The sequence below is a fragment of the Proteiniphilum sp. genome (assembly GCF_034331125.1).
GTDB classification, from domain to species: Bacteria; Bacteroidota; Bacteroidia; order Bacteroidales; family Dysgonomonadaceae; genus Proteiniphilum; species Proteiniphilum saccharofermentans.
This window is the reverse complement of sequence record NZ_JAXQGC010000033.1, coordinates 1-107,222: the sequence shown is the minus strand read 5'-3', so window position 1 is coordinate 107,222 and position 107,222 is coordinate 1. Positions and strand designations below refer to the sequence as shown.

Genomic DNA, 107,222 nt, shown 5'->3' with positions numbered 1-107,222 from the left:
TTATTTATAACTTTTTCCCGCTAAATTCTTTAGGAATAACTGCGGATAATCATTTCATTATTAAAACGTATTAATTGGGGGTGGTTGGTATTCTTTAATAGTAGATCAGAATAATTTAGCTCAACAAGAACATTATTCGAATGGGTTGTTATAAAAATTTGCCCTTTATTGATTTCCTTTAATTTTTTGACAAGAAATTTTGCCCGGTCAGGTTCCAATCCTTGTTCTATTTCATCAATTAAAATGATGCCCCCCTCTTTAGCCAGTTCCATTTGTATGGCAATTGATACAAGCCGTTTCGTTCCTTTTCCTTTCAATCTGTAAGGTATTGACATTCCATCATGCAAAGCAATGTTCCCTTCTTTCAAAAGAAGACTTTTAAAATCAAAAAGAGCCTGCATTGTGTCTGGAGGCATTCCCAAGCTTTGGATTTCTTCTTGTAGATTACTCAGAATGTTATCAAACGATTCAAATATTCTCTCTTGCTTAATGCTCCTATGCGCTTTACGACTTACGTCAACAATAATCTGATCGGTATTTATTTCCTCTTCATTTTTTCTTAACAGAGCATTCAAAGGAGTTCCTTTTCCCCATACAAAATGTCTGTCTATATAATCGGAAATGATGAACACATTTAATTTCGCTCGATCCGCTGCCCTAATTTCAATACTATCTTGCCTTTCACGTTTATTTATGACATACCATTTAGGTTCCAAGTCTTTGTCGACCACAAGACGGACTGTAAGTAAATCTTTACATCCATCATCTTCTTCCGATAAATCATCAGATATAATTCCTTCGCTGTTAAGTATCCTTTTGTAAAGTCCATACTTTGTTTCAGTTAATAGTTCAAATGGAATATCGATTATATCCGCTTCGATGACTATAGGGTTTTCGATATTTTCATTATGAAAATCAGAATCATAAAATTTATAGTCCCAATGAGGAGATAAAATGGCCGCAATAGCCTGTAAAATGGTTGTTTTTCCCGAGTCTCCTCTTCCAATGAGACAAATGAAAGACTGACCGTCAAAAGTGTGTTCAAAGCTTTCTATCCCACGATAATTCTTAATTTTCAATCTGTGAATTTTTGCCATAAGTCTTCAAGAGTGTATGTTTTTTATGATAATTGATATTTTGTGTTTGAGAAAATAATTGTTTATGTTTTTTTGATTCTTATTTTGACTTTCTTCCAATAATGGAAGAAATAACCTAACGTATAAAGTAAAGAGTTTATGATCGACATTTTTTCTTCTTTTCGATATACGGCCCAGATGTATTTTATGAGTTTTGCTTTATTTGAGGATATCGATTGCTCTCTTTTTTTGTAAATAGCCAAAGTTTCATTTAGCCCTAACGCATATGGGATTTTTTTCAGAATATTAATCCATAAAACCCAATCTTGTCGTTTTCGGATACTAGGCATGAATACTTTACCAAGCTTAGTAGTGTCGTAAATAGCGGTTAAACATCCGATATCATCGTTTTTCAACATATCCTTATATGTAATTTTATTGGGTGCAATGAAAATGGCAATAGATTGATCGTTTTCATTAACAATTTCGTAATTCGTGTAAGATAGATATACCTGATTATTGAGCATAAAGTCAATTTGCTTTTCTAACTTGTCAGGCGTCCATTTGTCATCACTGTCACAAAAGGCTATGAATCTACCAGAAGCTTTTTCGATGGAATTGTTTCGGGCGACGCCAGGTCCTGAGTTTTGTTCTAATTGATATAGTTTTATACGTGAATCCTTTTCTGAAAATATAGAAATGACAGATATAGTATCGTCCATTGAACAATCGTCAGTGATAAGCAATTCCCAATTTGTGTAAGTTTGGTTAATAATAGATTGTATGGAATTGCTGATGAATTTGCCTGAATTATATGAAGGCATTATAATTGAAACTAAAGGTCGATCTATTCCCATCAGATTTTTGTCTCAAATTAGTTTGTAAGTTTATGCTTTATACTTTTAATTCCAAGTATAAATTCATTAATGTATTCAATAATTGATAAGTTGTTTTTATACATTTTATGATGTTTAAATAATAAAATAGGTAAAAGGATAAAAGCAAAATCTTTATATATTCGATAACATAATCCACCCCAATATTTTGCTATTTGAGGATTAAAAATATTATTGGCTCCAGATCCATCCCCGGGGTGTATAGCGACAATTATTGGTTCATATAGGACTTTGTATCCTTGTTTAAGACAATCAGAGATGAAAATGGCTTCTTCTCCTCGATTATATAACTTGCCATTTATGCCAAATCGTTCATCAAAAGTTATGTTTTTATCTTTTAAAATGGATGAACGGAAGCTTATCTCTAAACTGCTAATTTTAGTGACATTAAAAATATTCATCCTTTTATTTTTTAGTGGGTATTTCTTATAATCTTTCCCACGAATATTGTTAAATATTTTGCCAATAAGAATGTCTGTTTTTGGGTTTTCTTTATAATAATTGATGAGATTATCAAATAAACACTTGTCATATTTTGCATCATCATCCGCAATTAAACAAAGATCAGAATCTGCCATTTTTAGAGTATTATTTCGATTTTGAGACAGTCCTTTTCCTTTCGTAATAGACAATGTTACATCTTTACGATAAATACTTTTGGGGACCTTATTTGTATAGTCCTCTGATTGCTGCCATGAAATTTTATATTTTACATATGGAATATAATCTAACAGTAAATTTGGGATGTTATAAATTCCATTATTATATGTACAGATCAAAACATCTAATGTCATATTCTGCTTGAATGAATTAAATAAATAAATTAAATGATAACTATCTCGTATGGTTATTTTTGGGTTTATAAGATACATAAAGTTGGAATGAGAAAAGAATAAGAAACAACATGGTTTGAAGTGAAACTAAAAAACCGATAACTTCTCCTTTTATATGTAGTATTAGAATATATGCGATAATACTTGTCATAAATGATTTCTGCTGCTTGTTACTTAAGATGTACATATTTTTTTCAATCTTCTTTATGATAAATAATTCATAGAGTGCAAGTGTGAGAAATCCAATTATTCCGAAAAATAACAAATTTCTCATATACCCTGCGTCTGTGTGTTGGTAATAAGAGCCGTCTTCATTTGTATAATATCCATCGCCAAGAAAAAATGTTGAGAAATCGGGCAGAAAATACATTTCTTTGAATAGATGTTCCGATGAAGTTGAAGTAAATTCTCCAGATTCAGAGAAATTATAGAATAACTGAAATGCCCATTGTCTTACAAAATCTGGTAGAAAATTTGAGATGATAATAACTACAAAGATTATAGTAATAGTTAAAACGAATAATGATATAAAAATCCTTTTGATACTTCTATTATTTGTTGAAAAATAATAATATATAGCTAGTCCAGTTCCAACTAATAATCCCGTTCTTCCTGTAAAAATGCATCCGATAAATGCAAGTAAAAATACTATTAAATATAAAAAAGGATGTTTTTGGTTATTCTCGTATACATAAATTATTAAAAATAAAACAAATCCATAGAGAGCATTTAATCCAAAAAATTGTGTAGATCCGAAAGCTAAATTTCTATATCCACCATAGCTGACCAAAGATTTATATATTGTTTCGTCAGATTGTGTTATTTCTATTATACTCTTGAAAGAAGGGGATAATAATGAGGTAATTATTATAATGCTTTGTATAGTAAATGATGCGATAATAATATTAATATAATAATTATGATTTTTTTTCCCATTGAAAGAATTAATCAAAAATAAAATGACTACAAGTAAAGAAATTAATTGATTTATAAATGTTTTTATTATTGAAAAATCGTAGGTCGAATGAGCAAAAGGATATAAAAAAGAAATGAAAATAATTAGAACCAACCATGTTGAAATTTGGAAAAAAACTGTATTGATATACTTGAAATTTCGATAAACATTTTTTATATTAAAAAATGAAATTAACGAAAGGAATAAGAATAGTAATATTGTTGAATTATAGAAATACGGAACCTTTGTCGTAAAAAGCAAGAGAAAAACACATAAAGTATCAAAGGTAGCTCTCATAATGTTTTAATAAATTCTTTATTTTAGATAATAACAAAGCGGTATTTTTCTTACCTAATATATTAATTAAAATAGATGTTATTCTATTAAACTTATTATACTTGATGGAGTTTATTCTATTTGAATAACTAAAGGACGGTTTACTTTGACTCAGAGAACTAGATATCAATTTCATCATTTCTTGTTTATCATCTTTATTAAAGTCTCCATTGTTAATAATTTTCAGTTCAAATTTGTGGAATTGTTCGTCTTTATCGAAATTCATAATAGATCCAGGTGTTATTCGATACTTAATTAGTATTTCAGGAATATTATTGATCTTACCCTTTTTAGCAAGTTTACTCCATAAGAAGTAGTCTTCAATGTATTTTCCAATCAGTTCATTGTAATTTCCTACGTCATTAGCCACGTTTTTATTGAACATTACAGATGGATGTTTAAATACACATCCATAATGGAAGATTAATTTTTTAAGCAATTTGTTGCCAGTGTATGGAATATGGTACCCAATAGTATTTCCATTGATATCGATAAGTTCAGCTCCAGTACCCAATAATACCGTTTGCGGATTTTTTACAAAATATTCAATTTGCTTTTCTAATCGGGTTGGAAGACAAACATCATCTGCATCCATTCTTGCAATATATGTTCCTTTGGCGATATTGAGTCCTTCGTTTAAACTAATTGCTAGACCTTTATTTTCTCTGTTAATTAAGACAATTCTTGAGTCTTGGTATGAATTGATGATTTTTAAAGATTGATCAGTAGATCCATCATTTATAATAATTAGTTCGTAGTTATCATAAGTTTGCTCTAATATGCTTTCTATTGCATAGTTTACATAACTTTCAGCATTAAAAACAGGTAGGATTATTGAGACTAATGGATCTTTAGTTTTCATATGTATTTCGTGAAACAATGATTCTCAATCATTATAGGTGGATTTTATCAATGGAGAAAGATTTACTATAATATAAAGATTTCGATTTTAGTTCATTTAGTTTTTCTCTATTTTCATACAAGTAGTTTATTGCATCAGAAAATGACTTGGGATTTTTGTTATCACAATATAATGCCCCGTCTTCATTGCAGTAATCTCTTATTGATCCAACATCACTATTGATCATAGCTAATCCCACAGCCATAGATGTAACAATGACATTACTTCCAATCGTATCTTGCATAACATTGAGGGAAATATCTGAACTTTGCATTAAGTGTAAAAGATCATCTTCATTTAGAAATCCATATAATTTGACGTTATTCATATTTTGGAACAACATAGAAAGATCTTTCGTCCCTTGGCAAATAAGAAAAGTTACATCAGTGGTTGCGTTAGCTATTATTTCTTTCAGTAATGTATAATCCCGTTTCATATTGCCCATTACTATTATTCGTAGAATATCGTTGTGTTGTCCACTTGTATTTGGCTTATAATAAGTTGAATCGACATAGTGTAATGTTGTTTTAATTCTTCTCTGATTTATATGAATTGTATTTTCAAGGAAATGGGTTAGAGATGAGCCTAGGGTAATAACATTATCCAGTAAGTCAATGTATGATTTAAATATTTCTGCAGAGTAATGTTTCATAAAATCATCTGGGACAAGATGCAACATACCATTAATCGTAAAAGACTTTTTTTTGTTTGTTCTTTTGCGTAAAAATTTAGCAATGATTGTTTGAGAGTAGTAAGGCGTGCAATATTCTAGTAAGTAAACGGTATCACCACTATTTAATTTTTTATAAATAAAAAAGGCAGTAAAAAAATCAATGCAGGGATGTATAACTAATATATAGAATCGTGCAATTACTTTGCCCCATAATATTTTTTTGTTTATCATTCCTAAATAGTCCTTCGATATAATGACCTCATATTCAGTTGGATATTTTTTGATTAGAAGTTGACACATATGTTTAATGCCAGCATGATTTGTTTTTGTATTAATCCATTCTTGACAAATTAAATATTTCATAAATTAGTAGTTTAAATATTTTTGGATGAAATCAAATGAAAGAATTTTCATGGTCTCAATTTTTTCTTTATATTTAGCAAAGTCATTTATGATTATATAGTCTATATCGCTACCATTATTGTATTTTCCTACCTCTGAATTAATGCCTAACAAGGAAAATAACGAATTGAATCGATCCGCACCTCTATCTTTATTAATGATAACTGCAACTGGTTTATTAAAAATTAAGGAGAAAATGGTGCCATGAAAAGAATCAGTGATTACGAACTTTGCATCTGAAAAACTACGCAGCCATTGCTCAACAGGAGGAAATGCATAATCTTTAAGATTTTTGATAGTATAATTATTAATTGATTGACTATAATTTGTTGAAATTTTAAATGGTTGCAATTCATATTCTAATGATAATTGTTTTATTATTTCTTCTTTTCTTTTACTATTGTCTAAAATGTATGTGAATAAATCCCCATCACTTTTATCTGTTCTAAATTGATTTATTAAGTTGATATAATCTGATTTTGTTAAAAGAAGAGTTGGGTCTAGTAATTGTTCAGGCTTTCTCCCAAAGTACTCACTACACAGTACAACTGCGGAATCTTCCCTAACTGATATTGCGTCAAATTTCTCAAGTAACTTTTTACATTGTCTTGTTTGTTCGTCAGAAAACTCCCAGTCATAAACTCCAAATGAAGCTGCATAAGCAATTCTTTTGATCCCCGTTAAATGACTAATAAAATCGAGAAAATAATTTGTTATGCAGGGCACATATTTTGGTCTCCAAACCTGATCACTTCCAACTATAAATCCGTTAAATGAATATTTTTTTTGAATTTGTTTTAGACTCTTTGAGTTATTGACGGGTTCTGTCAATTTTATATATCTATCGATAAACTGATTAGTAAATTGAGAAATAATAAGATTTTCATTTTTTGATAACCATCCCCTTATAGGCTTACGACCAATAATGACACTTTTTAGGATAGACCCGTATTTACGATATAAGGGTATCTCATTATTAATTCTATTAATGGTCCACACTTCATGTCCGTACCGTTTCAAAATGGTTTGTAATGCAAAATTTTGTAATATACATCCATAATTGTTATTATTCAACGGTAATGTCAATATTCCAATTTTCATAATATTTTGATAGAGAAAACTTTAAACTGATGTTAAATTCTGAAGTTATTTTCCCATAATTTTCTTAAGCGTTTTTATACCCTTTTGGCCTAACATTTGTTTTGCAAGTTCCTTCGTCTTTCCTTTCAGGCTTTCTTCAATACTCAAAATCATCTCCAATGCTTTACTTTCGTCAAAATCGTTGGTGAATACTTCAAAGAGCATGGGTTTCTCCGTAATCTCTGGAGTAAGGAAACGTTCATACGCTGATTCAAAGTCTTTTTTGTTATCGGCCGCAAAATACTCGAAGCCTAAATTTTGCGCGTAATTTTTCACTAATTCTCTCGACTGATTCCCAAAATGACCGGCTGCGGCAATGAATTCATCCGCATCGTCTTCAAACTGAGAGGCTACGTGATTATACTGTCTGAATTCGGTACCCTTGCCGTTGTTTATCAGAAGAATTCTTATATTGTTACCGACGTGCCTGTTGCCAATAACGTTCATATCGTAAAAGAATGCCAAGTCCCCGACAACACCGAAATAGAGTTTATTCTTATTCGCTAAAGAGGCTCCAATCATAGATGATACGTCTCCGTCAATTCCAAATCCTCCCACATTGGAAAAAGCCGTCACGGAATCGGGCAATTCAAAGAAATTCCATGACCGGAGGCTATTCAATATGCCGAAGTGAATAATTGAACCATCCGGAATACGCTGTGCCATTTTTGATGCCATCCATATATTGGAAAATGGTAACTCGGGTATTCTATTTTTGATGCCGTTCAAATAAGATTGGCAAGCGGCGAAGTAACTATTATCTGAAGAAATTGTTTTGTTCAAATACTTTTCAAAGAAAAACTGTTCAGGCATCTCGAAAACGTAGCCAAGTTTTTTGAATGTATCTCTTATTTCGCCATCTTCATTTACCCTCCACACCTCATTGCTCCCAATCCTTGTGGTGTAGTAATCTCCCGTTATTTCACCAATGTGAATGAGAATATCCGGTTTTAGGGGTTCATTATCAAAATAATGCTGTCCACCGGCAAGCGAAAAAAGGATGCTGTTTTTACCATGGTAATTACTGGTATGATCACAAAAGACAACGGCATCGTGAGAATTACAAAATTCTTCGATACTCTTTGTTAATCCTTCCGAACACACAAGATGAGAGCCTATAAAAATGCCTATTTTTGAGTGTGCCGGTATTTCCGGAAAACCATCGAAAGGAGTAATCCGTTGGATCACTCTGTATTGGGGGAGTTCTTTTACACTATAATCCCGGCTGTATGTTGTAGGGAGGTTTATATGTACCGGACCTCCGCCATGTCGTTTTAGTTCTAGAATCGCTTTATTTACTTTTATCTCACAATCCCACAGATCATCGTTGTCTTTGACTATGGGGAGAGTCACGCTATATTTTACTGCATCCTTCGGGGGATTACTTCTGTCAATGACTTGAGCGATATGATGTCCTACTTTGCTCGGGGATTGCAATGCGGTAAGAGCTAAAATAGGCAATTTTCGATAATATGCTTCCGTTAATCCTGGAAAATAATTCCTCGATGCAGTAGCACCCGTACAGCTTAAAACCACCGGTTCTTTAGATTCGGCAGCTAATCCGCATGCAATATATGCAGCCGATCGTTCATCCACAGATGAATACATTTGAAAAAACGGATCTTGTTGCACACTTGCGACAAAAGTCATATTCGTTGTTCCGGGTGAAGCAACTATTTTTCTAATCCCATGAGCCTTCAATAAAGAAATGACTATTTGAACATTTATTTCGTTTGTATAATATTTTTCCATCGTGCTTAATTTTTTAATTCAAAAAAACGAAAAATAAGATATTTGATAATTTGCTTACCCCCCTTAATCTCTTGTAAAGGGGTAAATTCACCGGATATACGATCTTTTATTGCCTCATTCTTCCAATTGATATTCTTAAAACAGGGAGAGCGTAAAAATTGTTCCAAACATGCGGTAAGTCCCTCTTCGATGGGAGTGAAGCTTTGCGTATTTATAAATTCATTAATTTTCTTATTATCAAATAGTCTGTTATAAAGCCTGTCGTAATGTATCTGATATTTGGCAGGATGTATTTTTTCCATTGAATCAATGCTTACGAATTTGACTTTCGGAGTCTTTTTCAGGTGTTTTGTCAAAACTTTTCGGTAAATATCAAGGATATTCTCCCAAGATTGTTCGTTGTCATTTGTTATGTGAAATGCTTCGCCATACGCTTTTTCATTCTTGATAAGAGCAGCTATGCCCTTCGACACATCATAACCAAAGGTCAGCGTAGTGAATTTCGTACAAATATCTTTTGAAAATACAATTGTTCTGCCGTGCAACGCTCGATATAACCATTCTTCTTTCTCGAGAACACCCAATTGTAAGCGATCGGAACTATACGTAATATAAGGACGAATAATAGTCCAATTTTTTTTCCCTGATTTTCTAAGTATATCTTCTTGACGTGCTTTTGATAGCGCATATTCGTCCGTCGCATGATATTCTAAATCATCGGAGGAATCTAAAAGTCTTGGGGAATTCTCTGTTAGTTTTTCATTTGAATTGGCATAGACCCGTGCTGAACTTAGAAAAATATAGTGCGAGGTTGATTCTAAAAAAAGTGCTGCCCGCCCATTAAATTCATGACTGCTATACACCATGAAATCTATAATTGCATCCCATTTTTTTTCAAGAATGGGTTTTATAAATTCTACATCATGTGCATTACCCTCAAAATAATGAATATTGTCGTGAGATTTTCGTTTAGCGCGCGAAGTAACATAAATCTGATTTTGCTTGTCTGTTGACAATATATCGATCAGATGTGCCCCCATTGCCCCGGTGCCTCCAAAAATTAAGATGTTCATCAGATTCGTTTAATTTTCTTATTGATCGTATGAATTATTTTTTTTCGCTGTACTTCATTTATTCCAATATAAAACATACCTATTGAGGAGAAAATGAAGCTTCCTGTAATTGTAATTATGGAATAAACCAAGCCCTCGGGTAATAGAATATGTAACAGATAAGAAAGCGTGGATGAAAGTAAGGAAATCCATAAAACCGGAAACATAACCCGGAGAGCGAAGTCATAAACCTTAAGCGATATCAGCTTGTGGGTGATCATAAGACGCACAATAAACATAAGTATATTAACGATGATTGCCACAACAAAAACGGAATAGGCTTGTCCTCCCAACTTCAATACAATCAAATCCAATATGAAAATAAGAATCTGCATTGACCCCAATATGAGTTCATACTCTCTCATCTTACCCGGAGCTCTTGCCGCAGTGGTGATGGGCATGCTGATAGATAATATCAGGGATTCAATCAATGCCAGTCTTGTGAATAATACGGCACCTTCAGGAACAGTCTTTAGCCATATTTTTAAAATAACATCCATTTCGAGGAAAAGCGGCAAAGCAAAAATCCACATCAAGAAAAATGTCATTTTTGAGCCATTAAAAATTAATGAGAACATTTGTTGCCTGTCATTGGCCGCATACGATTTTATGATGGGAGGATAGATACCCGTATTGAAATTGGCGGAAAACACATTGATCTGTCCTGTGATATTGCTTGCGATTGCGCGTGCCGCCACGACTACCGGATTGAAAAACTGGTTTAATAAAATTGTCACCGCCTGTCCTCTAAAAACCGTGGTTAACTGGCCGAAGAGTGTCCATCCGGTGAAACTGGTAATTTCCTTAAGCAGGCCACGATCCCAATAAAATTTTTTGAACTGGCATTCTTCGTATTTTTTCAGTGCTATGCCGGCATAGAGCAGCGTATTTATAGCGGAAACCAATAAAACAAGGAACCCATAAACGATAAGTTTGTCTCCGGCGGCCCAGACCAGCATGAATACAACGCTTAGTTTCATGATTGCTTCGACGATTGAAACGTATGCGTATATTTGCATGTCTTCGTGGGCAATAATCATCGCCATGAATGGTGCCGCAATGATATTAAAAATAAAAGTCAGAACAGAAAAATGATAAAGTGATAAGGCTGCATCATATCTTTCCGGAGGTATTTTTAAATGATCGCTCACATACCATAATCCAACGGTCTCCAGGAGAATTGCAGCTATCACAGCGATAGCCACATAGATAACAAGATTGACGGAAAATATTGATTGTAACTTTTTAAGATCGCCTTCTCCTAATGCGAAAGAAAAAAATCGCTGGGTGGCAGATGCCATAGTGCCTCTAAGAAATGAAAAAAGAGCGACAACACCACCAATGACGTTATAAACGCCATAATCTGTAACCCCCAGGGTATTTAGAACTACCCTTACCGTAAAAAGACTAATAAGCAATATAAGGATATGCCTGAAATAGAGCATCAGCGTATTTCGGGCAATCCGTTTGTTGTTGGCGCTTTGGTTCAAAATCTTTTAAAGGATTGGGTATTGATTCAGTTTCTTAATCAAAAAACGCAATAATTAATCAATGAGGTTAATCGTTGTCTTTTATGCCCCGATGCAATGGTAGGCGAATCCCTTTTGTTGCAAGTCTTCCTTTTCATAAATATTTCGTCCGTCGAACACCGCGGGTTGTTTCATCAGGCGTTTCGCCACTTCCCAGTTGGGCATGCGGAACTCCTTCCACTCGGTGACGAGCATCAGGGCGTCGGCATCGATCAGGGCGTCGTAGGCGTCTTGGGCGTAGTGGATGGTGTTGCCCAACCGCCGGCGGGCTTCGTCCATGGCGATGGGGTCGTAGGCCTTCACCGTGGCGCCGGCATGGAGCAGCTTGTCGATGAGCACGAGCGAGGGGGCCTCGCGCATGTCGTCGGTCTCGGGCTTGAACGAAAGGCCCCAGAGGGCGACGGTCTTGCCGCGCAGGTCACCTTGGTAATGGCGGCTGAGCTTGTCGAAGAGGACTTCTTTCTGCCGCTCGTTGACCGCCTCCACGGCCTTGAGCACCTTCAGGTCGTATCCCGCTTTCTCTGCCGTCTTCACCAGCGCCTTCACGTCTTTGGGGAAACAGCTGCCGCCGTATCCGCAACCGGGATAGAGGAACTTGGTGCCGATGCGCGAATCGCTGCCGATGCCGCGGCGCACCATGTTCACGTCGGCGCCCACCAACTCGCAGAGGTTGGCGATGTCGTTCATGAAGCTGATGCGGGTGGCCAGCATGGCGTTGGCGGCATACTTGATCATCTCGGCCGAGGGGATGTCGGTGAAGATCATCCGGTAGTTGTTGAGCATGAACGGCTGGTAGAGCCGCGCCATCAGCTCCCGTGCACGGTCGGACTCCACGCCCACCACCACCCGGTCGGGGCTCATGAAATCGTTCACCGCGTCGCCTTCCTTCAGGAACTCGGGGTTGGAGGCCACGTCGAACCCGATATCGGCCATGCCCCGCTTATCGAGTTCCTCGCGGATGCATTGCTTCACCTTCTGGGCGGTGCCCACCGGCACGGTGCTTTTGGTCACCACCAGCGTGTAGCGGTTGATGTGTCGGCCGATGGTGCGCGCCACCTCCAACACATACTTCAGGTCGGCGCTGCCGTCCTCGTCGGGGGGAGTTCCCACGGCGCTGAACACCACCTCCACCTCGTGGAGCACCGCGCTCAGGTCGGTGGAGAAACGGAGCCGTCCGGCCTTGTGGTTGCGGACCACCATCTCTTCCAATCCCGGTTCATAAATAGGGATGATGCCCTTTTCCAGTTTCTCTATCTTGTCCGCGTCGATGTCGACGCAATGCACTTCGGTGCCCATTTCCGCGAAGCAGGTTCCTGTGACCAGGCCCACGTAACCGGTGCCAACAATCGCTATTTTCATAAAAAAGATTCTAATTACAAGTTCAAGCGCACTGCTTGGTTTTTGTTCCTACGCAGGTCTGTTCAGACCCATGCGTATATTAATTTGTTAATGTGTCCACGACTGGCCTGATGATGGCGAATATTTCCCCGCCACGTTTCCGGTCGTCTGTCCTGGAGCCGAAAAGGTAAACCTGCACGTCATCGGAAAAGTGTTTCTTTGCCAATGTCGTAATCGTCTTTATCTGGTTTTGATTCAATCGCATCTGAGTTTAATTTCTGCCATCGCCTTGCGCTCTTTTCGTGGATAGAGACTTTCCTGATTTCTTTGAAATCCATTTTTTGTTAAGTTCCGGGCACACTTCGTGACTACCTGTCACATCCTGAAATGGGGGTAGTCCAAAATTGATTTGGTAGACAAAAATACAACAAAAAAACATATCTCCGGCTGTTTGGGAAACGAAATTAGGGAAAAGCACGGACGTGGGGTTAAGTTTTTGTTATCCCGGCCGGATAACCCGTATCAGGTCGCGGATGATTGTTCAGGTAGATACTATTGGAATTATGCCGCAAGTCGTGAGATGTGAGGTAGAGCCAGAAGTGGGTGGTGGCGGGCTCCCAGTCTTCGGGAAGCGTGACGGAGGCCCGGCCGGCAGAGCGGGTGCCCCGCGCCAGCGTTTGCACCTCGGCGGGGTGGGCGGTATCGAAACAAACGATATGTACCCTGTCGTTATCGTTTCCCGGTAGGGACGGATTGACAGGTTGTGCGTTCCAACTGAAAACGGCCGTGTGGGAAAGGGGATCGAAGTGAAGCCGTATATCCGCGGGCAATTGGAGGGTACCCTCGGCAATTTGAATTTTGCCGTAATCGAGGTATAGGTCGGGATAGGTGCCGGCAACCGCTTCGCGGCAGGCTTTGCCGATCAGGGTGCGATAGACGTTTCCTTTGTCGGGATATCCTTGCTTGATGACTTTGCGCAGGGGGGCAAGCCCTTTATTCACAATCCCCAGTTTTGCCCGTTGCGCCAGTTGTCCGGGTGTCTTCGGGTCTGCCGGTTTGATATAACTCCTGAATACCTGCTTGCCGTCTTTGGTCAAATAAGCAACCACGGGACCTATCCTGCCCGACATCCCTCCTGATTTTGAAAGATCTATCCTTCCCATGATAATCCGTTTAATGGCCGTATGATGCCGCAATGATAATAAATTTCCGGGAGAAGAGCAAGACTTGGGCTTAAAATCGGCGGGGGCCTCCTCATAAATTGATGAGGAGAATATAAGGGGAATATGAAGAGGAAATGAGGTGGTACAAGCCCCGGACCGGGCTTGCCCCGTGCCAAAGGGGGGTAATGAAAATTTTGTTTCTATAATGAAATAGCCGGAAAATTATTATATTGCAGGTAATTCGTTTAATATCTGTTTCTTAGAGGTGTTTTTAATAATCTGCCATGGGAGCGAAAGAAAACGGATGCCATGTATAGGGCCGTTATGTACGCCCCTTCCCCGCAATGGAAGGGATGATTTTATTTTAATACAAAAGAAGTTGATATGAAGAATATTGATTTAACCGAATGGTTGGACTGGATTGACGGACAGGACGTGCTACTGAAAATGAACGTTGCCCCGCGCACGTTGCAACGGTGGCGTATCAACGGGCTGCTCCCGTATTCCAGGGTGAGCGGCAAATGCTACTACAAGAAGTCGGATATCATTGCTTTGCTAAATGAGAATTATAATAGGGAGAAAAGTGAAAAGTGAAAAACTAAAAGTGAAAAGTGAGAAACCAAGAGTGAGGATAGGGACGGTAACAGGATAATAGGAGGACAAATGAAGACAAATGGGTAAAAACAAGGCCAAACAGGGTCAAATGGGGACAGATAAGGAAAAACGAAGACAAATGACGACAAATTGACCGATTATTGCGCGACCCGTAGAGAATGGTGTCCTTTGCTTCCGGATAAGGCCAAGTCCGATTATGTCAAACTATTAAACAATTACAATTATGGGAACAATTAAAAAAGGTATCCTGGGAGGTTTCTCCGGAAAAGTAGGGAACGTGGTTGGCGCCTCGTGGAAAGGTATCGACTACATCAGAAGTCTGCCCTCGAGCATCAGGAATCCGAGGACCCGGAAACAGGTCACGCAACGGAACAAGTTTTCGTTGATGGGAAAATTTATGAGGGCAATTCTCCCGGTTATCCGGGTGGGATTCAAAAACAGCGCCGGTGCAAGTAACAGTGCTTTCAGTGCGGCCATGTCGTATAACATCAATAATGCCGTGAAAGGGGAGTATCCCGACTTCGGGATTGATTTCGCGAAAGTGGCTGTTGCAAGAGGTGGTTTGTATGTCGCGAATAACGTGATTACCGTTTGTGAAGCCGGAAGGCTGAATTTTACGTGGGACACGGACGTGATCAATAACGCTTCGACTGCAGACCGGGCGATGATTCTCGCCTATAACCCGGGCAGCCAGGAAGCAGTGTATGACCTGGAGGCCGGAACAAGAGGGGATGGCTCCGGATCATTGGCTTTGCCGCCTGCGTGGAATGGTGAAGAGGTGGAAGCTTTTGTGGCATTCATCTCGGAAGATGGCGAGCTGGTATCTGACTCCGTGTACGCGGGCAGGCATGAAGTGGTGCCCGCATGACGGTGTTGTTATTCATTGGGAACCGCCCTGCCTTGGGGCGGTTCTTTTACTCACATTCTTAAACAATGACAGATATGCTTCAAATAAACAGTGAATTGTTCCCTTTGCTTAGCTCGTTCATAGGCGGAGGGGCATTGGGGAGCCTGATTTCAACCGTGGTAAACCACAAGGAAAACAGGCGCATCAAGAAAAGCGACGCCACCCGGTCGGAAGCGGCCGCCAAACGGGAGGATGCCTCCGCGGCGACGGAGATGATGGGACTGCTGGAACGTACCGTGGCGCTTTTTGAGTTGCTGCAGTCGCAGCGGACGGAAGATTACAGGAGGATTACCGCCTTGGAGAAAACGATGGAGACAGAGTTGGCGTGGCGGAAAGACGGGGATTACCACTATTGTGAAGTGGAGGATTGCAAGAATCGCAAACCGCCCATGGGGACGTTTAGGAGAGAGTGAAAAACTAAAAACTAAAAACTAAAAATGGACAAAAGGGTGTTTTTTGATACAATCGGGCGGTCGCTTTTCAATGGGCGACTGTCATTAAGCCGCAGGGACGGTATCGAGACAAAGTTAAGTGCGTTCGATGTTTATGGCATCACGGATGAGAGATGGCGCGCCTACATGCTTGCCACTTCGTACCACGAGACGGGTGGCACGATGCAGCCGGTGGAGGAGACCGGCAAAGGGAAGGGTAGGCCGTATGGAGAGAAGCGCAAGCAAGATGGCACGGTGTACACCTACCCCGACCGGTTGTATTTTGGCCGCGGCGATGTGCAACTGACCTGGTACGAGAATTATGAAAGGATGGGGAAACTGTTGGGGTATCCTTTGTTGACGCATCCCGAACTCGCTTTAGAACCGGATATCTCGGCAAGGATCCTGGTAGAGGGGATGACGCGGGGAAGCTCCAACCGGGGAGACTTCACCGGGGTTTCGCTGGAAGATTATTTCAATGACCATACAGATGATCCGGTGAATGCCAGAAGGATTGTGAACGGCTTGGACTGCGCGCGCCGGATTGCGGAATATCACAGGAAATTTTTAGAGGCCCTGAAGATAGCCCTTGTGGCCTTCGTCGCCGTCCTGCTGTTGCCGTCGGGATTGGCGGGATGCAAGCCGGGCAGGGTGGTGACCGAAAGGATTGTTACGCGCACCGACAGTTCCGCCGTGTGGCAATTGACAGATAGCCTGTACCAAAAAGAAAGGCAGATCGCTTTCCTCCAGACGGAGTTAAAGCGGGCAGGGACGGAGAATATAAACTTCAGGAGCGAGGCCCGTATGCATGAGATCCATTACGATACAGCCGCCCCGGTGGATACGGCGACCGGCAAACAGCCCGTATTGCGTGAGATCATCACAGCCACCCACAGCCGCTACGGGAGGGTGACGCAAGAGGAGGAGACACGGCACGGGGAGGCGTCCGTGGCGCAAGCGGAGACTACCCTTGCCGGTCGGCGGCAGGAACTCGCGGTGGACAAACAGACACGGGAGGACAGGACGATAAAGGAGAAAACCGCCGCATCACGGTTTCCGTACAAGTGGTTGCTGGTCGGAGTAGTAGTCGGATTGGCTATAGGAGTAGGATTGTTGCGGCTATTGAGACCTTATCGGTGACCTTTAACCCCGGTTACTGTTCATTGTTCCGAATCTCCCAGTATCCGCCTTTATCGGGACCGATACGCTCGAGTTTGCCGCGAGCTTTCAGTTTTTCCAAATCCCGTGCTATTGTCCGCCATGTTACATTGTTTTTTTTTGCTAAATCTGCCATGGAAATGTATGGATTGTTTTTTATTGAGATGAGTATCGACTTCTCCCTTTCATTTTCTATGACATTTTCTATGACATTTTCTATGACATTTTCTATGACATCTGGAATTAAAGGTACCCTTGTTATAAAAATATCTTCTTCCAAAAACTGAATATCATCACTGCCGGAATAATCTTTGGTGTACTTGTACACATTCCTCAATCCGGTACCTAACTCTTCAGAACGCCCCATCTGGGTAAATATTTGCGCAATATGGGGGTTCTTGGGGAAGGGCTCAAAACTACCGGGAAGTAACTGTCCGTACACATGGGGTTTATTGGCGTTCTTAGCCTCAACCCTGTCCCTGTAAATAATGAAAGTGGAAGGATAAGCATTCATGTATTCCCTGTGAATAAGTATGTTAGCGATTATTTCTCTGAATATTTTGTCGCGTAAAGAAATACGCTGGTCTCCTTCCAAAAAGAATTTATCCGGTAAATGCTTGGCCACAAACGCCATCAGTTTGTCATACATTTCAATCAAGTTGCACCGTATGTTTTCCCGGTCGTCGTATCTATCCAAATCGACCTTGCGTAAAAGCGCATCGACTTTATAATGCGGTATGGCGCTTTGAATCATCTCGTCTTTCCCGAAAAGCAATAGTGCCGCCAATGTGAATCCTTCCGTCCCTGCGGCTAAATCACGGCGATACAGCCCGGACACTTTAAAAAATTCGTCGTCGGATAATTCATTCCAAGGGTGGTCAGGCCGGTTTATTTTAATCATCCGCCTGACTCTCTCCACCAAGCCCGGTACAAAGTCGGTCTTGTATAAATAGGGATAGACGGTATTCTCGGAGTATAGTGAATTTTTACGGACATATAGGCTTTTTATCTGATGATCCGTTTTCAGTTCAAAATCACCATCGGCACTCCGGTCAAAGACCCTCCCGTTACAACGATGTACCTGAGATGATGCGGGCACAAAAACATGAATCAGCATGTGCCCCCAAAAAATATCTAAAACTTAAACAAAATGCGAATGAATGGTAATAGGTGTCGGAATGATGCGGCTATTGAAAGGTATTTGAAAGTTCCGGCCACGGGAGGACTTCGCCGGATGAAGTGGAAAAACCGCGGTCACCGTTATATATGACATGGCAATCCTCCGGCTTGGTAGAGTATATAGCTGGCTTCCAGTGTAGATAGCCGGGTACGCGTTGCACTTCGTCGATGATGGTTTTATCGGAATAGGTGCGAAGAAAGCCCCGCGGATCATCTATCGCGAGCAGCCGACTGTCAGGATCTTCCATGGAAACATACTTGTAACCTGCCAATTTTTTCTTGCAAATTTACGATTTGAAAATAAATCTGCAAATTTTATGACGCAAAAACTTAACCATTCCTTATCCGTGGCTACTTGCCATATTTTGTATGTGCGGTTCTAAGATGGATATAATTGAACAGGAAAAGGTTTCACTCTTCCTTTTCCTGTTTAACACCTTGTACCACTTCCGCTATGAAGGGTTTCGTAAATATCCATCCGATGGCGGCTACCAATCCCAGAAAGAGGAAGCCGGCTATGATGATGGAACGCCGCGGGGCGCTTTTCTGTACCGGCACAACTACCGGTTCAATCACCGTAAGCACCGGTTTGGATTCCTTTACCGCCAGTTTGGCCTGCTCCAGTTGTTTGGCTAATTCATTATAGACAGTAAATGCGATATCGTATTCACTACGCAAACGCTGTTCGGTGGCGCGCGCCGAAGCGGTGGTCAATCCGCGGTTGGCGTCCTGGAAGATGGCGAGGCGCTCCTGCTTTTGTTGAAAATCCTCTTGCGCTTCATCAAAACTTTGTTGCACGAACGCGAGGTTGTCTTCCATCTTCTCCGACTTGAATGCCATCACGTATTGTTCCAATGTTTTGCGCACCTTATCTGTGATCCGCGCTGCCGCTTCGGCTTCGGAAAAAGTATAATCGATAGTGATATACCCCTCTTTGGGGTTCAGGTTCAGTTGCATCGATCCCTGGATTGCCTGGTATACCCGTTCTTCGTCTTTGTTAAGGGTAGGGAGGGACAGGCTGTCGGAAGGGTGTGCCTCTTCCTGCATATCGCTTCCGCGGATAGCGTTTATAAGCAGGAAAGGCAACCCGATGGTATATTTTTTGACGCTTCCTATAAGATTGAATGGCTGGTATTCTTTATTCGTATAGAAGTCGTACAGTGTGATCTCTTTGCCTTCAGACTTTTCCACTTTTATGGGGGTTTGCATGATCTCCCGGGTAAAAGGCACACTCTTCACGATCTGCGGATAAACGTTAGGAGAGAGGGTCTCCCCTCCGCTGGCCCCGGTACCGATATTGACACCCATCATGGCGGCAAGTCCGCCCAGGTTGCCCCCCGAGCCATCTTTTCCGCTCTGGGGAACGACCGTGCAATGCGCGGTATATTTTATCGGGGAGAAAAGGGCGACAAAGAGGCCTATCAGGAGGAAGATGCCGGTGGTCTTCAGGATAAACTTCCGTTTTACCCATAACTTCCGGAGAATCTCGGTTAGATCGATTTCATCGGTTGCCTCCTGCGATGGAATTAGGTTTCTATTATTATCCTCTGAATATTTTTCTTGTACCATCTGTCTGCTTTGTTTGATTATTTAACAAGGTTGCTGATCAACAGGGCGATGGAAGCGATGGAAGTGGAGATACCCAGTATTCCCTGTAAAGACATCGGTTCCCTGTCGGGTTTCTCGGGAACCACGATCTCGCAGCCCGGTTCGATCCTTGCCCAGCGGCCGGTGGCGACCTTGCCGTTGGCGTAAATCACGAAAGGCTTGCTTTTCATTGCCAAACGTGAGTAGCCCCCTGCCTGTCGGATATAGCCGCCCAGCTTCAGATTTTTCTGGTAGGTGACGGTATTGGGATACATCACCCCCCCGGAGATTTTGACGGTGTTGTTGAACTGGGGAACGGTCAACACATCACCCTCACGGAGGATGATATCGTCGGCCCCGCCAGGCCTCTTTAACGCCTTTTCCAGGTCGATCCCCACATACTGCACGGTGAGGTCGAGCTCATCGACAAAGGTAGAGTCTTTTTCCATCCGGGCGCGGGTCATCAGCGCCTTGCGGCCCCTTTCCATTTCATCGGGGGTAAGCCTGCGCAGCAGCCTGGCGCCTTTGGGATAGGCGTATTCGGTCAAACCTCCCGCCCTTTCCACCAGTGAAGAGAGCCGCTCGTTCCGAGCCTTCTTGGCATAGCGGCCGCCGAAGAGTATTTCTCCGGAAATAGTGACATTTTCCTGGGCTTCGTAGCCGGGAGAACGACGCACCACAATCTGGTCGAACGGTTGCAGGACGAAAGTGGGGTCGCTCGAGACGATCTTCCCTTCCTCCAGGGTAAAGGTATATACTTCGCTCATCGTACGTGGGACGGTGGTGCTGGAGGGATCCTTGATGCGCCGGAAAACGTCGACCCGTGCCGTGGAGGCTTCTTCGCTCAGTCCTCCTGCCCGAAGGATAGCGTCTTCTATACGCATGTTCAAGGCGAAGGGATAGTTGCCCGGAGCACGGACAGAACCGCCGACGGATACTGTAACACTATCTTCGAGAGAGAAGATGGAAGGGATATGGAGCCGATCATTCTTACGTAGTGGAATATCTGCGATCCGATTATTGAGTAGGGCCTCCAGATCGAATGACTCCATATTCTGTCTCAGATCATCCTGCTCACGATAGAGCAATGCACGTTGAAGATAAGCATCTCCTGTAGGTCCCAAAGCGACTTCCACCAGATCTCGTACGGTTTTGATGTGGTCTCCCACAGCATACTTTCCGGGGCGTTCTATGGCACCTGTGATCTCTACCATATTGGAGTATTTATCTAAGATGCCACCTACCTCTATCCGGTCACCATCCTGCAGTTTGAAGGTAGCGTATTCGGGTTGATTGAGGGTGTGTGCTTCCATCTCGTTAACGCCTTTCCGGTGCAACGTCACATTGACGCGGTAAGCATTGCCGCTAAACCCGCCGGCGAAGCGGATCAGATCTTCAAGCGTTTCATCTTCTCGCATCTCGTACCACATGGGGCGTCTGATTTCTCCTGTGATTTGTGCCAGTGTACTATACGGTTCTACCATCACAATATCACCGTCATGAAGATTAATATCCTGGGTATTGTTACCCTTCATCAGATATTCGTATAAATCTACAGTTGCCACATTCCTGCCGGCACGGAAGATGCGGATATTTCGGGTACTTCCTATCCTGGAAGGCCCTCCCGATACATAGAGGGCATGGAATGCCGACGCGAAAGAGGAGAGGGTATAGGTGCCCGGAGTGGACACTTCGCCCATTACATTTACCTTAATGGTGCGCACATTGCCTACGGAGATGGCAAGGAATGTGCCGGGAGTGGAGGAGCCGAGATCGGAATAGATGGAAGAGAACTCGTTGCGTATTTTTGATTCGGCCTGTTGTACGTTAAGGCCGTTCAGCATGATCCTTCCTAAACCGGGTACAACAATATAACCGTCGGGCGTGATGGTATAACGCACGTTTAGTTCGGAATTACCCCACACATCGATAATTACTTCATCACCGGGCCCCAGCACGTAGTTGGCCGGGGTGGGCATATTCATGTTGGGGGAGAAAGTGAGGTTGCCAGCGGTGAAAAAGTCCTGACCGTAAACCCGGTCTTCGGGCGCTGCCTGTACTGTTTGTGCCGTGATGACCGGTATCTCGGACATATCCCGGAAGCTTTTTTCCGAAGGGTCGTAGTTAGATTCCACGCCGCCGTCGGTAACATTCTGCCTCTCTTCATACTGCGCACGGAGCCGTTGCAGTTGGGCGGTGGTGACTCCCTTTCTTTGCAGTTCTGTGAGTATCTGCTGTTGCGACATGCCCGAGTTTTCGTACTTTCGCAACTCCTGTATGACCTGCTGGTCGCTCATCTGGGCAAACAGCCCGCAGGACAGGAAAAACAATAACGTGATCAATACGGTAATCCTGGTCTCTCTATGCATATAGTCTTAGTTTTGTCGTTATAAATTTCTGTGGTGGTAAAACGATCGTTTTTGGTTGCACTTTGTGACTACCTGTCACAATACATGCAAGCAGTTCCAATCGGAATACCGTGCAAAAATACAATAAAAAAACATATTCCGACCTTTCTGAAATAGGAAAAGTGAAAAATGGGGATGTGCATGGGAATCGTAGTTGGGTGATACTCAGAAAAACCAACGTTTTTTCTTCTTCGGTTCTGCCATAGGTGATTGGCCTGCCATGATCTTTAGCGCATTGGTTCCTTCGGCAGTCGCTTTAACAGCGTTGTAAATGACACCCCAGTCGGGAAGTCCCCCCAGGTTGCGGTCGTCGATAAACATATCGACACCCAGTTTGCGTGAAACCTCTTCTCCCAACTCCTTGTTTTCACCCCGGTAGTTCTCATTCTCCGCATAGAAATAGAGTCCCCGTTGGGCGCAGTAGTCGATGGCCTCCTGGAGGAGGCGGCCGCGGCGTACCGTCCACAGGATCAACCTGTGTCCGTCTTTCTGCATCTGCAGGAGCGTGTCGATGGCGAAAGGGATGGGTTTCCCGATGTCGGGGTAGGCATGTTCCACAATAGTTCCGTCGAAGTCGATAGCGATGATCATGTTCCTGAATGTTTCAATTTCGACAACAAAGGTAAGAAAAATGCGTGATTACTGCCTTTTATAGGCTGTCTTTACCTTGCGATCCATAAATTCGGCAATTTCCCGTGAGGAAATATCATATTTAGGTTCTAATTGCTTAAAGGCTTCATCTTTTGTAAATCGCTCATAATTACCTAATTTGCCCAATAGGTTTTTGCTTTTCATTAAATGGCCCGAATATTTGAGGGAATTGTCGATAATCCGGATTATTTCTTCATCCGATTTTTCTTTGAGAATACAGTAAAGGTCATAATAATCTCGAAAACTGTTTCTGCGCTGCATCGTCTCCATTTTAAGGGATGCTATCGTATCTATATCCGCCAGATATAAATTATTAAGAAAATGTACTTTATTTATTCGAGGAGCTTTTCTTTCCGGCGCATAAAAGGAAAGTTTAACTCCACCGTCAATAAAAAACTCCACTTGATTGCTGTCCAAAATATTTATTTTGTCTATGATATGCCCAGACTCTACTTCTTTAGTAATGGATTTGATGTCTATATCCATCTTTTCACCGTTGTGTTGTTGCCATCTCATAAAATCGAGGTCTTCACTAAGCCTGTTTTTTATTTGTAAAGAGAGGGCTGTACCTCCGACAAGGATGTAGGGCCTGATCGATTCCATTCCGGATATGGATTCGATAACTTTTTTCGTTTTATCGACTAATGATTTATCCATAAACGATTTCAAGCTCTGTTTAAATAATAGGTTTCCATCCTTTTCAGATATTGGACAGGATGTTTGATGTCGAAGTACAGATTGGCTAAACAGATATTCATATTCCTTAAATAATTTCCCTGGATAACCGCCTCGTCAAGCCAAACCCGTTTTATTTTCCCTTTGGGAAACACCTTGAATAATAAATCAATTTCGGGAAGATCCAGATGAATAAGCGCATACTTGATAAGGTTCCAATCACTTATTTTCTGACAAGAACTTTTATCAAAAGACCAAAAAACATTTTCTTTTTGTAATTTGGCCAATAAATACGACTTAATTTCATCTTTGTTGCGCATCATTTACAAAAATACAAATAAATCTCCGGATATGTCATGGCAAACTATAAAATCTTTTCCACCATGGAAACACTCATTTCCACTTCCGCACAACCAAGCTGGTGGATGCGGATGGCAATTTTGGATTTACCCTCCACCGTGATTAGCTCGCCTTCGAGGCCGGCAAGCGGCCCTTTGATCACTCGCACCTTCTCGCCCGGTTGCAGGTCGCCGGCACTGAAACTGACGGCACTGTCGGAATGGTCGAGCATAAAACGGAAGCGTTCCATCTGTTCCGCAGGTATCTCCGTAGGCGTATGTTCGCCACGCAAGGTCAAGTAACGCAGTACCGAAGGATGGGTGATGACACTACGCTGCCCTTGGGTATCGACACGCACGAATATCATCATGGGGATGAGTACCCGCTCCACCTTCTTCTTGCGGTCGCTCCACTGCCGCACTTCTTCCTGCACCGGCAGGAAGTTCTCAATACCCATTGCCGTGAGGCGGTCGCGTACCCGCTTCTCGTGGTGCATCTTCACATAGGCTGCCAGCCATCTTTTTTCTGCCATACTTAACGGTTTATCATAACATCAATTCCTGTCCCGAAATTAGTGCTTTTTCCATTCATGTACAAGGAATAGAATGGGATTTAGTCGAATTCCTTGCCATTTTTTGTAGTAATATTCAGGCATTTCTTGTAGTAAAACTTCGTCATTTTTTGTAGTTTTGATTTAATTTCTTAATTTTGTGTGTGTTGAATTTTTATTGAAATGGATGCAATAGGATACTATCCACGTATTTGTGATAGCGTATTACGAAATAAATTAAAGCTAACAGGTGCCGTATTGATTGTGGGTGCCAAGTGGTGTGGAAAGACGGAAACTGCTTTGCAAGCAGCCAGTAGTGTCCTTTTTATTCAGGAGGATCCTCAGCATAAAGAAGCCGCTAAGATGATGCCGTCACTTTTGCTGGAAGGAGAAACGCCACGGCTTATTGACGAATGGCAGGATGCGCCTGAGGTATGGGATGCAGTGCGACATGCTGTAGACAGGAGGAGAAAACCGGGTCAGTTTATACTTACCGGTTCGGCAACTCCCCGTGATGAGGTAAAAGCACATACCGGCATTGGACGTATTTCAAGAATTCTGATGCGCCCTATGAGCCTGTTTGAGTCGAAAGAGTCCAGCGGTATTGTCTCGTTGAGAGATTTATTTGATGGTAATCATGAGATCGAAGCGGTCAGTCAGCTGGATATACCCCGGATTGCACATTCGATATGCCGTGGAGGATGGCCGGGTGCAGTGATTTTTCCGGAAGCAGGAGGAGCTCTTGCCCGTGAATATACCGATTTGATTGTGGAAGAAGATATCAACAGGGTTGATGGAGTGGAGCGTAATCCGAATCGAGTGCGGCTCCTGCTTCGTTCCCTTGCTCGTAATATTTCAACGTTAACAACAGCAAATACCCTATTGAGTGATATTAGGGCAAATGATATAACCATCAATGAGCGCACATTGGATAGTTATTTGAATGCGTTACGGCGTATTTTTATAGTGGAAGATGTGCCTGCGTGGTCTCCTTCTTTACGGTCGAAAACAACTATCAGGACTTCCAACAAACGGCAACTGGTGGATCCTTCCATCGCAACCGCCGCTATGCGGATTGATGCAGACCGGGTGGTTCGTGATTTAGAAACCTTTGGTTTTTTATTTGAATCGCTATGTACCCGTGATATAAGGGTATATGCCCAAGCGAATGATGGGGAGGTATTTCACTATAGGGATAAAAATAATCTTGAGATTGATCTGATCATTTCACTGCATGATGGAAGATGGGCCCCGGTAGAGGTGAAATTGGGAGAGTATCAGGTGGATGAAGCTGCTGAAAATCTGCTGAAATTAAGACGTAAAGTAGATACGTCGCATATTGGAGAACCGTCGTTTATGATGGTGCTTACAGGGGGTAAATATGCTTATAGGCGTCCCGACGGAGTGCATGTGGTACCCTTGGGTTGCCTGAGAGAGTAAGTATTCGGACATTTCTTGCAGTAAAATGGGGACATTTCTTGTAGTTTTGAACTTAAAAACAGATATTCTATTTAATCCAAAACTGTTAACATTTTGAAATTGATTGCCAAAACGTCTCTATTTGTGCTAATTTTGCATCCGCTTCGCGAAAAGAGAGAGGATAATAACGACGATTGCCAATTCTACTATGTACAAAATATTTTCCCTGCTGATTTTGTTTTTGACCGGGACAACAGGGTTGTTTTCGTCCGGGCCGCCGGCGACGGAAGTGAGAGCGGTCTGGTTGACTACCAATTACGGGCTGGACTGGCCGCGTAACCGTACCAGTGTTGAAGTACAAAAAAAGGAGCTGACAGAAATACTGGATAACCTGAAGAAGCATAATTTCAATACAGTACTCTTTCAGGTGAGAGGCAGAGGGGAAGTACTCTACAACTCACGTATAGAACCGATGTCTACCCTCATTGCTCCTGCCGGGCCGGGACGTTCCGCGTTCGATCCTCTTGCCTTTGTTGTGGAGGAATGCCACAAGAGGGGATTGGCATGCCATGCCTGGATAGTCACTTACCCCCTGGGAAATGACCGGCATGTGCGCAGCTTAGGAGCAAGGTCTGTAACGAAAAAAAATCCTTCCATCACCAAACAATTTCAGAGGGAATGGTTTCTCGACCCGGGAAACCCGCGTACAGACGATTATCTGCTCTCAATCGTGAAAGAGATCGTTTCCGGTTATGATGTGGATGGGATCCATTTTGATTATATCCGCTATCCGGATAACAGGGGACGCTTCCCCGACGATGGAATGTACCGGCTGCATGGCAAAGGGAAAACGCGGGATGAATGGCGTAGGGATAATATTACCCGCTTTGTGACGAAAGCGTACGACCAGGTGAAGGCGTTGAAGCCGTGGGTGCAGGTGAGTAGCGCCCCGCTGGGACGGTATCGCGCGTTGGGAAACAACGGGGTAGGGTGGACTGCATTGGAGACTGTATCGCAGGACGCCGGTAAGTGGATGATGATGGGAAAGCATGATGCGATCTATCCGATGATGTATTATAAGGAGGGACTCTTTTACCCTTTTGTGGACGATTGGTTGAAGCATGGCAACAGCCGGATCGTGGTGCCGGGACTGGGAGCGTATCAGATGATAGAGCTGGGATGGTCACACCGTGATATACTGGATCAGGTGGATTATACCCGCCGGAGGGATACACATGGACAAGCCTATTTCCGTGCCAATAACGTGCTCTCCAATACGAAAGGGATCTTGCGGGAGTTGCAGGAGTATTACAAATACCCGGCGAAATTGCCGCCCATGACCTGGCTGAGCGATTCCATTCCCGACACTCCTTATGACCTGCGGGCGGAGAAAAATGAGGACGGGGTATTTGAACTTTCATGGGAAGGAAACGGTGAAGAGAGAGTGACTTATAACGTCTATCGGAGCGAAAGTGATACACTGAGTCTCGATAATGCGGAAAACCTGATGGCGGTGGGACTGCGGGAGCCACGGTTCCACTACCGGGCGGAAGACAATGATAAGGCTTATTACTACTATATTACCACATCGGATGCATATCATAATGAGAGCGGGCCGTGTATTCCGGCTTTCTTCTACCACTCGGAAACGGTGAAGTGAGAAATTAAGAGTGAAGAGTGAAGAATGAAGAATGAAGAGTGGAAAGGAGGGAAGGCGGACAAAGAATATCAGAATCAGGAGGAAAGTGAAAAGGTGCCTATGTGATTAAGTGAGGTGAAAGAGCAGGTAGTCTGTGGGGAAATGAAATGTGGTCGTGATAATTAGTAATTAGTAATTGGTAATTGGTAATTAGTAATTGGTAATTGGTAATTAGTAATTGGTAATTAGTAATTGGTAATTGGTAATTTTCAACTGAAAAAGAGGTGGAAAATCGAAAAAATAGAATAATTTTGTAACCTATGGATGGCGCTCAAAAATTGAAGCAACAGGTAAGAAGCGAGTTTATGGAGTATCTGACACTCCATAAGCACAGAAAAACACCCGAACGGTTTGCGATTCTCGATCATATCTATTCTACCCGGGGACATTTTGATATGGATTCTCTGTATAATTCTATGATTGAAGTGAACTTCCGGGTGAGTCGTGCTACGCTTTATAATACCATTCAACTGTTGCTGGATTGCGGGCTGGTAGTGAAACACCAGTTCGGGGCAAATATATCGAAATACGAACGTGCTTATGGTAACGAAAACCATGACCATCTTATCTGTACGACTTGTGGAGAGGTCCGTGAGATGACCGGTGATTTGCTGACGCCTGTCCAGCTCAAAAAGATCAGAAAGTTTAAAGTGAGTTACTATAGCACTTATATCTACGGCACATGCAGCAAGTGCATCCATGCCAAACGGATGGAACTGAGGAAACTGGCACGTAAGACTGATACAAAACAGAATAAAAGCAACGGTAAACAAGATAAAAAATGAAAGTTGATGTACTCTTAGGGCTCCAATGGGGCGACGAAGGTAAAGGAAAAGTAGTTGATGTGCTTACACCTCAGTATGAGGTGGTGGCGCGGTTTCAGGGTGGACCTAATGCAGGACACACGCTGGAATTCGAAGGGGAGAAATATATTCTGAAATCGATCCCGTCGGGAATTTTTCAGGATGGAAAAATAAATATCATAGGAAACGGAGTGGTGATTGATCCGGCACTCTTTAAGCAGGAAGTGGAAGGGTTGGAATCTTCAGGACACACACTCACCGACAGACTTTTCATCTCTAAAAAGGCGCACCTGATTCTGCCGACGCACCGCCTGTTGGATGCGGCTTCGGAAAAAGCAATGGGTGATGCCAGGATCGGCACGACGGGACGGGGTATAGGCCCTGCTTATACCGATAAGGTCGGACGTCACGGATTGAGGGTCGGAGACCTGTTTCACAACTTTGAGGAGAAATATCGCAATGCAGTGCTGCGACACAAGGAACTGCTCGACCATTACCGGTTGGAATATGACCTGCCTGCCCTCGAAAAGCCGTGGTTCGAGGGAATTGAGAAGATGAAGGAGTTCACAATTATCGACAGCGAACATTTTATTAATAAACATCTGGCAGAGGGTGGTTCGGTGCTGGCAGAGGGCGCACAAGGATCGATGCTGGATATAGATTTCGGTTCATATCCTTTCGTAACTTCATCCAATACTATTTGTGCCGGTGCCTGCAGCGGAATGGGAGTAGCTCCCGGACGGATCGGCGAGGTGTACGGCATCTTCAAGGCTTATTGCACACGGGTAGGCAGCGGTCCTTTCCCTACGGAACTGTTGGATGAGGACGGGCAACGGTTACGCGATAACGGTAACGAATATGGTTCTGTAACAGGACGGCCGCGCCGTTGTGGATGGATCGACCTGGTAGCGCTGCGGTATACTATTATGCTGAATGGGGTTACGAAATTGGTAATGATGAAGAGTGACGTGCTGGACAGCTTTGAGACAATCAAAGCCTGTGTAGCCTATAGGGTGAACGGCGAAGAGACCGAAGATCTGCCTTATGACATCTCGGATGGAATTGAACCCGTTTATGTGGATCTTCCCGGCTGGCAGACTGATATGACAAAGATGCAGTCGGAAGACGAATTTCCTGAAGAATTCAACAATTACCTGACTTTTTTGGAAACGGAATTGGGAGTGCCGATTGCAATCGTATCACTCGGACCTGACCGTGCACAGACAATTATAAGATAACTCCTGTTCGTGGATGAGGCAAAGGCTATGAACTTTTGCCGTCTCTGAGATGTTTTAGGAAGTGAAAAGTGAAGAATTAAGAATTAAAAATGAAGAATTGGGAATTAAGGGTGAACCATATTTATTAAATCAAATGAAATAATGGCAACAATCTGGATTATATTTATTGCAATTGCGGTGGCCGGCTGGATCGTACAGGGTACGCTGCAGAGCCGATTCAAGAAGTATTCAAAAATTCCCTTACGCAACGGGATGACGGGGAAGGAGGTGGCGGAAAAGATGCTGCACGACAACGGGATCTACGATGTACAGGTGATCTCCGTGAGAGGGCGGCTGACAGACCACTATAACCCGTTGAATAAAACCATCAATTTGAGTGAGCCGGTATATGGATCTTATAGCGTGGCGGCTGCCGCGGTGGCAGCTCACGAAACGGGACACGCCGTCCAGCACGCGAAAGGATATGCACCCTTGAAAATGCGTTCGGCACTGGTGCCGGTGATTTCGTCAACCTCCAAATGGGTCATGTGGGTGATCCTGGCCGGTATTATCCTGATCCAGACCTTCCCCATGCTTCTCTGGTTCGGAATTGCAATGTTTGCACTTTCCACACTCTTCAGTTTTATCACACTGCCGGTGGAAAAGAATGCTACCAACCGTGCTCTCCGTTGGCTCAGCAGTGCCGGTATTACCGATGCAAGTAACCACAATCAGGCGGTAGATGCCCTTCGCTGGGCCGGATACACTTATGTGGTGGCAGCACTCAGTTCCCTTGCTACATTACTTTACTACATCATGATTGCTATGAGCAGAAGATGATCCATAGTTAAATAATTTCATTTTGGTAGTTCTATAGGAACTTCCATCAAAAGGATTTCTGAATCCTCCAATGCTTCAAGAGGGAAGTGGTCGGTATCCCAAATACCATAACCATCCCTCTTGTCCAGTATTTGATCGCCCACTTTGGCTTTTCCCCGGATGACGAAAATATAGACGCCGTTCCCCGGTTTTTTGAGGTTGTATTCTTTTGATACACCACTGTCGAAATGGGCCAGGTGAAACCATGCGTCCTGATGGATCCACAATCCTTCATCTTCTTTGTAGGGAGAGATGATCTGTTGGAAGTCATTGGACTTTGCAGAATCGGCGATATGCATTTGCTCGTACCTTGGCGTGATACCTTTCTCACGAGGGAAGACCCATATCTGTAACAGTTCCACAGGCCGGTCGCTGTTCGCATTGAACTCGCTGTGGGTTACTCCTGTACCGGCAGACATCACCTGTATATCCCCATTGCGGATCACACCGCCGTTACCCATGCTGTCCCTATGCTCCAAATCGCCTTCCAACGGTATGGTAATAATTTCCATGTCGTTGTGGGGATGGGTGCCGAAACCTCCTCCCCCTTCTATATAGTCATCATTGATTACCCGAAGCACACCGAAATGCATCCTCGCACGATTGTAATAATTGGCAAAACTAAATGTATGTGCAGATTTTAGCCAGCCGTGATTGGCGTACCCCCGGGAGGTAGCCGAATGATAAATAGTTTTCATAATTAATTCTGGTTGATTGATATTATTTATGAAATAACAGCTGTTTTGCATGAATTGTTTAGTGTGCCGTACAATCGGTAAGATATTGTAAAGAGGAGGACAACAATTGTGCTCTTTTTTTGTTTATCTGATGGAGCGTCTAAGAAACTGTTTCTAACTTTATTAAAGGATTACAAATGAAGACGATTTTGATTACAGGCGGATCGGGAATGGTGGGCAAAAGGCTATCGGAACTGCTCATCGGGAAAGGATACAAAGTGATCTGGTTAAGTCGTGAACGGTATGTGAAGGCGCAGATTCCGCGCTATCGCTGGGATTACCGGAAAGGAGAGATCGACAGGGAGGCAGTGGAACAGGCCGACGTGATTGTTCATCTGGCCGGATCAAATTTAGGTGATGGCTCCTGGACGCGGTTGAAGAAACAGAAGATTGTAGAGAGCCGTGTGCAGACGGCAAAGTTGTTGCTGGAGACAGTGAAAAAGATGGATAAAAAGCCAGAGGCATTTATATCTGCTTCGGCGGTTGGTTTTTACGGACAGGAGACGGGAGAGAAGATATTCACTGAGGAGGATAATCCCGCAGATAGTGATTTTCTGAGTCGTACCTGCCGGAAATGGGAAGCCGAGGCTTTCAGGTTCAGGGATGAACTGGATGTACGTACGGTGGCGTTGCGAACGGCCTTTGTGATATCCAAAGATAGTGAAGCTTTCGGAAAGATGGTGCTGCCGACACGGTTCGGATTAGGAGCACCACTGGGTTCGGGCAGACAATACCTGAGTTGGATCCATATTGAGGATATTTGCCGCCTCTATTTGAGAGCGGTAGAAGATAGTGCGATGCAGGGCGTTTATAATGCGGTCGCACCGGAATTTATCACCAATGCCGGGTTTATGAAGACGCTGGCCAAAGAGATGAAGCGTCCTTTTCTTATGCCGCCGATACCGGCTTTTCTGCTGCGGCTCTTTATGGGACAGGCAGCCGATATGGTACTGTATGGCAGTCGCATCTCATCACAAAAGGTGATCGATGCAGGGTATGAATTTACTTATCCTTCGGTAAAAGAAGCAATAGAGGCTACTCTCTTGAAAATGAAGAAAATGGATATCGGCAAACTGAAGGAAGCAGCGGAATCGCCCGAATAATTTCAATTACATTAGACTATTTTTCGCTATGGCATAGCTCAAGCAAGCTTGGCTCTGCTCATTTAGCTTAACGAAATAGTTCATTATATATAATCACTTAAACATTTAAAAATCATGCTTAAATTAGATCCGTACCTCAATTTTGACGGTACATGCGAAGAGGCTTTCAATTTCTACAGATCCGTATTTGGCGGAGAGTTTAAAGGTGGAATCATGAGAATGAAAGATGTGGATGGAATGGACCTGCCCTTGGCTTTTAAAGACCGTGTAATGCATGTCTCATTGCCTGTCGGTAACGATCTGCTGATGGGGTCGGATACGATACCCGGTATGGGCAATCCTTTTCAAGCGGGGAATAATAACTATATCAGCATCACAGCCGACAGTCGTGAGGAAGCTGACAGGCTGTTCAACAGACTATCGGCCGGAGGTGAGATTGAGATGCCGATGGAGGATATGTTCTGGGGCGATTACTTCGGCAGTCTTAAAGACCGGTTCGGGGTAATGTGGATGATCTCCAGCCCATCAGGGCAACAGATGATGTAATTTCCCCAACTTTACTTTTTACTTATCTTATATAATCGTCCTTCATCCGTTACGGCATAGAGTGCACCGTCGTTACCGTCGGCCACATCACGGAAGCGTTGCCCTTCATTGGCGAGCAGGCGTTCCTCGCCTGTTACTTTGTTATCTTTGATCACAAGCCGGACAATATGCTTAGTATTGAGTCCGCCAATGAAGAGGTTATTTTCCCATTCGGGAATAGCATTGGAACTATAGAAAGCCATACCACTGGGTGAGAAGACAGGATCCCAGTAGTAAACAGGTTGCTCCATACCTTCTTTTTGTGTAATTCCTTCACCGATGATATTGCCACTGTACTCGATGCCATAGGTGATGGTAGGCCATCCATAGTTTTTACCCGGTTTGATAAGATTGACTTCATCACCGCCGCGCGGCCCCATCTCACTGAGCCAGAGTTCACCTGTAACAGGATGGATATCCAGGCCCTGCGGATTACGGTGTCCGTAGCTGTATATTTCCGGCAGTGCTCCCTCGGTACCGATAAACGGGTTGCCCGGGACAGGTTCACCTTCTGTGGTGATGTATATTACTTTACCGTGACCGGTATTGAGCTTCTGGGCGTTGGGACGGGTGGCGAGATCAGACCGTTCACCGGTAGTGGCGAAGATATGTCCGTTTTTATCAAACAGCAGACGGCTGCCGAAATGCATGCTATTGTCGAAATAGGGGATGGCGCGGTAGATGATTTGAAAATCCTCTATTTTTGTTTCATCATTGGAGAGTTTTCCTTTGCCCACTGCTGTGAGGGAGCCTTGCGCAGTCCGTTCGGCAAAAGTGAAATAGAGCATTCTGCTGCTACTGAAATCGGGTGCCGGTGCCACATCCAGCAATCCACCCTGACTCCGGTCGTCTACTTCAGGAAATCCTGTAATGGGAGTACTTACGTTGCCGTCGGTGGTGGCGATACGCATGGTACCGCCCTTTTCTGTGATGGCCAGCCGGCCGTCAGGCAGTGGTGTGACCGCCCATGGCTTCACTAATCCGTCGGCGATAACAGTCGCTTCGTAAGGAGTTGTCGTTTTCACGCCTGCAACGCGGGTTTGTCCCTCGAAAGCGGGTTTAAAATCGGGGTTGTTGGGCTTTTCGGTCTCTACCGGGGGCAGAGTCTCTTCGTTCGGTTCTTCTTCGTTTGTTTTCGGTGCTTCACATGAAGCCGAAAGCAACACAAAAGCCGATAAAAAAAGTGCTGTAATCTTTAAATAGTTCATAGGACTGTGATTTATTGTAATCTGATTGTTTTGAATAGAAAGCCAAACCGGCTCCGGTAGTTACCGTATGCTGTTGTTGATTGTGATCCGGCCGGCTCATTTCCTTTAACAACCTGTAAATTACAATTGTTCAATATCATGAGATACATAATTGGCTGTAAACTATTTTATCTCCACCTCAATCCACTGGGAACGGTTAGGTGGTGCGGGTGCAGTGACCTGAGGACGGGGATTGGTTTTGAGTTCTTCAAGCAGTACCTCTACCGCTTTCTCAATAGAGGGATCGTTTCCTTTGGCCAGTTCTTCGGGGCGGTCAATCACCTCTATATCGGGATAGACGCCAATACCTTCGATAATCCATTCACCGGTTTGGTCGTAGATACCGAAGCGGGGAACGGAGATATAGCCGCCGTCCACTAAGCGGGCGTTACCGGAGATACCAACCAATCCTCCCCAGGTACGGGTGCCGATCAACTTGCCTTCTCCGGTTTTACGGAAGAAGTAAGGGAAAGCGTCACCGCCGGAAGAGGAATAGCCATTGATAAGCATTGCCTTGGGTCCGTCATGTGCGATACCGGGCGTTTTCATGGGCTGGGGCAGCCCGTTACGGTGCCAGTAAACTAAGGTGCGACGGTTAAGCAGGTCGATCATCCTGTCGGGGATAAAGCCACCGCCATTGTACCGGTCATCGATGATAAGCGCCTCTTTATGATGGTAGGCATACATCCCCCTGAAAAGTTCGCGATTGCCTTCGACAGCCGTATTGGGTACATGAATGTAGCCGATCTTGCCGCCGGAGAGACGGTCGACCATTTCCCTGCGTTGATTCACCCAGTCCATATATCTTAGCTCCTGTTCGCTTGTGATAGTTTTAACGTTATAGCTTTTTGCCGCCGAAGCCGAGGGGCTGTTGTTGACTGTCAGTTCGATATACCGGTCGCCCGTATTCTCGAGCAGTTCATAAGGATTTTGGGCGGTAGTCAGCTCCTGCCCGTTGATGCGGATGATATAGTCACCTTCTTTTACGTTAATGCCACTTTCCGTAAGAGGAGATCGACGGCTTTCGTTCCAGTTTTCGCCGGGATATATTTTCCGTATCTTGTATCGGCCGGCGGAAAGGTCAGCCTCTAATTCCGCACCCAATAATCCTCCATTGATACGGTCTACCCGTGCGATATCACCCCAGTCGACATATGCATGCCCGGTATTGGTTTCGCTCACTATTTCGTTGAGGATATAGTCGAGATCGAATCGGCTGGGTACGTAAGGAAGCAGTGCTCCGTAACTTTTCTGAATACTTTTCCAGTCCACACCATGCAGATTATTCACGTAAAAGTAGTCGCGGAAGATACGGAATGCATCGGCATAGATCTGGTTCCATTCGGCACGGGGATCGATTTTCATATTGAGGTTGTCAAGATTGATCGTACCTGTGCCGGCAGCTTGTCCTGTCTGGTTTTTTGCTACACCGTAGTTATTACCCCGGCGATAAATAAACGATTTTCCATCTGCCGCAAGGATGCCGTAACCAGTCTCGTCAAGAATATCTTCGGCTTTTTCTTCGTTGATATTGTAACGCATGATCTTATTTCCGGTGGCATACAGGAGCCCCTCTTCTACAGCACCAATGATGCGATAGTTGCCGGGTTGCAGGGGTAACGCCTGTATCCGGTTTCGTGCGTTATCTATATCTATCTTTACTTTTATCTCTTCCGACAATTTACTATCACTATCTCTATCTTTTTCTTTTGCAGTACTTTTTTTCCCGTTTTTCTCCGCATTATCGTCTTTTTCCTCACCATAGGGTTCCCTGTCTTCCTTGTAGGGAGTGAGGGTTGTGCCATCGTCACGCAGTGGAAGGGCGTAGATACGGGTAGCGTTGTTGTAAAGATAATCGAACTCGAAACTACTGAAAGCGAGGTTGAAGTCGCGATTGGAGAGGAAAAAGAGGAATTTTCCATCGCGGCTGAATACCGGGTTACTGTCGGAAAAAGTGGCATCGGTAAGCTGATACTTACGGCCGCTGGAAAGCTGGTACACCCAGAGGGCGGATTGGTAGTTGGGAGACGATTTGCTGTAGGCTATCCAGTCGCCGTCGGGAGAGAAGGAGTAATCTCTGATCTCTTCTGCAGTCGCTTCGTCGATAGCGGTCTGCCTGCCCGTGGCGACATCCACCAGCCATAGCTTCATAGTGCGGTCGCTGTAGACGAGGTGTGTGCTGCGTGGTGACCATTCGGCCGTATGCTTCCAGGCTGCGGAGCCGTGGGTGACTTGTCGTGGGGTTGCTCCTTCCTTATTTTCGAGTATGTAGAGTTCGTACTCTCCGGTCGCGTCGGAGTAGTAGGCGATCTGTTTACCGTCGGGCGACCATACGGGAGAAATTTCACGGACACCTTGAGTATTGGTAAGATTTCGTATTTCTCCTTTTTCTACGGGTACGCTGTAGATATCGCCGCGAGCCTCGAAAAGTGCCCGTTTGCCGGAGGGTGAGAGACTATAACTGCCAATAAATTCCTTTACATTTCTGAAATAGGGTTGCAGATTGGGATTGTCGTAATGGATGGCTACGGTTATCTTACGGCTGCTGCCGGATGCAAGATCGAGCACATAGAGATAACCTCCGTTTTCATAGACCAACTTGCCATTACGGCCGGAGGGCCACATCACATCAAAGTCGCTATGGCGTGTAATTTGCTCATTTTCGCCGGTAGTCACGTTATGACGCCATATATTAAGGCGCGTGTCACGGTCGGAAGCATAAAAGATATTATTACCGTGCCATACGGGCCACTGGTCGGAACCGGCCCATTGAGTGACCTGTCGTGAACGGTTGTTTGCCAGGTCGTATGTCCACAGGTCAGTGGCGCGTCCTCCCTTATAACGTTTCCAGGTGCGGAACTCGCGGTCGACCGGGGTGAAGCAGAGTTGTGATCCGTCGGGCGAAAAGGTGGCGAACCCGCCGTTGACGATGGGAAGCGGTTCCTCAAATCCGCCGTCGATACTGACGGTGAAGTAACGTCCGTTACGGTCGCCGAAACTCGTGCGATTGGCCCGAAAGAGGATACGCTTGCTGTCGGGTGTCCAGTCGAGCACTACGTTATCGAACCCGCCTCGCGGTGGCATCTCTCCTACGGAGTTGTAAAAAGTAAGCTGACGTGCCGTACCTCCTTCGGAAGGCATCACCCATATCTGGCGGCTGCCGGAGTATTCGGCTGAGAAGGCGATCCATTTGCCATCGGGTGATATCTTGGGGAACAACTCGATACCGCGGTGTGAGGTAATTCTTTTTGCGGAACCACCGTTGGCATTTACTGTCCAGATATCACCTGCATAAACGAATGTGATCAGGTTTCCGTTGATATCGGGATAACGCATCATCCGTGCGTCGTCCATTGCCGAAGCCTGTAGGAAAAAGAGGCTTGACAGGATCAGAGTAGTGAGTTCTCTCATAAATATAAATTTGTTATTTTGAGGTCAAAATTACAGTTTTTTTTCGAGAAATTCCTTGTTTTCAGTTATTCGATCAAATTATGGAATTTTTTCCATAATTAAAATAGGAAGTGAGTTATTATTGTTATACTTTTGCAGTGTATAACCTGTTTAATTGAAAAAAACACTATTATGACACAAAAACTTTTGATCAGAGATCTCACGTTACGTGACGGTCAGCAATCGGCTTTCGCCACGCGAATGAACCAATCGCAAGTCGACAGAGTATTACCCTATTACAAGGATGCCAATTTTTATGCCATGGAAGTATGGGGAGGTGCCGTGCCCGACTCGGTAATGCGTTTTTTGAATGAGAACCCCTGGGACAGGCTGGAGAAGATCCATCGGGTTGTTGGAGGGGTGTCTAAATTGACCGCGCTATCCCGTGGCCGGAACCTGTATGGTTATGCTCCCTATCCCGACGAAATCATCGACGGTTTTTTCAGGAATGCCGTCGCTTCGGGGTTGGATATCATGCGTATTTTTGATGCTTTGAACGATGTGGACAATATCGAATCGAGTGTCACGTCGATCAGGAAATATGGAGGGATGGCGGATTGTGCCGTCTGTTACACCATAGACCCGAAATATGATGAGACTCCTTCTCCCGGAAAGAAAAAAAGAGGATTGTTTGGTTTCCTTTCCCGGAAGCAAGAACCCGGGCATTCCCTCCATGCACCCATTTTTACGGATGAATACTTTTTGAATAAGGCAAAAGAGATGCTTGCCCTCGGTGCCGATATGATTACCATAAAAGACATGAGCGGGTTGATCCCGCCTTCACGGGTAGCCACACTGATCCCTTTGTTTAAGGAGCAACTGAAGGTGCCGGTCGATTTCCATACCCACTGTACGCCGGGATTCGGGTTGGGAGCCGTGCTTACGGCCATTGTCCACGGGGCGGATATCGTGGATACCGTTATCTGGAATTTCGCGGGTGGCCCGGCAGCCCCGGCTATTGAGTTGATTTATATCTTCTGCAAGAAGCTGGGAATTGAGCTGGATGTGAATATGGAGGCTGTGGCAAAGATCAATGAAAAACTGTTTGATATCCGGAAGGAACTGGAAGTATATGATGCCGTGAAACAGTTCCCCAAGCCGTTTAATCCGTTGATCGATATCCTTCCGGTTGAAATCGACAGGGAGTTTGATCTGGCTATTGAAGCAGTCGAACGTAATGATGAAACGGCATTGCTGGATGCCTGCCATGCTATTGAAGCCTATTTCAATTTTCCAAAACCTGACGAACGTGTCAAAGAGGCGGAGATTCCCGGGGGGATGTACACTAACATGGTCGCCCAGTTGAAACAGGTCAATTCGCTCGATATCCTTCCTGAGGCGATGAAGCTGATCCCCAGTGTCCGTCTTGACGCGGGACTGCCACCCCTGGTAACACCAACCAGCCAGATCGTGGGGGTACAGGCTGTGAGTTCGGCATTGAACCTGAAGAACGGCCGTCCCAAATATGCCAACCCCTCCAATCAGTTTGTTGCACTTGTAAAAGGTGAATACGGAAAAACACCTGTGCCGGTAGATCCGGAGTTCCGGTTACAGGTTGCCGGTACCCGGGAAGAAACACCTTATGACACTTCTACTTATAAACGTCAGGAAAACCCCGTCTTGGGAGAGTATGGGGATGTTCTTCTTGCAAAAGATGAAAAAGAAGAACTTCTGCTGGAGTTGTTCCCGAATGTCGCTGCAAATTACCTGAAAGGTCAACGGAAGAAAGAGTGGGAGAAAGCACAGGTTGAAAATCACATGGAGGAACAAGAGGATGGGGCACTCCATGGACAGGCGATCCCGAATATGCCCGAAAATGAGAATGTGCAGGTACAGAGAGCCGATGATACTCAGTCTCCCCAAGGATATTGCGTAATGTGTCCGATGCCGGGTAATATCTTGCATATTTCTGTAAAAGAGGGAGATATTGTAAAAAGAGGTGATAACATCCTTGTGCTCGAAGCCATGAAAATGGAGAACGATATTGCATCGGAAGTCTCAGGAACTGTGCACCGTATTTTTGTTCACCAAGGGGATATAGTAATGGAAGGGGCGCCAATGGTAGAGATCATCTGATCAGGGGTAATAAAAACCGGTTATGCTGAAAATATATTTGCTGTTCATTTTGAGAGCAGCAAATATATTGTATCTTTATGCCGTTTTCAATTCAATTAAAAGGTATAGATATGGGAATTTTATTGGTTATTCTTGCACTGGTTGTCATAGCGCTGCTTTGGGGCGTATCTATCTACAACAAACTGGTGAAATTGCGTACAATAGTGGAGGAGGCATGGAGTGGTATCAACGTGCAGTTGAAGAAACGGCATGACCTTATTCCCAACCTGGTGGAAACAGTAAAAGGGTATGCCACCCATGAGAAAGACACCTTCGAACGGGTTACTCAGGCGCGGGCAAACGCTATGCAGGCCGGTGATATAAAATCGCAGGAAGCAGCAGAAAACAACCTGAATGCCGCGCTGATCCGGCTGTTGGCTGTCGCAGAACAATATCCCGAACTGAAAGCCAACCAGAACTTCCTGCAGCTACAGGATCAGTTGAGCGTGATTGAGTCGGATATCGAGAAATCGAGACGATATTATAACGGGACGGTGCGGGAGAAGAATATCGTGATCGATTCATTCCCGAGCAATATCATAGCCGGTATGTTTAATTTTACCAAATCACTCTTTTTCGAACTTGATAACGAGGCAGAAAAAGAGGTTCCCCGGATACAATTCTGATGCGGTTATTTATCCCTTCTCTTTTGCTGCTCTTTTCCTTCACTGTACTGGTAGCACAGGAGGAAAAGGTATACACGTTCCATTCCGATATCAACGTGGATAGTTCGGGGGTTATCACTGTGCGTGAACATATCCGTATCTATGCACGGGGAGACCTCTTTAAGCGGGGTATCACCCGTTCACTGCCGCTGACAAGGCGGGACAGGGAAGGAAACCGGATAAGGATGGAGTATGGGGTCACCGAAGTGCGGCAGGATGGCAATCCCGTCGGGTTTTTTACCGAGAACGAAGGTGGGGACATGACCATTTATGTGGGTGAAAGAGATATATTGCTGCAACCCGGATTTTATTCCTATGAAATTGTATATGAAACAGCGGGACAGGTCGGCTTCTTTGACGAGTACGATGAACTGAGCTGGAACGTGAACGGTGAATCTGATCGCACCATCGATTCAGTGAGTGCCGTAGTGCATTTGCCGGAAAAGGCAGAGATACTGAGCTACCGGTGTTATGCCGGTGCTTACGGGTCTACTGAAAGTAATTGTGTGGCGGAAAACAGGGCGGATGGTTCGCTCTTTATCGGCACCGTCGATTTGCCGCCACGGGAAATGCTGACCCTCTCGGTCGGATTCACTAAAGGAGCGGTGCGGCAACCTCCGTCCGTCCAACCGCGGAAACTGACCTTCTTCGATAAAAATGGACTGGCAGTTGTGAGTATCATTACTGTCATATTGCTTTTCTTCTACTATATCCATACCTGGCGCCGATTTGGCATCGATCCGCCCAAGCCGGTCGTTATCCCTCAATTCACACCTCCGGACGGGCTCTCGCCCGCAAGTGTGGGGATGCTGTACAAAGGGTGGTACCTGGACGACCTTGTTACTACTTCCATCGTAAATCTTTCTGTGAAGGGCTATATCTTTATAGAAGAAGTGATCAGGAAAAAGGGGTTATTCGGCATACGGCAGGATAGATGCTATTCGCTTACCATGAAGAAAAAGGACGATGCAACCCTTCCACCTGAAGAGCGGGTGGTAATGCAGTACCTGTTCTCATCAGGCGATAATTTTTATCTGGATGGGAAGTATAATAGAAGTATTGAAAATATGATGCAGGCTTATCGGAAAAGTCTGAATCATCAATATGGGGCGGTCCTGAGAGAAGGACGCAATCTGAAATTCCATATTATTCCCTGGCTTGTGATGATCGCCTATCTGTTTATCCTTATCTATTTCGCAAATGAAAATCTGATTGGTTTCCGGGTGAATAAAATGGCGCTTTATATAACACTCCCACTGATGGTGGTCGCGTATCCGGTGTATGCCTGGCTGATCGTGCGCCCCGGGGAGCGAAAATTACATTATCGCTCTTCTATAGAGGGATTGAAGATGTACCTTGATTTTGCCGAAGAAAAACAATTGCAGTTTTTTAATCCTCCGTCAGTGACACCGGCCGTTTTTGAGCAATTGCTCCCTTATGCGATTGCCCTGGATATGGAGAAAGTGTGGGGTGAGAAGTTTGAGAAAACCTTCCTTTCGGCCTCCATGCAACCTGACTCTTACCGTCCCGCATGGTATGGCGGTACATACATTAACCCTGCGGCTTTTGGCCATGCACTCAACAGTACGCTTTCCAATACGGTGAATCATGCGGCTATACCACCGAAATCCTCTTCATCAGGAGGTGGAAACTGGAGCAGCGGTTCATTTGGTGGCGGCTTCTCCGGTATGGGTGGCGGTGGCGGCCGTGTTGGCGGCTGGTGAGAGACGAAGTGGTTAAGTACCACCAATTTTTGAACATAATAGTATGGACAGTGTTAAAGAGACAGTTAAGATCTATGATCTGGATGAATACAATTATCCTAAGTTCAGAGGCCAACTGATAGGGCTTTATCTGCATGCCTTTACAACCGGGGATTATAGCCAGCATATTGACCGTGAAACAGTGGAAGTTACATTGGATGATATACTGCAAGACGGATCCGGTTGTATGGCATTCGTCGGTAATCGGCTTGTGGGATTGCTTGCCGCTTTCCCTTTAAAAAGAGATCCCGATTTTCCTGCTGATACGTGTCGTGATATCCCGGTAGGAGAAGCAATCTATATAGCGGAGGTAATGGTGCATGCTGATTATCGGGGACGGAAGATCGCTTCGAAGATGCTGGATACCTACTTACAAGAAAAGTCGGAGAATTATTCCTATGCCGTGATTCGGGTATGGGAGAAAAACATGCCGGCACTGGAACTTTATAAAAAGTTGGGATTCCTCCCTGTTGCCACAATTTCACAGCAGAAATTGAGTATCGACAAAGAGGAATTTGTAATGTGGAAAGTTTATTTGGTAAAAAAAATAAGAAGTTAAGAAGTGAGAAATAAGAAATTAGAAATCTGAAGTTAAGAATCTTGAATTTTAAATCTTTGAATTTTTAAATCTTTGAATCTTGAAATTAAAAAATATATGAAAGAATTAATTACCAAAACAATTGATCTTAGAATCGGCTTGCCGGAAGAGAAACGGCAGGAGATCCGGGATTATTTCCTGAAAACCTGGGCAATTGACGAGTTACTATATACACAGTTGAAATCGGATGATGTGTTTTATATGCGTGGTGATCCGTTACGCCATATCATCCTCTTTTATCTGGGGCATACTGCTGTCTTTTTTATCAATAAACTTTATCTGGCAAAGATCATCGACCGGCGCATAAATCCTAAGTTTGAGTCGACCTTTGCGATAGGGGTGGATGAGATGAGTTGGGATGATCTGGATAATAACCATTACGACTGGCCGCCGGTATCGGAGGTGCGGGTTTACCGCGATAAGGCAAAAGAGTTGATCCTGAACGTGATTGACAATACCCCGCTTGAGTTGCCGATCGATTGGGAGAGTCCTTTCTGGATTGTGATGATGGGGATCGAGCATGAACGGATCCACTTGGAGACCTCTTCAGTGTTGATCCGTCAGCTGCCCTTGGACCAGGTGGTTGAAGGCCGGTTCGGCGAGCGGTGCAATGCCGGTGGTGAGGCACCGGTTAACGAATTGATACCGGTTGCAGGTGCCACAATGAAATTAGGAAAACCCATAGATCATCCGCTTTATGGATGGGATAATGAATATGGCGCTTATGAGGAAGAGGTAGCCGATTTCTCTGCAGCGAAATATCTGGTTTCTAACAAGGAGTTCCTTCAATTCATAGACGATAAAGGATATGAAACGGAGGATTATTGGACTGAGGAGGGATGGAATTGGCGTAATTTTAAGCAGGCACAGATGCCGCTATTCTGGAGGAAGGATGAGAACGGTTACCGGTTGAGGCTTGTGGCTGAAGAGATTCCTATGCCGTGGAACTGGCCGGTGGAAGTGAACTATCTGGAAGCAAAAGCCTTCTGTAACTGGAAGAGTGCGAAGACGGGACGTAACTTCAGATTGCCCACTGAAGCGGAATGGTACCGTCTGCATAAGGCAGCAGGCCTGACGGAGGTGACGGAGTGGGAGCAAGCGCCGGGCAATATTAATCTGGAATATTTTACATCGCCATGCCCTGTGGATACATTCGAACAGGGAGGCTTCTTTGATGTGGTCGGTAATGTGTGGCAATGGACCGAGACACCTATCACGGGTTTTCCCGGCTTTAAGGTGCATCCGATGTATGACGATTTCTCCACGCCGACCTTCGACGGAAAGCATAATCTCATCAAGGGAGGTTCCTGGATATCGACCGGCAACGAAGCTACCATTCACTCGCGATATGCTTTCAGGCGCCATTTCTATCAACATGCCGGATTCAGGTATGTAGAATCGGATGTGCCACTGGTGATACAGCAGGCGGATTATGAAACGGATGAGGAGGTGACGCTATCCTGTGAGAACAACTGGGGTGATACCTGGAATAATAAACCCGTTTTCACTATCCGGCTGGCAGAACTGGCGGATGACTTGCTAAAAGGTAATGCCACAGCACGTATTCTGGATCTGAATGCCGATACGGGACGGCTTGCCTTTGAACTGGCAAGAAAATACAAAGATGTGACCGCCCTCGACTTTACTGCACGTATGATAAGAATTCCCATCCAATTGCAGGAACAGGGTTATGTGCGGTATACGACGAAAGATGAAGGTGAACTGGTGTTCTACCGCGATATTGTACTGGCTGATTTCGGTTTGTCGGGAGTAAAGGGGAATATCCTATTCATGCAGGCAGATGCGATGAACCTGAAACCCAACTATTCGGGATATGACCTGATCATCATTCCTGCATTATTGGAAGAGTTAAGCGATCCGCTGCTGTTCCTGTCACACATCCACGAACGGTTGAACGACAATGGTTATTTAATATTGGCGTCGGACTACGAGTGGGACAGGGCCAGGACGCCAAGGGATAAATGGCCGGGAGGTTTTAAAAGGTATGGGGAACCGGTGACATCGCTCGATGGTATAAAAGCGACGTTGGCACCACAGTTCGAGCTCATATCTGATCCACAGGAGATCAAGAGGACGATAAAAAGATCGTCGCGTTTGATGGAAAACCGGACGTTGCAGGTTACAATCTGGAAGAAGAAATAATTGTTTGATTGCAAAATATCGTCAGACGATGATTTAGTTGCAATAGTGCTACTCTAAGAAACTGTTTAAATTTTATTGCTATACTATTTTGACTCTATTTTGGGATAGATTTTTTATTTTTTTCTTGCGGATTTAGCGGGCTAAATCAAAAGGAAAAAGTGAAAAAGATGCGCAAAAGAGACCAAAATAGTAGCAAAGAAAAATAGACAGTCCAATTATAAAAAATATTTCGGTAAAATTTAAACAGTTTCTAAAAGTCTAATTAAACCAGCGGGTGAGGGAGTTGAAGATATTTTCACTCTCTTTCCGCTTTTTTCCACGGAGACCATTGTCAGGAGCAAGTACTTTTAACCCTTTATGGATAGTTTCTACCTTGATTTCATTGCCGGTCCTCACCGGCTCACCATCCACATGCATCATCCCGGCACGGGAGCGTTTAATAAGAAGGTTGCGGGTGATTAAAGAGGTCATCTTACTGTTCTTGTCGATATTGTTCGTAAAGAGCTGGATGGTCGTTTGAGGTACTTCGATGGCATTGAGAGGTTTCAATATGGATACATTCATCATGCCGTCGTCCATACTGGCTCCCGGTGCGATATGCGCGTCGTTGCCATACTGCGATGCATTGGCACATGTCAGTATGAAAGCGCGCTCGGTTATAGTTCCATTGTCGGTGGTAATCTCGTACTCTTCCGAACGGAAATCGACCACACTCTCAAGGATATTACGCACGTAACCCAGTGGGCCCCGCTTTTTGCCTTCTGCAAACCGGTCGCTGATAAAAGCATCGAAGCCGAAACCGCAGGTGCAGAAAAAGATATGGCCGTTAGCCATGCCGTAATCGATAGTACGCGTATGTTCCCGGAGGATGATCTTGATGGCCTTCTCGGTATCCAGTGGAATACCCAGTTCCCTGGCCAGCCCGTTACCCGATCCGGATGGAATAATTCCCAGCGTGGTATTGGTATGCACCAGCGATTTGGCTACTTCATTGACCGTACCGTCGCCGCCGGCCACAAGTACGTATTTGTAATTCTTCTTTGCTGCTTTGCGGGCTATCTCGGTGGCATGATCGGGATAACCGGTGATACGGATGAAGAGATCATACTTCCGTTGATCGAATGCTGCCGCTACTTCCTCAGGGATGTTTTTCTTGGAGTCCGTACCTGAAATAGGGTTAATAATGAGACATATCTTTTCTTTTGCCATCTGTATTATGATTTGACTTTGTACCATCCTTCCATATATCTCCAAGCGACTCATACAGGACCTACCTGCCGTCTCTTGCGTGATACCGCTGAGGATATTATTTTATAAACAACCGGCGCTTCATTTTGTTTTAACCCTTTTTATTTGCCCTTTAGCACTTTGTTTTTTACATTTCCATAATATAGGATGTACCTCGGACATACTCAAACAAGTTTGGTTTGTCTCTCGGCTTTCACTATATTTGCACCCAAAACACACACTTGTTATGCAATCTACTTTTATCCTGATCGTAATTGTTGTCTATTTTGGCCTGTTGATGCTCATTTCTTGGCTCACCAGCCGGAAAGGATCGGGCAATGATACTTTCTTCCGTGCCAATAAATCGTCCAAATGGTATGTGGTGGCTATCGCGATGGTTGGCACATCGATTTCGGGAGTGACTTTTGTTTCAGTGCCGGGGATGGTGCGAAACCTCGATATGACCTACATGCAGATGGTATTCGGCTTTTTCTTCGGCTACCTGGTGATTGCCTATGTGCTCTTGCCCCTTTACTACCGGCTGAATCTGACCACTATTTATGGTTATCTGGATCAACGCTACGGATCGAAATCCTATAAGACAGGCGCATGGTTTTTCCTGATCTCGAAAATCGTGGGTGCGGCGGCACGACTCTATCTGGTGGCTTTTATCCTGCAGACGCTGGTGTTTGACGCCTGGGGAATTCCTTTCGTGGTGACGGTGATAGGGATTATTCTGGTGATCTGGCTTTACAGCCACAAGAGCGGCATCAAGACGATTATATGGACAGACTGGCTGCAGACAATACTTTTTATTACAGCATTGATATTGATTGTTTGGCAGATAGCTGTGCGATTGAATCTGGATTTTTGCGGGGTAGTGACGACAATTGCAAACAGTTCGCATTCCCGCATTTTTGTCTTTGACGACTGGGCAAGTACACAAAATTTCTTCAAACAGTTCTTTAGCGGGATGTTTATCACTATCGTGATGACGGGACTGGATCAGGACCAGATGCAGAAGAACCTGACAATCCGTACACTGAAGGATGCACAAAAGAATGTGGTATCCTACGGATTGGCGTTTGCTCCCATCAACTTTCTCTTTCTCTCCCTGGGAGTATTGCTGATTGCCTTTGCAGAACAGAATGGTGTTATGTTACCGGAAGTATCTGACAATATTCTGCCCGCAATTGCAAGCGGATACCTTGGACAGACGGTGTTGGGAATTTTTATTGTGGGAATTGTTGCGGCAGCCTTTTCGAGTGCAGACTCTGCCTTGACGGCGCTGACGACTTCATTTTGTGTGGACATCCTGAATATGAAAGCGGTTTCTCAGACAAAAGCACAGGAACAGAAGGATATCCGTACCAGAAGGATGGTGCATATGGGGGTCAGCGCGGCATTTGTGCTGATTATCCTGCTGATTGAAGCGATTGGATCGGACAGTATCATCACCGCTATCTACAAGTTGGCTTCTTACACTTACGGGCCGTTGCTGGGCCTTTATGTCTTCGGGCTTTACAGTAAAGTGAAGCCGACGGATAAATGGGTGCCCTACGTGGCTATTGCCGCACCCGTACTCTGTTTTATCATTGAAATAGTGATGCAACAGCTATTCGGTTACCGGGTAGGATATGAACTGCTGCTGATGAACGGTCTGTTCACCGGACTGGGGCTTTGGATGGTTTCGCATGTGAAAAAAGGTGGGAAGGGGGAATGGACAATTGACAATGGAAAGTGAGTGGAACGTAGGGAATGAAGAGTGAAGAATGAAGAGTGAAGAATGAAAAATGAAAAGGGATTTGTTGATTTAACGATTTTGAATTTTTGAATTTTGAATCTTGAATTTTGAATCTTGAATTTTGAATTTTGAATCTTGAATTTTGAATCTTGAATCTTGAATCTTGAATCTTGAATTTTTGAATAAAAAATAATATGATTATAAAAAGTGCAGAATTCGTGATAAGTAACAGCGACTACCGGAAATGTCCACAGGACGGGAAGCCGGAGTATGCATTTATTGGCCGGTCGAATGTGGGTAAGTCGTCGCTCATCAATATGCTGACCAACCGGAAAGGGTTGGCCATGACCTCTTCCACGCCGGGGAAGACGATGCTTATCAACCATTTTCTGATCAATGGCGAATGGTATCTGGTGGACTTGCCCGGGTACGGTTATGCACGCCGCGGAAAAGAGGGACGGGATAAACTCCGTAAGATCATCGAGGATTATGTCCTGGAACGGGAAGCGATGACCAACCTGTTTGTGCTGGTGGATTCGCGCCACGAGGCGCAGAAGATCGATCTGGAGTTTATGGAGTGGCTGGGAGAGAACGGCGTACCGTTTGCCATCGTCTTTACCAAAGCCGATAAACTTGGTTCGGGGCGTCTGCAACTGAATATCAACGCCTATAAGGAAAAGCTGTTGGAAACCTGGGAGGAGCTGCCGCCTGTCTTTGTCACTTCATCCGAAAAAGGACAGGGCAGGGAAGAGTTGCTCAGCTATATCGAGCAGATCAATAGCGCATGCCAATAGCTTTAAGCCTGTTACAAAGTTCTTTTTTACACGGCTGTAAGTTCTCTACCCAGAAGATGCAGCGCGGCTTTTATCTGCCTGGTGCGTTCTGCTGATGGTTTTTTTATGCCGTAAATATATTTTGCCAACAGGCTTTTATTTATCCCCATGCTGCGTGCCACTTCCGACACGTTAAGCTGTGGAAAACGGTTGAATATGTGTGCTATTTCGTTGTCAGTATCCGGCTCTGCCGTATCAAAAAAACTGCTGATGTGAATATCCTCGTCCAGTTCCTCCCACCGCACATCATCCAGAAATTTTCCTATACGGAAATTGCTACGTTGGCTATCGGTGGCATCTTTCAATTGTGGAAACGCTTCTAACGGACGACTGTAGGTATCCCCCGCAGAAGTCTGCACATAAATACGCCCATCGGCAAACCATATATTTTTTATTGTTTCCATCATTATTATATTTCTTAGTGATCATTCCCCGTGAAATTCATTCCACTTTTCAATAATTTCATCTTGATAGGTTTCAATAATCCTTATTGCTTTTTTTATATCTTGAGATTTTATTCCTTTGTTATACACCGTTTTAATGGGATCAATATTTATTTTTGCCCTGCCATCCCCATTTTCAATATGAATATGTATTGGCAGGTGTTCGTCTGCGTAAAAGTAAAACCGTAACCCGAAAATAATAAATAATGTCGGCATTATTATTGATTTTAATACTGCAAATATAGGGCTAAAAATTTATCCCTCCAATTGTTTGACCGATTTTATTTTGTTAAGTTGTCTTTCAATAAGGCATATAAATAGCTTTAGGCCTATTATAGGGCTCTTTTTTACACGGCTGAACGGTTCAATTTTTATATCATATGAAAAACGATCAGTACCTTTGTCCCTTTCCCGGTTTCCGATATAAAGGATACTTCTCCCGGCAGGTTCTCAACACGTTCACGTATTGTTCTTAGTCCTATACCCCGTGAAGAGGCGGTAGGGTCGAATCCTTTTCCGTCGTCTTCAATAAAGAATTGGAATGTATCTCCGGTATATTCAAACCGAAGGGAGATATTGCCTGCGTCGGCATGTTTTATGGCGTTTGAAAATCCTTCCTGTACAATACAATATACATCCAGCGCAACGGTAGCTGTCAAACTGTTCCACGCTTCCCGACGGTAAATGGTGCACTGTGCATTTCCCTTGAAGTACTCTTTCTGCCGGCTGACATAGTCTTCGATAATATCGCAAAAATCGGCGTATTTAAATACCGGAGGCATCAGGGAGTGTGAAATACCTCTCAATTTATCGTGCAGTGAACCCAATGTCTGTTGAAGTGATTCCTTGTCAAACCCGTTTTGTTCGATTTTCATGTGGACTGCCACAAAATCGTTCGATATTCCGTCGTGCAGGTCCCGTGCCAGTCTCCTCCGTTCGGCTTCAAGGCCTTCGAGATACGATTGGAGTTGACGCTTTTGTGTCTCGTTGAGCAATGTTTCAGGATATAGCTTTTTCCAAAGCGCAAATTGAGACGTATAAACAGTACGCCGATTATAGCGACAATCCTCAGGAACTGTTAGAAATTGCGAATGCCAAATACAACGAATATCTCGTAGCCTGGAATGACGGAAATAGGACTTCATTGCGTGAAAAATACTATGATTTAGAAAATAAAACCGGTGATAAACTCCAGCCGGTTTACGATACCGATTTTTATAATGTCATCAGTGAGTGGCCTTTCAGTCAATATGTCTCTTTTCCTTCAGCTTATTATACTCAGAATTATCTCGGATATAAATCGGAAGAAATAGAAAACACGGACTTGAACCAGTGGTACCATTATGCGGGGATCGTTTATCCGGAAGTGGGAGACCTGCGTCAGTTGGAAATAGAAATTCGCGGTATCGAACAGACCGTAGAATGGTCCGATGACAATATCAACAATGAAACATCCGGCCTTGCCAAGCAATATGCGGACGCGAAGGCAGCATCGGCAACCGCAAAAGAAGAGTGGGAAGATGCTAAAGGCACCCCTGACGAATGGAGTAAGCAGAATGATTATCAGATAGCTCTCTCTAATGAAAATTCTGCAAAAAATAATTTGGATGATGCCCAATTCTGGTTTGAAATTTATCAAAACCGATTGGCAGAATACCAAAACGCCTATGATGTGTTGGGCGATGCCGGTAAGCTGGACGAAATAAAAGAGGCTATCGACGCGTACAACACGCAGTTTGCCGATGTGGCCGAAGCCTATTTCGCATGGCAGCAGGTACAGGCCGATGCGAATAAATTATTTGCAGAGTATCTGGCATTATATGATATTTACAACGCAGCGGATGATATTGACTCTATGATAGCCGACCGGGAACAGTCGATTAAAGACCTTGAAAAAGATAATGCTGATATTTCCGGTATCACTTCACAGGAAGAATTGATCGAATACCTCAAATCAGAAATAGACGCCCAGGAAAAAGTGGTTGAAGCCGCCCAGAAAGCCGCCGACGCCGCCAAGAAGGCATACGAGGATGCGCTGGCCGCGCTATAACATGATCCGATGATGGCAATAATTACGAAGTTAAAACGAAGAATATGAATATAAGAAGATTTTTACTGACAGCCATCATGCCCCTGTTTTGTTTCACGGTGCTTGCCCAGACAGGCAACGGACCTGCCAAAGGCAATGTCACGCTCTCGGCGACCGTGAGTTACAACAGCTATGCAAGCATCGAGGCGCCGGAAGGTACCCTCGATAGCTATGAAACGGCTGCATTTTCCACGAATTGGAGCGATAAAAAACTGCAGGTCGGTTTCGAAGCCGGCTGGTTTGTAAGCAACACGTGGAAACTGAATCTGGGCGGAGGGCTTCATTTCGCATATACCCCCGGTTATATAGGCGTTCCGGGTACTGGCGACGTGGCAAATGGAGGAATACCGGATTACCGCGCGGTGCCCAACACGCGGACATTCGTCTATAATGTTTCTGCGGGAGCCGACAGGTATTTCCCAACCCGAATCGATAACCTGTATTGGTACAGCGGGTTGCGCGTGGGGTTTGCTTACGGGCTGAATGAGAAGAAGTATGATGAGGCGGAATCCATGGGGAAGTCCATCGGTGAGACCTGGAACCTGCGAGCGGCGTTTACGTCGGGCATCGATTATTTTGTTCTGCCCGCATTGTATATCGGCGTTCAGATAGACCCGCTGGCTTATACCTACGGAATGTCGGGTATCCAGCCGCAACCGGGACTGAAACAATTACAGGCAGACAGTCATGGCATCGGCTTTTTAGCGGCGCCGACCATAAAGATAGGATTCATCCTCTAATCTTTAAATCTAAGCCAGACTTGAGAGACAAAGTGTCTAAATCGGGGAAGCTGTCCTTTACCGGGGGACGGCTTCCTTTTTCTGCCTTTTTCAAATCTTTCGTCCATACTCGAAACTCCGCAAAGATATAATACAATATGCCTGTTATTCCTTTACGCGTTACCGAACGAGCCGCCTACGATATCGAGCAATTCGTTGGTGATGGATTGCTGACGCAATTTGTTGTATTCCAGCGTGAGTTCTTCATTGAGATCATCCGCATTGTCGGTCGCGGTCCGCATGGCCGTCATACGTGCGGCGTGCTCCGAGGTGACCGAGTCGAGATGTGCGGTATAGAATTTTACTTTCAGGATCTTAGGAATGAGTTGCGTGAGAATGGTTCTCCTGTCGGGCTCCACTATATAGTTTGGAGCAGATTTTTCTCCATCGGGTATTTTCGGTTCGATAGGGAGGAACGGCTCGTTGATTATCACCTGCGAACCTTTAGTGAGGAAGTGGTGGTAGATTAACTCCACATGGTCTATTTCTCCTTTCTGATACATCTCCATCAGTTTTCCGGCAATCTGTTGCGCGTTATGATAAAAGGGACTTTCACTAATCGCACTGTAATCTCCTTGCGGTTTGAATCCCATACTCCGTATCGCTTTTGCCACTTTCTCCCCAATAGGATAAAGAAGAATATTTTCTTTTCCCAGCGGCATATAGTTGGCCACTACTTTTTTTAGTTTTTCAGTAATATCGTCGTTGAACCTGCCGGCCAATCCGGTATTGGAGGAAAATGCCACGATGGCGACCCGTTTGACGGCACGTGTTTGCAGGAAAGGGGAATCGATACTCTCTTCCCGGCCTGCGGCAAGCAACTGTAACATCCGGTACAGAGTCTGCTCATAGGGGTAGAGGCTCTGGATGAGGCGTTGAGTCTTCACCAACCGGGCAGAAGAGATCATCATCATGGCCGATGTGATCTTTTGTGTGGACCGCACCGACTGTATCCGGCTTTTTATCTCTTTCAGCTGTGCCATCGTTTCAGGAATTTATTATTTTTATGGTATCCGCCGCTACTTCTTCAATGATTTTACCGATCCCGTCATCTATTCTTCCTTCTTTCAGCGGATCGAGCACATCGTGTCGATGGCTTGCCTCCAGCGTAGCGAGAAACTCTTTTTCGAATTTCGCTACCTTCTCGAGTGCGATCTCTTTGAGAAGGCCGTGAGTGCCACAGTAGAGGATGGCAATCTGTTGCTCTACGGTCATGGGACTGTGTACAGGCTGGACAAGTAATTGCTCATTCTTTTGTCCCTTATCAATGGTCATGGCTGTTACGGCATCCATATCACCACCGAATTTGGAAAAAGCAGCCAGCTCCTGGTATTGTGCCTGGTCGATCTTCAGTGTACCGGCCACTTTTTTCATCGACTTGATCTGGGCATTACCTCCAACGCGGGAGACGGAAATACCCACGTTGATGGCAGGCCGGATCCCCTTATTATAAAGGTCGGCTTCCAAAAATATCTGCCCGTCGGTGATGGAGATGACGTTAGTGGGAATATAAGCAGATACGTCGCCCGCTTGTGTTTCAATAATCGGCAGGGCAGTAAGGGAACCGCCACCCTTGACTTTCCCTTCTAAACTGGGGGGAAGATCGTTCATCCGGACTGCTACATCTTGCTGGGAAATGATATTGGCCGCCCTTTCCAGTAATCGGGAATGAAGGTAGAAGATATCTCCGGGATAGGCTTCACGACCTGACGGGCGACGCAGGATTAACGACACCTCCCGGTAGGCTACCGCCTGTTTGGAGAGGTCGTCATAGACCACTAAGGCATGTCTGCCCGTATCGCGAAAGTATTCTCCGATGGCTGCACCTGCAAAGGGTGCGATATACCGCATGGCGGCGGGATCTGAGCCGCTGGAGGAGACCACCACGGTATAATCCATGGCGCCCCCGTCGGTAAGCGTTTTGACGATAGAGGCTACTGAAGAGCCTTTTTGTCCCACCGCCACATAGATGCAATAGACCGGGTCACCGTTCTCAAAATTTTTCCGCTGGTTGAGGATGGTGTCGATGGCGATACTGGTTTTTCCGGTCTGCCGGTCGCCGATGATCAGCTCACGCTGGCCCCTGCCGATAGGGATCATGGCGTCTACGGCTTTCAACCCGGTTTGTAAAGGAGTATTGACAGGTTGACGGAAAACTACACCGGGCGCTTTCCGCTCCATGGGCATCTCTGTCAGTTCACCTATCAGCGGGCCTTTGCCGTCGACCGGTTCGCCGATAGGGGAGATCACACGACCGAGCATACCTTCCCCGGCAAAGATGGAAGCTACCCGTCCGGTACGCTTCACGGTAAATCCTTCTTTGATCTCACTGGAGCTACCTAACAGAATGGCTCCTACGTTGTCTTCTTCGAGGTTCATCACGATAGCCCGCATACCGTTGTCGAATTCCAACAACTCGTTCGCTTCCGCGTTACGTAGGCCGAAAATCCGTACAACGCCATCACTTACTGTGATGACCGTACCTGTCTCATCGAATTGAATGCCGGTATCGATCCCTTCGAGTTGCATCCGTAGCACCTCGGAGACTTCGCTTACCCTGATATTATTATTGGACATGTATATTAAAATGAAAAATTAATAGTGAAAAAATAAGAAGTTGAAAATTAGAACTACGAAGTTGAGAAGTTAAAAAGTTAAGAATATAAACCCTAGGTCTTTATCAATCTCCTTCAATCTCCTTCAATCTTTCCGAAACTTATTCCTTATACGGGTCAATTCACCCGATACACTTGCATCCCATCTGAAATCTCCCAAGGTAAGTATGAAACCGCCAATGATTTCAGAATCAACTACCGATTCTATTTCCACGTTCGTTTTTACCATTTTCTGTATCCGGGTAACAAGCTGTTGCCCCGTTTTGTGGTCGATAGAGATGGCGGTGACCAACCTGCCGCTCTGGATATCAAATTTATCCCTATAAAGGTCGATGAAGCGAAGGGCGATGTACTGAAGAACCTCTTCCCTTTCGTTCTTCAGGATAAGGTCTATCATCTTAGAGAGTGACGACGGCACACTGCCACCACAAGCTGTCACGAGAATTTTCTTCTTCTCCCGACCTGACAGGGATGGGTTTATGATTGCACTGCGCAGTCGGGGCATTTTCATAAATATCTCCGAAAGCAGTTTCATCTTGTCATATACCTCTTCCTCTTGTCCCAGGCTGATAGCATATTGCAGCAGAGAGTCCGCATAACGAGAAGAAATGAGTCCGGTGTTCATATGCTGTTTACGATTTTGAGATATCCATTTCGTTGAGAAGGCGGTCAATCATCTTTTTTTGTTCATGTTCCGCACCCAACTTTTCCCGTAATATCCTTTCGGCGAGGGCTAGTGATAGGGTAGCTGCCTCATTTCGGATTGAACGAAGGGCTTCCTCTTTCTCTGCGCCGATTTGCTGTCGTGCCGAAGCGATCAGTTTCTCCGATTCCATACGAGCTTCTTCACGGGCTTTTTCTATCATCGTTTCCCGTCGCAGGGCGGCTTCCTTCAGGATGTCCGCTTGTTCTTTGCGGGCTTGTGCCAATATGGCTTCGCCGGTCTCCTTTATGCCGGCCAGCTCCTCGTGGGCTTTACGCGCAGCAAGGAGCGATTCTTCGATATAATTTCTCCGCTTTTCAACCGATTTGAGTATGGCGGGAAATCCGAATTTTGCCAGCACAAACACAGTGATGCCGAAAGAGATCAACATCCAGAACAGAAGACCGGGTTCGGGTGTAAGTAATGACATACCTTATTGGATTGGTTAGAGAATAAAACCACAGACAACCACTGCAAACAATGCTACTCCTTCGATAAGTGCCGCTGCAATGATCATGTTCATCCTGATATCTGAAGTCGATTCGGGTTGGCGGGAAATCCCTTCCATGGCAGATGCACCAATCTTACCAATTCCGTATCCTGCACCGATAGCAGCAAGACCGATACCTATGGCTGCCCCTAAAGATCCTAATCCGTCAGCGCTTACCTGTAGTAGTGTGCCGACTGTCTGTAATAAAACTGTAAGTAGTACCATATTATACTGTTTTTTAATTAAATGATAATCAAATTTTGAAGAATATAACTGCATCTGTGTAAAGAAGCGGCCAGTGCAGCATACCGCCAACCTCATACATGGCGGAAAACTATTTCTATATTACTTACGTAACCCTTCTCCATTCTCCACATAGTTATATACGTTTTATAGCAGAGCGATAGTAAGTAAAGAAAGAAAAGTCTTTATATGAAAAAATAATGAACTAAGAACCGGCTGTGATCTTATTAGTAACAACGTCCATTCTTAAAATGTTTTCCGGTGATTTTAGTAGAAGTTGTGGAAAGGATATATGATCTTTGCAATGGGAAGTCCTATTTGGATATTTCTAAAAAAAGATGCATAAAAGTGTACAAAATTGCTGATCCTTTCTTCAATAACAATTAGATCGATGTTATTCTTTATATAAAGAAAAGAGAAAGTTGTGAAAATATGGGTTGTTTCATTCGGACAATTGGAAGGAGAAAACAGATGCTCCATAACCGAATCACGTACAAATTTCAAATTGCCTGTATTATCATCTTTCTGAGCTTGATTTTCATGAGTATCGTGTAGATCCCTTTCCGACACCTTCATTACATGGCCCTGAGCGGTTTCGGTTCTATCTGAGAAAAGGGAGATACCCGAAGACAACAGGCCAAAAGAACCTGTCGTATGATCCAACAACAGGAACTGTCCTAGCATCGACTGCAAAGTAATGGAAAGACAAAATAGATATATAATGATTCGCTTCACCATGAATAACTTATTTATCTGAAAAATAACCTTATTTCCATTGAATAATTTCCTGCCCGGTTCACAAAGCAGAAATCAATCCTGGCAAAGTTAATGAAACTATTTGTGGAAGATCGTTGTATTTCGGATTATTTAACATCACTTCGTTTCTAAATAACAAACATTTCACCGCTGATGCCGAAACTTATGCAGCCTTCTCTGTTTCAACCGCTTTCTTCTTTTCGAAATGGGATTCTATTCGTGCGAGGCCAATAAAGACAGCTGAAAGCAGCGTGAAGACATATGCCTGAATATAAGCGATAAATAACTCCACTAGATCGATAAAAACGGTGAAGATAACCGACAGGACAGTCATGGAAGTGTTGATGGCCATCCCCATGCTCGCCGTGATGAAAATAAGCATTGTCAGTCCTAATACGATGGAGTGTCCGGCCATCATATTTGCAAAAAGACGAATCATTAATGCGAAGGGTTTGGTGAGTGTCCCCACAATCTCCACTATCGGCATCAAAGGAATAGGTACTTTAAGCCAGGTAGGTACATCGGGCCAGAATACTTCTTTATAATACTGTTTTGTTCCTGTTAAATTAACTATCAGGAATGTAATAACGGCCAATACCATTGTCACGGCTATATTTCCCGTCACATTAGCTCCTCCCGGAAAGAGAGGAATTAATCCCAACAGGTTATTCGTGAAGATAAAGAAGAAGACGGTAAGCAGATAAGGGGCATATCTTTGATAATCTTTGCCGATGGAAGGTTTTATCACTTCATCATTGATAGAGAGGACGAGCATCTCGATCAATCCAGTGAACCCTTTCCGGGGTTTCATCGGATCTCGCTTCAGTGAGTGGGCTACCCCCATAATGATTAGTATAACCAGTAAGGAGGCAAACAGCAGTGAGGCTGCATTTTTGGTGAGTGAGAGATCAAGTGGGCGAGAGGCACTTCCGTCTGCATCCGTTTCCATGATCTTTCCCTTGTATTTCCCTTCAGCTGCGATCTCAAATCCTTTATAAGAGTTTGCCCCGTGGTGAAAATGTGAAGAGGGGAACAGGTGCCATCCCGTGGTTTTACTGTGCAATATTACCGGAAGGGGAATAGCGATATACTTAGTGCCGTTACTCACAATCTGCCATTCATAAGAATCTGCCAAATGTTCCGTGATGAACTCTTTTGCATTTAGTTCCTCCTTTGCTTCATCCTGGTTTGATGCCCATACCGGAGAAGCTGTGAGAAAAAGAATCAGTGACAGACCTGATATATATAATGCTCGTTTCATCATAACTCAATATCCTTTCGGGAGTTTTTTTGCTGTTTATCCTTATATTTAAAATAGAGTTCCATTCTGATGTAGATATATGTTTCCCAAATCAGGTTGACAAGATAGAAAATGATAAAGATAATCGCGAAATTACGAATATGAGGCTTGTCTAAAAACCAATATATGAGTATGAGTATAACCGACATGAATATCTTAATCATGCGCATAAGCATATAGAGGTTGACCATCTTTTTGGGTTCGTCGACGGGAGTGCGCCTGAACTGAAAAATGAAAATGAGCCCCATCAGATAGAAAAAGAGAGGAATAATGAAGTAGTAGTCAACCATCGTTTCCGGAAAGAACTTATTCAGGATAAACCAAATGCCGGATCCCGTAATGAGTAGCATGATTGTATGAACGATAAGAAAATATATTGTGAGCTTCTTCATTATTTTCAATGGATTTTATCAATACAAACCGTAACTTTATTGTCGTGCATTTCCATTAATCCGTCTGAAACTTCGATCTGCCGGATTTTACCCTTCACTATGAAAGAAAGTACTCCTTTTGTCAGCGATGAAATAATGGGAGCATGGTTGTTCAGTATCTGGAATGATCCCAACATACCTGGGAGGGTGACGGAGTCTGCCTCACCTCTATAAAAAACAGATTCGGGTGTAAGAATTTCCAGTGTCATATTTCTAAATTACCAATTATAAATTACTAATTACCAATTACCAATTACTAATTACCAATTACTAATTACCAATTACTAATTACCAATTAATTGAAAATAGAGCTAAGAACCAAGAGTCAAGACACAAGATTTGGAATTCAATCTTAGCTAATCTTAGTCAATCTCAAATCATCAAATCAATAAATCATCAAATCAGTTTATTGGCTCTTTTCCATTAGCTTATCGCCTTTTTCAATCGCTTCTTCGATGGTACCCACGCTCATAAATGCCGATTCGGGATAATGATCGAGACCACCGTCGAGGATCATTTTGAATCCTTTTATGGTGTCTTCAATAGAAACCATTACGCCGGGTTGTCCGGTATACTGTTCTGCCATAAAAAAGGGTTGAGACAGGAAACGTTGTACCTTACGGGCGCGGTTCACTGTGAGACGGTCTTCATCCGAAAGTTCTTCCATTCCCAGTATGGAGATGATATCCTGCAATTCTTTATATCGTTGCAGTATTTGTTTTACCCGCATGGCCGTGTTGTAATGCTCTTCACCCACGATATGCGGGTCGAGGATACGGGATGATGATTCCAGCGGGTCTACCGCAGGATAGATGCCCAAAGAGGCAATTTTACGGCTGAGTACGGTGGTAGCATCGAGATAGCTGAATGTGGTTGCCGGCGCCGGATCAGTAAGGTCATCAGCCGGTACATATACTGCCTGGATCGAGGTGATGGAACCGTATTTGGTGGAGGCAATCCGTTCCTGTAGTGTTCCCATCTCTGAGGCAAGTGTAGGTTGATAACCTACGGCGGAAGGCATACGTCCCAACAGCGCAGATACTTCGGATCCCGCCTGTACGAACCGGAAGATATTGTCGATAAACAGTAGAGTATCGCTACCTTCACCACCCATATCACGAAACGATTCAGCTACAGCCAACCCGGTAAGGGCGACCGATGCACGGGCACCGGGAGGTTCATTCATCTGTCCGAAGACCAACGTGGTCTGGGATTTTTTAACCTCTTCATAATCGACTTTGCTCAAATCCCATCTTCCCTCCTCCATCGCCTTTTTGAACTCATCGCCGTACCTGATAACTCCTGATCCGATCATTTCCCGGAGCAGGTCGTTTCCCTCACGTGTCCGTTCGCCTACACCTGCAAAGACGGAATAACCGTTATGCCCTTTGGCGATATTGTTGATCAGCTCCATGATGACGACGGTCTTTCCTACGCCGGCACCGCCGAACAGGCCTATCTTTCCCCCTTTCAGGTAGGGTTGTAGCAGATCGATCACCTTTATGCCTGTGAAAAGTACTTCCTCAGAGGTGACAAGGTCTTCGAATTTAGGAGCAGGGCGATGGATGGGATACTGGTTTTCACGGCTAAGATCTGAGAGTCCGTCGATAGGACTACCGATCACATTAAGTAACCGTCCCTTGATCTGTTCTCCTACTGGAACACTAATGGGACGACCTAACGCTTCAACCGGAAGACCGCGACTTAGTCCGTCGGTGCTTTCCATTGCCACGGTGCGGACAATATTTTCACCGATATGATGTTGTACTTCCAGGAAAATATTCTGTCCGTCGGAACGCTTTACGTAAAGGGCATCGTCGATAGCAGGGAGTTTTGCTTCCTGTGATCCGGAAAGTTCAAAATGTACATCTACTACCGGCCCTATGATTTGAGAAATGTGTCCGTTTAATGCCGACATAATTATTTGGATATGGTTGTATATTCAGTGATGGCTATGGGCAAAGGTACAAAATAAAACGATTGTGCAAATAATTTTAAAATTATTTGCACAATCGTCTGAAGAGCCACAAGCGAGACTTGAACTCGCGACCCACGCGTTACGAATGCGTTACTCTACCGACTGAGCTATTGTGGCTTGTAATGAGAGTACAAAAGTATAAAATTTTTTTTATTCTCAAACAAAAAACGGGCAGCCAAATGGCCCCCGTTTTTCTATTTACTATAAAAAGCTGTTACTTTTCTATTTTCTTTTTGTCTTGCTGATTGAGCAATATCTTGTAGGCTACAGGTGAGGCGACGAACAAACTGGTAATTGTTCCTACTACCACACCTATAAGCATGGCGAACACGAAACTTCTTACTGCGTCACCACCGAAAATAAGAATACAGATAATCACAAGGATAGTACTCAAACCGGTGTTGATGGTACGTGCCAGTGTAGCGTTCATAGAATCGTTGAAGAGCTCCCTCAATCCCCGTTTTGGATAGAGTTGCTTGTATTCGCGCACACGGTCGAACACCACCACCTTATCATTGATGGAGTAACCCACTATGGTGAGAATAGCTGCCACGAAGGTCTGATCCATCTCCATGGAGAAAGGCATGACTTTCCAAAGCAATGAATACAATCCTATCACAGCGAAGGCGTCTACTGCCAGGGCTGCGACTGTACCCAGAGAAAATCCCCAATTGCGGAAACGCGAAAGGATATAGATACCCATACAAACGAGAGCTATGAAGAGTGCCAGGAATGCATTCCGGATCATATCTTCAGCAATACTCGGTCCTACTTTCTGAGAACTCTGTATATGGTCGTCGATTGTTTTTCCGGGTGTTATGAATTCTTTTAATCCTTGTCCCAGCAGATCACGTAATTGATCTTCCACGCCGGCACCTTCCTCTTCAATCATATAGTTGGTGGAGATACGCACCTGATTACTGGAACCGATAGTGATAACGCGAACCGATTCGTTGAGATAGGGGTTAAGGGCATTTTCCACATCACTCACACGGACGGGCTGATCGAAACGAACAATATAGTTGCGTCCCCCCGTGAAGTCAATACCTGAATTCAATCCAAGCGTAAAGAGTGAGATAACGCTGATTACTACAAAAACTCCGATTGCTATGAGTACCTTCTTGCTGTTATGAATAAAATCGAAACTATACTCTTTGAAGATGGCTTTTGAGAATCCCGTATTGAAAGTGAGGTGTAACCATTTATCTTTGGATAACCGGCTTTCGTATACCAGACGGGTAATAAATACGGCTGTAAGGAACGAAACGGCAATACCGATGATCAGGGTAATAGCAAATCCCCTGATAGCTCCTACACCGAAAATGGCAAGGATGATACCGGTGATAATGGTCGTGAGGTTGGAGTCGAAGATGGCTGAAAATGCGTTCTTATAACCGTCTTCCAATGCTCTTCGCAGGGTTTTTCCAGCCGCAAGTTCTTCCTTGATACGCTCATTGATAAGTACGTTGGCATCGACCGCCATCGCGAGTGAGAGTATCATACCCGCAATACCCGGAAGGGTGAGTACGGCCTGGAATGCCGCGAGCGCTCCCAGAGTGAAGAAGAAGTTGAGTAGCAGTGCCCCGTTGATTACCATACCCGGGATGATACCGTAGAGCATACAGGTGAAGATAAAGAGCACTGCCAGGGCAATTACAAAGGAGATAAATCCGTCGCGGATGGCTTCCTGTCCCAACGAAGGGCCTACCACGTCTTCCTGTACGATACGGACACCGGCTTGCATCTTACCCGATTTAAGCACGTTCTCCAAGTCCTGTGCTTCCTGTGGCGTGAAATTACCGGTGATGGAGGAACGTCCTCCGTCGATACGCCCGTCCACTGTGGGGGCTGAATATACGTATCCGTCGAGTACGATAGCAATTGATTTTCCGATCTCAGCACCGGTGATGGTCGCCCAGCGGCTGGCACCACTCGAGTTCATCGTCATGGTTACTTCCCAGGCCGATCCCTGTTGTCCCTGGTCGGCACGGGCATTGGTTACCACGTCTCCATCCAATGCAGGGCCGCGCTTGCTTCCATCACCTTTAAGGGCGAATAACTGGAAGTAAGTTTCACGCTGATCGATGGGTTTGAATCCCCATTTAAACCGCACGTCGGCGGGGAATATATCTTTGTATCTGTTCAGGAGGAAATTCACCTCAGCTGTATCGAGCTTCGACACGGTTCCTACTACCGGTCCCACAGCTCCGCCCATTGCGAAGTAGGGTTCATTGAAATACTCCACAAAACTTTTGTTGATGACGATCTTTTCCCCTTCCTCTTCGAATAGAGGTAATGAAAGTGAATCACCCTGCAGAAGTGAATCTCCGGCTATGGCGTCCTCTTCGGCTTCTGCTTCAGCAGTAGTGGTATCAGTGGTAGCCTGACCCGATCTTTGCGCCATGGCATATTCGCTCGACCGTGCATTCATTTCGTTGAAGTAGGCCGCCAGTTCGCTCACATTGTATGTTTTCCAGAATTCGAGGTTGGCACTTCCTTGCAAAAGGTTACGTACACGTTCCGGTTCTGTAATTCCGGGGAGCTCCACCAAAATGCGTTCTGCGCGATCCAGTTTCTGGATGTTGGGAGCAACTACCCCGAAACGGTCGATACGCGTAGCCAATACATTGAAAGAATTATTGGCTACACTGGTCAACTCATTACGCAATATAGCGATTACCTCATCGTTGGTAGCGGTGGGACGTACCCTGTCACCCATCGTAATGCTGTAGATATTGGCCAGCCTGCCTTCGGGTGCTATCCGTTCATAGTTCTGCCGGAATAGCGTGATGAAGTCAGATGAACTGCCACGGCGGTTTTGAACGATAGTCTCTCTCAATGCCTGATTGAATTGAGGGTCATCGGTATTGGCCAGTGATGCGAGTACCTGTGCCGCATCAATTTCGAGGATAACGTTCATCCCCCCTTTCAGGTCGAGTCCCAGTCCGATTTCCTTAGCACGAACCTGCTTAAGCGTATAATTCAGATACACTTTCTCAGTAGAGAGGGAATCAAGATACTGATTCTTCAGAGCTAAGTCTCCATTGGCGTATTGATCCGCTTTCTTGTTGTATTGTCTCCCCACTATAGTAAAAGAGAGATAAAACAAACTGATAAGTGTCAGGATAATACTGAAAACTTTAATGAATCCTTTGTTTTGCATTTCAATATTACTTTTTGTTTTACTATTTATTTTCAGGTTATGAACTCCGTATACGTAAAAACAAAGGCATGTTGGATGCCTTTTTATTTAGAGCGTGCAAATATACGTTTTTTTTATCTTTTTAAGAACAATATCACCGGATAATTTTTCTCGAAAATTATCCGGTGATAAAGCAAGGTGGAAGATATACGGGATGCAGTCAATAATTTATTCGATAAATCCTCTATTTTTTAGCAGATATACCGGATTGGGTTCTGCACCGCGGAATCTTTTATAGAGTTCCATTGGATCGTCGGAATTACCTTTCGACAAAACGTTATCCCTGAATTTCGCAGCTGTGGTTTTATCGAAAATCCCATTCTCTACAAATGCCTGGAAGGCATCGGCATCGAGCACTTCTGCCCAGAGGTATGCGTAATATCCGGCAGAGTACCCACCACTGAAGATATGTGAGAAATAGGTACTGCGGTAACGGGGAATAATTTCATCGATCAGCCCGATCTTTTCCATAGATTTCTTCTCGAATTCACGTACATCGAAAGACTTTACTGTATTCTGGGTATGATAATCCATATCGAGTAACGCTGCTGCGACAAATTCGGTAGTGATAAATCCCATATTGAATTTGGACGCAGCATCGATTTTTGCAATCAGTTCATCGGGGATTACTTCGCCTGTTTGATAATGTTTAGCGTAAAGTTTCAATACTTCGGGGTGAAATGCCCAATGTTCCATGATCTGTGACGGAAGTTCCACGAAATCCCGTGAAACGCTTGTGCCGGCTACACTGCTATAGGTGACGTTCGACATCATGCCATGCAAGGCGTGTCCGAATTCATGAAAGAGTGTTTCTACTTCATCGAGAGTGAGTAGCGACGGAGTTGTCCCGGTGGGACGGGTAAAGTTGCCTACGTTGTAAATAAGGGGACGGATATTTTCACCTTCTATTACCTGCTGTCCGCGGAAGCTGCTCATCCATGCACCGGCGTTCTTACCTGTACGAGGGAAGTAGTCAGTATAAAATACCGCTAAATGGGAACCATCGGCATCAAGTACCTCATAAGCTTCTACTTCGGGGTGATATACCGGAACGTTTTCTAATTTCCTGAAGTTTAATCCGTATAAACGGTTGGCTACTTCGAACACCCCTTCGCGTACATTCTCCATCTTGAAGTAAGGCTTAATCTCTTCCTCGTTGAGTGAATATTTCTGCTGGCGGAGTTTTTCGGTATAATACCACCAGTCCCAGGATGCCAGCTTAAAGTTGCCTCCTTCGGCATCGATCAGTTTTTGGAGTTCTGCTGCTTCTTTTTTTGCCTGTGGCAACGCATACGCCCAAACATCATTGAGCAGTTTGTAAACGTTCTCCGGCATTTTTGCCATACTTTCTTCAAGCACAAAATCGGCATGTGTCTTATAACCCAGCATTTGCGCTTTTTCGATACGCAGGTTTACTATGTCGTTGATGATTTGTTTATTGTCATTCTTGTTATCGTTGTCACCGCGCATATACATGGCTTTGTATAGTTTTTCACGGAGGTCACGTTTTTCTGAATATTGCAGGAAGGGGAGCCAGCTTGGCTTTTGCAGGCCGAATACCCATTTCCCTTCTTCACCGGCAGCGTTGGCAGCCTCTGCAGCCGCGGCAATAACACCTTCGGGAAGTCCTGCGAGATCTTCCTCATTATCGACCACTAATTTGAAATCGTTGGTTTCATTCAACAGGTTATTTCCGAATGCAAGGGTGAGTGAGGATAATTCCTTGTTGATCTCACGCAATCTCGACTTTTCTGCTTCACTTAACAGTATCCCTGAGCGTACAAAATTCTTGTAATAATTATCCAACACCCGGTATTGTTCGGTATTAAGATTCATGCCCGTGGTGTCGTCGTGCAGCGTTTTGATGCGGTTGAATAATTTTTCGTTCAAATTGATATTGTCACGATGTTCCGACAAAAGAGGAGAGAGTTCCACGGCCAACGCCTGAATGGAGTCGTTGGTTTCAGCGCTTCTCAAACCGTAAAATACGCGGGAGACACGGGTCAGTATCCTTCCACTGTTTTCCATTGCCACAATGGTGTTTTCGAAAGTGGGCGCTTCGGAATTATTCGCAATGGCTTCAATCTCCTTAGCTTCTTCTTCCATTCCTTTCAGGAAGGCCGGTTTGTAATCTTCAAAAGAGATCCGGTCGAAAGGAGGCATACCGAACGGGGTATCGTATTCGGTGTAAAAAATGGCGCCGGGCTCACCACCGGTTTTACCGGTATTGGCGTTGTTGCAGGCAAGTAATGTCATAACTGCTAATAAAATAAAAAGAAATTTTCTCATTCGACTTCTAATTAAATATGATTTAAACAATTGAAAAAAACCTGGGTAATCGGTTTCATATAAAATAAGAAACTGTTTTGAATTTTACGAGTAATTATTTTACACTTATTTTTTCACTCTTTCATCTTGTTTTTTGCCCTTTTTTGCGCCTTCGAATTTTCATTTCGTTCAAGTAGCCCGCTACATTTCAATAAATGAAAATCCAAATCCATCAAAAAATTACTAAAAAACAATTGATGAAAAAATTCAAAACAGTTTCTAAGTGCAAAGTTACGATTTTTACTTAAATATCGAAAAGTATCCATTGATTGTTTGCCCTTTACCCTGTTTTTTTACATTATTGAAGGTCAATATTTTTCTGTCAGATACTAAAGTGGAAACAATAGTGGTAAAATGAAGATCATAATAATGCCCACGATAAGCTGCAATGGTAATCCCACTCTGATGTAATCTATAAACTTATATCGTCCTGCTGACATTACCAACGCGTTGGGCGGCGTTGCGAATGGGCTGGCAAAGCACATGCTGGCAGCCACCGTCACGGCAAACAAAAACGGGTAGGGACTGACGCCTATGGTTACGGCAGATTGTAGGGCAATGGGTGCAAACAACACGGCTGTCGCCGTATTGCTGATGAACATTGTCAGTATGGATGTGGCAAGGTAGATGCCGGCCAATACCGATACAGGACCGAATTGGCTCAACCCGTTCACGATCGCATCGGCAATTAAGCTGGAGGCACCGGTTTTCTCCATGGCAATCGCCAAAGGAAACATACCCGCAAACAGAAAAGTACTTTCCCAGTTGATGCTTTTATAGGCCGATTCCACGTTGCGGAAACATCCTAGTATGATCATCAATAGTGCTGCTATCATTGTGGCAATCACAGTAGGTACTATATTGAATACCATGGCCACGATCATCAACACCATAATGGTTGCAGCGACCGGTGCTTTGTGGTCACGTGGAATTTTCAACGCATTTTCCATAGGTTGCCCGACCACTACCCATTCCGTTGTCTCCTGATTCAGCTTTTCTATATCCGACCATTTTCCCTGTACCAGCAATACGTCACCCGAAAGCATCCTCTCATTCTTTACATCCTGAAGGATATATCCGTCTTTACGTTGTATCCCCAGTATATTTACATTGTATAGTTGACGGAAATTGGATTCCTTTACATGCTTATTGATCAGTTTCGATGTAGACATCAAAACCACTTCTGCAATACCGATTTCACTGAATTCCAATCCCCCTGACTGAGAAACCGATAGTGTACTGCCGGTTCCTTCTGTTTTATGGGTGTCGATCAATTTCAGGCCATTTCCGCTGACGAGCGACATAACATCATTGAAATTCCCGAACACATATAATATGTCGTCTTCTTTGAAAGTGCTCGACGGCCCGGCCATCTTCATATCGACCGTTTTATGAAAGCGGTTTCGTGAGTGGATCCTTCGGATCTCGAGTATGCTTACATTATAAGTCTGGGTGATATTTAATTCCTGAAGAGATTTATTGATGAAGGGGGAGTTCTTTTCTATCAATACCCTGTAGAGATTGTCGGCCAATTGGTATTCCGATGCCAATTGATTCAGTGACTTATTTTTCTTTATAGTAGATTTTTCTTTATCCCTGCCCGCAACCAATAGTTTACTGAGCGGCCATAACAATAGAATACCAAGCGTCAGGGTAATCAAACCGACAGGCAAAAATGAGAAGAAGGACAACCCTTCGAATCCCCCGCTGACTAGTGCGTCGTTGATGATTAGGTTGGGAGGAGTGCTGATCAGCGTGAGCAGCCCCAGGCTGCTGGCAAAAGCCATCGGCATCAGAAACCGCCGTGAATCGGTATTGGCTTCGGACGCCAGACTCATCACGATAGGAAGCATCAGTGCTACTGTACCGGTATTACTTACAAATCCACCGATCCCACCGGTCACTAACATTACCAGTATGAAAAGCTTGAATTGATTTCCCCCGGCCAGGGCAAGGATTTTTGTACTGATCATTTTGGCAAGTCCTGTCTGGAAAATACCCCCACCGACAATGAATAAGCACACGATCATGACAACCACGGAATTGGAAAATCCCGATAACCCTTCTTCAGGTGTCAGTATGCCGGATAATACCAATAAAACGAGTGAAGACAAAGCGACGATGTCGGATCGTATCTTACCCCAGACAAAAAATGTGACTGTCAGAAGAATGATTCCGAAAACAATAAGAACATTTATGTCCATACGTTATGTCAGTTGCTGAGTGGGAAATTCATAATATGAGCACAAAGGTAAGAGAAATAATGATTACAGATGAAGGAAGTTTCCACACATTATTGAAAAAATGCAGAAAATTGATTTTTTTTGGTTATAAGAAAATAATTGATATATTTGTGATATTAAAATAATATCATTTTAAATTATAAATTATGGAAACAAAAGAATTCAATTTCAAGGGTTTTAAGACAAACGGCTTCCTGATGCTTTTTTTGATGTTGATCCTATTGGCGGGAATTGTATGGCTTTATTCTTCGCTGGAGGTCTGGGGAATCATTACAGGTATTGTTCTGACTATTATTTGGATTATCCTGTTTTTCGGATACACCAAACTGGAACCCAATGAGGCGATTGTGATGATCTTTTTCGGAAAATACAAAGGAGTGTTGAAAGAAACAGGATTCTTTTGGGTAAATCCTTTTATGACGAAGAAAAAGTTATCCATGCGGGCCCGGAACCTGAATGCGGATCCGATCAAAGTGAACGACAAAGTAGGGAATCCGGTACTGATAGGGTTGGTACTGGTCTGGAAACTGAAGGATACTTACAAGGCTATGTTCGAAATAGACGCGCAGACAATGGCCGCTTCAAGGCCTGGAAAAGACGGTGCGATTACCTATACGGTAAGCAAGCAGATGGATGCCTTTGAGAATTTTGTGGCCATACAAAGCGATGCTGCATTGCGACAGGTTGCCGGGTTGTACGCTTACGACAATAATGTGGTTTCCGACACCGAACTGACACTGCGGTCGGGTGGGGAAGAGATTAACGATGACCTATTGAAAGAGTTGAACAGCCGTCTGGAGATGGCCGGGATAGAAATTATAGAAGCGCGTATCAATTATCTGGCATACGCACCCGAGATTGCGGCTGTAATGCTTCGGCGCCAGCAGGCAGAAGCTATTATCTCAGCGCGGGAGAAGATCGTGGAAGGCGCGGTGACAATGGTGAAGATGGCATTGGAAAGGATCGAGGATGAAAGTATTGTGGAACTCGACGGCGATAAAAAAGCTGCTATGGTGAGCAACTTGCTTGTAGTGCTTTGTGCTGATGAATCGGCACAGCCGGTATTGAATACGGGTACATTGTATCAGTGAAAAGTGAAAAACTAAAAGTGAAAAAGAGAAACTGAGTGTGTTGATGGGGTATGTGGAACAGTGGTAAAATAATAGGTATTGATGAAACTTGATAAGATGGAGCGAGTGAAAGATGGCTAAAAAAGAGAAAACGACCAGGAATTTTGCGTTACGGTTGGATGCGGACACCATGGATGCAATAGAAAAGTGGGCAGCCGATGAATTTCGTAGCGTGAACGGTCAAATTCAATGGATACTGGATCAGGCGCTCAAGAAAAGCGGGCGTCTGAAAGAGAAATGATTTCCTTAATGTTGAATTTTTGTCCTTACAATAAATGTGTTACCTTTTGTGTGAGTAGAAAGAAATGAAAACAGTTGAGTTTACATCTTATTTGGATGTACAAAGATTTGAACCGGTTGATATTCAGTCGGTTTTTCTTTTGGTCGGAATTTTAACAGCCCAATATATTTTATTTAACTAAATGCATTCGTTGTGAAACGAAAAGTTTTAGTTATATTTGCAGTGTGATTGATTTTTACAGTTCAATAATTTGAAATATGAAGGAGTTAACAGCAAAAGAAGAAGAAGTGATGCGATTTTTTTGGGATGAAGGGCCGCAGTTTGTAAAGCAGTTGGTAGAGAAGTACCCCGACCCGAAACCGCATTTCAATACTATATCTACTTATGCGCGTATGCTGGAAGAGAAAGGTTTTCTGTCGCATGAAGCATTCGGTTCCACCTATCGTTATTTCGCGATTATCAGTGAAGAGGAATACCGTAATGGTACATTAAGAAGTGTGGTAAAGAAATATTTCGATAATTCCTATCTGAGTGTGGTCTCATCGCTTATAAAAGAACAGGATATTTCAGTGGAAGAAATTCGGAAACTACTGGACGAAGTGGAACAGTCTGATTCTAAAAAATGACTATTATGGAACTTTTTCTCTATTGGTTGCTTCGGGCATCTGTCTTAATGGCATTATTTTACGGCTTATACAAGTTTTTTTTCGCCAATAATACATTTCACAATGTCAACCGTTTTTCGTTGATATTTATATTACTGGTGATATCATTGCTTCCCCTTTTCCGTTTCAACTTCATTCCTGAGAAAAAAGCGGAACCGGTTACAGAAATGTTTTGGATGGATCTTTCTTCCATCCCCGTCACTGAATCTGTGGAAACGCAACCGCGGGTAGAAATTCCATGGATGCATATCCTGATAATTTTGTTTGTCATAGGATTTCTTTTCACGTTTATCCGTTACCTGATAGGGTTGAGCCAGATCGCCGCTATCATCCGGAATTCAGAAAAACAGATGCTGCCTGATCATACTGTCTTGTGTGTGACCGATAAGAATATTTCGCCGTTCAGTTGGATGAAATATATTGTTCTTTCCCGCAGGGAATTATCGGCAGATAACCAGGCAGTGATCCGCCATGAGAGGGCGCACATTCATTTACGGCATTCGGTCGATATGATCTTTTTCGATCTTTTTACCTGCATCTTCTGGTTCAATCCGTTCTCATGGTTGTTGCGTCGGGAAATTCAGTCTGTCCATGAATATCAGGCAGACGAAAAGGTGCTCAGTCAGGGGATCGATTCTAAACAATACCAACTTCTATTAATCCGCAAAAGCGTAGGTGAATATAAATTTGCTTTGGCAAATAATTTCCGTCAGCGCGACCTGCACAAACGAATTACCATGATGAAGAAAGACAAAACCAACAGACGCGTGAAATGGAGCTATGCAATGGGGTTTCCCGTATTATTCCTGGCAATAATCGCGCTTTCGGTGCCGAAGCTGAATGCGAAAGTCGTGGAAAAGGAGAATAATGAAACAGACCTTGTCAGAGAGAAAATTACCGTTTCCGGTCAGGTCGGGGATGAAGCCGGGAAACCCATTCCAATGGTGGCAGTTGTGAATAAAGTCACTGTCACTAAAACCGAGTCGGATCTCAAGGTGATACTTGAAAAAGGTGAGGGAGAGAGTGACGAAATGATCAGAGTCAGAATAAAAGGACAGGATGATGTGGACGAAACGACCGACGATGCGTCAAAAGTTCTGGTATCGGGAACGGTGAGAGACAAACAAGGAGTGATTGTCGGAGGATTAGTTACTATCAAAGGTACCAATAAAGGAACTATTACTGACCTGGATGGAAATTTCCGCATCAAGGCAGATATAGGTAACACGCTTCAGTTTTCGATGATCAATTATAAAACAGGTGAATATAAGGTCGAAAGTGCTGAAAAAAATAATCTGGTGATTGTGCTGGAACCTGATGAGAATGGAAAAACGGCCGATCAGGGAGTGACGGGATCTCCTCAGAATGCCCTGGCCGTAGTGGGGGTAAAGACAACGGAAAATCTTCAGGGTGATGTGGAAAAAGTGACTCTTCGTACAGTCGGTGGTAAGCATCCACTTTATATTGTAGACGAAAAGATCATTTCCGAAGCAGAGATACAAAAAATTAATGCTGAAGATATCGAATCTATCTCTGTGTTGAAAAACAACTCTGCCATCGGAATGTATGGAAATAAGGGAAAAGACGGAGTGATACTGATAACAACGAAAAAGAGTAATAGAGATGTACTGTCTATAGGTACAGGAACAATGGATTCTCTTCGGGGTGATGTGAAAAATCTAATAAAGAGAACACAGGAAAACAGTTCTCAAAATTTGGATCAGATACTCGAAAACCCTCCTTTAATCATTGTTGACGGAGAAAAAATGTCCAAAGATTTTGAACTGAATTCCATTGATGTCAAAGAAATTGAATCCATGTCGGTGTTGAAAGATAAAAACGCAACGGAAATCTATGGCGACGAGGGAAAGAATGGTGTAATCATTATTACGAAAAAGATTCCGGATCAAAACCCGTAGGCTGCGCGGCGCATCTCTTTTTGCGATGCGAACGGATGCGGCGGTTTCAGGTAGCGTTCCAGAAATTTGTGTACCGTGAAACGGATATCAGTGGCTTCCTTACTGTCGATCCGATCGAAACCGTGACCGCCGGAGGCATCCTGAAAGACTTTGTATTCGAACTCTTTGCCATGCTTTTTGAGCGTATTGATCATCAGTTGTACCTCTTCCACATACACATCGTTATCGTTGGTATTGGTATAGATGAGTAGCGGCTTGTCGAGATTTTGCGCATAGTGTGTGGGTGAACGGCGGGCGTATTCTTCGGGATTCTCTTCAATGGATTCGCCGATATGATAGGGTGTGGTAAAGTAGGCGGTATAACTCTCATCATGTGATGCCAGGCGGTTCTCCAGGTCGCTCACCGGTACTCCCGCAAATGCACATTGGTATTTGTCGCCATGTTGGAGTATCTGCATCAGGGCAATCATGCCGCCGTGACTCCACCCGATTACGCCTACCCGTGAAGAGTCGACAATACTATAATTTTCAATCATATAATTACGGCTTTCCAGTACATCGTCGTTTTCCCGTCCGCCGTAATCGATATTTTCGTATGTCGCTTTCCCGTAACCTGTGCTGCCCCGGTATTCGGCCGATACCACAATATATCCCTGGGCAATAAGTTCACGCACAATATGGGAATAATAAGTGGAGAAATTGGCATGTATTCCACTGTGAGGAAGTACGATAAGGGGATACGTTTTCTTAGGATTGACATTTTTCGGGATGAAGACATAACTGTAAAATTGCAGTTTGTTGCCGGCAAAACGGTCTTCCGGGTCTTTGGGTTTCCAGCGGGGCGTGCTTGTGAGCCGCACTTTATCTACATGGGCTATATCTTCCAGCCGGCGAAACCACATCAGGTCGTCAATTTGTTTCTCCAATATATCGAACCGGTGTTGGTAATCCGAAAGTTTTTGTTCCAGCGATTTTAACTGTAATAGCAGGGAGTCTTCTTTCTGTGGGAACGCGGAAAAAATGTTGAGAACAACAATAATAGCCGATAAAAAGAGAACGTTCGTTTTCATAAGCGTTATAATTTTATATTTTCAGGTTCTTAAGACATTTTTGCTATACGCCTCCCCGATGGAATTTTTTATAATTTGGAGGAAACAGTATAGGCATCGTGATAAAAGATAAGCGTACGTTTATCTTTTATCGCTTTGTCCATGAAACGTTTTTTTTCTTCCATAGCTATGACCACGCTGTTGTCATAGGCAGAAAGCCAGCTTAATGACAGGTTGAGTGAAGTGGGTACCACGTCGCCCGGAAAGGCGTAATTACCTTCTTCCGTATCGAAAAGCACGGCGATCTGTCCCGGAGTATGCCCGTCATACAACTCCAGCCGGATATGTTCATCGAATTGCATGTCTTCCAGTACAAATTGTAACTGTCCCGCATCATATACCGGCTCAATATTGTCCGGGAAAAAGGAGCCTTTTTCGAAAAGTGAAGGGTTTCTGTAATTCTTCCATTGTGCGAGGCTCAGATGATAAGTGGCGTTAGGATAGGCAGGAACCGCTTCTTTATTGCTGTTAAATACTGTGCAACCGCCACAGTGGTCGAAATGGAGATGGGTAATGATCACGTCGGTCACCTCTTCCGGCGCATATCCGATTTTCCGGATCTCTCCGGCAATATCCTTCTGATTGAAAGGTTGAAAGAATTTCAACCGGGAGTTGTGTTTGTCGCCTATTCCCGCATCCACAAGGATACGTCTTTTATCTGTCTCGATAAAGAGGCAGCGGAGCGCCATCACACACATATTCTTTTCATCTACCTTATATTTTGCCGACCAGTATTTTTTGGGTACGGGGCCGAACATGACCCCGCCATCGCCGAGGAAATATCCCGATTCAATGATATGGAACTTGATCATACTCTATAAATATTTATACAAAATTACCTCTTTTTGCCGTATTCTGTACTGAATACAACTAATTTCATTAAACAACCATAGTCTCCGATCAGTTTTTATACAGATCCAATTATTTAAAAACCGGGATCGTATCTCTTTTTTAAAAGATACAATCCCGGTCTGTTTATTGTGAAGTTTTATGCTGTGTAAGAATCTTTTCCTGCGTCAGAAGTAAAGTTGTACTCCAATAGTTGCCTGATTGGCTTCAGGTCCTTTATTGTTTCTGAAGAGGTTGAACGGTGAATATGAAATAAAGAAACCCAGATCATTGACTCCTCCCTGGGCCAGTAAATCCAGTGTAACGGGACGAATATTCATTTCTCCGGGAAGTTTTGTCTTCTCTTTTTTTCCGTTTTCATTATTCCTCCAAACTGCGGATGATGATGCGGTTTTTACTTTGGCAACTACACCTGCATTCACAAAGAAATGCGATCGAGGTCCTAAATCCCAATTGGTTTCTATGAGGAAAGGAAAGGTGAGATAAGTGTAGTGCAGGCGGGAGTCTCTGTATTCATTGCCCGGTTCGGTGGTGGTAATAACCGATTTGTAATCCTCTACTTCGATGGCTTTGTTGTTTTGCCAGTGGATGGAATTGAACTGAATACCCATACCGACAATTCCGGTAAAATTGCTGTTTCCTATGCGCCATGAACCTTCAATAGGATTCAGGTTGTACTGCAATGAACGACTCAGGTTGACAATGGATGCCAATTCCCGATCGAAATCAAGGCCCTGGGGCAGATTGGAGAATCCCACGCCGAAACCGGCCCAGTGCGAACGGCTTGGACGACGCTTGTTTTTCGGCTTAAAAATATCGGGCACCGATATTTCAAAACTGTTTTCGTATACCCGTTCAATACTTCTCCCGTCAGTAAAGATGCCTTCGTAGACTTTCCGGTTCTCTATGGTATCACCCTGCTCATTTCGATGATATACCGAGATATTTATCTCATTATTGTTTTCTGAAATAACCACTTTCCGGTTGTTATAATGAAAAGTGGTGTCGGCAGGAAACGTTGAGGAAGCTGCCATATACAAGGCCAGCGACAAAAAAACGATGGTAAATGTAGTTTTCTTCATTGTTTTATATTGTTTGATGATTTTATTTCAATTTAAAAATTCAAAATTCAAGATTCAAAATTCAAAATTCAAGATTCAAAATTCAAGATTCAAAATCGTTAAATCTACAAATCCCTTTTCATTTTTCACTCTTCATTCTTCACTCTTACTTCCCAATTCCAAAATCCTATTCTTTTTTAATAAATAGCCGGTTGATCAGTTCTTCGGAATCCTTTCCACCTTCCATATAAATAAGTGTGGCAGTACCGTCGTCCCCGATTTTGAACAAGATGTACCGGTTGGTTTGGTTTTCCTCTTCCGGTAGCTGATAATAACCTGAAGAGATAATACCGTTGCTGATGACTTCTTTTATCTGGTGCGCCTGTTTCTTATCTATTTCAAGGCACTGTTGTATTTCATCCAGGATGGTCCGGTCATATTGCAGGGTAATACTGCGGTATTTGTCGAGTCGATAGTTATGGAGCGCCTTGTCGGAGAGGACTACCATTGTAGCGCCTTTTTGCTTGCCATATTTTTCGAAAACAGTATTGATCCTCAGGTTTTCCTGTGCTTGTACCGTCACTCCGGAGGTTACCAGCAACAGGAAAAGGATAAGCAGGCGTAGAAATGTTCTTTTTATCTTCATTGTGATATCATGTTGATGTTCAAATAGTAAACAGGCTTTATAAGAAGATTCACCATCATTGATTTATTCCAGAATAAAGCGGAGCTGATCTTCTATGATGTCACTCTCGGACTGTACTTTTCCGAAAGATGCTTCAGCATATTTGCGGACTGTGGCCGGATCTGTAATTTGTTTGCCGTCCACCCACACATAGCTTTCGTTCAGTGACGATTGTCGATCGGGACGTGTCAGTAATAGGACGGCGATCAGCAGTGAGGCTGCCACGGCAGTAATTGTCAGTAATTTTCTTAAAAACATGGGTCTGCGGCGAGCAGGAACATTGTTCTCGCTACGGATCTCATTCAATACAGCCAGTGCTGCTGCTTCGTCGTCGAGAAAACGGAATATGGACGCGTATACTTTCAGGTCTTCAGGCAGATTGTCCTGCTGTATGCTTCCATATTTTCATATTGATCGATCCGGTCACGGAAATGCCAGATCTTCAGACATACATCCTGCACCACATCTTCCGCATCCTCGGTATTCCCTGTGATGCGGCGGGCGACTGCGAGTAACGACGGGCGCAGTGCAACGACTATTCTTTTGTATTCAACAATGTCCATACTCATTTATCCGACGAGAAAGGGTGTCAAAACGTATCATCAAAACATAATTTTTTTTCAGTTAACCGGAGATTAGTGTTTTTTTAATGGAAGGCAGGTGTGATTGGCTTTTTTGTTCCGGAGTTGATTTGATCCCTACAATCAGGGCGAGTGAATGTGCTATAACGGTACAATAGTAGAAAATATCCCGGGTCTATGGTGTAAAACTTGATCATAAGTTGTAATTTTGTGCAAAATTACGTTATGTTGATAGCCCGGCAAAAAAAACAAGAGAATATTGCAGAATATTTGCTGTACATGTGGCAACTGGAAGATATCTTGCGATCATATGAATTGGATATCGACAAGGTACAGCAGTCGCTGATTGACCCCGTGTATCATACGGAAGAAGAAAAGAAAGAAGCACGTGACTGGTATGAAGGACTGATCTTGATGATGAAATCGGAGGGTGTACAGAAGGAGGGACATCTGCAAATCAACAAGAACCTGATCATAGACCTTACCGATCTCCATTTACGGTTGTTGAAAGACCCTAAGGAGTCGGCATACATTGGTATTTACTACAATACACTGCCTCATATTGTGGCTTTAAGGGCAAAGTCGGGGAACAAGGATGTATCTGAACTGGAAACCTGCTTCACGGCTTTATACGGGTACCTGTTGCTGAAATTGCAGAAACGGGAAATCTCCGGTGAGACACAGGCTGCCATTGCTCAAATTACCGGCCTGTTACGGCTTCTTTCCCAAAAATATAAAGCTGTTGAGGAAGAGTGAGTTGATCCCGACAAGTCGGGACAGGTAGTGACGATTTAACAATTTACTAATGTGATGATTAGTTAATGAGCCAATCCTGACAAGTCGGGATAACTTGTCCCGATTTTTCGGGAAGTAGAGCCAATGGGAATAATGGATAAAAGGATAATATAATGATTTGTTGATGTGGTAATTAGCAACTCATAATTCATCATTCATAATTAAAAATATGCCCATATTTACAGGTATAACCAAACATCTGGGGGGAACAGAAAAGGATACCCCAAGACAACAATATTTTTACGGGCTGGTACAGAAAAATGTGCTGGTGACCGGAGCCAACGGGCAATTGGGGAACGAGTTGAAAAAAATGACGGACCGGTTGAATTTGCCCTTTAAATTCCTGTTTACCGATATGAGTGACCTTGATGTGACGGACGGGGATCAGGTAGCGGATTTTGTAAGGGATTACCGGGTACTCTATATCGTCAATTGTGCTGCTTATACCGCTGTGGACAAAGCAGAAACAGATGTTGAAAAGGCATATCTCGTAAATGAAAAAGCGGTAGAGAATATAGCGATTGCTGCAAAGCAAGAAGGAGCAAAGGTTATCCATATTTCGACCGATTTCGTATTTGATGGCCTCTCGGAAATCCCTTATACCGAGGATATGCAACCGCATCCGCTTTCGGTTTACGGCCAGTCGAAGCTAAAAGGTGAAGAAGCGCTGCAAGCTGTAGGAGGTGAGTGGATGATTATACGTACTTCATGGTTGTATTCTGAATACGGAAATAATTTTGTGAAGACAATGATCCGGCTGATGAATGAGCGGGATAGATTGACTATCGTGGACGATCAGCGGGGAACGCCGACTTATGCGGCAGATCTGGCAGAGATGATCGTCCATATCCTGCAGTTTTCGGAAGAGACTGAATGGAAAACGGGGATTTATCATTTCTCCAACAAAGGTGAAACTACCTGGTTCGGATTTGCTGAAGAGATCAAAAGGCTTGCAGGTATTGACCGCTGTGAACTGGTACCTGTCAAAACAGAGGAATATGGTGCACCAGCTCCCCGTCCGGCATATAGCGTAATGGATCTGTCCAAAATATGTTCTGCTTTTCATGTGGAGATTCCGGAATGGAAAGAGGGTTTGAAACGATGTGTTGATCTGTTGGTTGAGAAGTGAAGAAGTTGGAAATTAGAACAAGGAAGTCGAGAACTCAGAAGATTTGGGATTTGAAAATCTTGAATCTTAAATCTTGAATTTTGAATTATTAAAAAATGACATTAAAAGAAGAGATACAGCGCCGGCGTACGTTCGCCGTGATCAGTCACCCCGACGCGGGAAAAACCACACTTACGGAAAAATTACTGCTCTTTGGAGGAGCCATTCATGTGGCAGGAGCAGTGAAATCGAACAAAATAAAAAAAACAGCGACCTCGGACTGGATGGAGATAGAGAAACAACGTGGAATTTCTGTCGCCACTTCAGTCATGGGATTTGAATATAACAATCATAAGATCAATATTCTGGATACACCCGGCCACCAGGATTTTGCGGAAGATACCTATCGTACGCTTACTGCGGTAGATAGTGTGATCGTAGTGGTGGACGTGGCAAAAGGGGTAGAAGCTCAAACGCGTAAACTGATGGAAGTATGCCGTATGCGGCATACGCCGGTGATGATCTTTGTCAATAAACTTGACCGGGAAGGGAGGGATCCGTTCGAAATCCTCGATGAACTGGAGGAGGAACTGAAAGTAAATGTTCGACCTTTGAGCTGGCCGATAGATATGGGAGAACGGTTTCGGGGAGTATATAATCTGTACAAGAACAGCCTTGATCTTTATCAACCTAGCAAACAAGTGGTAACCGAGTCGTTGAGACTCGATATTGAGTCGTCTGAACTGGAAAACCATATTGGTGATCGTTTGTCGGAGAAGTTACGCGACGATGTGGAATTGGTTACCGAGGTTTATCCCGCATTCGATAGGGATGAATACCTTGCCGGGAAACTGGCTCCAGTGTTTTTCGGTTCAGCATTGAATAACTTTGGTGTAAAAGAATTACTGGATTGTTTTGTGGATATTGCTCCGTCGCCCCGTGAAGTACAGGCAGAAGAACGAGTTGTGGATTCCTATGAGGACAGTTTTTCAGGATTTGTTTTCAAGATACATGCCAATATGGATCCCAATCATCGTTCCTGTATCGCTTTCGTAAAAGTCTGCTCCGGGAAATTCGAACGGAATGTAAACTATAAGCATGTGCGTTTTAACCGGATGATGAAATTTTCATCGCCGACCGCTTTTATGGCGCAGAAGAAAGAGATCATGGACGAGGCATATGCCGGTGATATCGTTGGATTACCCGATAACGGCAACTTCAAGATCGGTGATACGCTCACTTCGGGTGAGGAGTTGCATTTCAAAGGACTGCCGAGTTTCTCTCCCGAGATGTTCAAATATATCGAGAATGCCGATCCGATGAAATCGAAACAACTCCAGAAAGGGATTGAACAACTAATGGACGAAGGGGTAGCACAGCTCTTTACCAATCAGTTTAACGGACGGAAGATCATCGGGACGGTGGGGCAGCTTCAGTTCGAAGTGATACAGTACCGGCTGCTACACGAATATGGGGCGCAGTGCCGCTGGGAGCCCATCAGCCTATACAAGGCCTGCTGGATCGAGAGCGATGATGCCGCACAACTGGCAGATTTCAAGAAACGGAAATATCAGTACATGGCACATGATAAGGAGGGCAGGGATGTCTTCCTGGCTGAATCGAACTATATTCTAATGATGGCACAGCAGGATTTTAAAAATATCCGCTTCCACTTTAGTTCAGAGTATTAAACTATACAGGCTTTTCCTCCTCTTTTGTAAGATAGACCGACATACGTGGTATTGAACTGATCATTCCCTTTTCGTAAAATTGTTTGTAAACAGTTTCACTCAGATCGTGGTTCACATCGGCCAGGTCTCCTTTCTTCGCCCATACCCGGAAAACGAATTCAAGGGACGTGGGGTTGATCTTGGACATCCTTGCAAAAGGCACGGGTTGTTTCAATACCTTTGGATGCCGGGCGGCGATTTGTAACAGCAACTCTTTTACTTCATCCACATTGCAGCCGTAATCCACATTGACGATAATTTCCGTGCGAAGGGTTCCATCGAGGCTGTTATTGTTGATGATGTTTCCGGTCGACAGTGGCCCGTTGGGTATGTAAATCGTTTTGTTATCACCGGTCCTCAATATGGTATGCATAATACCGATCCTCTCGACCGTTCCCTCCAAGTTCAGTGCCCTGATGTAATCGCCGCTTCTGAAAGGTTTACTCAGGAGAATCATTACTCCGCCCGCAAAATTGGAGAGATTGTCTTTCATGGCAAGCCCTATGGCCAATCCCACCGTACCGATAATAGCGGCGATGGAGATGGTTTTTACTCCCACGGAATTAATGATGATCATGAACAAGACAATAAAAAGGAACGTCTGCAGTACGCTGCTTATAAATCCTTTCAGCGTGTTGTCGATCGAGCTCTTCCGCATGATCTTTGCCACAAAATTGTCAATCTTCGTGATTAAAAAACGACCGATGATAAACAGCACAATCGCAATAAGTATGTTCACTATCAGGTCAATCCCCCATGCGAGTATGTTGTCCAGTACGTGATCGTACCTGCCTTCTTTGATCAGTTGACCGAAAGAGGGATCATTAGGTGAGCGTGGCACAAAAATGCTGTCGGTAGGCAATGATATCTGAAGCAGCGTCATCATTTTAGTTTTTAAACAGTGTAACATCGCAAAAGTACAAAAAAACAGTTATTTTTGTGATTGATATCTATATAATAAACAGAATGAAGATTATTTTTACGGTTATATTGTATTTCTTTGCTTACGTACTTTCGGCACAATCGTTGGATTATATGGGATGGGTAGACCGCTCAGCCAACCATATCGAGCAAAACAGGCTCGATAGTGCTGCAGTGGCACTGCAAAAGGCGATGGCGCTGGAACCGGCAAATGAAAATAATCCCGTTTTACTACTCAATCTCGGAATACTGCAACGGCAATTGGGGCTCTATGATGATGCATATATTTCATTTACCGCCTCCATGGGAAATAATCCGTTGCCCGATGTAGTATTGCACAACCGGGCTTCCCTTTTGTGCGATATGGAACGGTTTGATGAGGCGATGGAGGATTATAACACCCTTATCCGTAACTATCCGGAGGATGTGGAAGCCTATTACCGGAGAGGTCTGCTTTTTCTTGAAAAGAATGAGAGAGCTAAAGCAGAGGATGATTTCAAGGCGTCGGATGCGATAGATCCGGACAATATGTATACGAAACTGAGCAAAGCATTGCTTTATAAGCTGGATGATAATTGGGAAGCTGCAGAGCAGGTTTATACCGGACTGATACAATCTTCTTCTAAAGTTGATCCCAGCTTTTATCTGAACCGTGCGGAATGTTATGTGAACACCGATCAGATATTCAGGGCGTCGGCTGATTTACGGGCTGTGGAAGGATCTCAGAAAGGAAATCCCTATTTTTATATTCTTCGGGGGCGGGTCCGTCTTGCGCAATTCGATAAAATAGCTGCCCGTGCCGATTTCAGGAAAGCCAAAGAACTGGGATACGATACCGATATAGTGAATGATTGGCTGAAAAAAACGGAATAAAAAACAACCGAGAGGCTACAATGTTAATATATAAATTATGATTTACTTACATGCCAAAGAAAAACGGGAACAGATAAAGTCCGTCAAAACCTATACTGCAGGAATAATACTCTTGTACTTCGCATTATTCTCATTTTTTATCTCCTGTTCGGATAATCGGACGGAAGAGTTATCCTCTATCTCCCAACTCGACTCATTTACTTTCCATCCAAAATTCAATGAAGATTTAGAAGAAACTGTATCGGTTATGAGATCAGGTACAGATATAACCGTATCAATCCCTTACAGTGTATCACCTGACGGTTTGATCGCTACATTTACCTATTCGGGTGCATCAGTGAAAATAGGTGATGTTGAACAGGTCAGTGATGTTACAAAAAATGATTTCAGCGAGCCGGTCGTTTATAGTGTTATTGCTGAAGACGGGACAAAAACTGATTATACTGTTACCGTTATAAAGAATCTGCCACGTATACCAAGAGTGTATGTCAATACAACAGGAGGTGCACCTATTCTGGATAAGGAGAATTATGTTAATTCAACGGTCAGGGTTGAGGATATTGATAAATATTATACTGATGGAGACCCTGTTACATCAACAGCCGGAATAAGAGGGAGGGGAAACTCAACATGGGGAATGGATAAAAAACCGTACCGCGTAAAGCTGGACAATAAGGTATCCCTTTTAGGTATGAGTAACGACAAAGACTGGGCGCTTCTTGCCAATCATACGGACAAAACATTATTGAGAAACATTACTGCTTTTGAAATAGCAAAAATAGCCGAAATGAGCTGGACTCCTGCATCTATCAGCGTCGATTTTTACCTGAACGGAACATACCAGGGAGTATATGCATTGACAGAGCATGTAAAGGTTTCGAAAGAAAGGCTTGATATGGAGTTGGTGGGAGACTCCGACAATGAGGGTGAAGCGTTGACCGGAGGTTATTTTCTTGAATTAGATTTTCATTATGATGAACCGAAAAAATTCAGGACAAACAAGATTTATCCAAAACTAAATGATGGGTTGCCAATCATGTTTAAAGATCCGGATAACCCGACAGATGCCCAGTTTGACTATGTAAGGGATTATTTCAACACGGCTGAACGGGTTTTATATTCGGATAACTTCAGGGATCCCGAAAATGGCTATCGCAAGTATATTGATGTAGAGTCGTTCATTAAATATTATATAGTGCAGGAGCTTGCCAAGAATGTGGACGGCAATATGCGGGGCAGTTGTTATATGGCTATTCGCAGGAACGGAAAAATCGAGATGCCGTTAGTATGGGACTTTGATATCGCCTTTGGTAATGCCGACCATATCACTTGGGAACAGGGAGCTACTTCCGCGGGACCTGATGGCTGGTTTATTAAAACTCAATCGCCCTGGTTTGATCAATTGTTTAAAGATCCCTATTTTGTGGCAGAATTAAAAAAACGGTGGAACGAACTGAAACCCGGACTGGATGAAATCCCCGGTTTTATCAGGGACCATGCTCTCGCATTACAGGATGCACAAAAAAAGAATTTTAGTCCGAAACCCGGAGGCGCCGGATGGAGCATCACAAAACCCGAATGGAATACAAAGATAATCAGAGGATCCTATGCTGCTGAAGTCAACTTTTTTGTGGATTTTGTGGAAAAACGCCTCCAATGGCTGGATACAAATATAAATGGATTATAACTATACCCCGGTTTTTCTCTGTCATAGATCAGCCATTGCTAATTAACAATTAGCAATGGCTGATTGAATATCAGATCATACCATATCCCTAAAAATAGGGATGTTTTACCTGAAAAATAGCTATTTATTGTGATTGTAAACACCCTCCGGATTCTGTAATTTTGTTTTGTAAAGGAGTACAAAACCGGCAGAGTCCACAAGAGAGCCTTTTGTATGACAAATCAATTATCACAGCGCAAAACAAAAGATGCTCCGGCAAAACCTATTTTTATTATGCAAGAGAAAATAACCAATACAACATTTGAGAGTTTAGACCAGAATAAACTCCAACGGATGCTCCATATCAAGCAACAGTATGATAAAGGAGTGTTGTCACTCGATGAAGCGAAAAATCGTGTAAAAAGTGAAGTGGGGAGAATTTCGCCCGAAGAGTTTGCCGCCGCCGAACAGATGTTCAAGGACGAGGATCCCGACGAATGCCGTAACGAAGATGTACGTACTATACTGGAGGTATTTGACGGATTGATCCAGGCTGATGAGCCCGGTCTTCCGTACGGTCATCCTATCGATGCTTACCGGCGGGAAAATAAAAAAATGAAGGAATTGCTCCAAAGGGGAGATGAATTGGCCCAAAAGCCGTTTATACTGAATCCCTGGTTGGAGTTGATGGAGCAGATTATACAATATAAAGTTCATTTCAGCCGCAAACAGAACCAACTCTATTCTGCGTTGGAGAGGAAAGGGTTTGACCGTCCTTCTACCACGATGTGGGTATATGACGACGAGATACGAGATGAGATGAACAGTGCATTGGAGATTTTGCGGAATGGAGATGTAAACCCGGAATTCTTTTTCGATGCTTACAGGCAGATGACCGTCGACCTGAGAGACCTGATGGAGAAAGAAGAACTGATCCTCTATCCGACTTCATTGAAACTGATTCCGGAAGAGGAATTTGAGGAGATGAAATCGGGTGACAGGGAAATCGGATTCTTCCTGATCGATATGCCCGATCTCAATCAACGTACATCTCCTGAAGAAGCGAAACCTGTAGCAGAGCAAACCGGTTTGATGGACGACCTGGCTGCGTTGCTGGCAAAGTATGGACAAAATATAGAGACAGACCCCAAGGAGAAAGTACTCGATGTGGCCGAAGGTAAACTTACACTCGAGCAGATAAACCTCCTTTTCCGCCACTTACCCGTGGACATCTCTTTCGTAGACGAAAACGATCTCGTGAAATTCTATACCGATACCGCTCATCGCGTTTTTCCCCGCAGCAAGGGCGTTATCGGGAGAGAGGTGCGTAATTGCCATCCGCCCAAAAGTTTGCATATGGTGGAGGAGATCATTGAGAAATTCCGTAGCGGCAAGGAAAGTAAAGCGGAATTTTGGATCAACAAACCGGGCCTTTTTATTTACATCGTTTATGTAGCGGTAAGAGACAAAGACGGGACCTTCAGGGGAGTGATGGAGATGATGCAGGATTGTACCCATATCCGACAGCTCGAAGGTGAGCGGAGACTGCTTACTTGGGAAGAGGTGCAGCAACAGCAGAATGGGGGAGAAAAGGTAGGTGTCATCCAAAGTGATCAAAGCTATCAAAGCACTCAAAACCATCAAAGTTACAAGAACGATGAGATCGGAAACGGAGAAAACGATGATGATCTAAACGGTGGTGATGGCCCAATTGTTATTACTGCTGAAACCAAACTAAAATCATTGCTCCAACGATACCCTCAGCTAAAGGATGATTTACCCGGTATAAATCCCCGATTTTCCATGCTGAAGAGCCCAATGGCAAGGGTTGTATTGCCTATCGCCACGCTCAAAATGATGAGTGAACAATCGGGTATGCCTCAGCAGGAACTGATTGATAAAATACAAGATCTTGTAGCGACTTATTAAGTTGCCCGGACTACGAATTATCACGTCAGAATCACCCCCTTTTTTTGTAACTAACTACTGCCCACCCATTCAACATGACCGAAAAGAGTCCCAGCATCAACAGGTTCCCGGAGACATCAGCCAATGTGCTGCCGTTCAGGTAAAGCATGCGGAAGGTCTTTGTCAGGTAGTTAAACGGGTTGATGGATGCAATTGCTTGTGCCCAGCCCGGCATGCTTGAGACGGGTGTGAACATACCTCCCAGCAGAATCAGGATCAGGATAAAGAACATCACCAGAAAGCTTGCCTGCTGCATATTTTCGGAATAATTTGAGATGATAATTCCCAGGCCCGATATGGAGAAGATAAAGACAATGGCAGAGAAAAGCACTGCCACGACACTTCCGGCCGGCCAAAGGCCGTATATCAGGTATGCCGCCGAAACGGAGATGATCATTACAACCAGGCCGACAACCCAGAAAGGAATCAGTTTGGCCAGAATAAAACTGATCCTGCTTACCGGGGTGACATTGATCTGGTTGATGGTACCGTTCTCTTTCTCCATCACGATGTTCAACGCGGGCAAAATACCGCATATGATGGTAAGCAACAGCACCATGAAACCGGGGATCATAAAACTTTTATAGTCCAACGCGGGGTTAAATTTGTATTGCGGAACAATGTTTATCCGGGGCATCCGCATTATGGCAGCTCTGGATTGTGCGGGTAGTGTGTGCATCAGTTCACCGCGCAGTTCCGACGAAAAATCGTTCACAATCTGCATGATGTAGTTACTGCCCAACAGCCCCTGCGTACCGTTGACCGAATTGACTGCCATACCCACGCCGGATGCCCTGTTCTTTACCAGATCCACGTCGAACGAAGAGGGAATCTCCAGGATCATATCTGTTTCGCCATGCTCCATATTCATCATGGCTGTCCGGTAATCGGGTGGGGTATCGTTCAGGATAAAGTAGTGTGAAGCGGCGATTTTATCCGTCAGCCTTTTGGAGTAGACGCTTTTGCTGTGATCCACCACGTCAATTTTAATGTTTTTTATTTCAAAACTTACCGCCCATGGGAAGACCAGCAACACCATGGTGGGAAACAGCACAATCAACCTTGGAATCAACGGATTCCTGAACATCTGTTTAAACTCCTTTTCTATTAAGAATTTCAATGTTTTCATATCTTTCAGCTATCAGCATTCTACTTTGAATTTTTGAACGTTTCGAGGATGCAAAGTGAAACGTTCAACAGTTACTCCAATCTTTTCTTGGTGTTCATAATGGTGATTCCCAGTAAAAAAAGAGTCATTCCGATCATCACGAGTACCTCTTTCCAAACCATGATAAACCCCTGTCCTTCAATCATCACTTTTCGCACAGCCGCGATAAACCATCGGGCAGGCACTACGGTAGATAGTGCTTGCAACACCCGGGGCATGCTGTCGACGGGAAAGATCATTCCCGAGAGCATCAGCACGGGAATCATTGCCGTGATAGCCGAAACGATGACCGCGTTGATCTGTTTATCCACTATCGTGGAGACGGTCAACCCGTATGACAATGTTAGCAGAATGTAGATGACAGAGATCAACGAGAGCAGCAAGAGGCTGCCATTGACGGGTACTCCCAGCACAAAGTAACTCAGCAGGAGAATAATAATCAGGTTAATAATGGATATGAACATGTAGGGAATAGTCTTGGCAAAGACCATGGTTCCCTGTTTCAGCGGCGATGCGAGAAGTACCTCCATGGTACCGCGCTCCTTTTCCCGAATAATGGAAACCGATGTCATGATGGTACAAATAATCATCAGCACCAGTCCCATGATGCCGGGGACAAACATGTAGGATGATTTCATGAGGGGATTGTAAATCATCCGGTTCTCGGTTTGAATCTGAAAAGGTATCCGCCCAATGCCCATTTGTTCCTGTTGATACCCTGTAATGATCGCGGTAGCGTAGGTTACCGCGATGGATCCCCGGTTGGGATCAGAGCTGTTAGAGAGTAACTGGACAGCCGCGTCACCCGAATGAACCAGGTTTTCCTGAAAGTTTTGTTGAAACACCACGGCCAATTCGAGTTCCCCTTTTCGCATCGACTCCTCCATCTCGTTCATGGAATGCACGTTCCCCAGATAGGTGAAGTAGGCGTTCTGTTGTATACGCTCCGCGATACCGGTCGTGAAAGCATCAGGAGTAGGATCATACACTGCCACACGAATATCCTGTACTTCCATGTTGATGGCGAAGCCAAATAACAGTATCTGTACCACGGGTATCCCCAGTATCACGAGTAACGTTCTGTTATCCCGGATGATATGATAGAACTCTTTATTTACAAATGCGAGAAATTGCTTCATTAGTCCCCCCTTTCTGCTTTACGTGCCAGTTGGCGGAATACTTCATCCATGGAGTCAGCCTTGAATTGATGGCGCAGCGCCGCCGGTGAGTCGAGCGCGTCGATACGCCCGTCCACCATGATGGATACCCGGTTGCAGTATTCCGCTTCGTCCATATAGTGCGTGGTCACAAAAACAGTGATTCCTTGGTCGGCCGCCTCGTAAATCATCTCCCAGAATTGTCTTCGCATGGCCGGATCCACGCCGCCGGTAGGTTCATCCAGAAAGACGATTTTAGGTTCATGAAAGATGGCTACCGAGAAGGCCAGCTTCTGTTTCCACCCGAGCGGGAGGTATTTCACCAGCGTGTTGCGCTCCCGTTCAAAATCCAATCGTTTCAACAGTGTATCCGTCTTTTCTGCAATTATTTTGTCGCTGAGACCGTAAATACCGGCAAACAGGCGGATGTTCTCCCAAACTTTCAAGTCCTCGTACAACGAGAATTTCTGGCTCATGTACCCGATATTCCGTTTGATAGACTCATTCTGTTTAATGATATCGTAGCCTGCCACGGTTCCTTCCCCGGCCGTAGGCATACTAATGCCGCACAGCATCTGCATGGCGGTGGTTTTACCGGCACCATTGGCACCCAAAAACCCGAAAATCTCTCCCTCCGTCACATCAAAAGTGATGTGATCCACGGCTGTGAAATTGCCGAACTTCTTGGTCAAGCCCGACACTTCTATTACTTTGTTCATGATGATATCTTTTTAGTTCGCTTTCACGTTCCACACCGTACCTCCCTCACATTGCCATAAAGCAATCTTCCACGGTGGGTTTGGCGAGTTCTACACGCACATCATGGAACCCTTTATTCGCCAGGAAATACCTCAACGCATCGGGTTGAAAGGATTCATCCACGGTGATATGGTGCTTATCTCCAAAGGCGAAACTGGTCTTGACTTCGGGGTAGCCGCGCAAAGCTGTCAACAGGGCCGACATGCGGGTACCTTCCACCGACCATAATATCTCCCGGTAGTTGTCGATGATCGCCCGGGGTGTGTCGGTAGCGATAAACTCTCCCTCCCGTATTAACGCGATTCGATCGCATCGACTCGCTTCATCCATATAGGCCGTGGAAACCAGAATGATGATTCCCTGTTCTTTCAGCCGTCCCAGCATGTCCCAGAACTCCTTTCGTGAGACGGGATCCACCCCGGTGGTTGGTTCATCCAGAATTAGTATCTCCGGTTTATGGATCAACGCGCAACTCAGTGCCAGCTTTTGTTTCATTCCACCGGAAAGGGCACCGGCACGACGTTTTTTGAATGGTTCTATCTGCTGGTAAATATCCTTGATCAGGAGGTAATTCTCTTCGATGGTGGTATTGAAGAGGGTAGCGAAAAACGTCAGGTTTTCTTCCACGCTCAAATCCTGGTAGAGCGAAAATCGCCCCGGCATGTAGCCAATGATCTGCCGTACCTTCCGGTAATCCTTTACCGCATCATACCCGTTCATAATTGCCGTGCCGCTATCGGGCAGGAGGAGCGAAGCCATGATCCGGAAGAGCGACGATTTACCGGCCCCGTCCGGGCCGATCACGCCGAATATCTCCCCCTCATCCACCGTGAAAGAGATACCATTCAGGGCATTGATTTTACCCTGTTTCCCATAACTTTTATACAGTTTATTTACTTCAATCATACCTTGGGAACTTTACTTCACCATACATGCCAATCTTAAGAAAACCATCATTCGGAACGGCAATTTTTAGTGCATACACCAGGTTGGCACGTTCATTTTTGGTCTGGATGGTCTTGGGAGTGAATTCCGATTTATCGGATATCCAACTTACCCGGCCGTTATACGACCTCATCCCTCCTTCTCCATCGTCTATCCGCACGGTCACTTCATCGTTCAGCCTGATCCGTGCAAGTTGATCATTGGTCACGTAAGCCCTTAAGAACAGGGTACGGATATCGGCAATTTTAAAGAGGGGAGTCCCCATCGTAGCCAGTTCACCTACCTCCACGTACCGGTTTAATACTGTGCCGGAGATGGGAGAACTGATCCGTGTCTTCTCCAATTGATCGTCCAGTTGAGCCACCCGGATATCGAGGGTTGAGCTCTGTGCCGATATATTCTCACTGCTTTTCCGGAGGGTGGACGTTTGTGCCGAGAGTTGGCTCCGGAGCACTTCCATTTGCGACTCGATATCATCCAACTGTTTCCGGTTGGCGGCGTTGGCGGCAATCAATCGTTCGACACGGACTTTCTCCCGTTCCAGAGTTTTTATCTGTTCTTGGATAGCCGCAGTCTGCTTCCGGATGTCGGGTTGCTGGGCACGAATCCCCTTCGCATTGGCGAGAAGGCTCATCTTCTGAAGATAGAGCTGGGTACTATCTATCCGGCCTACTACCTGACCCGCTTGTAACTGTTCTCCCTCGTTCACATTCAATTCCAGTATGCGACCGGTTGCTTGTGACGACACGATGACTTCCATGGCTTCAAACGATCCGGTGGCATCGTAATCCTCGTCGCCATTGCTACAAGAAAGAAGGAACAGGGACGATGATGCCATAATTGTCAGTAACAGGTAACGATTTGTCTTCATACGATTTTTTATTTCTATTCTTTATTTGATTCTGCTTCAGGGTTGATTCGTGGTGTGTTTGAGCGCGTAGACTGCCATGAGGTATTGAATTTCATGCAGTGTTTTGGCTTGCTTGGCTGCTTCTTCGGCATTGATCTCCTTCATCAGGTCGGAGACGGTTAAGGTACCATTCTCTACCTTCACCTCGGCTGCTTCGCGTATCAATGTCTGGTGGCGGATAATCTCGTCGTCGTCCTGCATCGTCTTTTTATATCGTTCAATCTCTGCCTGCTGTTGCGGTATCTGGACGGACAAGTTGTGCAGGAACGTTTCTCTTTGTATGTCCACCGACTGCTTTTGAAGGTCGATTTTCTTTCTATCGTTGCCCAGCGTGTATAAATTCCCAAAGTTCCACGAAAGGCGTATCCCCCCTAAGAAGTAAGGAGAAAAATCATTGTCGAACATGTTAAGTCCCGGTTTTCCGTAGCCGCCCTGCGCGAAAGCACCCAGTTTCGGCATATTTCTTGCTTTCAATAGCGATTTTTGTGTTTCAACCGCTGCCTCCTGTGCGTTAAACATCTTCAATTCGGGACGATTAATCACGGGAGAAATCAACTCGTCATCGGGAGTTGGTTTCACGAAAACCATGCTTCGGTCGAGTGATTCTCCTGCCAGTACCGACAACATACGAATATACGCTTCAAGCGTTGATTCCAACTGAATACGTTTCTGTCCTGCTTTCAGTTGCTCTACCTTTACCGCACTCAAATCGGCCTCGTTGGCCACCCCGTTCTGTATATAGGCGAGCACGTTGTGGTAGTTGCGTTGCAATTCATTCTCCAGTATAGCCTGTTGCTGCAGGTTTTCCTTCATCAGCAGAATGCCGAAATAGAGGTTATTTACCCGTTCCCGCAAGGCGTAGATTTCCGTCTCCAGTTGCTGCCTCTCCAGTTCCGCGTGAGCTTGCAGGCTCTTTTTACCGGCAGAAATATTGCCCCCGTCCCAGATGAGTTGGTTCAGCTCGGCGATGACACGGTATTGATCCTGATCGGGTACCGGTATTTCGAGGGGCGGCATTCCTTCCGGGAAATCCAGATCAATATGGGGCACATTGGATTGCCAGGTAGCCTGCGCGCTCAGGGTTCCTTGCGGAAGATACGCTTTGTTGGCATTCACGATGCTGTAGTTCTTTGTTTTCTCGATGATGCCGTACCGGGCAATGGCAGGGTAATTGGCTTCCGCTTTCTGCTGTATTTCATCCAGCGTGACGATCTGCCCCACCGCGACCGTACTAAGCATCCAGATCATCCCTGCGAGTAACAAAAATGTTTTTAGTCTCATACTTACAATCATTTATTGCAGTGATTTATTTTTATAACTTTATCTTTTCTCCGGTGACGAATCCGTCCAAATTATGTTCGGCGTTGTCAATTATCAATAACTCGAGCTCGATCAAACGCTAATCAACTCCGTCTTTAGCGAGTTCCCTTCAAAAGTTTTATAAACGTGTGCGTTAAGGATGCAACGTCTTGTTCAATGTCCGATTTAAAATTTGACATTTTCCATTTGAACATTTGATGCCTGAAAGAGGGGATAATTATTTGTGCGATTTGTTCAGACGCGAGGAAACCCATGATTATTTGCTGCTCCTGTGCCTCTTTAATAACCGATTGCACGTGCTTCATCAACGTGCCTATCAACAGCATGATTTTCTCACTCACCCGGACACTTTCATCCATTAACCCTTCAGAGAATACCGCGACCACGTAATGAGGATTCTCTTTAAAATAGCATGCTAGTTTGTCAAAGAGGGAGGTGAAATCTTTCTCGAAATCACCGCTTTTAGGGATCTCTCCGATGATTCTTTGCACATTCTCATGCAAGTAACGGAGCAGGGTAAGTATAATTTCCTCCTTATTTTTGAAGTGCCGGTAAATGGCCCCTTCGGAGAAATTCATTTCATTGGCCAGGTTCTTTATGGTCAAGCCGTTTATACCGGAATTCGTGAGTAGTTTTCCGGCTACTTCAATAATCTCAAGTTGCCTTGGTTTAATATCCATCTTTATTAGCATCATTCTTTTATTTAGCGTTTAAAAATTTATCTTCAAGAATCCTCTATTACTCATAGTTTTGCAGTACGTATTTATGTAGTGTTTCAAAACACCGGAGGTAACAAGTAAAGCGAATTAAACAGCCAGTCGTCGGTTAGCGTTAATAACGTTTTCACCATTATCCCGGAATTAGAGAACTTGCTTTTCTTTCTATCATATCTTTACTCTTTTATTATCCTTCCGAATCCTCATTAGGATGAACGAATGAAAATAGTAATATTCAAATCACACTATATGTAAGTAAATATTCACTTACAAATATACGGTTGAATTTGAAAAATGAGATCAAATTTGATTTATTTAACGTGATTTTTTTTAGTTATTAACACCACAAGGTTATTGCTAAGCTACAAAAAACCGATGACTCGTTCACGAGCATCGGTTTTTTCGCGTTGTATTCCAAAGGAATGAAAATTAATGATGGTGGTGCCCCCCAGCTTCTAAGATATCATGTACCGCTTCCACGGCATGTGTATAGTCCACATAAGCAGCCACGTACTGGCGCCCTTCTTCCACGGAACGATCCTTCACTCGGTATAAGGCAGCTGCTTTTTCGTATTTTTCCGTTAATTGCCGGTTCACATGCCTATTAAGTGCTGTTAGCAGCCCGCTAAAATCACCGGTTTCCAGCGCCTTATCGCTCATCACAGTGATGTGTGCGGTAGTCCCATCCAGTTCGTGATGCTATTGGTACAAGGCAGCGTACGGACGGAGATGATCACCATGGAAGGGAACGTGTTGGATATCGATATCATGGAGGCGGTCATCCCGTTAACCCCCTCGTTTATCTACGGAGTAAAAAACAACTATCCGGTAGATGTGATCGCGGTGGAGGCCGCCATCTTCCTGAAGATCTCGAAGGAAGCATGGCTGGATGAGATGGCCAACAATAAACAGCTGTTGACCAACTTTCTCACGATGAATGCCGACTTTACCCTTTTCCTTACCAACAAATTGCAGATGATCTCGTTAAAAAGCCTGAGGAAGAAACTGGCTACCTACTTTCTGGAGATGACCACCGCGGAGGACGGTACGCTCACGCTGAAACGTTCGCGTACCGAGCTGGCGGAGTATTTCGGGGTACAGCGCCAGTCGCTCGCCCGATCCCTGAAAGAGATGGAGGAGGACGGGATTATTCAATTGGAAGGGCGCATGGTTAAGATCCTTGACCGGAACCAGCTTATCAGGGAGTGATTAGGTGATTTTCAAGAAAGAACTCCTCGTAACGTTTTTCTTCGTATATTTGCAAAAACAGCTGAATATCAACCATTAAAAATTAAACTCAATGAAAAAAGAAATTTTACTTACCGCTTTTATTCCGCTTTTATTCTTGGCCGCTTGCACGGGAACAACAGATCAAGGGCAGGCAGCGGAAACAACCCCTGAAACAACGGCTCAGGTAGAATTCAAAGATTTCGGGCCGGAGCCATTCGTGTTTGATATCGAGGAGTACACTACCCGGAATGAAACATACCGTACGGCTATCTGGACGGGAAAATATATGCAGATGACCGTGATGAGCATCCCCGCGGGAGGAGATATTGGATTGGAAATGCATCCCGATATCGATCAATTCCTGCGTGTGGAAGCCGGCACGGGAATCATGATGATGGGAGACACGGAGGATAACCTCGACTTTGAAGCCCGGGTGGAGCATGATTTTGCCATATTCATCCCTGCCGGAAAATGGCATAACCTGGTGAACGACTCAGATGAGCCATTAAAGGTTTACTCGATTTATGCCCCGGGAGAGCACCCTCACGGTACCGTTCATCAGACACAAGCCGAAGGCATTGCGGCACACGAGGCCGCTCACGGGCATTAAATAATAATTCGTTTACAATTTCGTCTCCTATAAAGAGCAATGTTTTTTTGAACAACTTCACCCATTTGTCCTTTGTTTTTGGGTGATGGTGATCTAACCATTTCTCAAAGGAACCGTATTCCTTACTGACAAACTTTGTGTCAGGGTCATCCGTGACAATCAGATTCACATATTTTCTTCCTCTCTTGACGGCAATCCGTTCTTTTTCTGCCAGTTCGAAATATGTTTTTGTTTCCCTGACTATTTCTCTTGTAGTTATTATCTTCATCTTTTTAATTTTGTATGTCTGTACAAATGTATGTACATTTTGATATAGCCAGTTATTCTCAATTCCATTCCGGTGTGGAATTTAGGTCTGCAAAAATTATGTGTCTTTATGATTAAAGTTGTTTAAATCTTATCTGTCGTTTTCTTTGGCGCCCCACAACAGCTCGAAAATTAAAAAGGTGAGAATAAAATTATAGTAAGAACTAAGGATTTCATGTAAAATGATTCACAAAATATTTGCAGGTTATAATTTTATAACCTGTCTTTGTGGTGTGAAAATATAATAGTTATGCCAACGCTTTTAATATTATTCGGATTAAAACAAGTATTGCTATGAAAGTTAAAAAATTATGGTTTGACGGTGAAAAAATTTTCATCCTTACTGATGACGGAAGAGAACTGTGGCAATCGCTGTTATGGTACCCGCGGTTGCTGAATGCAAGCCCGGAACAACGGCAGAATTACGAAATAGACAACTCCGGCATACGTTGGGAAGATGTGGACGAAGATATGTCGTTGGACAGCTTTCTCTACGATGATCCGGAACCTGTAGGAGTTGCAAGGATTTTCCGCAAACATCCCGAACTGAATGTGTCGGCGATTGCCCGGCGCTTGGGGATGAAACAAAGCCTTTTAGCTGCTTATATAAGCGGAAATAAAAAGCCTTCAAAAGAACGGGAGAAGGAAATTATAAATGTCGTGAAGCAGGTAGGTCAGGAACTGATTGAGGCCTGACCCAGCGAAAGGAACGTTTCGTTTGCAGTAAATATATACTGATGTAGTTTTCGCCCAAAATGGAAAAAATCTAAATGTACTTATCACGGACATTATAATCCCCAAAATAATGGGTAAATGCGGGATTATCCCGTATATGTTTTATAACATGTTTTGAATTGATAGTGATACGGGAGAATATAGCCCAAAAATGGACATTATGAATAGATGTTGCGCAAATGTCAGGCAAATGAAGAAAAATAAAAAGCCAATTAATTTATAATCAATTAACTGTCTTTTGTGTTAGTACACCTGGCGGGAGCAAATTCGAACTCTTTATTAGAAGATCTGAAACGTATTAATCAATTGAAAGATAGTCCGTTTCAGTATGAAGTGGACGAAAATCAACCCAATGGGAAACAGTCTCAAATCAAAACGACTGCTCGAAAATTAAAAAGGTAGAAAAACCTTTTGGTACATCGAACTGGATTAAAAGACTTCCAGCCTAATCAGAGCAATTTTAAATCATAACAAAAATACATAAATTAAAATAGTGACATTGCTTTTCACGGAAAAACTTATGGCAGAGTCTTAAATTTTATAGATTATTTATCCTGACTTTCATCTTAAAAAGACTTTCATTAATCGCATTTATTTCAGTACTTATTTCAATTATCCTACTTACAGAAAAAGTTGCAATTCCTTTTTTTACAGATAATTCTGGTATTTTATCTGGAACTGCTGAAGTCTCTGTTAAAAGACGCTTTAAAGAGTTTATTTTATCTGTTATTTCTTTTTCCAACAAATCTATGTCGCTTGTTTTTATTTGCTTTAGACTATCTTTAATGTTTCCAAATATGCTGTTCTTTTTTATCCGGCAAGAGTGAATACGATTAGTTATTTTGTTATAAATAATTTCGTGTTCTTCGATCAGAACGTCAAAACTTTTTAGACTTTCCTCTAATTCGGTTATTTTTGCAATATATAACTCTTTCTCAATTCTAATATCTTGTACTTCTTTCTCTAAAATTTTAGTGATATATATTGCTAAACCGATTGTAATAAATAATGAGAGAGAATCGACAACGCTTATTTCTTTGGAAAGTTCGAAGTATCCCCAATTCAATAATTTCCCAAAAGTTATTCCTATTGAAAAAACTACTATAAATACAATGGTATTAATTACCTTCTTTCTCATCGGCTTCTTTTAGATAGTTATTAATCTCTTCTATATATTCAGGGTCATCATTAGAAACAAATTTGATAGTGTCGATAATAGCTTGATAATTTAAATTGTCAATTCTTATGAGTCCTCCAAAAGATTCTTCTAAAAATGAAGTGCCCAAACCTGCCGTACCGTCAAGGTCTATTTCTAATATTTCTTTAATGTCTATTGCTTCTTTTAACTTTGGCAAAAGAATTTCTTGACGGAATTGTTGTCCGGAAAAATCACCCTCTTCCGGAAATCTCGCTCCAGGAATTCTACTAAAATCAGATGCAATCTTGATTTTCATATCTTTATCTATTTAATGTTGACATTATTTGCATTTAACTCCCAATATACAAATGTACCATTTAATTTATTGTTTAAACTTTCATATTTATTATTTGTGCAATCTGCAATGGCGTTATTAGAGATAATAACCAAATTCGAAATCTTGTTGCTTTTACAAGCATCAAAAACTCCAGGTAAACCCTTACCTCGATAATATTGACCAGTAGCTGTTTTGTGAACATCTCCATTCAACAATAATTTTAATATTTCTGCATTTGTCGAAGGATTAAATAGCTGTTTAATCTTAGGGATAACCCCAAAGAACTTATGCCCTTCTTTATTACTTTCCAAGCTTTTCAATATACCTACCCCATAATCTATGAAGGCAAAACAAACTTTGTTATCTTCTTTTGAATAATACGTTGTTGCCCACCAATGATGTTCTCCTTTTGCTGTATTTGAAGCATGATTATTCGTATTTTGCATTAATTCTATAAACACTCTTTGTAAACCTGTGCATCTGCGTTCTTCCTTCCAAATAAATTTACTTACCTTTTTTATTATTTCATCAGATAGTAGAGAATCAACTTTCTTTTTTGCATGTGTGCATATTTCGTTTTCAAAATAATATTCATCTTGCTCTTCAAAATCATTCTCATAAAGATATTTAAAGAATCCAGACTTTCTTAAATTTGCTTCAGCCTTCTTGTTTTTAGGAAAATTACCATTGAAACGTATTTTATTTGCTTTAAATTTTATCATTATTGATAACAATGTAACAATTGCTCCATGTGCAATTATTTCCACTTTTTCGAGATTTACAAAAACTTTTTTCTTTTTTTCAAAGCATTCTTCAATTTTACCTATGAAGGCTAATGATGCTTCAGTGTTTTGAGTCAGAGAAAAAATGACAGGCGCCTTTATGTGTTTATAATCAATAAATTGTTGTTGAAGATTCTGCTTTATATTTTTTTCTTTTCGCTGCTGTTTTTTTACACCTAATAATTGTTTGTTCTTTAGCTTTTTCTTGTACTTTGAACGTAGTTTTCTTCTAAAAGACTTTTCGGCGAGTCTTTTGATAACTTTTTTTCTACCAGAATCATTTTTTCTCATATTGGGTATCTGAAAATCATTTTTACTATAATTTAGTATCTATTGCATCTGGATCGTTTAGCTCAGATCTAAATAGTGTCCTCTTTTCGAGCGGCACTATTTTATTATATCAATAAGAAATGCGGCTTTGTATTTATCCGGCCATACACCATCGAATCTATGCATCAAATCTCCGAGAAATTCAATCTTAACCTTATCTCTTAATTCTCTTCCGCAATATTTCGTTTCAAATTCAACGACAAAATACATATTGGAGGGGGTGTCATCGTTTACTTTCTCACTAATGATCTTTAGAAATTCCGGGGCATCCGACATACTTTTGAGAAAATCCATATAGGTTTTCCTGTTTTCTTTCACCCTGTTCGATTCGCAACCGCCTATTATCAATATGACCATTGCAGCCATCATTACAACCAAAATCTTTTTCATACTTCACATAAGATTTAAGATTAGTCTACCTATAGAATATACCGAATCACGAGCAAATTGCGCTAGCCATTTATCTGCATTCTTATCAAAATGAGAATCACTAAACTCATTTCTTGCATTTGATATTGCGTTGGTCATCGTTGTTATTAAATTTATTATTTGTTCTGGATAATCAATTCCTTTTTCTTTAAAACTATCAATAATATCGTCTCGAACAATTTTGGCTAATTGATTTAACTTATCTATATTGGACTTAGCGGGAATTAACTTTAACGTGTATGCTTTAAATAATCCTTCCAAGCAGGAATAAGCATAGGTCATCGTTAAACTATATTTTCTATCTTTTATGGATAAATCCATCAGCTGAATAGATTCTTCCAATTTTTGAACATTCCCTATTGTTCTAGGTAGAGTTATTGAAAAGGTTAATTTCTCACCTTCATTATTTATAGTCGATACAGCTGATATAATTTCTTTAGGACATCCAATTATTTCTAAATCTTCGATGATATTATGAAGATCAATATATTCACCCTCCCATTGCTTGTATTCGTATAGAAACAATTTGATAAAGATAAAAAAAGCATAAATATTATTCGAATAAAAATCATTCATCAAAAAAGCAAAAGCATTGTCACGATACATTGGTGTAAAATCAAAATTTGCCGCAATAATTCTATTATTTACACGGGCTAAATCGAAATACGAATTCCACTTACCTTCAAAGCTATTTTTAATGCAGAAATTTTTGAAATTTCTAGATTCAAGAAATTCATCGATGCTCAACCCTTTTAGGTCATTAAACAAAGGTTCAAGCTTTGGCTCATTTCTAAAGATATCTTTTATTCTCATATTTTCTGCACCTAAAATTCGTAAAAAGCAAAAATAAACATTTCCCGTCTAAAAAGACAACTCCTTTATTTTTTTAAAGGAAAAAGTTTCTGTGACAACCCTATGATCAATCGAAGTACATCGCTCGGTTTAGCGTTGTTATTGTTCGAAGTGTAAAAGAAGCTATCGAAAAGGAAGGGAGCATTTGAAATAAAATGTACCTTTGTTGAATCACTATTTAAAAGGATTAATTTTATACATGAATCGCATTATTTTAATCGGAAACGGCTTTGATTTGGCTCATGGTTTAAAAACGAGTTACAAAGATTTTATTGATGATTATTGGAGTAATATTGCAAAGCATCTAAAGGAATCTAAACCGGGTACATTTTCTGATGATAGTGTTAATATTAATTATATTACCAAAAGCCACGATCCTTTCCAGGGTAATCCTATAAATGCTTTTTCTGATATTGAGGAGATGACATATAAAGAAATATGTAGAAGAGTATCGCTCAGAAAAGATGTTAACGTTGAATTGAAAAATCTCTTTTTTAAAAGAATTTCCGATAGCTGCAGTTTAAATAATTGGGTAGATATAGAAAAAGAGTTCTATCGTGCTCTGAAAGAGTGTTTGAATAATAGACTAAAAGTAAAGAGTAAAACGTTTCAATCTCAAGAATACTTTAGTATTGAAGATCTAAATAGAGATTTTGAGAGAATTAAACAACTTTTGATTGATTACTTATACAACATCCAAATACCTCCGCACTTATTTAAGCCAGACATATTCAACAGAATAGTTTCTGAATTTGGATTCCGTGATTTTACCCAGACCTACAAAAAACAATATATTCGGGATAAAATTAAATACATTTCATCGATTGTAAATAGTGAGGATGATCCGTTAAAAAAAAGTGATGAGAATATTAAAAGAGAATTTAAAGATCGGGAACGTATAAATCAAAGAGGTATAGAAAGAATTTTAAATACGCCTGTTTCTACGGATTGTTTTCCTGACTTACTACTTAATAATCTGCTTTTTGTTAATTTCAACTACACATCCACCCCTGAGATATATAAAAAGGAAATTTATGAATATAATAGAAGTTTCCAGAAATTGCATGATAATCAGCCTTTCATCAATACAGAGGATATATATATTCACGGGAAACTAAATAGAAACAATAATCCAATAATTTTTGGATTCGGAGATGAGATTGATGAAGATTATAGTAAAATTGAGAATCTGGATGACAATAAGTATTTGGAGAATATCAAAAGCACCAGATACCATGAAACGGATAACTATAAGAGGCTATTGGAATATATCGATAGTGATTATTTCCAAATATTCATATTTGGCCATTCGTGCGGACTATCCGATAGAACTCTGTTAAGTACACTTTTTAATCACGATAATTGCGTGTCCATAAAGCCATTCTATCACAAAAAAGAAGATGGTAGCGATAATTACAGCGACCTTGTAAGAAATATATCACGTCATTTTAAGAATAAGGCATCTTTACGGGATAAAGTGGTAAACAAAGCATATTGCGAGCCACTAACGGGGTCAAAATAATAAATTGTATATTTGTGAAATAACTTTTAATAATAATTCGATTTATGAAAACTTATTTAGTGGTGTTTAATGGTAAATCTTACTACGTAAATGGTGACAGGCTGATAGAGGGAGGCGTAAATGCATCTATTGTTGATGAAGATGGCAATAATGTCGCCTTAGTCCCCGTGGGATCGCTTATTATTGATAAATCGGCAACTGATGAATCAGGTAATCCTATTCCAGAAAATATACTTATATGATTGAAGATAAAAAAAAACGGGGAGGGGTGCCGTCTTTTTTTACCATTTTTTCTGACAAGATTAATAAGGCCGATGTTTCAATCGTGCCTCCATAGAACAGTTAAAAATGAGCCGTTTCTTGTATGGTTCTTATACTTACTAAAAGCGGGGAGTGATTTCCTCATCATTTCCCAATATACGGTTTGCCGGTATGATATTTTGTATATCGAGCATCCGGCTTGCCGTTTCTAATTCAGTCCGTTTGAAATATACCTTGCCGCGTTTCGGGTTTCCTGTCGGATATCCGACAATCCACCGTTTGCGGCGCCATTCTGTTATCAGGCGCGCACTGTATATTTTTTTAGCTTGTGATTCTGTTACAATTTCATGGGTAATACCGAGAGCGTTCAGCGTATTGTGTACGCCTATCTCGAAAGCTTTAATAATGATCTGTTCGATTACTTTATCTTCCATAACACTTAGAATTTTGAATTTGAGTTATAAAGCGAGCTGGTTTTTGTCTCTTCTAATCCTGCCCATCGCTATGGACAGGCGTTATATTGGATTCCGTTAACCGGAACAGATCATTCTTTTTCATTAGTCTCTAAAATCGTACCGCATATTATCCGGCAATTTTACACTTGACAATATTACTAAACTGGCCGGGGCTTAGGAGTTCCTGTCTCTGAGCTATTTGACAAATCGGATAACATCTCATTCCGGTGCTCGAAATGCGGTAAAGACTTTCTCTGCTTCTATTCTCTTGGACATGTCTGTTTTTGTCGGGCCTTTACTTTTTGGAATATCGTTAATGTTTATCATAACGATTAAAAAATTTTCTGCAAATGTGTAAATAATATTAATACTGACAAAAAATTAAAATATTTCTACTGTTTTTATTAACTGTCAGAAATATTTTATATATTTGCACCGTAGTTCTTTGAAAAGATGTTTTGAAAGCCAATTACTAAGTGGAGTTCTATTTTTTTTGTTTAATTATTTAAACAACCCTCTGGGGTTTCGGGTCAATCGTCCTGTCTGTCCCTCGAAATATCTCAATCCCTAATCAGACCTAACTGATAGAGATTATATAAGGATATCAGAAGATTAGATATTAATGGAATTGATTTGAATGCTTCTATATATTATTGAAAAAGAAGCAGGGATTTTAAAGTGGTGCATAGAGAACATTGCCTACGCATTTAGTTATTGGCTATTGTAAATGAAGCAGGACAATATTGTCCCAATAATTAAATTCAATTACAATTATGAGCAGAGTACAACGTATTCAAAACATCGATGGTTTAAGAGAAACATTACAAACCATCTTAAAGAGCCAGTGTTCTCTTTCGGAAAGTGACGTTAATTTATTGAATGAGGCAGTTGCTAAATTGAATAGGTTAAGAACAAAAAAAGGGTTGACGGATAAGCATTATCAAATGGAAATCGCTGATATCGTTGAGCTAATTACTGAGTTTTTAATTTAATGCAACTGAGTTATGAAACAGATTTTACGAGAAACATACATCCGACACCCTTTAAATTCTTCCATTAAATATCAACTAAGATGAATTTAGGTACAGTAATCAAAGATATAAGAAAGCAACGAGGGCAAACTCAAACAGAGTTTGCCGAGTGTTGTGGTATCACTCAAACCTACTTATCTCAAATAGAGAATAATGCCAAAGAACCAAATCTGGCAACGCTCAAAGAGATAAGTAAAAACCTTGATTTACCATTACCGATATTATTCTTCTTGTCTCTAAATGAGGATGACATTTCTCCCGAGAAAAGGAGGGCTTTTGAAATTATCAACCCATCCGTAAAATCTCTGATAAATGAGTTCTTTAGAGTGGAGAGGTAAGCTACATTTCCCGTCAATTATCGGCAAATCAAGAAAAGAGCTGGATGACTTTGTCAAAGAGATTGACAACTATTACACCGAGTGGTCTGAAATAAAGATTGACAAAAAGACTAATCAACCGAAGAGATATAAAGATGGGACCATTAAAGAAAGAGTAATACGACCATCAAAAATGCCTTTGAAAATAATTCAAAAGCAAATAAAAGATCGCATTCTTTCTTTAATAGAATTGCCTGATAATGTGCATGGTGGTGTTAAAAAGCGGAGCAATATCACAAATGCTAAACCACATCAGGGAAAGAAATATATACTAACTACCGATTTGCAAGATTTCTATCCCTCAATAACAGCACAGAGAGTATATGATACATTCATTGAGTTAGGCTTTAATACTCAATGTGCTTTTTACATAACTCGGCTAACAACATGGAAAGGGGAATTGCCACAAGGTACACCAACCAGTACGCATATTTCAAACATCGTATTTTTAAAGACTGATTATAAGCTTATTGAGTTTTGTAATGCTCACAATATCACTTATACAAGATACATAGATGATTTAACCTTTTCGTCTCAATTAGATTTTCAGGATGTCATTGGGGAAATCTTGGAAATTGTTTTACAAAGCGGTTTAAAAATCAGTAGACGTAAAACACTCTACAGTGGTTCACAAACCGTCACAGGAATTAAAATCTATCTAAACAAGATAGACGCACCTGAAAAAATTATTACAAAGGTAAAAGAGGAAAAAACATTACCTGACGGAACAATGAAACCTTATACAAATTATAGAAACAACATTTTAAAAACGAACATAAGAAAAGAATAGATTAATGACCCCATCTGAAAAATTTGTATCTGAATTATGTGAGAAATCTTTCCTGCCGTTCTGGAGCTTTCCAAGTCCTTTAGGAAAGAAAAATAAGGAACTGTGTGATGTCCTGGTGGTTTGTGAAAACTCCGTTATAATTATATCCATTAAAGATATTAAGGTTTCAGAGCATTCAGACGAAAACATTCAGTATGAAAGATGGCAGAAAAAAGCCATTCAAAGCTCTATTGACCAAATATATGGTGCAGAAAGGTTTCTAAAGAATGTCGATGAAATAACGCTTAGAGATAGGGTTACTAAAATTCAGCTTCCTCCATATTCCAATCGAGAGATATTTAGAATTGCAATAGCTTTTGGGCGGAAAAGTGAATACCCTTTGGAAACAGGAAACTTTGGAAACGGTTTTGTTCATGTATTTGATGAACAATCAACTTTTACTGTTTTAAGTGAATTGGATACAATTACTGATTTTGTAAATTACTTAAAAGCCAAAGAAAAATTTTTGGTTAACAAAACTATTATGGTTCCGAGGGAAGTTGATTTTCTTGCGCTCTATCTCCGCACTTCATTAGAATTTGATTTTGAGCCTGATACTGTTATTCTTGATGGGGGTATGTGGGAAGAATATGTAAAAAGCCCTGACTATGAATATTGGCAAAAGGAAATTCCACAGAGCTATATATGGGATGAAATTGTATCTCAACTTCATACTATTCACATTAAAGAAAAAGGGGACTATGCTTTAATATCCGACTTAGAACGAGCCACACGAATAATTGCCTTAGAACCCCGAATAAACAGAATGGAATTAGGTATGTGTTTGATAGATGCGATTGAAAAGGAAGTAAGAGGACGGATGATACCTCCTCTTAAGGATAGTGACCATTCTTATGTTGTTATGCCTTTAAACCATAAAAACTGGGAAAATAGAGACAAAGAATTACAACTTAGGTGTTTGATAGCAAGAAAGGAAAATAAAAGTGCTCCAAAAGTTATTGGAATTTCAATCGGAAGAAGTCCTGAAAATGAATATATATTCGACATAGCCTATTTTGATATTCCGGAACTGAATGACAAAATGTTGGAAAGTATAGCAGCCGCTAAACAAGAGTTGGGATATTTTAAAAATCCCAGTATAAGCCGCAGTAAGGATATGAGAAAATAATCAAATACTTCGTTATATGAATGTTAATTTACAATTCAGATCAAACTTATAAGAAATTTACTTGTTTAATTTATAGATTGCCATATTTTTATTAAATAAAAAAGAATTACCTTTGCAGCAAATGGCACAGTTGGATTACATAAAAGATATAGCAAAGTATGGTCTTGAAAATGACCAAGAACGCTTATTATCTGTACTGAACGAGTTAATTGAGCATTCAAAAAAAACTAAAAAGCTAAACTTTGCCATTCAGCTTCAATCCATTCTGAAAGATGCTTTAAGAACTCAAAAAACGAATGGACTAACAAAAGTCGGTTCGGAAGCATATCTAAATAGAATTGAAGATAAAGAAATCTCTGAATTGATTTTAGAGAAAATAACTTCTGATTATACCTTAGATAACATTATTGCAAATGAAAAGGTATATAACGAATTGATGTTTTTCATAGAAGAACATCAGAAGATAGATGTACTACAACAATTTGGATTACCAGTTTCCAACAAACTGCTATTATATGGCCCATCAGGCTGTGGAAAAACTTTAGCTTCCTATATTATTGCAGGTGAATTAGAAAAGATGATGGTTGTTATTAATTTAGGTGCAATCGTGTCTTCTAAATTAGGGGAAACAAGTAAAAATCTATCCAAAATATTTAAGAAAGCTGCCCTTGAAGATTGTATTATTTTCTTGGATGAGTTTGATAGTTTAGGTAAAATCCGGGATTACAGTCAAGATCACGGAGAAATGAAACGGGTTGTCAATACTATTCTCCAATTGTTTGACTATCTTCCTCAAAGTAGCATCGTCATTGCAGCAACAAATCAGAAAGATATGTTGGATGACGCTTTATTAAGAAGATTTGACAATATTATCGAATTTCAGCTGCCTAATGAAGTAGAAGTCAAAAAGTTAATTGATTTGGTATTGCAAAATGGTAATTTCAAGTTCGATAATAAAGCCGCAGCAAACAGAATTATAAAACACTGCGTTGGGCTTTCTTATTATAGTATCCAAAAGACACTAATCACTGCTATTAAAAGAACTTTGTTTGCTACCAAAGAACCACAAAAAATACTATCTGCCAAAATAGATACTGCTATTTGGCAGAAACTAGTTGAAGCAGAAAAGCTATCATTAAATATCTAATGCTTCCGCTTCTAATCCTGTGTCGATACTAATATCCTGGATTGCTTCAATATGATTTACTAACTGAATTTCATCATATAGTTTTCCTGTACTGTTTTTCACAGTCTCTTCAATAGTCAACACAATAGAGAAGGGAAATTCTGTAGGGTAGTTTCGGGGTAATCCTCCAACTATTTGTTCAGATAATTTGGCGTGAATAGCTAATCTGAAAGTATTCGCTTCATTATTCAAATCATCTATGCTCACATTTAATGATATTTTTTGAGTATTGGAATATGGTAACGGCTTTGAAACATATCTACCATTTTCAGACCAAGATAAGTTTGACCTCAATTTGGATTTCAGTTCTTCATCAGGCTTCATAATATCTTCCGCAGACTGATTTTTGAAAATACTAAAAGCCATATGGATAGGGTTATAAGAAAGCTGATTGTTCTTAATCGGCAAGAACTTAAAGCATAGTGCAGCAGTAATTTTTAAAATTCCTCGTTTCTTTCCTAAATCATCTTCCACTAAGTATCTTGGAAAGTTGATAGGATAAATTTTGATTTTACCATTTTCAATGGTATCTTCCAAAATTAATGTTGCCGAATTTTCATCAGAATACAAACTTTTAAATTCATCAACCAAGCCATTCCCTGCAACTCTGTTTATTAGTTTAGAAACATTAGAGGCAAATTGTATCAAATTTAGTGATGCCCCATTTATAATGAGAGCCTTGACACTTTCATTTGATAGACCAGGATAATTCTTTATAATTTTAGCTGCAAGATTAGCAACTAAAGGGGTTGCATAACTTGTCCCTGCATCTGGTGTCACACCTATTTCTGGACGTGCTGATAGTAGAGTAAGTGCTGGTTCATCCATCCAATCCAAAACGTTTTCACTATAGTATCCTACATCTCCACCACTTTCAATTACATCAGGTTTGAAATAGTTTTTCACTATTAACCGACAAAAACTCAATATTTGCCGGTTTTATTTTTATATCAT

At 43.0% G+C, this 107,222-nt stretch carries 100 protein-coding genes, 1 tRNA gene and 1 pseudogene; 40 read left to right on the top strand and 62 right to left on the bottom strand.

Annotated features, from left to right (window positions below; genetic code table 11):
- Window positions 1-29 precede the first annotated feature (29 nt).
- The 13 genes from U2P89_RS07160 to U2P89_RS07100 all read right to left on the bottom strand — a co-directional run bounded on the left by U2P89_RS07160 (window position 30) and on the right by U2P89_RS07100 (window position 14,106).
- On the bottom strand, window positions 30-1,097 hold the full coding sequence (locus U2P89_RS07160) for an ATP-dependent nuclease (protein WP_322191052.1): 1,068 nt from the start codon (window positions 1,095-1,097) through the stop codon (window positions 30-32).
- A 62-nt stretch (window positions 1,098-1,159) separates the two neighbouring features.
- Window positions 1,160-1,933: a glycosyltransferase family 2 protein gene (locus tag U2P89_RS07155; protein WP_322191051.1), complete on the bottom strand. Its 774-nt coding sequence runs from the start codon at window positions 1,931-1,933 to the stop codon at window positions 1,160-1,162.
- Window positions 1,934-1,950: 17 nt separating this feature from the next.
- On the bottom strand, window positions 1,951-2,766 hold the full coding sequence (locus tag U2P89_RS07150) for a glycosyltransferase family A protein (protein WP_322191050.1): 816 nt from the start codon (window positions 2,764-2,766) through the stop codon (window positions 1,951-1,953).
- A gap of 40 nt (window positions 2,767-2,806) precedes the next feature.
- The gene (locus tag U2P89_RS07145) at window positions 2,807-4,057 is read right to left on the bottom strand and encodes a hypothetical protein (protein WP_322191049.1); all 1,251 of its coding nucleotides are present in this window, start codon (window positions 4,055-4,057) and stop codon (window positions 2,807-2,809) included.
- Window positions 4,041-4,958: a glycosyltransferase gene (locus tag U2P89_RS07140; RefSeq protein WP_322191048.1), complete on the bottom strand. Its 918-nt coding sequence runs from the start codon at window positions 4,956-4,958 to the stop codon at window positions 4,041-4,043. Before U2P89_RS07140 ends, U2P89_RS07145 begins: the two co-directional genes overlap by 17 nt.
- 31 nt (window positions 4,959-4,989) lie before the next feature.
- Window positions 4,990-6,033: a glycosyltransferase gene (locus U2P89_RS07135; RefSeq protein WP_322191047.1), complete on the bottom strand. Its 1,044-nt coding sequence runs from the start codon at window positions 6,031-6,033 to the stop codon at window positions 4,990-4,992.
- Between the two features lie 3 nt (window positions 6,034-6,036).
- Window positions 6,037-7,173 (bottom strand): polysaccharide pyruvyl transferase family protein, encoded by a 1,137-nt coding sequence (locus U2P89_RS07130; protein ID WP_322191046.1) that lies wholly within the window; start codon window positions 7,171-7,173, stop codon window positions 6,037-6,039.
- A 45-nt stretch (window positions 7,174-7,218) separates the two neighbouring features.
- Complete coding sequence (locus U2P89_RS07125; protein ID WP_322191045.1) at window positions 7,219-8,964, bottom strand: thiamine pyrophosphate-binding protein; 1,746 nt, start codon at window positions 8,962-8,964, stop codon at window positions 7,219-7,221.
- A 5-nt stretch (window positions 8,965-8,969) separates the two neighbouring features.
- Window positions 8,970-10,037, bottom strand: a complete 1,068-nt coding sequence (locus U2P89_RS07120) for an SDR family oxidoreductase (protein WP_322191044.1) — start codon at window positions 10,035-10,037, stop codon at window positions 8,970-8,972.
- Entirely contained in the window at window positions 10,037-11,566 is a 1,530-nt protein-coding gene (locus U2P89_RS07115; RefSeq protein WP_322191043.1) for a lipopolysaccharide biosynthesis protein, read from the bottom strand. Before U2P89_RS07115 ends, U2P89_RS07120 begins: the two co-directional genes overlap by 1 nt.
- Window positions 11,567-11,647: 81 nt before the next feature.
- Window positions 11,648-12,964 carry a UDP-glucose/GDP-mannose dehydrogenase family protein gene (locus tag U2P89_RS07110; RefSeq protein WP_322191042.1) on the bottom strand — a complete coding sequence of 439 codons (1,317 nt, stop codon included), beginning with the start codon at window positions 12,962-12,964 and terminating at the stop codon, window positions 11,648-11,650.
- Window positions 12,965-13,043: 79 nt separating this feature from the next.
- Window positions 13,044-13,208, bottom strand: a complete 165-nt coding sequence (locus U2P89_RS07105; protein ID WP_322191041.1) for a hypothetical protein — start codon at window positions 13,206-13,208, stop codon at window positions 13,044-13,046.
- Between the two features lie 223 nt (window positions 13,209-13,431).
- The gene (locus U2P89_RS07100; protein WP_322191040.1) at window positions 13,432-14,106 is read right to left on the bottom strand and encodes a DUF6266 family protein; all 675 of its coding nucleotides are present in this window, start codon (window positions 14,104-14,106) and stop codon (window positions 13,432-13,434) included.
- A gap of 384 nt (window positions 14,107-14,490) precedes the next feature.
- On the opposite strand from U2P89_RS07100, the gene U2P89_RS07095 reads away from it, so the two are divergent.
- The 4 genes from U2P89_RS07095 (at window position 14,491) to U2P89_RS07080 (ending at window position 17,199) form a co-directional block, all read left to right on the top strand.
- Window positions 14,491-14,700 (top strand): helix-turn-helix domain-containing protein, encoded by a 210-nt coding sequence (locus tag U2P89_RS07095; RefSeq protein ID WP_019540368.1) that lies wholly within the window; start codon window positions 14,491-14,493, stop codon window positions 14,698-14,700.
- A 244-nt stretch (window positions 14,701-14,944) separates the two neighbouring features.
- On the top strand, window positions 14,945-15,589 hold the full coding sequence (locus tag U2P89_RS07090) for a DUF6266 family protein (RefSeq protein WP_019540369.1): 645 nt from the start codon (window positions 14,945-14,947) through the stop codon (window positions 15,587-15,589).
- A gap of 74 nt (window positions 15,590-15,663) precedes the next feature.
- Window positions 15,664-16,041, top strand: coding sequence for a hypothetical protein (locus U2P89_RS07085; protein WP_139298065.1), 378 nt, complete (start codon window positions 15,664-15,666; stop codon window positions 16,039-16,041).
- A gap of 24 nt (window positions 16,042-16,065) precedes the next feature.
- Window positions 16,066-17,199, top strand: a complete 1,134-nt coding sequence (locus tag U2P89_RS07080) for a glycoside hydrolase family 19 protein (RefSeq protein ID WP_322191039.1) — start codon at window positions 16,066-16,068, stop codon at window positions 17,197-17,199.
- A 13-nt stretch (window positions 17,200-17,212) separates the two neighbouring features.
- Here U2P89_RS07080 and U2P89_RS07075 read toward each other — a convergent pair whose 3' ends face one another.
- The 7 genes and pseudogenes from U2P89_RS07075 to U2P89_RS07045 all read right to left on the bottom strand — a co-directional run bounded on the left by U2P89_RS07075 (window position 17,213) and on the right by U2P89_RS07045 (window position 24,588).
- Window positions 17,213-18,316: an HTH domain-containing protein gene (locus U2P89_RS07075; RefSeq protein ID WP_322191038.1), complete on the bottom strand. Its 1,104-nt coding sequence runs from the start codon at window positions 18,314-18,316 to the stop codon at window positions 17,213-17,215.
- A 226-nt stretch (window positions 18,317-18,542) separates the two neighbouring features.
- Window positions 18,543-18,683: pseudogene (locus U2P89_RS07070) on the bottom strand (AAA family ATPase); the annotation flags it as partial.
- 124 nt (window positions 18,684-18,807) lie between these two features.
- Window positions 18,808-19,965, bottom strand: a complete 1,158-nt coding sequence (locus tag U2P89_RS07065; protein WP_322191037.1) for a Wzz/FepE/Etk N-terminal domain-containing protein — start codon at window positions 19,963-19,965, stop codon at window positions 18,808-18,810.
- 17 nt (window positions 19,966-19,982) lie between these two features.
- On the bottom strand, window positions 19,983-22,352 hold the full coding sequence (locus U2P89_RS07060; protein ID WP_322191036.1) for an SLBB domain-containing protein: 2,370 nt from the start codon (window positions 22,350-22,352) through the stop codon (window positions 19,983-19,985).
- Window positions 22,353-22,556: 204 nt separating this feature from the next.
- Complete coding sequence (locus tag U2P89_RS07055) at window positions 22,557-22,982, bottom strand: BT0820 family HAD-type phosphatase (RefSeq protein ID WP_019540375.1); 426 nt, start codon at window positions 22,980-22,982, stop codon at window positions 22,557-22,559.
- Window positions 22,983-23,030: 48 nt separating this feature from the next.
- Window positions 23,031-23,699 (bottom strand): nucleotidyl transferase AbiEii/AbiGii toxin family protein, encoded by a 669-nt coding sequence (locus U2P89_RS07050; RefSeq protein WP_076932109.1) that lies wholly within the window; start codon window positions 23,697-23,699, stop codon window positions 23,031-23,033.
- 382 nt (window positions 23,700-24,081) lie between these two features.
- A complete protein-coding gene (locus tag U2P89_RS07045; RefSeq protein ID WP_322191035.1) occupies window positions 24,082-24,588 on the bottom strand; it encodes a UpxY family transcription antiterminator in 507 nt (168 codons plus the stop codon).
- A 201-nt stretch (window positions 24,589-24,789) separates the two neighbouring features.
- Between U2P89_RS07045 and U2P89_RS07040 the strand changes: the two genes are divergently transcribed.
- The 5 genes from U2P89_RS07040 to U2P89_RS07020 all read left to right on the top strand — a co-directional run bounded on the left by U2P89_RS07040 (window position 24,790) and on the right by U2P89_RS07020 (window position 30,584).
- Complete coding sequence (locus U2P89_RS07040; protein ID WP_313380595.1) at window positions 24,790-26,046, top strand: ATP-binding protein; 1,257 nt, start codon at window positions 24,790-24,792, stop codon at window positions 26,044-26,046.
- 187 nt (window positions 26,047-26,233) lie between these two features.
- Window positions 26,234-27,685 (top strand): glycoside hydrolase family 10 protein, encoded by a 1,452-nt coding sequence (locus U2P89_RS07035; RefSeq protein WP_322191034.1) that lies wholly within the window; start codon window positions 26,234-26,236, stop codon window positions 27,683-27,685.
- A 299-nt stretch (window positions 27,686-27,984) separates the two neighbouring features.
- Window positions 27,985-28,509, top strand: a complete 525-nt coding sequence (locus U2P89_RS07030; RefSeq protein WP_076930120.1) for a Fur family transcriptional regulator — start codon at window positions 27,985-27,987, stop codon at window positions 28,507-28,509.
- Window positions 28,506-29,765 (top strand): adenylosuccinate synthase, encoded by a 1,260-nt coding sequence (locus U2P89_RS07025; protein ID WP_322191033.1) that lies wholly within the window; start codon window positions 28,506-28,508, stop codon window positions 29,763-29,765. Before U2P89_RS07030 ends, U2P89_RS07025 begins: the two co-directional genes overlap by 4 nt.
- A gap of 141 nt (window positions 29,766-29,906) precedes the next feature.
- Complete coding sequence (locus tag U2P89_RS07020; RefSeq protein ID WP_092120315.1) at window positions 29,907-30,584, top strand: zinc metallopeptidase; 678 nt, start codon at window positions 29,907-29,909, stop codon at window positions 30,582-30,584.
- Between the two features lie 17 nt (window positions 30,585-30,601).
- Here the strand turns inward: U2P89_RS07020 and U2P89_RS07015 are convergent, their stop codons facing one another.
- The gene (locus tag U2P89_RS07015; RefSeq protein ID WP_322191032.1) at window positions 30,602-31,321 is read right to left on the bottom strand and encodes a pirin family protein; all 720 of its coding nucleotides are present in this window, start codon (window positions 31,319-31,321) and stop codon (window positions 30,602-30,604) included.
- 176 nt (window positions 31,322-31,497) lie between these two features.
- On the opposite strand from U2P89_RS07015, the gene U2P89_RS07010 reads away from it, so the two are divergent.
- Together U2P89_RS07010 and U2P89_RS07005 are read left to right on the top strand one after the other, a co-directional pair.
- The gene (locus U2P89_RS07010; protein WP_322191031.1) at window positions 31,498-32,463 is read left to right on the top strand and encodes a TIGR01777 family oxidoreductase; all 966 of its coding nucleotides are present in this window, start codon (window positions 31,498-31,500) and stop codon (window positions 32,461-32,463) included.
- A 114-nt stretch (window positions 32,464-32,577) separates the two neighbouring features.
- Complete coding sequence (locus tag U2P89_RS07005; protein WP_322191030.1) at window positions 32,578-33,009, top strand: VOC family protein; 432 nt, start codon at window positions 32,578-32,580, stop codon at window positions 33,007-33,009.
- Window positions 33,010-33,020: 11 nt separating this feature from the next.
- Here U2P89_RS07005 and U2P89_RS07000 read toward each other — a convergent pair whose 3' ends face one another.
- Window positions 33,021-34,256 (bottom strand): PQQ-dependent sugar dehydrogenase, encoded by a 1,236-nt coding sequence (locus U2P89_RS07000; RefSeq protein ID WP_313380586.1) that lies wholly within the window; start codon window positions 34,254-34,256, stop codon window positions 33,021-33,023.
- Window positions 34,257-34,418: 162 nt separating this feature from the next.
- Complete coding sequence (locus U2P89_RS06995) at window positions 34,419-37,706, bottom strand: S41 family peptidase (RefSeq protein WP_322191029.1); 3,288 nt, start codon at window positions 37,704-37,706, stop codon at window positions 34,419-34,421.
- A gap of 171 nt (window positions 37,707-37,877) precedes the next feature.
- Between U2P89_RS06995 and U2P89_RS06990 the strand changes: the two genes are divergently transcribed.
- The 5 genes from U2P89_RS06990 to ovoA all read left to right on the top strand — a co-directional run bounded on the left by U2P89_RS06990 (window position 37,878) and on the right by ovoA (window position 45,049).
- A complete protein-coding gene (locus U2P89_RS06990; protein WP_322191028.1) occupies window positions 37,878-39,821 on the top strand; it encodes a biotin/lipoyl-containing protein in 1,944 nt (647 codons plus the stop codon).
- A 110-nt stretch (window positions 39,822-39,931) separates the two neighbouring features.
- A complete protein-coding gene (locus tag U2P89_RS06985; RefSeq protein ID WP_026327480.1) occupies window positions 39,932-40,486 on the top strand; it encodes a LemA family protein in 555 nt (184 codons plus the stop codon).
- Window positions 40,486-42,249, top strand: coding sequence for a DUF2207 domain-containing protein (locus U2P89_RS06980; RefSeq protein WP_322191027.1), 1,764 nt, complete (start codon window positions 40,486-40,488; stop codon window positions 42,247-42,249). Before U2P89_RS06985 ends, U2P89_RS06980 begins: the two co-directional genes overlap by 1 nt.
- A gap of 43 nt (window positions 42,250-42,292) precedes the next feature.
- Entirely contained in the window at window positions 42,293-42,847 is a 555-nt protein-coding gene (locus U2P89_RS06975) for a GNAT family N-acetyltransferase (protein ID WP_322191026.1), read from the top strand.
- A 96-nt stretch (window positions 42,848-42,943) separates the two neighbouring features.
- The gene (gene ovoA, locus U2P89_RS06970; protein ID WP_322191025.1) at window positions 42,944-45,049 is read left to right on the top strand and encodes a 5-histidylcysteine sulfoxide synthase; all 2,106 of its coding nucleotides are present in this window, start codon (window positions 42,944-42,946) and stop codon (window positions 45,047-45,049) included.
- A gap of 258 nt (window positions 45,050-45,307) precedes the next feature.
- Here the strand turns inward: ovoA and U2P89_RS06965 are convergent, their stop codons facing one another.
- Window positions 45,308-46,258 carry a diacylglycerol kinase family protein gene (locus U2P89_RS06965; RefSeq protein ID WP_322191024.1) on the bottom strand — a complete coding sequence of 317 codons (951 nt, stop codon included), beginning with the start codon at window positions 46,256-46,258 and terminating at the stop codon, window positions 45,308-45,310.
- Window positions 46,259-46,523: 265 nt separating this feature from the next.
- On the opposite strand from U2P89_RS06965, the gene U2P89_RS06960 reads away from it, so the two are divergent.
- The gene (locus U2P89_RS06960) at window positions 46,524-48,020 is read left to right on the top strand and encodes a sodium:solute symporter (RefSeq protein ID WP_322191023.1); all 1,497 of its coding nucleotides are present in this window, start codon (window positions 46,524-46,526) and stop codon (window positions 48,018-48,020) included.
- 194 nt (window positions 48,021-48,214) lie between these two features.
- Window positions 48,215-48,814 carry a ribosome biogenesis GTP-binding protein YihA/YsxC gene (gene yihA / locus U2P89_RS06955; RefSeq protein ID WP_322191022.1) on the top strand — a complete coding sequence of 200 codons (600 nt, stop codon included), beginning with the start codon at window positions 48,215-48,217 and terminating at the stop codon, window positions 48,812-48,814.
- Between the two features lie 26 nt (window positions 48,815-48,840).
- On the opposite strand, the gene U2P89_RS06950 is transcribed toward yihA, so the two are convergent.
- The 3 genes from U2P89_RS06950 to U2P89_RS06940 all read right to left on the bottom strand — a co-directional run bounded on the left by U2P89_RS06950 (window position 48,841) and on the right by U2P89_RS06940 (window position 50,291).
- A complete protein-coding gene (locus tag U2P89_RS06950; protein ID WP_232001540.1) occupies window positions 48,841-49,260 on the bottom strand; it encodes a DUF2442 domain-containing protein in 420 nt (139 codons plus the stop codon).
- 18 nt (window positions 49,261-49,278) lie between these two features.
- A complete protein-coding gene (locus tag U2P89_RS06945) occupies window positions 49,279-49,512 on the bottom strand; it encodes a DUF4160 domain-containing protein (protein ID WP_322191021.1) in 234 nt (77 codons plus the stop codon).
- A gap of 155 nt (window positions 49,513-49,667) precedes the next feature.
- Window positions 49,668-50,291 carry a sensor histidine kinase gene (locus U2P89_RS06940; RefSeq protein ID WP_322191020.1) on the bottom strand — a complete coding sequence of 208 codons (624 nt, stop codon included), beginning with the start codon at window positions 50,289-50,291 and terminating at the stop codon, window positions 49,668-49,670.
- On the opposite strand from U2P89_RS06940, the gene U2P89_RS06935 reads away from it, so the two are divergent.
- Complete coding sequence (locus U2P89_RS06935; RefSeq protein ID WP_175533514.1) at window positions 50,291-51,346, top strand: hypothetical protein; 1,056 nt, start codon at window positions 50,291-50,293, stop codon at window positions 51,344-51,346. The two genes, U2P89_RS06940 and U2P89_RS06935, sit on opposite strands and share 1 nt — an antisense overlap.
- A 44-nt stretch (window positions 51,347-51,390) precedes the next feature.
- Window positions 51,391-52,125, top strand: coding sequence for a BT1926 family outer membrane beta-barrel protein (locus U2P89_RS06930; protein WP_322191019.1), 735 nt, complete (start codon window positions 51,391-51,393; stop codon window positions 52,123-52,125).
- Between the two features lie 152 nt (window positions 52,126-52,277).
- Here the strand turns inward: U2P89_RS06930 and atpG are convergent, their stop codons facing one another.
- The 13 genes from atpG to U2P89_RS06865 form a co-directional block, all read right to left on the bottom strand.
- Window positions 52,278-53,147 (bottom strand): ATP synthase F1 subunit gamma, encoded by an 870-nt coding sequence (atpG, locus tag U2P89_RS06925; RefSeq protein WP_322191018.1) that lies wholly within the window; start codon window positions 53,145-53,147, stop codon window positions 52,278-52,280.
- Between the two features lie 4 nt (window positions 53,148-53,151).
- A complete protein-coding gene (atpA, locus tag U2P89_RS06920; protein ID WP_322191017.1) occupies window positions 53,152-54,741 on the bottom strand; it encodes a F0F1 ATP synthase subunit alpha in 1,590 nt (529 codons plus the stop codon).
- 123 nt (window positions 54,742-54,864) lie between these two features.
- Window positions 54,865-55,404 (bottom strand): F0F1 ATP synthase subunit delta, encoded by a 540-nt coding sequence (locus U2P89_RS06915; RefSeq protein ID WP_091908797.1) that lies wholly within the window; start codon window positions 55,402-55,404, stop codon window positions 54,865-54,867.
- Between the two features lie 7 nt (window positions 55,405-55,411).
- Complete coding sequence (gene atpF / locus U2P89_RS06910; protein ID WP_091908795.1) at window positions 55,412-55,912, bottom strand: F0F1 ATP synthase subunit B; 501 nt, start codon at window positions 55,910-55,912, stop codon at window positions 55,412-55,414.
- Between the two features lie 15 nt (window positions 55,913-55,927).
- On the bottom strand, window positions 55,928-56,197 hold the full coding sequence (gene atpE / locus U2P89_RS06905; protein WP_076932114.1) for an ATP synthase F0 subunit C: 270 nt from the start codon (window positions 56,195-56,197) through the stop codon (window positions 55,928-55,930).
- A gap of 937 nt (window positions 56,198-57,134) precedes the next feature.
- Window positions 57,135-58,235 carry a F0F1 ATP synthase subunit A gene (atpB, locus tag U2P89_RS06900; protein ID WP_322191016.1) on the bottom strand — a complete coding sequence of 367 codons (1,101 nt, stop codon included), beginning with the start codon at window positions 58,233-58,235 and terminating at the stop codon, window positions 57,135-57,137.
- Window positions 58,232-58,663 (bottom strand): hypothetical protein, encoded by a 432-nt coding sequence (locus U2P89_RS06895; RefSeq protein ID WP_139233445.1) that lies wholly within the window; start codon window positions 58,661-58,663, stop codon window positions 58,232-58,234. Before U2P89_RS06895 ends, atpB begins: the two co-directional genes overlap by 4 nt.
- A 5-nt stretch (window positions 58,664-58,668) precedes the next feature.
- Window positions 58,669-58,911: a F0F1 ATP synthase subunit epsilon gene (locus tag U2P89_RS06890; protein WP_313380554.1), complete on the bottom strand. Its 243-nt coding sequence runs from the start codon at window positions 58,909-58,911 to the stop codon at window positions 58,669-58,671.
- A gap of 197 nt (window positions 58,912-59,108) precedes the next feature.
- Window positions 59,109-60,620, bottom strand: coding sequence for a F0F1 ATP synthase subunit beta (gene atpD, locus U2P89_RS06885; RefSeq protein WP_322191015.1), 1,512 nt, complete (start codon window positions 60,618-60,620; stop codon window positions 59,109-59,111).
- A 104-nt stretch (window positions 60,621-60,724) separates the two neighbouring features.
- Window positions 60,725-60,797: transfer RNA gene (locus tag U2P89_RS06880), tRNA-Thr, on the bottom strand.
- A gap of 97 nt (window positions 60,798-60,894) precedes the next feature.
- The gene (gene secDF, locus U2P89_RS06875; protein ID WP_322191014.1) at window positions 60,895-63,843 is read right to left on the bottom strand and encodes a protein translocase subunit SecDF; all 2,949 of its coding nucleotides are present in this window, start codon (window positions 63,841-63,843) and stop codon (window positions 60,895-60,897) included.
- A 207-nt stretch (window positions 63,844-64,050) separates the two neighbouring features.
- The gene (locus U2P89_RS06870; RefSeq protein WP_322191013.1) at window positions 64,051-66,171 is read right to left on the bottom strand and encodes a M3 family metallopeptidase; all 2,121 of its coding nucleotides are present in this window, start codon (window positions 66,169-66,171) and stop codon (window positions 64,051-64,053) included.
- A gap of 368 nt (window positions 66,172-66,539) precedes the next feature.
- Window positions 66,540-68,414, bottom strand: a complete 1,875-nt coding sequence (locus U2P89_RS06865) for an SLC13 family permease (protein WP_322191012.1) — start codon at window positions 68,412-68,414, stop codon at window positions 66,540-66,542.
- Window positions 68,415-68,599: 185 nt separating this feature from the next.
- Between U2P89_RS06865 and U2P89_RS06860 the strand changes: the two genes are divergently transcribed.
- The 4 genes from U2P89_RS06860 to U2P89_RS06845 all read left to right on the top strand — a co-directional run bounded on the left by U2P89_RS06860 (window position 68,600) and on the right by U2P89_RS06845 (window position 72,408).
- Complete coding sequence (locus tag U2P89_RS06860) at window positions 68,600-69,544, top strand: SPFH domain-containing protein (protein ID WP_322191011.1); 945 nt, start codon at window positions 68,600-68,602, stop codon at window positions 69,542-69,544.
- A 112-nt stretch (window positions 69,545-69,656) separates the two neighbouring features.
- Complete coding sequence (locus tag U2P89_RS06855) at window positions 69,657-69,824, top strand: Arc family DNA-binding protein (RefSeq protein WP_092025441.1); 168 nt, start codon at window positions 69,657-69,659, stop codon at window positions 69,822-69,824.
- 257 nt (window positions 69,825-70,081) lie between these two features.
- Window positions 70,082-70,450 (top strand): BlaI/MecI/CopY family transcriptional regulator, encoded by a 369-nt coding sequence (locus U2P89_RS06850; protein ID WP_322191010.1) that lies wholly within the window; start codon window positions 70,082-70,084, stop codon window positions 70,448-70,450.
- Between the two features lie 5 nt (window positions 70,451-70,455).
- A complete protein-coding gene (locus U2P89_RS06845) occupies window positions 70,456-72,408 on the top strand; it encodes a carboxypeptidase-like regulatory domain-containing protein (RefSeq protein ID WP_322191009.1) in 1,953 nt (650 codons plus the stop codon).
- Here U2P89_RS06845 and U2P89_RS06840 read toward each other — a convergent pair.
- The 6 genes from U2P89_RS06840 to U2P89_RS06815 form a co-directional block, all read right to left on the bottom strand.
- Window positions 72,396-73,478, bottom strand: coding sequence for an alpha/beta hydrolase family protein (locus tag U2P89_RS06840; protein ID WP_091908772.1), 1,083 nt, complete (start codon window positions 73,476-73,478; stop codon window positions 72,396-72,398). The two genes, U2P89_RS06845 and U2P89_RS06840, sit on opposite strands and share 13 nt — an antisense overlap.
- A gap of 68 nt (window positions 73,479-73,546) precedes the next feature.
- Complete coding sequence (locus U2P89_RS06835; RefSeq protein ID WP_322191008.1) at window positions 73,547-74,329, bottom strand: MBL fold metallo-hydrolase; 783 nt, start codon at window positions 74,327-74,329, stop codon at window positions 73,547-73,549.
- Window positions 74,330-74,533: 204 nt separating this feature from the next.
- A complete protein-coding gene (locus U2P89_RS06830) occupies window positions 74,534-75,448 on the bottom strand; it encodes a hypothetical protein (RefSeq protein ID WP_322191007.1) in 915 nt (304 codons plus the stop codon).
- A 166-nt stretch (window positions 75,449-75,614) separates the two neighbouring features.
- Window positions 75,615-76,073: a DUF6108 family protein gene (locus U2P89_RS06825; protein ID WP_322191006.1), complete on the bottom strand. Its 459-nt coding sequence runs from the start codon at window positions 76,071-76,073 to the stop codon at window positions 75,615-75,617.
- Window positions 76,074-76,136: 63 nt separating this feature from the next.
- A complete protein-coding gene (locus U2P89_RS06820) occupies window positions 76,137-76,418 on the bottom strand; it encodes a hypothetical protein (protein WP_175533512.1) in 282 nt (93 codons plus the stop codon).
- 56 nt (window positions 76,419-76,474) lie between these two features.
- Window positions 76,475-76,675: an RNA polymerase sigma factor gene (locus U2P89_RS06815; protein WP_322191005.1), complete on the bottom strand. Its 201-nt coding sequence runs from the start codon at window positions 76,673-76,675 to the stop codon at window positions 76,475-76,477.
- Between the two features lie 243 nt (window positions 76,676-76,918).
- Between U2P89_RS06815 and U2P89_RS06810 the strand changes: the two genes are divergently transcribed.
- The 3 genes from U2P89_RS06810 to U2P89_RS06800 all read left to right on the top strand — a co-directional run bounded on the left by U2P89_RS06810 (window position 76,919) and on the right by U2P89_RS06800 (window position 80,287).
- Complete coding sequence (locus U2P89_RS06810) at window positions 76,919-77,449, top strand: DUF4924 family protein (RefSeq protein ID WP_322191054.1); 531 nt, start codon at window positions 76,919-76,921, stop codon at window positions 77,447-77,449.
- Window positions 77,450-77,657: 208 nt separating this feature from the next.
- Window positions 77,658-78,617 (top strand): dTDP-4-dehydrorhamnose reductase, encoded by a 960-nt coding sequence (rfbD, locus tag U2P89_RS06805; protein ID WP_091908738.1) that lies wholly within the window; start codon window positions 77,658-77,660, stop codon window positions 78,615-78,617.
- Between the two features lie 95 nt (window positions 78,618-78,712).
- Window positions 78,713-80,287 (top strand): peptide chain release factor 3, encoded by a 1,575-nt coding sequence (locus tag U2P89_RS06800; RefSeq protein WP_322191004.1) that lies wholly within the window; start codon window positions 78,713-78,715, stop codon window positions 80,285-80,287.
- A 1-nt stretch (window position 80,288) separates the two neighbouring features.
- Here U2P89_RS06800 and U2P89_RS06795 read toward each other — a convergent pair whose 3' ends face one another.
- Entirely contained in the window at window positions 80,289-81,212 is a 924-nt protein-coding gene (locus tag U2P89_RS06795; RefSeq protein ID WP_322191003.1) for a mechanosensitive ion channel family protein, read from the bottom strand.
- 80 nt (window positions 81,213-81,292) lie between these two features.
- Between U2P89_RS06795 and U2P89_RS06790 the strand changes: the two genes are divergently transcribed.
- The 3 genes from U2P89_RS06790 (at window position 81,293) to U2P89_RS06780 (ending at window position 85,715) form a co-directional block, all read left to right on the top strand.
- Entirely contained in the window at window positions 81,293-82,120 is an 828-nt protein-coding gene (locus U2P89_RS06790; protein ID WP_322191002.1) for a tetratricopeptide repeat protein, read from the top strand.
- Window positions 82,121-82,157: 37 nt separating this feature from the next.
- Window positions 82,158-83,807 (top strand): CotH kinase family protein, encoded by a 1,650-nt coding sequence (locus U2P89_RS06785; protein ID WP_322191001.1) that lies wholly within the window; start codon window positions 82,158-82,160, stop codon window positions 83,805-83,807.
- A gap of 273 nt (window positions 83,808-84,080) precedes the next feature.
- Window positions 84,081-85,715, top strand: a complete 1,635-nt coding sequence (locus U2P89_RS06780) for a PAS domain-containing protein (RefSeq protein ID WP_092025506.1) — start codon at window positions 84,081-84,083, stop codon at window positions 85,713-85,715.
- Window positions 85,716-85,746: 31 nt separating this feature from the next.
- On the opposite strand, the gene U2P89_RS06775 is transcribed toward U2P89_RS06780, so the two are convergent.
- The 8 genes from U2P89_RS06775 to U2P89_RS06740 form a co-directional block, all read right to left on the bottom strand.
- Entirely contained in the window at window positions 85,747-86,883 is a 1,137-nt protein-coding gene (locus U2P89_RS06775) for an ABC transporter permease (protein WP_322191000.1), read from the bottom strand.
- Between the two features lie 71 nt (window positions 86,884-86,954).
- Window positions 86,955-88,061, bottom strand: a complete 1,107-nt coding sequence (locus U2P89_RS06770; RefSeq protein WP_322190999.1) for an ABC transporter permease — start codon at window positions 88,059-88,061, stop codon at window positions 86,955-86,957.
- Window positions 88,061-88,798 (bottom strand): ABC transporter ATP-binding protein, encoded by a 738-nt coding sequence (locus U2P89_RS06765; RefSeq protein WP_076930306.1) that lies wholly within the window; start codon window positions 88,796-88,798, stop codon window positions 88,061-88,063. Before U2P89_RS06765 ends, U2P89_RS06770 begins: the two co-directional genes overlap by 1 nt.
- Window positions 88,799-88,844: 46 nt before the next feature.
- Window positions 88,845-89,744, bottom strand: coding sequence for an ABC transporter ATP-binding protein (locus tag U2P89_RS06760; RefSeq protein WP_092025394.1), 900 nt, complete (start codon window positions 89,742-89,744; stop codon window positions 88,845-88,847).
- On the bottom strand, window positions 89,737-90,654 hold the full coding sequence (locus U2P89_RS06755) for an HlyD family secretion protein (RefSeq protein WP_092025390.1): 918 nt from the start codon (window positions 90,652-90,654) through the stop codon (window positions 89,737-89,739). The genes U2P89_RS06760 and U2P89_RS06755 overlap by 8 nt, the downstream gene beginning before the upstream one ends.
- Before the next feature lie 36 nt (window positions 90,655-90,690).
- Window positions 90,691-91,974, bottom strand: coding sequence for a TolC family protein (locus tag U2P89_RS06750; protein ID WP_322190998.1), 1,284 nt, complete (start codon window positions 91,972-91,974; stop codon window positions 90,691-90,693).
- A gap of 134 nt (window positions 91,975-92,108) precedes the next feature.
- Window positions 92,109-92,708 carry a TetR/AcrR family transcriptional regulator gene (locus U2P89_RS06745; RefSeq protein WP_322190997.1) on the bottom strand — a complete coding sequence of 200 codons (600 nt, stop codon included), beginning with the start codon at window positions 92,706-92,708 and terminating at the stop codon, window positions 92,109-92,111.
- Window positions 92,709-93,158: 450 nt separating this feature from the next.
- Window positions 93,159-93,419 (bottom strand): DUF6448 family protein, encoded by a 261-nt coding sequence (locus U2P89_RS06740; protein ID WP_322191053.1) that lies wholly within the window; start codon window positions 93,417-93,419, stop codon window positions 93,159-93,161.
- A 6-nt stretch (window positions 93,420-93,425) separates the two neighbouring features.
- Here U2P89_RS06740 and U2P89_RS06735 point away from each other — a divergent pair, with 6 nt between their 5' ends.
- From U2P89_RS06735 to U2P89_RS06725, 3 genes are all read left to right on the top strand, one after another.
- Window positions 93,426-93,938: a Crp/Fnr family transcriptional regulator gene (locus U2P89_RS06735; RefSeq protein ID WP_322190996.1), complete on the top strand. Its 513-nt coding sequence runs from the start codon at window positions 93,426-93,428 to the stop codon at window positions 93,936-93,938.
- 91 nt (window positions 93,939-94,029) lie between these two features.
- Window positions 94,030-94,569, top strand: coding sequence for a cupin domain-containing protein (locus tag U2P89_RS06730; RefSeq protein ID WP_092025387.1), 540 nt, complete (start codon window positions 94,030-94,032; stop codon window positions 94,567-94,569).
- Between the two features lie 600 nt (window positions 94,570-95,169).
- Window positions 95,170-95,571: a DUF2442 domain-containing protein gene (locus tag U2P89_RS06725; RefSeq protein WP_076930322.1), complete on the top strand. Its 402-nt coding sequence runs from the start codon at window positions 95,170-95,172 to the stop codon at window positions 95,569-95,571.
- A gap of 577 nt (window positions 95,572-96,148) precedes the next feature.
- On the opposite strand, the gene U2P89_RS06720 is transcribed toward U2P89_RS06725, so the two are convergent.
- From U2P89_RS06720 to U2P89_RS06700, 5 genes are all read right to left on the bottom strand, one after another.
- Window positions 96,149-96,748, bottom strand: coding sequence for a hypothetical protein (locus tag U2P89_RS06720; RefSeq protein ID WP_091908708.1), 600 nt, complete (start codon window positions 96,746-96,748; stop codon window positions 96,149-96,151).
- Complete coding sequence (locus U2P89_RS06715) at window positions 96,729-97,064, bottom strand: STAS-like domain-containing protein (RefSeq protein WP_322190995.1); 336 nt, start codon at window positions 97,062-97,064, stop codon at window positions 96,729-96,731. The genes U2P89_RS06720 and U2P89_RS06715 overlap by 20 nt, the downstream gene beginning before the upstream one ends.
- A gap of 8 nt (window positions 97,065-97,072) precedes the next feature.
- Complete coding sequence (locus U2P89_RS06710) at window positions 97,073-98,158, bottom strand: hypothetical protein (protein WP_322190994.1); 1,086 nt, start codon at window positions 98,156-98,158, stop codon at window positions 97,073-97,075.
- A gap of 96 nt (window positions 98,159-98,254) precedes the next feature.
- On the bottom strand, window positions 98,255-98,587 hold the full coding sequence (locus U2P89_RS06705) for a hypothetical protein (protein WP_139298036.1): 333 nt from the start codon (window positions 98,585-98,587) through the stop codon (window positions 98,255-98,257).
- A 3-nt stretch (window positions 98,588-98,590) separates the two neighbouring features.
- Entirely contained in the window at window positions 98,591-99,439 is an 849-nt protein-coding gene (locus tag U2P89_RS06700; RefSeq protein WP_091906552.1) for a hypothetical protein, read from the bottom strand.
- Between the two features lie 238 nt (window positions 99,440-99,677).
- On the opposite strand from U2P89_RS06700, the gene U2P89_RS06695 reads away from it, so the two are divergent.
- Window positions 99,678-101,000, top strand: a complete 1,323-nt coding sequence (locus U2P89_RS06695; RefSeq protein WP_091906550.1) for an AbiH family protein — start codon at window positions 99,678-99,680, stop codon at window positions 100,998-101,000.
- A gap of 44 nt (window positions 101,001-101,044) precedes the next feature.
- Entirely contained in the window at window positions 101,045-101,242 is a 198-nt protein-coding gene (locus tag U2P89_RS06690; RefSeq protein WP_091906549.1) for a hypothetical protein, read from the top strand.
- Between the two features lie 138 nt (window positions 101,243-101,380).
- Here the strand turns inward: U2P89_RS06690 and U2P89_RS06685 are convergent, their stop codons facing one another.
- Window positions 101,381-101,695: a hypothetical protein gene (locus tag U2P89_RS06685; protein ID WP_091906547.1), complete on the bottom strand. Its 315-nt coding sequence runs from the start codon at window positions 101,693-101,695 to the stop codon at window positions 101,381-101,383.
- A gap of 794 nt (window positions 101,696-102,489) precedes the next feature.
- Between U2P89_RS06685 and U2P89_RS06680 the strand changes: the two genes are divergently transcribed.
- The 5 genes from U2P89_RS06680 to U2P89_RS06660 all read left to right on the top strand — a co-directional run bounded on the left by U2P89_RS06680 (window position 102,490) and on the right by U2P89_RS06660 (window position 106,229).
- Complete coding sequence (locus tag U2P89_RS06680) at window positions 102,490-102,708, top strand: hypothetical protein (RefSeq protein ID WP_091906545.1); 219 nt, start codon at window positions 102,490-102,492, stop codon at window positions 102,706-102,708.
- A gap of 80 nt (window positions 102,709-102,788) precedes the next feature.
- Window positions 102,789-103,085 carry a helix-turn-helix domain-containing protein gene (locus U2P89_RS06675; protein WP_091906544.1) on the top strand — a complete coding sequence of 99 codons (297 nt, stop codon included), beginning with the start codon at window positions 102,789-102,791 and terminating at the stop codon, window positions 103,083-103,085.
- Complete coding sequence (locus tag U2P89_RS06670) at window positions 103,060-103,914, top strand: reverse transcriptase family protein (protein WP_091906542.1); 855 nt, start codon at window positions 103,060-103,062, stop codon at window positions 103,912-103,914. The genes U2P89_RS06675 and U2P89_RS06670 overlap by 26 nt, the downstream gene beginning before the upstream one ends.
- Before the next feature lie 4 nt (window positions 103,915-103,918).
- Complete coding sequence (locus U2P89_RS06665) at window positions 103,919-105,082, top strand: nuclease-related domain-containing protein (RefSeq protein WP_322190993.1); 1,164 nt, start codon at window positions 103,919-103,921, stop codon at window positions 105,080-105,082.
- A gap of 121 nt (window positions 105,083-105,203) precedes the next feature.
- Window positions 105,204-106,229, top strand: coding sequence for an AAA family ATPase (locus U2P89_RS06660; RefSeq protein WP_091906540.1), 1,026 nt, complete (start codon window positions 105,204-105,206; stop codon window positions 106,227-106,229).
- On the opposite strand, the gene U2P89_RS06655 is transcribed toward U2P89_RS06660, so the two are convergent.
- Window positions 106,218-107,174 (bottom strand): S8 family serine peptidase, encoded by a 957-nt coding sequence (locus U2P89_RS06655; protein ID WP_322190992.1) that lies wholly within the window; start codon window positions 107,172-107,174, stop codon window positions 106,218-106,220. The two genes, U2P89_RS06660 and U2P89_RS06655, sit on opposite strands and share 12 nt — an antisense overlap.
- Between the last annotated feature and the right edge of the window lie 48 nt (window positions 107,175-107,222).

Coding starts and splice junctions, on each gene's coding strand:
- U2P89_RS07150 (WP_322191050.1), bottom strand. CDS start 2,766: ATGACATTAGATGTTTTGATCTGTACATATAATAATGGAATTTATAAC.
- U2P89_RS06760 (WP_092025394.1), bottom strand. CDS start 89,744: ATGATTGAAGTAAATAAACTGTATAAAAGTTATGGGAAACAGGGTAAA.
- U2P89_RS06930 (WP_322191019.1), top strand. CDS start 51,391: ATGAATATAAGAAGATTTTTACTGACAGCCATCATGCCCCTGTTTTGT.
- U2P89_RS07095 (WP_019540368.1), top strand. CDS start 14,491: ATGAAGAATATTGATTTAACCGAATGGTTGGACTGGATTGACGGACAG.
- U2P89_RS07160 (WP_322191052.1), bottom strand. CDS start 1,097: ATGGCAAAAATTCACAGATTGAAAATTAAGAATTATCGTGGGATAGAA.
- U2P89_RS07050 (WP_076932109.1), bottom strand. CDS start 23,699: ATGGATAAATCATTAGTCGATAAAACGAAAAAAGTTATCGAATCCATA.
- atpG (WP_322191018.1), bottom strand. CDS start 53,147: ATGGCACAGCTGAAAGAGATAAAAAGCCGGATACAGTCGGTGCGGTCC.
- U2P89_RS06745 (WP_322190997.1), bottom strand. CDS start 92,708: ATGATGCTAATAAAGATGGATATTAAACCAAGGCAACTTGAGATTATT.
- U2P89_RS07065 (WP_322191037.1), bottom strand. CDS start 19,965: ATGGTACAAGAAAAATATTCAGAGGATAATAATAGAAACCTAATTCCA.
- U2P89_RS07120 (WP_322191044.1), bottom strand. CDS start 10,037: ATGAACATCTTAATTTTTGGAGGCACCGGGGCAATGGGGGCACATCTG.
- U2P89_RS06765 (WP_076930306.1), bottom strand. CDS start 88,798: ATGAACAAAGTAATAGAAGTGTCGGGCTTGACCAAGAAGTTCGGCAAT.
- atpB (WP_322191016.1), bottom strand. CDS start 58,235: ATGATGAAACGAGCATTATATATATCAGGTCTGTCACTGATTCTTTTT.
- U2P89_RS06710 (WP_322190994.1), bottom strand. CDS start 98,158: ATGAGAAAAAATGATTCTGGTAGAAAAAAAGTTATCAAAAGACTCGCC.
- U2P89_RS06965 (WP_322191024.1), bottom strand. CDS start 46,258: ATGGCAAAAGAAAAGATATGTCTCATTATTAACCCTATTTCAGGTACG.
- U2P89_RS07015 (WP_322191032.1), bottom strand. CDS start 31,321: ATGAAAACTATTTATCATTCGGCTACCTCCCGGGGGTACGCCAATCAC.
- U2P89_RS06845 (WP_322191009.1), top strand. CDS start 70,456: ATGGAACTTTTTCTCTATTGGTTGCTTCGGGCATCTGTCTTAATGGCA.
- U2P89_RS07010 (WP_322191031.1), top strand. CDS start 31,498: ATGAAGACGATTTTGATTACAGGCGGATCGGGAATGGTGGGCAAAAGG.
- U2P89_RS07085 (WP_139298065.1), top strand. CDS start 15,664: ATGCTTCAAATAAACAGTGAATTGTTCCCTTTGCTTAGCTCGTTCATA.
- U2P89_RS06715 (WP_322190995.1), bottom strand. CDS start 97,064: ATGAAAATCAAGATTGCATCTGATTTTAGTAGAATTCCTGGAGCGAGA.
- atpE (WP_076932114.1), bottom strand. CDS start 56,197: ATGGTACTACTTACAGTTTTATTACAGACAGTCGGCACACTACTACAG.
- U2P89_RS07000 (WP_313380586.1), bottom strand. CDS start 34,256: ATGAACTATTTAAAGATTACAGCACTTTTTTTATCGGCTTTTGTGTTG.
- U2P89_RS06995 (WP_322191029.1), bottom strand. CDS start 37,706: ATGAGAGAACTCACTACTCTGATCCTGTCAAGCCTCTTTTTCCTACAG.
- U2P89_RS06755 (WP_092025390.1), bottom strand. CDS start 90,654: ATGAAGACAAATCGTTACCTGTTACTGACAATTATGGCATCATCGTCC.
- U2P89_RS07125 (WP_322191045.1), bottom strand. CDS start 8,964: ATGGAAAAATATTATACAAACGAAATAAATGTTCAAATAGTCATTTCT.
- U2P89_RS06770 (WP_322190999.1), bottom strand. CDS start 88,061: ATGAAGCAATTTCTCGCATTTGTAAATAAAGAGTTCTATCATATCATC.
- U2P89_RS06815 (WP_322191005.1), bottom strand. CDS start 76,675: ATGGACATTGTTGAATACAAAAGAATAGTCGTTGCACTGCGCCCGTCG.
- secDF (WP_322191014.1), bottom strand. CDS start 63,843: ATGCAAAACAAAGGATTCATTAAAGTTTTCAGTATTATCCTGACACTT.
- U2P89_RS07040 (WP_313380595.1), top strand. CDS start 24,790: ATGGATGCAATAGGATACTATCCACGTATTTGTGATAGCGTATTACGA.
- U2P89_RS06830 (WP_322191007.1), bottom strand. CDS start 75,448: ATGAAGAAAACTACATTTACCATCGTTTTTTTGTCGCTGGCCTTGTAT.
- U2P89_RS06675 (WP_091906544.1), top strand. CDS start 102,789: ATGAATTTAGGTACAGTAATCAAAGATATAAGAAAGCAACGAGGGCAA.
- U2P89_RS07105 (WP_322191041.1), bottom strand. CDS start 13,208: ATGCGATTGAATCAAAACCAGATAAAGACGATTACGACATTGGCAAAG.
- U2P89_RS06890 (WP_313380554.1), bottom strand. CDS start 58,911: ATGACACTGGAAATTCTTACACCCGAATCTGTTTTTTATAGAGGTGAG.
- U2P89_RS07060 (WP_322191036.1), bottom strand. CDS start 22,352: ATGCATAGAGAGACCAGGATTACCGTATTGATCACGTTATTGTTTTTC.
- U2P89_RS06725 (WP_076930322.1), top strand. CDS start 95,170: ATGAAAGTTAAAAAATTATGGTTTGACGGTGAAAAAATTTTCATCCTT.
- atpF (WP_091908795.1), bottom strand. CDS start 55,912: ATGTCATTACTTACACCCGAACCCGGTCTTCTGTTCTGGATGTTGATC.
- U2P89_RS07020 (WP_092120315.1), top strand. CDS start 29,907: ATGGCAACAATCTGGATTATATTTATTGCAATTGCGGTGGCCGGCTGG.
- U2P89_RS06950 (WP_232001540.1), bottom strand. CDS start 49,260: ATGATGGAAACAATAAAAAATATATGGTTTGCCGATGGGCGTATTTAT.
- U2P89_RS07130 (WP_322191046.1), bottom strand. CDS start 7,173: ATGAAAATTGGAATATTGACATTACCGTTGAATAATAACAATTATGGA.
- U2P89_RS06960 (WP_322191023.1), top strand. CDS start 46,524: ATGCAATCTACTTTTATCCTGATCGTAATTGTTGTCTATTTTGGCCTG.
- U2P89_RS06800 (WP_322191004.1), top strand. CDS start 78,713: ATGACATTAAAAGAAGAGATACAGCGCCGGCGTACGTTCGCCGTGATC.
- U2P89_RS06705 (WP_139298036.1), bottom strand. CDS start 98,587: ATGAAAAAGATTTTGGTTGTAATGATGGCTGCAATGGTCATATTGATA.
- U2P89_RS06810 (WP_322191054.1), top strand. CDS start 76,919: ATGTTGATAGCCCGGCAAAAAAAACAAGAGAATATTGCAGAATATTTG.
- U2P89_RS06785 (WP_322191001.1), top strand. CDS start 82,158: ATGATTTACTTACATGCCAAAGAAAAACGGGAACAGATAAAGTCCGTC.
- U2P89_RS06695 (WP_091906550.1), top strand. CDS start 99,678: ATGAATCGCATTATTTTAATCGGAAACGGCTTTGATTTGGCTCATGGT.
- U2P89_RS06865 (WP_322191012.1), bottom strand. CDS start 68,414: ATGGACATAAATGTTCTTATTGTTTTCGGAATCATTCTTCTGACAGTC.
- U2P89_RS06850 (WP_322191010.1), top strand. CDS start 70,082: ATGAAGGAGTTAACAGCAAAAGAAGAAGAAGTGATGCGATTTTTTTGG.
- U2P89_RS07145 (WP_322191049.1), bottom strand. CDS start 4,057: ATGAGAGCTACCTTTGATACTTTATGTGTTTTTCTCTTGCTTTTTACG.
- U2P89_RS06895 (WP_139233445.1), bottom strand. CDS start 58,663: ATGAAGAAGCTCACAATATATTTTCTTATCGTTCATACAATCATGCTA.
- ovoA (WP_322191025.1), top strand. CDS start 42,944: ATGAAAGAATTAATTACCAAAACAATTGATCTTAGAATCGGCTTGCCG.
- U2P89_RS06790 (WP_322191002.1), top strand. CDS start 81,293: ATGAAGATTATTTTTACGGTTATATTGTATTTCTTTGCTTACGTACTT.
- yihA (WP_322191022.1), top strand. CDS start 48,215: ATGATTATAAAAAGTGCAGAATTCGTGATAAGTAACAGCGACTACCGG.
- U2P89_RS07080 (WP_322191039.1), top strand. CDS start 16,066: ATGGACAAAAGGGTGTTTTTTGATACAATCGGGCGGTCGCTTTTCAAT.
- U2P89_RS06915 (WP_091908797.1), bottom strand. CDS start 55,404: ATGAACACCGGACTCATTTCTTCTCGTTATGCGGACTCTCTGCTGCAA.
- U2P89_RS06945 (WP_322191021.1), bottom strand. CDS start 49,512: ATGCCGACATTATTTATTATTTTCGGGTTACGGTTTTACTTTTACGCA.
- U2P89_RS06730 (WP_092025387.1), top strand. CDS start 94,030: ATGAAAAAAGAAATTTTACTTACCGCTTTTATTCCGCTTTTATTCTTG.
- U2P89_RS06825 (WP_322191006.1), bottom strand. CDS start 76,073: ATGAAGATAAAAAGAACATTTCTACGCCTGCTTATCCTTTTCCTGTTG.
- U2P89_RS06975 (WP_322191026.1), top strand. CDS start 42,293: ATGGACAGTGTTAAAGAGACAGTTAAGATCTATGATCTGGATGAATAC.
- U2P89_RS07135 (WP_322191047.1), bottom strand. CDS start 6,033: ATGAAATATTTAATTTGTCAAGAATGGATTAATACAAAAACAAATCAT.
- U2P89_RS07025 (WP_322191033.1), top strand. CDS start 28,506: ATGAAAGTTGATGTACTCTTAGGGCTCCAATGGGGCGACGAAGGTAAA.
- U2P89_RS07155 (WP_322191051.1), bottom strand. CDS start 1,933: ATGGGAATAGATCGACCTTTAGTTTCAATTATAATGCCTTCATATAAT.
- U2P89_RS07035 (WP_322191034.1), top strand. CDS start 26,234: ATGTACAAAATATTTTCCCTGCTGATTTTGTTTTTGACCGGGACAACA.
- U2P89_RS06835 (WP_322191008.1), bottom strand. CDS start 74,329: ATGATCAAGTTCCATATCATTGAATCGGGATATTTCCTCGGCGATGGC.
- U2P89_RS06670 (WP_091906542.1), top strand. CDS start 103,060: ATGAGTTCTTTAGAGTGGAGAGGTAAGCTACATTTCCCGTCAATTATC.
- U2P89_RS06780 (WP_092025506.1), top strand. CDS start 84,081: ATGCAAGAGAAAATAACCAATACAACATTTGAGAGTTTAGACCAGAAT.
- U2P89_RS07030 (WP_076930120.1), top strand. CDS start 27,985: ATGGATGGCGCTCAAAAATTGAAGCAACAGGTAAGAAGCGAGTTTATG.
- atpA (WP_322191017.1), bottom strand. CDS start 54,741: ATGTCCAATAATAATATCAGGGTAAGCGAAGTCTCCGAGGTGCTACGG.
- U2P89_RS06985 (WP_026327480.1), top strand. CDS start 39,932: ATGGGAATTTTATTGGTTATTCTTGCACTGGTTGTCATAGCGCTGCTT.
- U2P89_RS06665 (WP_322190993.1), top strand. CDS start 103,919: ATGACCCCATCTGAAAAATTTGTATCTGAATTATGTGAGAAATCTTTC.
- U2P89_RS06700 (WP_091906552.1), bottom strand. CDS start 99,439: ATGAGAATAAAAGATATCTTTAGAAATGAGCCAAAGCTTGAACCTTTG.
- U2P89_RS06795 (WP_322191003.1), bottom strand. CDS start 81,212: ATGATGACGCTGCTTCAGATATCATTGCCTACCGACAGCATTTTTGTG.
- U2P89_RS06840 (WP_091908772.1), bottom strand. CDS start 73,478: ATGAAAACGAACGTTCTCTTTTTATCGGCTATTATTGTTGTTCTCAAC.
- U2P89_RS06720 (WP_091908708.1), bottom strand. CDS start 96,748: ATGAGAAAGAAGGTAATTAATACCATTGTATTTATAGTAGTTTTTTCA.
- U2P89_RS06680 (WP_091906545.1), top strand. CDS start 102,490: ATGAGCAGAGTACAACGTATTCAAAACATCGATGGTTTAAGAGAAACA.
- U2P89_RS06750 (WP_322190998.1), bottom strand. CDS start 91,974: ATGAGACTAAAAACATTTTTGTTACTCGCAGGGATGATCTGGATGCTT.
- U2P89_RS06990 (WP_322191028.1), top strand. CDS start 37,878: ATGACACAAAAACTTTTGATCAGAGATCTCACGTTACGTGACGGTCAG.
- U2P89_RS06980 (WP_322191027.1), top strand. CDS start 40,486: ATGCGGTTATTTATCCCTTCTCTTTTGCTGCTCTTTTCCTTCACTGTA.
- U2P89_RS07055 (WP_019540375.1), bottom strand. CDS start 22,982: ATGATCATCGCTATCGACTTCGACGGAACTATTGTGGAACATGCCTAC.
- U2P89_RS06690 (WP_091906549.1), top strand. CDS start 101,045: ATGAAAACTTATTTAGTGGTGTTTAATGGTAAATCTTACTACGTAAAT.
- U2P89_RS06735 (WP_322190996.1), top strand. CDS start 93,426: ATGCTATTGGTACAAGGCAGCGTACGGACGGAGATGATCACCATGGAA.
- U2P89_RS07110 (WP_322191042.1), bottom strand. CDS start 12,964: ATGAAAATAGCGATTGTTGGCACCGGTTACGTGGGCCTGGTCACAGGA.
- U2P89_RS06935 (WP_175533514.1), top strand. CDS start 50,291: ATGTTTCAGGATATAGCTTTTTCCAAAGCGCAAATTGAGACGTATAAA.
- U2P89_RS07090 (WP_019540369.1), top strand. CDS start 14,945: ATGGGAACAATTAAAAAAGGTATCCTGGGAGGTTTCTCCGGAAAAGTA.
- U2P89_RS07100 (WP_322191040.1), bottom strand. CDS start 14,106: ATGGGAAGGATAGATCTTTCAAAATCAGGAGGGATGTCGGGCAGGATA.
- atpD (WP_322191015.1), bottom strand. CDS start 60,620: ATGTCGGCATTAAACGGACACATTTCTCAAATCATAGGGCCGGTAGTA.
- U2P89_RS06870 (WP_322191013.1), bottom strand. CDS start 66,171: ATGAGAAAATTTCTTTTTATTTTATTAGCAGTTATGACATTACTTGCC.
- U2P89_RS07045 (WP_322191035.1), bottom strand. CDS start 24,588: ATGGCAGAAAAAAGATGGCTGGCAGCCTATGTGAAGATGCACCACGAG.
- U2P89_RS07005 (WP_322191030.1), top strand. CDS start 32,578: ATGCTTAAATTAGATCCGTACCTCAATTTTGACGGTACATGCGAAGAG.
- U2P89_RS06685 (WP_091906547.1), bottom strand. CDS start 101,695: ATGGAAGATAAAGTAATCGAACAGATCATTATTAAAGCTTTCGAGATA.
- U2P89_RS06775 (WP_322191000.1), bottom strand. CDS start 86,883: ATGAAAACATTGAAATTCTTAATAGAAAAGGAGTTTAAACAGATGTTC.
- U2P89_RS07140 (WP_322191048.1), bottom strand. CDS start 4,958: ATGAAAACTAAAGATCCATTAGTCTCAATAATCCTACCTGTTTTTAAT.
- U2P89_RS06855 (WP_092025441.1), top strand. CDS start 69,657: ATGGCTAAAAAAGAGAAAACGACCAGGAATTTTGCGTTACGGTTGGAT.
- rfbD (WP_091908738.1), top strand. CDS start 77,658: ATGCCCATATTTACAGGTATAACCAAACATCTGGGGGGAACAGAAAAG.
- U2P89_RS06660 (WP_091906540.1), top strand. CDS start 105,204: ATGGCACAGTTGGATTACATAAAAGATATAGCAAAGTATGGTCTTGAA.
- U2P89_RS06860 (WP_322191011.1), top strand. CDS start 68,600: ATGGAAACAAAAGAATTCAATTTCAAGGGTTTTAAGACAAACGGCTTC.